Below are 115,343 nucleotides of genomic sequence, written 5' to 3'. Positions count from 1 at the left end.
CCTGGAACCGATGCCCGATATTCTGGATCGGGATGCCGTAATCCTGCTTGCTGTCCGCTTTGGCTCGGTTCTTCTTATTGATCAGAAAGTCATTCACGTCGAAAGGTATGCCCGCGAAATCTAGGCTCTTTCGCAAAAAGGAAACACTATGAGCACCCAAAAACCGACCCGACGCATCACGGTGCCGCAGATTGCAGCCCGAAAAGGGGGGGAACCGATCGTCTCGCTGACCTCTTACCATGCTCATACGGCAGCGATCGTTGACAAGTATGCCGACTTTATTTTGGTTGGCGACAGCCTTGGCATGGTCATGCACGGCATGGATTCAACGGTTGGGGTGCCGCTTGATCTTATGATCATGCATGGTCAGGCAGTTGTCCGAGGAACGCAGCGGGCGCTGGTTGTGGTTGACATGCCGTTCGGCACCTATGAGGAAAGTCCGCAGATGGCGTTCCGGAACGCAGCGCGCATTATGAAGGAAACCCATTGCGGCGCTGTAAAACTCGAGGGCGGAAAGCGCATGGCGGAAACGATCCGCTATCTTACGGAACGCGGTATACCGGTCATGGCGCATATTGGCCTGACGCCACAATCGAGCAATGTTATGGGTGGGTTCAAAACCCAGGGACGCGATGAGGACAGCTGGCCTCTGCACGAAGAAGATGCCCGGGTCGTTGCACAGGCGGGAGCATTTGCAGTGGTGTTAGAGGGAATGGTGGAGCCGTTGGCGGCGCGGATTACCAAGCAGATTTCCATCCCGACGATTGGTATTGGCGCCTCTGCAGAGTGTGACGGCCAGATTCTTGTGTTGGAAGACATGCTTGGGCTTAATCCGAAACCGCCGAAATTTGTGAAGGTTTATGGTAATCTGGGGGGGCAAATCGAAGCCGCGGTGAAAGCTTATGCGGAAGAGGTGAAGGAGCGCAGCTTTCCAGAAGAGGATCATGTCTACCGCTAAAACCTCTGGCCAGGTGGCGAGCGGTGCCTAGATTGTTTGTTATGAAACGCAACGAACGACTGCCCTATAACAAATTCATGCCGTGCGGCTTCAAAAGCGCTGTCCATTTTGCCATATTTTTTGTGCTGGCGGCCTTTGTTGCCGTATTTGGCTTAAAACCTGTAGCAGCCTCAGCTTGGCAGGAATGGGTATCGGGAGACGTCGCGCCGGATCGCGCGTTGGGGCGGATTTGGTCAGTCTCTGATCAGCGTTTTGTTGCTCCGCAAACACTCATTACGCGTTTGTCGGCGGCGCGATCGATTGTCTTGGGTGAAATTCACGACAATCCCGTTCATCATCACCTCCAGGCCTTTTTGGTGGGTATGGTGGCGCCTAATCAGCGTCCGGCTGTGTTTTTAGAGATGCTGAGTGAAGATCAGTCTGACGCTCTTGAGGCCTTTAGAATACAGGGGCCGCAGACCGCCGACGGGTTTGCGGACCGGGTTGATTGGCAGCAAAGCGGATGGCCGGATTTTCAGATCTATCGGCCGCTTATCGAAGCTGCTTTGTCACGCAAGGCCCGTATCGAATTCGCGCTTCCGGGCCGTGAAGCAACACAATCGGTTTCGCAGGGCGGTTTGAAAGCCCTCCCAGGTTCGCAACTCGCTGAACTGGGCCTAACGTCGCCACTTGAACCCAAGCTTGCCTCTGGATTGAGGGCGGAGATCATGGCTGCGCACTGTGACCTATTGCCCATTGAGGCCGTGCCCAACATGAGCGCCGTGCAACGGTTCCGGGACGCGCATATGGCGGCTGTTTTACGGCAAGCGCCGAAAACCGGACCGGCTTTTTTGATCACGGGCAACGGCCATGTCCGCAAGGATCGGGGTGTACCTCTTTATTTGGACGGGCAAGCGGTTTCCGTAATGTTGCAAGAAGTCGCTGCCGACATGCAGCCGGATCAGGTGGCTGAATCGTACTCTGTAGACTATCCGGCGGATTACATCTGGCTCACTCAAGTGATCCCGCGCGATGACCCGTGCGCGGCCCTCAAAGAACGGTTTTCAACAAACGATTAGAAAATGGCGGAGAGAGAGGGATTCGAACCCTCGGAACGCTTGCGCGCTCAACGGTTTTCGAGACCGCCCCGTTCGACCACTCCGGCACCTCTCCGCGGCGCTTAAAGCATAGGTCTCAAGTGGCGCGGAACATAGACAAGCGTGGCACGAGCTGCAAGAGCTGATTTTAGACTTTTTGGGTTGGCAAACGGGTGTCGTTTTGCCGGTTGGTTTTTCAAAGAAAGCAATGTGGAAGTGCATGGAACAGTGCGGTTTCGCTAGCCGGCCCCTGGCCATGCCTTGCGTGTTGAACTGCGGAGGTGATCGCCACTGTTCCGAGGTGGTCTGTCTACTCGGGTCATCCCAGGCGCCATTTTGACACCTCATCTTTGCACAGTTGCCAGACGGGATTGTGGCCAGTTGTCGATGAAAAAAAGCTGCGATCAAAATTAAAAACTCTGGATGCGCAAGAAAATTTATCACACTATAACCAGAAATTGAATTGAATGACAGAATTATGACATATACAATCTGTTAAGTATCCCGTTCCGGGCGGGAGCGGAAACCAGAGGTGGAAAACGGGGCGTTGAAGGAGGCAAGGCTTTGGACACGCTGGCGAACGTAAGGACAGATCTGGACGCTTTGAGTACATCGTTTTCTGATCGGACGGATGACGACATCCTCGTTCAGGACGATACCGGAACGCACTACCAATCATCTTACACTTATTTTTATGTTCCCAAGACCAATCCCGATCGCAACTCGGCGAACGATGACGCCGGCTTAGGCGCATTTCTGAGGCTTGGCCAGTATTCTGATGTTGAGCAAACGCTGCCCAACGATACGGAAATTAGGAACTACTACCCCAATAAATATGTAGATCTCGAAGGCGCAAATGCTCCGGCCCGGGCTGGGGGAGCAGGTGGCGCAAAAGGTATACTGCTATCCTGCGATGGGCGGATCCTCATCCGGTCGCATCAAGAGATGCTTGTCGAAACCAATAGTTATCATCATCGCGTGTCAGGCGACCATGAGCTCGATGTTTCAGACACTGTGACGGTGACAGCGGGGAAGACAATTAAAAAGCAGGCGTCTGACGGCCAAATTATTCTGAAGACCGGGTCAGGTGCAGCAAAGGACGAGGGAACAAACGCAAAGGCGATCATACTTGATGCGGATGGCGGTGCCGCCGACCTTGTTGAAAATGTAAAGACTGCAACACGCAATGTTGGCGGCAACGATTATAAGGTCACGAAGGGGGCTACACACTCGTGGACCGAAGGCACAACGACCAGTTTCTATTGGGGCGCCCAGTGTTCGGTTTCCGCCGGCGCAAACTTCTTCATGTCAATGGGGGCGGATTGTTTCGTGAAGCCGTTTCTGGTGGTGTCGTTGACATCATTTAGCGTGGCCGCTACCGGGATTAGTCTTGGCGTAACAGGGTTCAACATCAGCGCGACAGAACGTAATCTCGATTTGATTAGCATGGAAATGCAGGTCAAGGGCGTGTCGGCCGAAACCGAGGCTGCGGCTGCGCGATTAACTCAAATCGAGTCAAATATCGCAAACTGCGCCGTCGAGACCCAGAATATCAAAGCACGAACAAGCTCGATCGAAACAAGTATGGGAAATGTCAAATCAGACTTGAGCTTCCTGATCTTTTTTGCGTGAGGCACACAGCGGCTTCAGGGAAGCCTGGTCAGGATGCATTGCTGGTTGACACTTGGTGTTGCGTGAGTATATTCCGCGGGCTCATGCATGGGTGAAATATACACCCATAGCCTCTGACCCAGGCTTGATCGTCCCTTTAAATTCAAGGATTGGCGGATCCGCAAAGACCACTTTGTCACGATATAACGTGCAAGGCTGGCGCCTCTGGGTCGGTAAGATAGATCGGCTGCTTGCCAAGTTTAAATACCGGCGGCGGCCCTAAAACGAAAAGAAGGACGTGCGTGACATGTTCGCAGTGATCAAGACTGGTGGCAAACAGTATAAAGTTGCCGCAGATGACCTTCTGAAGGTCGAGAAATTGGATGCCGATGCAGGTAGCTCCGTCACTTTTGACGAAGTTCTGATGGTTGGCAATGACACCGAAACAACAATTGGCGCTCCGACCGTTGATGGCGCAACCGTTGTGGCAGAAGTTGTCGAGCAGGCGCGTGATCGCAAGATCATCATTTTCAAAAAGCGCCGCCGTCAAAACTCCCGCCGCCGCAATGGTCACCGTCAATCCTTCACTCTTTTGAAAGTGACGGACATCCTCACCGGTGGAGCGAAGCCGGCTAAAAAGGCAGCGCCTGCGAAGGCTGCGCCTGTCGAGGATGCAAAGGATAGTGCAGCATCAGCTGCCGATTCCGGCGCTGATGACCTCAAGAAGCTGGACGGTGCGGGTCCGGCCGCGGTTAAAAAACTGAACGAAGCTGGCATCACCACCTTTGCTCAGATCGCGGCCATGAGCGCCGATGATGTCGCACGCGTTGAAGAAGAAACTGGCCTGAAGGGCAAGTTCGAGCGCGGTAACTGGGTTGTGCAGGCGAGAGAGCTGGCCGGCAACTAAGCCGCCGCTTTAAACCTGACGTTTAGATTGAAGAACGAGGAGTTCTAGCAATGGCACACAAAAAGGCAGGCGGTTCATCCCGCAACGGCCGCGACTCAGCCGGCCGCCGTCTTGGCGTTAAAAAATTCGGTGGCGAAGCTGTAATCCCGGGCAACATCATTGCGCGCCAGCGTGGCACGCAGTGGCATCCGGGTGCCGGCGTTGGCATGGGCAAAGACCATACAATCTTTGCGACCGTGGAAGGCAAAGTCGAATTCCAAGCCAAAGCCAACGGCCGAACCTTTATCAACGTGCTCCCGGTAGCGGAAGCAGCGGAGTAACGCCGACGTGTCACGAACCACCACCGGCGTCCCACAAAGACCCCGGCGGATCGAGACAGCCAGTCAAAGTTCAAAGGGGAGATGGGGCGCCATCTCCCCTTTTGTTTTCAACTTTGACTGGAGGAATAAATGGTTGTCGAAAGCGATGGATTGCTGGATGAAAGCTGTCGGGGTGCGGCCCCGTTGCCGCAGGAAGCTGTTCGCGTAAAGCTCGATGTGCCGCGCGCGGATGATCTGGCAGATTTGGTCTTTTTGGCCAACAACAAGAAAGTGGCATCAAACCTTTCGACGATGCCTTATCCTTTTAAGCTGGACGACGGCAGGGCGTTGATCGCCAAGGCAGAGAATCCGGCTGCAAACTCCTCAACTTTCGCGATCCGGTTGAAAGCGACCGGCCGTCTCATTGGAACGGCCCGTTATGCGCAATTGGAGCCGAACGGCCCGGTTCATGTTGGGTATTGGATTGGTGAACCCTTCTGGGGCAACGGATATGCGACGGAGGCTGTTCATACGCTGGTGGATCATGCCTTTGCGTATCAGGATGTATCGGAGCTGACAGCCGCATGCCGTGTCACGAATCCGGCATCCAGGCGGGTTCTGGTAAAATCCGGTTTTCAATATCGCGATCAAAGTCTGATCCGGTCGGTAGGGGCTGGCGGTACGGTCCCGACTGAGCGGTACTCACTCGAACGCGGCGTTTGGGCATCGCTGAAGGAATGGGGGCGTGCGACATGACTTTGCCGTATTTGAAGACACGGCGGCTCGTGTTGCGACCGCTAAATGAAAATGACGCAGAAGCTATAGCTGAGCTGGGCGGAAAGGATTTTGACGTTGCGCGATGGCTCACCGGAACGTCCTGGCCCTACATTGAAGGCGAAGCGGAGGCCTTTGTGTCGTCGCTGATGCAGACCGATCCTTTTGAATCAGAGGCGGTTTTTGCCGTCACTCTCGGTGGGGTATTTATCGGCACTGTCGCCATCGAAGCACCTGGAGATCTCGTGGAGCTCCCCGAAACTCCTACCTTGGGATATTGGCTTGGACGGGCCTTTCAGGGGAATGGATATGCGTCGGAAGCGGTTGAGGCTGTCCTTGATTGGGCTTTTGCGACCTACGAAACACAAACTATTGCGGCACGTGCTTTTGAGAGCAACACGCGCTCGCGGGCTGTGCTGCGCAAGATGGGATTTAAGCCACATTCCATGACGGACCGGTTTGTAAAGGCGCTTGACCAACGCGTTGCGAATGTTGTGGTGCGATTGGAGAAACAGGACTTTGAGCGGCGGAGCTTTGCCGCATGAATGCAACAAAGATCATTACAGACCGGCTCACACTACGCCCGGCGCGGCTCAAAGATCTTGAAAGCTGCGCCGAGATGTTAGGCGATTATGAGGTTGCCAAAATGCTGACGCGTGTCTCCCATCCCTACGATATGCAGGTAGGTCGCGACTTTCTCGGCGCTGCCGAACGTGCGTGGAGGGATTGGCATGTGTCGGACGAATTGCTGTTTCACATCGATTTGGACGACCGCATGATTGGTGGAGTTTCACTGCGAAAGTTGCGGGAAACCCCTCGCATCGGCTATTGGCTTGGGCAACGTTTCTGGGGTCGGGGATATATGAGTGAGGCGGTTCATGCGGTGATCGCCTGGCTTTTTGAAAACACGAGCCACAATGCGATCAAAAGTGAAGCAATGGATGAAAATCCGGCCTCGTTGCGGGTGATGCAAAAAATGGGATTTCGTGTAGTTGGGCATGTGGAATGCCATAGTCTAGCGCGGGGATGCACAATGCCCGCCACGCATACACATTTGCACCGGACCGAATTCACAGGCGCCCTCTTGAACTGAGTGGGTCTGAGCCTGGCAGCAGGACAAAAAGAGTAGAAAAATGAAATTCCTCGATCAGGCAAAGATTTATGTTCGGTCCGGCAATGGAGGCGCCGGGTGTGTCTCTTTCCGGCGTGAAAAGTACATTGAATTTGGGGGGCCAGACGGCGGTGACGGCGGCAAGGGGGGCGATGTTATCGTTGAGTGTGTGGACGGGCTGAACACCTTGATCGACTATCGCTACAAACAGCACTTCAAGGCTGAAACAGGCATTCACGGCATGGGAAAGAACCGGACAGGCGCGCATGGCGGCGATGTGGTCTTGAAAGTTCCAGTTGGAACGCAGATCCTGGAAGAAGACAACGAAACAATCATTGCGGACCTCACCAATATCGGACAGCGCGTTGTGCTCCTAAAGGGGGGCAATGGGGGCTTTGGCAACGCTCACTTCAAGTCTTCGGTCAACCAGGCGCCACGCCGGGCTAATCCCGGGCTCGAGGGCGAAGAAAAATGGATCTGGTTACGCTTGAAGCTGATCGCAGACGCCGGCCTCGTTGGCCTGCCAAATGCGGGTAAATCGACTTTTCTGGCGACGGTCTCGGCAGCAAAGCCGAAGATTGCAGACTATCCGTTTACGACACTTCATCCGAACCTTGGCATCGTCCAGATTGATGGCAACAGTTTCGCAATAGCTGACATTCCCGGTCTCATCGAGGGGGCCCATGAGGGGACCGGACTTGGCGACCGTTTTCTAGGCCATGTCGAGCGCACGCGTGTGCTGCTGCATCTGGTCGATGGATCGGGCGAAGAAGACCCGGGTGCCGCCTATCGTGTGGTCCGAGGGGAGCTGGAGGCCTATGGTCACGGGTTACCTGAAAAACCGGAAATCGTGGCTTTGTCCAAATGCGATGCTCTGAATGACGAACTGATACAGGAAAAGTCGGCGTCACTTGAGGCGGCCAGTGGACAAAAACCACTGATCCTGTCTTCGGCCAGCGGGCGGAACGTGGACACTGCGCTGCGCATGATTGCGAGGGCAATCGACAAGGATAAGGAAGACGCGGCAAATTCTGTTCCCTCCCAAAAAGAAGAAAGCTGGTATCCCTAATGACAAGCGGGGCGAAGCTTGCGCGGTTTAAACGTGTCGTGATCAAGATCGGTTCTGCACTCCTCGTGGAAGACGGCGCGCTAAAGCGCGACTGGCTGGATGCCTTGGTCAAGGACGTGGCTGACTTGGCCAGCCGGGATGTAGATGTGCTTTTGGTGTCGTCTGGATCCATCGCGCTCGGCCGGGGGATCCTGGGTTTGCCCGGCGGACCTTTGAAACTGGAAGAGAGCCAGGCGGCTGCCGCCGCGGGACAGATCGAGCTGGCAAAAGCTTATGCGGACGCTTTAGGCCTGCACGGCAAACGCGCCGGCCAAATCCTTTTGACGCTCGGCGATACTGAGGAGCGCAGGCGATACCTCAACGCCCGGGCCACCATCGGGATGCTTTTGAAGCTCGGTGCAATCCCGATCATCAATGAAAACGATTCTGTGGCCACGTCTGAAATTCGCTATGGCGACAATGACCGGCTTGCGGCCCGGGTGGCCGCAATGGCAAGTGCGGACTGCCTTGTGCTTTTGTCCGATATTGACGGGCTTTACACCGCTCCGCCAGCACACAATCCGCATGCAGTATTTTTGCCGGAAGTGCCTCGAATAACACCTGAAATTGAAGCAATGGCAGGTAGTGCGGGTTCGGAACTGTCACGTGGCGGCATGAAGACGAAAATTGATGCTGCAAAGATTGCAACGATAGCCGGAACGACGATGGCGATCACGACCGGCAAGCCGCTTCATCCGATCTCGAAGCTGGATGGCGGTGCGCGGGCGACTTGGTTTCCGGCGCTTGCAACGCCGGCTTCAGCCCGCAAAGCGTGGATTGGCGGACATCTCGAACCGCGTGGGGACTTAGTTCTCGACAACGGCGCGGTCGCAGCTTTGCGCAAGGGCAAGAGCCTCTTGCCAGCGGGGATCACCCTGACGAAGGGCAACTTTTTGCGTGGTGACGCTGTCAACATTTTGTCCGCATCGGGCCGGATCATAGGCCGCGGGCTCGTTGCTTATGATCATGACGAAGCAAGAATGATCGCCGGCCGGAACAGCCGTGAAATCGAGGCTATTGTCGGATACCCGGGCCGCGCTGAAATGGTACATCGGGATGATCTCGTGCTTGAGGATGCGTTTTTTGACAAGCCGCCTGAGAAAGGCGACACCTAGCCAGCCCAAAATGCCGGGCCCACTTTCAAGGTAGATTTGAAATGCTTGAACGAGCCGAAATCAGTTCCATAAGCGATGTCATGCGTGATTTGGGGAGCCGCGCGCGGCGCGCTGCGCGTGTGCTTGCAACCGCTTCACCGGAAGTTAAAGACACCGCTTTACAGGCCATGGCTGATGCAATCCGCGCCTCTCAGGCGGTTATTCTTGATGGCAACCGCCGGGATATCGACGCCATGAGGGCGAAAGGCCAAACGACTGCATTTTTGGATCGCGGAACATTGGATCAGGGGCGCATAAACGCAATTGCCTCGGCTTTGGAAGATATCAAAAGTCTGCCGGACCCTGTCGGCAGCAATATGGCATCTTGGGACCGGCCCAACGGGTTGAAGATAAGCCGGGTCAGGACGCCTCTTGGAGTGATCGGTGTAATCTATGAGAGTCGGCCAAATGTGACTGCAGATGCCGGAGCATTGTGCCTGAAAGCTGGAAATGCTGTGATCTTGCGCGGCGGCTCTGATACGCTTCATTCTAATAAGGCGATCCACACCGCGCTCCAACAGGGGGTGAAAGAGGCGGGACTGCCAGCGGATGCGATCCAGATGGTTCCAGTTTCCGACCGAGCAGCGGTCGGTGAGATGTTGGCGGGCCTGGACGGCAATCTTGACGTAATCGTCCCGCGCGGTGGAAAGAGCTTGGTGGGGCGTATTCAATCTGAAGCCCGTGTACCGGTGTTCGCACATCTGGAAGGGCTGGTACATATTTTCATCGACAAGGCGGCCGATCCGGCCAAGGCGCGCGATATTGTGTTGAATTCAAAAATGCGCCGCACAGGGATCTGCGGCGCTGCGGAAACTCTGCTGGTCCATCAAGATGTGGCAGAGATGATTTTGCCCGATGTGGCGCAGCGGCTCCAGGAGGAGGGGTGCGAGATACGCGGCGACGAAACCACCCGGCGGCTCGTGCAGCATGTCGTTCCAGCAACCATAGACGACTGGAAGACGGAGTATCTCGACAAGATCCTGGCTGTCAAAACCGTTCCAGACCTCCAAAGCGCGATGGATCACATTGCAGCATTTGGCTCCAGTCATACGGACTGCATCATCACTGAAGACCCGGATGCAGCAGAACGGTTTTTGACGGAGGTGGACTCCGCCATTGTGCTTCACAACGCTTCAACCCAATTTGCTGACGGCGGCGAGTTCGGCATGGGCGCCGAAATCGGTATTGCGACTGGCCGCATGCATGCCCGCGGTCCGGTCGGCGTCGAGCAGTTGACCAGTTTCAAGTATCAAGTCAGGGGTGAGGGTCAAACCCGCCCATGAACCTCTCATCAGCAATCCGTCCGGGCGCGGCCGACTGGCTGAAATTGCCGCATGCAGAGCCTGGCAACCGGATCGGGCTTTTCGGCGGGTCTTTCAATCCGCCGCATTCCGGTCACAGATTGGTTGCAACAACAGTATTGAAACGTCTGGGTCTGGATCAGGTCTGGTGGTTTGTTACGCCGGGAAATCCACTTAAGGATCATTCTGACCTCGCCCCCCTCGAAATGCGCCTGCATATGACCAACGCGCTTGCCGATCATCCGCGCATGAAGGTCACGGCCTACGAGACGGTCCTCCAAACACCATTCACCGCCCGCACAATCAAAAAGCTGAGGGCAATGCGTCCTGGTCTGCGATTCGTTTGGGTCATGGGTGCTGACAATCTAGCGGGTTTTCACAAATGGCAGGATTGGCGTTCAATTCTCGGTTTGGTGCCCATTGCGATCGTTGACCGTCCGGGCGCATCTTTGTCTGTGTTGTCTGCACCGATGGCAAAAGCCTATGAGAAACATAGGCTTCCCGAAGAAGATGCTGCTTTGCTTCCGGATATGGCGCCTCCGATTTGGACATTCTTGCACACATCCCTAGATGACGCATCGTCCACAGATCTACGCCGCAGCGGCAGCTAAAACGGTCTCGAACCGCGGTAAACCGGGCCTTGTCTTGAAAATGCAAAGCGAGAGGCGTATTTTTCAACGTGCCGCACACAATCGCGGTTTAGGTACGGTCAATGCCCCAGAACCTGTTAAGGTCGCTCAGACATATGATATTCACATGCCTTTGCACAGCCGAGACAGCCACCTATGGGGCAGAAACTAAGGCGAAAGGCATTACACCTGACCATGACCTTTGAAAGCGAGCGGGCTTTATCGTCCTCTCCTGCGCAGGCCCCCGGAAGCGCTGAACTTCCGGCCGACCTGATCTCGACTGTTCTCGCAAGTCTTGACGACTCCAAAGCCGAGGACATTGTTACCATAGACATTTCTGGAAAGAGCGCTCTGGCCGATCACATGGTGATCGTTTCTGGCCGGTCGCACCGGCATGTCGGAGCGATTGCTGATCACCTTCTGCGGGACATCAAAGACGCAGGCGAGGGACGTGCCACTGTGGAAGGACAAAGCACCTGTGATTGGGTGCTGATCGATACCGGTGATGTGATTGTGCACATCTTCAGGCCGGAAGTTCGAGGCTTCTACAATCTGGAAAAAATGTGGGCAGTCGAGCCGGATGAAGCTCCACAGTACATTGGCTAAAACGGTCGTCTGACCGGTCTGCCAATGTCATAGCCGATTGAAGCCGAACTCAGTGTTCGGGCAAGATTTCATGCGCTTTACCATTGCTTGCATCGGTCGGATGAAGGCCGGTGCAGAGAAACAGCTTTGCGATCGCTACATCGAACGAGCGGTCAAGACTGGCCGCTCCGTTGGTATCACAGCGGTGACAGTCTCCGAGCATGCAGAAAGCCGGCAGCAACGGGTCCCGGACCGTAAGTCAGACGAAGCACAAGTCATGCTGTCCGGGCTCACACCCGGAGCGAAACTCGTGGTTCTTGACGAAGCCGGCCGGGGTATGAGTTCGTCGGAATTTTGCAATATGCTGGCGCGTTGGCGTGATGACGGAATTCCCGAAGTGGTATTCGCGATCGGTGGCGCCGACGGTCATGGCGAGGCCGTCTTGACGCGCGCCAACAAACGTCTCGCCCTTGGGCCGATGACCTGGCCCCATCAAATTGCGCGGGTCCTGCTTGCGGAACAGATTTATCGGGCAACGACCATTTTAACGGGCCATCCGTATCACCGCGAGTAGATTGAAGGTGAATTACGCGGCTCCGTCAATCTGAATGGAGAAGGCTGCCCGCATGTTGCCTTATTCAAAGCGTACCGCTACGGAAGAATTTCGATGGGCGGAGGCAAAGCCAACTGAAGAATGGTTGGTAAAGGCTTCCTTAACGCCCGATTGGTAACGAGAGCGGATGGCAGTTACACCTCTCAGCATCGGCAGGCACGGTTCTTTGGGCACGGTTTGGCGAGAAAGTTACTACGTCATACGAAGCCGGGCGGTTTTCGCGGCGTTCGCACTGGTTTGGGCGGGCGCTAATGTTCCGCATGCCTTTGCCACTGAAGAGCCGGAAACACAGATCGAGGCGCAGCTTGCGCCCGAAGTGGCGAAAGCTCTGGAACGGAAGCTGGAGCGGGAGCAAGAGCTCAACGCTCTGTCCCAAGACATAAGGCTGTCTACCGAAAGGCAGTCCGAAATCAGTGCTGAGATTGCAGCGCTCGACCGTGACCGCGAAACTTTGAATGGCAAGATCCTGCGGACGGCGGATCGCATACAGGGCCTTGAAAGTGACCTAACCGATGCGGAACGGCGGTTGAGGAGGCTTGGCGAAAACGAAGACGCTGTCCGCCAGTCGCTGTTTGCGCGTCGTGAAGTACTTTCGCAGGTGCTCGCTGCCCTCCAGCGTATCGGCCGTCGGCCGCCGCCGGCTTTGGTTGTGCGGCCAAGCGACGCGCTGTCAGCGGTGCGTAGTGCGATCCTTTTAAACGCAGTGATGCCTGAATTGCGCGTCGAAACAGAAGCTCTCGCAACGGATCTAAGCGAGCTGCAACGGCTGAAGTCTGTTATCGCTGAAGAGGAAAAGGGTTTAAAAGGCGATGCGATGCGGCTGGCTGAAGAAAAGTCCAGGCTCGAACTCCTCTTAAGTGTGAAGCGCCAGGAGCGGGATAAAACGGCGCGGCAGCTGGCCCAAGAGCGCAGCCGTTCTGAAGAACTGGCTGCCCAAGCAGGAACACTCAAAGAACTGATATCGAAGCTGGAGTCGGAAATCGCAAGCGCACGCGATGCGGCGGAGAAGTCGCGCCAGGCCGCGAAAGATGCTAAGCGTGGCAACCGGAAACGGTTTGATCCATTCTCTGACCCTGGGCGCTTGGCGCCTGCCGTTCAATTTGTTGATGCGGTCGGACAATTGCCGATGCCAGTCTCGGGCGAGTTGCTGAAGGACTTTGGGGAGCAAGACGAATTTGGTAGTATTGTGGAGGGCCAGTCCATTGCGACACGGGCCGGATCGGCGATCACCTCACCGGCAGACGGGTGGGTTGTGTATGCGGGTCCGTTTCGGTCATATGGGCAGCTCTTGATCCTGAACACGGGCGATGGCTACCATGTGCTCCTCGCAGGTATGGAGCGAATTGATGCTGAGCTCGGTCAGTTTGTGCTGGCAGGGGAACCCGTTGGGGTAATGGGCGCCACAAAATGGGCAAGCGCATCGACGATCGGGTTGGGGTCTTCCCAACCTGTCCTATATGTTGAATTTCGGAAGGACGGACGTGCTATAGATCCATCCCCATGGTGGGTGAGCACGGAGAAAGAAAAGGCTCGCGGATGATAAGAAAAGCTTCCTTGCTGCTCGTCGGCGCCCTTATGGGCGCGGCCGCGGTGACAACACTTGCACAGGTTCCATTCCGTGTCTCGGATTCGGCGAACGCGGCTGCATCGGATACTTACCGCCAGCTCAATCTATTCGGCGACGTATTTGAGCGCGTGCGCTCTGACTATGTTGAGGTCCCCGACGATGCGCAGCTTATCGAGAGCGCCATAAACGGGATGCTGACATCTCTGGACCCGCACTCAAGCTACATGTCTCCGAAAAGCTTTCGAGATATGCAGGTCCAAACCCGCGGCGAATTCGGAGGCTTGGGGATTGAAGTGACCATGGAAGATGGTCTTGTCAAAGTCGTTTCTCCGATCGATGACACTCCCGCCTTCAAGGCCGGCATCCTCGCTGGTGACCTCATCTCCTATATCGATGGCGAACAGGTTCAGGGGCTTTCGCTAAATGAAGCCGTCGAGAAGATGCGGGGGCCTGTCAATACTGATATCGTGGTGACTATCCGCCGCGATGGTGTCGCCGACCCGTTCGACGTTACAATCACTCGCGATGTCATCCGGATTCGCTCTGTGCGCTGGCGCGAGGAAGACGATGTCGGTTACATTCGTGTCACGCAATTCAACGAGCAGACCTTTGACGGGGTGAAGCAGGCAATCGAAGAAATGTCAGCTGAAATCGGTGAGGACAACCTGAAGGGTTACATCGTCGATCTGCGGAATAACCCCGGTGGCTTGCTGGACCAGGCGATTGCAGTGTCTGATGCATTTTTGGATCGCGGTGAAATCGTTTCAACCCGTGGCCGGAATTCGGACGAGACCCAAAGATACAATGCGCGCTCAGGCGATCTCACCGACGGCAAGCCGGTCATCGTCATGGTCAATGGTGGATCGGCCTCGGCCTCTGAGATTGTCGCAGGTGCGCTGCAGGACCATCGCCGTGCAACAGTGCTGGGAACGCGTTCCTTCGGCAAAGGATCCGTTCAGACTATCATCCCGCTCGGCGCCAATGGAGCAATCCGGCTGACGACCGCTCGCTACTACACCCCGTCGGGAACTTCGATCCAGGCGAAGGGTATTATTCCTGATATCGAAGCACTTCAGGATTTGCCGGAAGAGCTCGTCGGGCGTGCGGAAACCAAGGGCGAAGCGGGGTTGCGCGGCCACCTTGAAAGTGAAGAGGACGGCGAGGAGGCTTCGGGCAGTCAGGCGTATGTGCCTGCCGATCCGGCAGATGACACGCAGCTGAAGCTTGCTTTGGACCTTCTGCGCGGTGTGCAGGTAAACAGTGCTTTTCCGCCACTTGGTGAAGACCAAGCGTCCGTGCCTAATTAATTAACCCTTGAATAACGGCGCTTTGCATGAAAAGCGCCGTTTTCCTTCAACGGTCCATGTGTATTTTGTTGGTACCTATGAGTGTCGCTCCGTAAAAGGAGCGCAAGACAACTGGATGCCATGGCAAGCGATGATCTTTCAGCTCCCTTAGGAATGGGCAAAAGGCGCCTTGTGCGCCTGCCCTTCGGGCTGATTGGGTCCGGGATCATCAGTGTTGTCTTGATGACCGGTGTCATCTGGATGGGGGTGGTTGACGACCCGTTTGGCGGAGAACCAACCGCAGTTATTCCTCTTGAGGCAACCGTTGAAGGTGTTACACAGCGTGACATTGAGGTTGTGGAGATCCGTCCAAGTCTGGATAATGACTTGGGCCCCAACATGCGCCCGCAAACCGACCTCGACAGGTTAGGTCCCCGCTATGAGGAAACCACCTTCCCGCCCGGTGTGACCCGGGAAAACATGAGTGGCGGGTTGTTGATCAATCCCGACCCGCGTGTGTCGGAGCGGTCGGACTACGGTTTCCTTCCGAAAGTGAGTTCGGCAGGCATTCGGCCGCTTGACGCCTATGCGCGCCCATTTGCAAGCGATTTCTCTTCTATTCCCAAAATCGCGGTCGTCGTCAACGGACTCGGACTCAGTCAAACCGGGACACAGGCGGCCATTGATCGTCTGCCCGTCGATGTCACCTTCGGCTTTGCTCCTTACGGAACAGACTTGGACAGGTGGATGCAACGGGCCCGCCGCAAGGGGCATGAATTGCTGCTGCAAATACCGCTTGAGCCTTACGATTTTCCCGACAATGACCCTGGTCCTCACACGCTTCTCGTCAGCCTCCAGCCTGTAGAGATGCTGGATCGGCTCGCCTGGCTTTTAACCCGGGTCACAAACTACGTCGGCGTAATCAATGACATGGGCGCGCGCTTCACATCAACGCGTCCATCCATGCAGTTCCTTCTTGAAAAACTGCAGGAGCGGGGGTTGATGTATGTAGACAATGGCGGGTCCTCGAGGTCGCTGGCCCAAGAGGTCTCTGAACAAACAGCGACGCCTTATAGCGGGGTCGATGTTGTTCTAGATGAAGTGCCGAGGGCAAACGAGATCGACGCTAAGCTGCTTCAATTGGAGGGAATTGCCCGTGCCCGAGGATACGCGGTGGCGTCTGGTTCAGCGTTGCCCGTCACTATCGGCAGGATTGAAGAATGGGCACGCGATCTCGAAGAACGCGGCCTTCAGCTCGTTCCGGTCAGCGCGACAATCGACAGATAGGTTTGTCAGATGGACTTTGAATTCGGTTCGGACTTTCCGCCGGCAATTGACGGGCTGCCGTATCGCCCGTGTGTTGGCATCATGCTTTTAAACAAAGACGGGCTTGTCTGGATCGGCAAGCGTGACGATGGTAACGGAGCCTCTGAATACGAATATGCATGGCAAATGCCGCAAGGGGGCATCGACAAAGGGGAAGACCCTGCAAAAGCGGCCTTGCGAGAACTGTATGAAGAGACCTCGATCAAGTCGGTCAGTGTCCTTGCCGAAGCGCCAGGTTGGCTGGCATATGACTATCCACCAGACGTGGTCCGGAAGAGCAGGAAGGGCAAATACCGTGGGCAAGCTCAAAAGTGGTTTGCCTGCAGGTTCGCGGGCTCAGAAAACGAGATAAACATCGTTTCACCGCCGGATGGGCATGATGCGGAGTTTGGTGCATGGCGGTGGGAAAAGGCCGAAAACCTGCCATCGTTGATCGTACCTTTCAAGCGCCCTGTGTATCAGTCCGTTGTTGCGGCTTTTTCCCATCTAACTGCTTGACGGCCTGACCGTTTTGATTTGCCATCGGTCCCAATGAATGGGAGGGGTGGTTGAAGCAAGACATCGGTCTAACGGGAAAACGTGTTCTGATCACCGGAGCATCGAGTGGTCTTGGGCAGCATTTCGCAAGAACCTGCGCCTTGGAAGGGGCCGCGGTCGCAATAGCAGCACGGCGCACCGACCGCTTGGAACACTTGGTTCACGAACTCAATGACCTAGGGGCAAGCGATGCGATTCCTATTGCCCTGGACGTCAGCAACGAGGCATCCGTGGAGGACGCTGTCAATGAAGCCGTAAGCGGATTGGGCGGTCTCGATGTTTTGGTCAACAACGCAGGTACAGCGCGCGACGGCTCGCCACTCAACCAATCAGCCGATGATTTCGATGCTGTCATGAGCGTCAATCTGCGCGGTGTTTGGCTTATGGCGGTTGCGTGCGGAAATCATTGGCGAGAAGAGCGCCGACCGGGTGTTATCGTCAATATTGCATCGATCCTGGGCCTGCGGGTTGGCTCGGGCGTCGCCGCGTATGCGGTCTCCAAGGCCGGGGTTGTCCAGATGACGAAAGCGCTTGCGCTCGACCTCGCGCGCCACGACATCCGGGTCAATGCCCTTGCGCCCGGATATTTTGAAACCGAAATAAACGCCGGTTTTTTCGACACGGCACATGGGCAAAAAATGATCGAACGCATTCCGATGCGCCGCATCGGAAACTTCGAAGATCTGAATGGACCGTTTCTTTTGCTGGCAAGCGATGCGAGCCGCTATATGACGGGTTCCGTTATCCCTGTGGATGGCGGCCATCTGCTGTCATCGCTATGATGCTGCCAAAGCCCGTTTTGTCGGAACGTCTCAATGGAACGCCTGCCCCCCTATGAACTGGTTGACTTGCGGCTGCTGATCGCGCTTGCCGAGCACAGGCATTTTGCCCGGGCAGCTCAAGCCTGCGGACTATCTCAGCCAGCGCTTTCCGCAAGAATTCGGAAGCTTGAAAACGCATTGCAAACGCCGCTGATTTACCGCGCGAAACGGTTTGAGGGATTCACGCCGGATGGCGAGTTGGCGCTTGGCTGGGCCCGCCGTATTCTCGCAGATTGTGCCGGGCTAGTGCAGGACGTTCGTGCCGAAGAACAAGGCCCACATGGAACGCTGCGGATCGGGGTCGTACCTTCAGCTACGCCATATGCAGGCCGCTTGAGCGGGCAAATTGCAGTTAAATTTCCCAACTTGATGCCGCAGCTCTTGTCTCTATCCTCCAAGGCTATTGGCACAGGGCTTAGCGATTTCAGTCTCGACGCAGGTGTAACTTATCTGGACACTGAAGGCGCGGAACCGTCTGCGGAGTTACCGGCAAACAGCCGCTATTTGTTCACAGAGACCTACTGCGTTGTGGCGCGGGCCGAAGTTGTGCCGCGCCCTACTGGAGAACTGACTTGGACTGAAGCCGCAAACTTGCCAATCGGATTGTTAACAAGAGATATGCAAAACCGCCGTATCATTGATGATGCCTTCCGGCGCGTCGGAATAACACCGAACCTCAGGTTTGAATCGAACAGTTTCAACGCCATTTTATCTTTGGTTCGGGACCATGGCTTTGCAACCATTTTACCGCTCCTGCAAGTGGAGGCTGGCTTGACCGAAGATCTGGAGGTCTGGGATCTGGTGGAGCCGAACGTTGAAGCCCGGGTCGGTCTGGTGATACCGGATCGGGATCCGATCCTTCCGGTAACACGTGCGCTTTTGACGGCGTTAGATGAGCTGGAAAACGTTCGATCATCTGAGCTGATCAGGTGATACAAAATCACGATTTGCACAAATTACAGCCTGGCCGTTCTCTCTAAAAAAACAAGCCAGCCAGAGAGAAACGCCATGACATTCGGCAAGGGGCTTCGCCGGAAGCCGTCCCAGCCTAAGGGCCGCCAGCTTGATGAGATCGCCCTCGACGAGGTGCGTGCTCTTTTGGGCGATGCGCCGCGCCGCCGGGATCTATTGATTGAGCATCTTCACAGGATCCAAGACGCTTATGGGCATTTGTCAGCCGCACACTTGCGGGCGTTGGCAGAGGAACTGCGCCTTTCGCAAGCCGAGGTCTATGAAGTTGCCAGCTTCTATCATCACTTCGACATCGTGCGCGAAGGCGAACAAGCGCCTGCACCGCTAACCGTCCGAGTTTGCGACAGCGTGGCGTGTTCGCTGAAAGGTGCGGATGCGCTTGCGGCGGCGCTGGAGACAGGCCTCGATCCCGCGAAGGTTCGGGTTCAGAAAGTTCCTTGTATCGGAAGATGTGCGGCGGCACCGGCTGTTCAGATCGGCAAGCGTGCGGTCGACAAGGCCAGCGAATTGTCCGTCCGGGCGGCACTTTTTGAAGGTACGACCGCGCCCGAGATTGCCGGCTACACGGCTTTGGAAGCCTACCGCGCTGATGGTGGCTACCAGACACTTGATATAGTGAGGTCCGGCGCGCTGGATGCTGCGACGATTGCAGACAAGGCTCTGGAAGCCGGGTTGCGTGGTCTGGGCGGGGCAGGGTTTCCCACCGGCACCAAATGGAAGATCGTCAACGACCTGCCTGGCCCGAAATACCTGACCATCAATGGTGACGAGGGTGAGCCGGGCACCTTCAAGGACCGCTATCATCTGGAGCGCGACCCGCACCGGTTGCTGGAAGGGGCCTTGATCGCAGCACATGCCATCAAGGCCGAACGCATCTATCTTTACATGCGCGACGAGTATCCGGCCGTGCTTGAGATTTTGAGCAGGGAAATCGCGGCACTTCGCGAAAGCGGCATCATCACCACGATTGATATCGAGCTGCGCCGTGGCGCGGGGGCCTATATCTGCGGTGAAGAAAGCGCGATGATCGAGTCGATTGAAGGCAAGCGCGGGTTGCCGCGCCATCGTCCGCCTTTCATTGCACAGGTCGGCCTTTTTGGCCGGCCGACCCTGAACCACAATGTCGAAACCCTGTTCTGGATTCGCGATATAATCGAAAAGGGACCGGAGTGGTTTGCCTCCCACGGGCGGCGCGGACACAAGGGCTTCCGGTCGTTTTCCGTCTCGGGACGGGTCAAGAACCCCGGCGTGAAATTTGCCCCGGCCGGTATCACCATGAACGAACTGCTGAACGAGTTCTGCGGCGGCATGGAGGATGACCATGCGTTCAAGGGGTATCTCCCGGGCGGAGCATCCGGCGGTATTTTGCCGGCATCATTGGCTGATGAGCCGCTCGACTTCGGCACCCTCGACAAGCACGGCTGCTTTATCGGAAGTCACGCCATCGTCGTGTTCTCTGATCACGACGACATGCGCGATGTGGCGTTGAACCTGATGCGCTTCTTCGAGCATGAAAGCTGCGGCCAATGCACCCCATGTCGCTCGGGCACTGAAAAGATGGTGACCCTTTTGGAAGAGAAATCGTGGGACGAGAACAAGATCGCCGATTTGGATGCGGTGATGCGGTCTGCTTCCATTTGCGGCCTCGGACAGGCAGCAGCGAATCCGGTAGCGTCGGTACTGAAATTCTTTCCGGAGGAGTTTGGCAAATGAGCTCCGAAACAAAATTTACTTTGAATGGCAAGAATGTTGTAGCCAAAGATGGCGAAACCATCTGGCAGGTTGCCAAGCGCGAAGGCGTGGGGATCCCGCATCTCTGCCACAAGGACGCGCCGGGCTACCGTTCCGACGGAAATTGCCGTGCCTGTATGGTTGATATCGAGGGCGAACGGACGCTGACAGCCTCGTGTATTCGCACTCCGAGCGAAGGCATGGTGGTGCACACGGAGACCGAACGAGCGGCCAAAGCGCGTGAAATGGTGTTCGAGCTGCTTGTTGCGGACCAGCCGAGCCGGGATCATCACCCGGACCCCGAAAGTGATTTCTGGACGTGGTCCGAGCGGGTGGGGGTGACATCGAGCCGGTATTCGGCTTGCGCAAAACCGGTGCAGGACATTTCCCACCCGGCGATAGCGGTCAATCTGGACGCCTGCATCGCATGTAATCTGTGCGAGCGCGCCTGCCGCGAAGTGCAAGTCAATGATGTGATCGGGATGGGAGATCGCGGTTCGCACAGTGCCCCGATTTTCGATTTGGCTGACCCGATGGGATTGTCGACCTGCGTGGCCTGTGGCGAGTGCGTGTCTGCTTGCCCGACCGGTGCCTTGATGGAAAAGAGCCTGCTCGATGACACTGCGAGCAAGCGCGAAGTTTATCCGGAAGAGACCATCGATAGTGTTTGCCCGTTCTGCGGCGTCGGCTGCCTGACGTCCGTTTCGGTGAAGGACGGCAGGATCGTAAAGGTCGAAGGGCGGGATGGTCCGGCCAACGAGAACCGGCTGTGCGTCAAGGGCCGCTTCGGCTTCGACTATGTGTCGAGCCCGGAGCGTCTCACCAAACCGCTGATCCGGCGGGACGATGCCCCGAAATCGGCAAGCATCTCCCTGACGCGGGACAACTATCTTGATGTGTTCCGCGAGGCGACATGGGAAGAGGCGCTCGACCGGGCGGCGCAAGGCCTGAAGACATCTTTGGACGCCAAGGGCGGGGCGGGCATTGCCGGCTTCGGGTCCGCCAAGGGCTCCAATGAGGAAGCTTATCTGTTCCAGAAGCTCATCCGGCAGGGCTTCCAGACCAACAATGTCGACCACTGCACCCGGTTGTGTCACGCCTCGTCCGTTGCAGCTCTCATGGAAGGCATCGGGTCCGGTGCGGTGACGGCACCGTTCAATGCTGCCACGGATGCCGACTGCATGATTGTCATCGGTGCGCGCCCGGAACAGAACCACCCCGTCGCGGCCACCTATATCAAGCAGGCGGCCAAGAATGGCGCCAAGCTGATCGTCATGGATCCCCGCGGGCAGGGTCTGATGCGCCATGCGGACTACGGGCTCAAGTTCAAGCCCGGCACCGATGTCGCGATGCTGAGCGCGATCCTGAACGTCATCATCAGCGAAAAATTATATGACGAACAGTACATCGCGGCCCATGTAGACGGCTTCGAAGCGCTGAAGGAAAAGAACAGGGAGTTCACCCCTGAAGCCATGGAACCGGTCTGCGGCATTCCGGCCGCGACCCTTCGTGAGGTGGCAAGACTTTATGCCACATCCGCCAAGTCAATCATCTTCTGGGGCATGGGCGTCTCCCAGCATGTGCATGGCACGGACAATGTCCGCTGCCTGATTGCAATGGCCCTCACCACCGGCCAGATCGGCCGTCCGGGCACGGGCCTGCACCCCTTGCGCGGTCAGAACAACGTGCAGGGCGCGTCGGATGCGGGTCTGATCCCGATGGTGTTTCCGGACTACCGGTCGGTGGAAAATCCGGACATCCGGGCAGAGTTCGAGGATGCCTGGGGGCGGACGCTCGATCCGGCACGTGGTCTGACGGTTGTCGAAATCATGGACGACATTCTCGCAGGCGGTATCGAGGCGATGTATGTCATGGGCGAAAACCCGGCCATGTCGGACCCGGACCAGAACCATGCCCGCAAGGCGCTCGCAAGCCTCAAGCATCTGGTGGTGCAGGATATATTCCTGACCGAAACCGCCTGGCATGCAGATGTGATCCTCCCGGCTTCTGCCCATGCGGAAAAACTCGGCACCTACACCAACACCAACCGTCAGGTACAGATCGGCCAGCCTTGCGTGCCGATGCCGGGCGAAGCACGGGCGGATTGGGAGTTGATCGTGGCGCTTGCCAACCGCGTGGGGCTTGGCTGGTCCTACGACGGTGTTCCGGCGATCTATGAGGAAATGCGCTCACACATGAACTCGCTTGCCAACATCTCGTGGCAGCGGCTGGAAACCGAAGGAACGGTCACATATCCGGCTGATGCTCCGGACAAGCCGGGCAATGAAATCCTGTTCGGCCAATCCTTCCCGACCGCCGATGGCCGGGGCAAGATCGTACCGACCGATCTGGTGCCGCCAGACGAGGTGCCGGACGAGGAGTTCCCTCTGGTGCTGACCACGGGCCGCATGCTGGAGCATTGGCATACCGGGGCCATGACCCGCCGGGCCAATGTGCTGAACGCGATCGAGCCCGAACCGGTGGTGTCGATGAACCCGCGTGATATCAAGATGCAGGGGTTTGACATTGGGCAGCAGGTGACAGTGGAAACACGGCGCGGTGCGATCACGCTCACACTCCGGGCCGACCGGGATGTGTCCAGCGGCATGCTGTTCATTCCGTTCTGTTTCTTCGAGGCGCCCGCCAACTTCCTGACCAATCCGCAGCTTGATCCCTTCGGCAAGATCCCCGAGTTCAAGTTCTGCGCGGCCCGGATTTTTTCTGCGCAGGAGCATTTGGCTGCTGCCGAATAGGCTTAGCCCGCGCCAAATTGGCGCCAAAGTATTGTTCTTCAGGCCTCTTGCCCCAAACCATCATCATGACATTGGTTTGGAGCGGAGGCCTGAATGCGTAGCTTGTTGATTGCAGTGTCCCTGGTGGCCGGGTTGACCATTGCCGGTTGCCAAAGCACCCCGTTAACGAACCCTGACCCGTCGCCAACGGTAGGGCAGGGCTACTGATTTTTATGTCACAGCAGCGGGAGGGCCGCGAAAGCGGCCCACGAACCTACTGTGATGCTGTTACTTGCGCATTCAATAGGCCCGGCAAAACTTGAGGCGTAATTGCACCGCCAACGATCTGGGCAAGAGGAACTGGATTTTGCGGTCGCAGCGTCAAACGTATTGTGCCTGGTGCAGAGAGAAACTCGGCGATCGCGTTCGTGACGTCCTCCGTGAATTCCGGATTGTTGACAGGTTCAAGGATCGCCTCGGTTTGAGCAACAAGGCCCTGAATGAATGCGGTCGGTTGCAAACCTGCGTCCGATGCCAACTGATCAATTGCTTTTGCGGTCACACCGGCATCAACGAAATGCACCTCGGCTTCTACGAACGAGGCCATAACCAAGGCGATCTGTGCTTGGTGTTCCGGATCCTCGAAAAGGGCTTTCGGCACGTTCGCAAACTTGATTTGAGCTTCTGCGCGGCCCACGCCCTCGATGTTGACCATCAGTCGCTCCAGCACCAACTCAAGGGTGTTTTCGTCCCAGTAGAGATTGGTTTCGTCGGACCAAGACAGGTTTTCCAGTCCGAGGGATTTAAAGAGTGCAATGGCCTGCGGGTCTTCAAGGGCCGAGAGCGGCAGAACGGCGCCCTCCGTCTCGGAGTATATTTCGGTTGGGATCGGTGGGACTGAAGAAGCGAAGCGCTGTTCGAAATTGGCAATGCTGACGTCCCCTTCGCCGGGGATGCCAACTTCAAGTTCTTCCAGCGCAATGCTGATTGAGCTTGGAGTGAAGGCCCGCGCGATCTCAATAGGAGACAAATCAGCCGGTGTCTGTCCCTCATTTTCGACCAGCTGTTTAATGATTGGCGCCATTTCTTCGTAGGTGGCGAAATCCAAGTCACCGAAACTTGCACGCCCCAAAGAGAATGACGCGCCCTCAGGCAGCTTGGGAGCGTCCACATCGGCTACAAACACCTCCACAATCCCATCTGAACTGACATCGCGCATGCCCATCTGTCCGATTGAAATGATTAGCTCTTCCGATGGAGCGTCAGGGTTTGGAAAAGAAATCACCATGTCCGACGCTTGCGCCTCGCCGAGGCCAAACGACCTGTAAAGCTGAAACATCGCTGTGAGAGCTTCATATACATCCGGCTCCTGTTGCGTAAGGAACTCATCCAAGAATTCGAGGTAGGCAAAGTCACGTTTCGTGAGGGTCATATCATCAGCGGCGATTTCGCCGATCGACACGGACACTTTTTGTCCTGGCGCAATGTCTTGGCTGGAGACATAATTTTCGATTGATTGCGAGCCCAAAATGACAATCGGTTCACCGGTCTCTTCAACGTCGGGATCGAGCAGATCAATGAATGGAGCGGCATTAAGGCCGGTATAGGAAGTCAGACCTTGGGTTGTCGTTTGTTTTAAGATCTGCCCATCCGGTAAGGTTGTGGTGAACTCCTGTTTGGAGCTCTCTATTTCAAATGCGGCAACTTGTCCGTCAACGGCATCAGACATGCGATACCCGATCGTCTCGAATGTGCCGCTCACGCTTTCTGGTGCGTCCGAAGCGTTCTTGGGATTGACCGTCACTGTGCCGCTCAGACTAGCTACCTCAAGAACGTCGTAGGAGGTTAAAAGGCTGGCTTTCAAAATTGGGAGCCACCGGCTTGCCAATTGATCCGGTGCATCGGCTGGCGGCTCCGGAATGGTGAAAGCATAGTTTTCGGCCAGAACGCCAGTCAGCGTCACCTCCATACGGCCAAGGTCTTCGCCATCGACTGCGGCAGCACCAAGAAACTGGGTGTCATCGGAGTTGGTCCACGATTCGGCAAAATAAGCGCCGTTTTCATGTGTCATGCCGCGAATGGTCGTCATGCTGCTGGTGTAGGTCAGCGTGAGCGAGACCGTTTGCTGACCTGCCGCCGCTGCATTGCCGTTCTGCTCCACGGGCAATTTGAATTCACCCGACACCGAGAGCGTCGCGTCCGGCACCTTTAGCGCGTCAGTGGCAGCATCATAGCTGATGGGACCCTGTGAAACCTCGATCCCGAGAGCCTGCAACTGGTCGGCATACGCCAGATAAGCCTTTTCAGCCGCGCTTTGCGCGTATGCTGTGCTATTGAACAGAAGCGCAGCTGCGCTTAACCCGCTGGCCGCAAGAACGCGCAGCTTCAATACGGGACCAGATTTCCGGCGATCTTTGATAAAAATTGACGGCGATTTCGACAAGGTTTAACTCCAGAAATTAATTGCGGCAAGTTCGGCCACTAAGGCGAAAGGGAGACCCGACAACCGCATCATGCGGTCAGATTATGAACTTTGCGAGTCGGCTGTCAAAAACCACTCCTGCCGCACCTGGGACGATGTTTCCCCCGCAAGCCGTTCGTTCCGCTCGCTTTGGAAATCAGAGGCTGCTGCCAACTTAGAAAATGCCCATACGGCACTAGACCTGACCGTTTCGTCGGGATCGGACAGCAAATGGCGCACTTTATCCGCAAGCCTGTCGGATCCGGAGTTTCCCGCAGCAATGAGAACGTTCCGTACAAAACGATTGCGCCCGATCCGCTTGATCGGCGACCCTGAAAACAAGTTGCGGAACGCTGCATCGTCCAGTGTCAGTAAGTCAGCGAGCGCTGGCGATTTCAAGTCGTCCCGAGCAAGAAGCTTTGCTTCGTTGGCCGTCCTGGCGAACTTGTTCCACGGGCACGCGGCAAGGCAGTCGTCGCATCCGTAAATGCGATTGCCTATAGCCTCTCGAAATTCGTGCGGGATCGGTCCAGGGTGCTCGATGGTCAGATAGGAGATGCACCGCCGCGCATCCAGCTGATAAGGCGCTGGGAACGCATGCGTTGGACAGTTGTCGAGACATGCCCGGCACGACCCGCAATGGTCTGTTTCGGTCTGAGACAGCGGAAGCTCAAGCGTTGTGAAAATCGCCCCGAGAAAGAACCAGGATCCGATGTCGCGGGAAACCAAATTCGTGTGCTTGCCCTGCCAGCCTAGCCCTGCTGCTTGTGCAAGAGGCTTTTCCATAACCGGTGCTGTGTCAACAAAGACTTTCACATCCGGCCGCAGGTCATGCGGAGCGCGGGAGATCAAATAACCTGCAAGTTCCTTGAGCCTGCCTTTGATCACATCGTGATAGTCGCGGTGCCGAGCATAGACCGAAATCTCAGCCCTTTCGGGCTTATCGAGATTGTAAAGGGGTGCGTCCTCAGGAGCTGGACCCTGACCGTAATTCATGGCCAGCATGAGAACGGAGCGGACCTCTGGCCACAAGTCTTTCGGCGCAGAACGACGATCGGCCGTCTCTTCCATCCACGCCATGGAACCATGGTAACCGGCTTCGAGAAAGCTCTTCAAGCGTCCAGGTGTTTCCGGAATTGAATCTGCGGAAGTGATCCTGAGCTCTTCAAATCCAAGGCTTTTCGCTTTTTGCTCGAGCGAATCGACCAGCTTCTTGGCGGCTTTCGGGGTCAGAAGTCCAGATCCGCGTAGGTTTGCGATGCTGGCATGCCGAGAATCTTCTCGCTCAGCATCGGCCGCATGCTCGGCCGCGATTTCATCCGTGCATACCAGTTTTTGACGTTGTCTTCGCTCGCCCATGGCACTTCGCCCAAATAATCAGCGCAGGACAATTCGGCTGCCAGCGCAAAGTCGGCAAACGACAAACGGTCGCCTGAAAGCCACCTGCGTGAGGCAACAAGATAACCGAAATACTTCATATGGTGGTGAATGTTCGCCCGTGCGACGCGCAGCGCACTCGAATCAGGCTCGCCGCCCCCGGCGGACCGCGGCATGGCCTGCTTGTAAATGCGTTCGCGCACCATATGGCCAACAACTTCCCGATCGAATTTTCCCAACGCCCATTCAACAAGGCGCCGAGTTTCCGCACGTGCCTCGGGATGATCGGGCATCAGGCGCCGATCGGCCACCGCATAGCCCCGGGTTTCGTCGAGGTATTCCAGAATGGGTCCCGGGCCGCACAAAGCGGGCCCGTCATTCTCCACCAGCACAGGGACGGTTCCGGCGGCATTGAGCAACAACAGTTTTTGCGGCCGCTCCCAGGGGTTCACCAATTCCTCCTGAAAATCAGCGCCGTATTCGGCGATGATCAAGCGGACAAAACGGGAAGACGGCGAGAAGGGATGGTGGTAGAGCGTGAACATGAATGCGGGAGTGTGCCCTGAAAGGGTTCATTGGATGGGTTCAACATTCAGGACGGCTATCTGCGAATTATGTCCCAAGGGTGGTTTAGCCGTATTTTCGACATTTAACGACAGAAAAAGGTTGCTTTTGCACCTCCCTCACGAACAGGCCGCATTTCTGGCCGCTGCAAACCGACGAATGGACGTAATCCATGGATGATCAGACAATCATCAATGCGCTGATTTTGGGAATTGTGGAAGGATTGACGGAGTTCATACCTGTCTCGTCCACAGGACACCTGTTGTTGCTTGGGCATTTTCTGGGTTTTGAGAGCACCGGAAAAACCTTCGAGGTACTCATCCAGCTAGGCGCGATACTGGCGATATTGTCGGTTTACTTCTCAAGGCTTTGGTCAATTGCGGTGTCGCTGCCAAGCGACCCCGCTAGCCAGCGGTTTGTTGGTGGTATTTTGCTGGCGTTCTTGCCGGCCGCGGTCATTGGTGTCATGGCCCACAGCTTCATCAAGGAAGTGCTTTTCGAAACCCCGGCTCTCATCTGTGCGACGCTTTTGGTCGGTGGCATCATCCTGTTGTGGATTGACCGTCTGCCGCTTAAACCGCGGTACACCAACGTGACGGATTATCCACTTGGTCTTTGCCTGAAAATCGGCTTTTGCCAGTGCCTGGCCATGGTGCCGGGTGTCTCGCGTTCAGGGGCGACCATCGCCGGCGCTCTGCTTATGGGAACGGATAAACGGTCTGCTGCCGAGTTTTCGTTTTTTCTGGCCATGCCAACCATGGCTGGTGCGTTCGCCTATGATCTTTATAAGAACCGCAATGTCTTGTCGGCTGATGACGCCGTGATTATCGGTATCGGCTTTGTGGCATCATTTGTCGCCGGTTTTTTTGTCGTGAAAGGATTACTTGATTTCGTAAGCAAGCACGGGTTTGCACCTTTTGCATGGTGGCGGATATGTGTCGGGCTCGCCGGATTTGCCGGGCTCTATTTCTTCGGATAGCCATTAGGGGCCCGGGCCCGGGCCCGGGCCCGGTCTCTGTCCGACGTGGCGCAACGAACGCCCCGCTACGCTGAAGATCAGCGTAGCGGCAGGCTTTTCGGATTGAAGTCGATTTCATCAGTGCCTTGGCACCAGATCAATCGCTGTTGTCATCGCTACTGTCGCCGTCAGTGTCACTGTCGAAACCGAGATCGCCAGCATTCGCCGTATTGTTGGCATCGTCGGAAATTTCCGTTGTATCGTCTTCAGCGACATTCTGGTTCTCAACCTGGGGCACCTCGCCGTCCAGTGCGCGCTTAAAGCTCCGACTTATGGTTTCGTCGTTAGCCTGTGAGTTCAGCTGGGATGCTGTTTCAAGCAGGGTTTTCACATCTGCATATGACTTATCTTGCAGGCGAGCTACGATCTGCTGTGAGAGTTCGTTGTTGGCGTCCTCATGCATGCTCCTGGCGAGGTCCTTGAGCCCGACGCCGTTCAAAACGGACAGTAGCCTGAAGTTGTTGCCTGGCACGGCGTCCAGGCTAATTGCGCTCAGCAGCTGACTCAATTCGTTCTGATATCCGGTTGTCGCTGCGACGCCGAGCTGGCTGTAAATCGGGCTGGGGTCAAGCCCTGCCGCTTCGAAGCGCATTGTAGTACGTAATCTCACGTCGGGAGCGAAGGCTTCGTTTTCCGCAAGTTGCTTAGCTATCGGTTTGAACTGGCTGGCATCCAGTTTTGATATTGTTTTCGCAGCGTTGATGTCGGAGATCTTTTTTATGTCAGATATCGCGCCAATCATTCCGCCGTCGACGCGTTCTGGCTTACCCTTGAGCTTTTGACTTGTTTTTTCGTTGTCGAACGCAAGGGTCCTTAAATCACTGCCAATTTTTACCTGTTCGGCTGGAGGGCAGTCATAAAGCGGCGCGGCCGAGAAGTTTTTCCAAAAATCCACGAGTTCATCGCGGCTCTTGCCGTCCACTTCTGCAACCAGTTTTTTGACGTAGTCCTGCTGCAAACCCTTGTTACCGCAATAGCTCATCGCCCCCAAAACAAATGTTTTCTGGCTAGTGTCGAGCGCCATGAATTCGTCATTTTTGGAAGCGGCGTCCAAGACATTTTTTTTGCCGTCGGAAACGAGTTTTTTCGCCATTAGTGCCAGTTCTGGCGCGTCGGCAAAGTTTGCATTCGTTACCTTTTTGGCTTCTGTGTAGTCATCTCCAAGAACTTTCTTTGCAACCCCGTCCCAGCCACTGTTTTTGTAGACTTTTGCGTTTGACAGTGCGCTATCCAGATTGGCAGCGCCGTTCTCGCCAACACCGAGAAGCATGAGATAGTTGTTTTCAGCCAGGGTATTGTCGGGAAACTCGACATTTAGCCGGTGGACCAAACTAGAGACCAGCGGTGCGGCAAAAGAAGTCCCACTGTAGGCTTTCTTGTCGCCTCCCCCTTTGTAGGAGGCTGTCGCGATGAAATCGCAGGGGGCCTTTATAAGATAAAGCGATGAAATCGGATCATTCGGACTGGTGTGGATGCTATTTTTGGAATCGTGTTGGTTTTTGTTCAAACCACCAACAACCAGAATGCAGCCCGGATACTTTAGGCTTGAGGAAATAGTTGCAGAATTACTTGCCGAAGCTTTGGATTTCTCGTGGTTGGCGTCCAGCTCGGTGCTGTTGCCGAGTGCCTGCACGATGGTTGCGTTTTTCTTGTACAGCAACGGAAATGCCGCATCTGCGTCATTCAGGATCTCGTCATGCGAGTAACTTCCAGAAAAATTGATGATTTCTTTCTTTTTTGCGGTGTCGATCACCTTTTCGTTCGTTTGGTCAATTTTTTCTTCGGCCCCCGGCTTGATGCGATCAGCCTGCAAGAGTTCGTGTCCGTAGGACCGGTAAACAAGGGGGGAATTTTTTTGTCGAAGTTGTTGTACACCTGCGTGAGCATGCCTGCGGCAGTGCTCGCGACCAGACCCGGGTGGGGCTTGGCCGTGGATTTTTTGCTGCCGCCAATGCCTTTGCCGCTTTCATCGCTGCCGTTATTCTTGTTTTCACCTTTGATCTGTTTCGCGGGATCTTTGATAAGCGCCGTCAATGCATCCGGGAAATCCGCCTCCCACAAATGGTCGTGGATTGACAGCGCAGGATAGTTGTTTTCGAGCTTGATGCGTTTTGACCCTTTCAGGGCAACCGCCTGATCATTCAAGCGGTTTCCGATCTCCTGAGCGAACGCATCGCAGTTTTTCGACGGAAATTTTGTCAGCTTGTTCGCATTGTTTGTCGAAGTCCTGGGAGATTTCGCGCCTGATTTGCCGATCTGGATTGGCTTTTCGGGTTTTTTTGACAGTACGCCGTTTACTTGGGAGTTTTCACTCTTGTTCGTGGGTTTAGACTGCTTTGGGGAAGTAGCTGTGAACATTTAAGCGCCTTTATTCTATTTTTGGGGCGGAATGTGCTTCAACTCTGAGTGTTTTTCGCATTTCCAGGGGCGCTGAATAGCGATTTAGACAGGAGGTGTGTAAATAATAAATTATTAGATATTTGGAATATTACATAATAATTACCTATCTAAGGTGTGAAATTACGTTAAATAATGCAACTGATGCGAACAAAAATAGATATTTATTATGGAGCTTAAGGCGTTATCGACGCTTGTTGGCGCCGAAGCTCTTTTTATTTTAACCCGATGCTCTGCTCCCAAACCCATGCGCGGCACAGCTTTGGTTCGAAAAATCGCCTAATCAGATGCGGGATGTGGTTCGGTTTTAAGGGCGGGTAGTATTCTCGTTTCCGGAATACCTTACGGTGATCGCGCGAGACGGTGGGTCGTGCCAAACTTTCGTTCAACGCTGTGACAGTCTTTTTGGAAGTCTATTGAGCGTGCCCTATTCGAGTGTTTTGGGGTTAAGATGTCCCAAGCTCGATTCTCAAGAAACTATGTTAGGCGCCGGTTCTCGTTATATGCGAACCCGCTATGTCAATCGATCCTAGGGTGCTCCCGTGATCTTCTTGACTTCAGGCGTGTTCCAGACTGTTTTGAGCACCACTATCGTTGCCAGTGCTGCGGCGATGACAATGTAGAACGGCAATCTGATGTCGATGTTCATAAGTTCGCCGCCGAGCAAAGACATTATCCCGGCTATAAATGTGAACACGGCCACGGTTACGCCCATGATCCAGCCCTGTTCTTCATCAGAGACGCTTGCAGCGAACAGGCCAAGAATTGTCGGATATGCTATTCCGAATATGAAATAGAATGTGAATATCGGAACAAATGCGAGCGCGGCAATCGGGGACATGACAAAGGCTGCGGCACTCAGAGCCCAAACGCACATTGTGGCGATCAGGATCGTTTGTTTGTTGAAACGTTTTTGCACCGGCAGCACCATAAAGGTACTCGAAAACGCCAACGCAGCACCGATTGTCAGGAACACCATGCTGTTGCCAAGGGTGCCAAAGCCGAAACGGGTTGCCAGATAATTGTCGACGAAGACGTACATCGTCACGTTGGCAGTGTGGAAAAAAAACAAACCGATGGTGAGCCGAAACGCTAGAGGATATTTCCGCACTTTGAGCAATTGGTCGAAAACCTCGGCAGGCCGGAACTTGAAAGCCTGATCGGTATCTTTTTTGTCTTCAAAGAAAAATATGACCATAAAAACCGCCACGGCACAGAGCGCCAAGGCTGCGTAGAACGGCATTTGGATATTTGCATAATTCCCGAGAATCAGCGGATCTGATGTCAGACCGGCAATCAGTGGGCCACCGACAAGTCCAAAACTCACGCCGGTGATAATAAACCCCATGTTCCGGTTTCGGTCGTCTTCATCGACGCTGCCGTCAATCATCGCAGCCTGCGCAATCGGCTGATTGCCCGCGGTGAAGCCAGTGATTGCGCGCCCCAGTATCAGCAAAAAAAGGCTTCCTATGTAGAGAGCTGCAATGGTGATCGCATAGCCGACCAGTGCCCCAATCAAACAAATCAGGATGGCTTTTTTCCGTCCGATGACATCAGACAGTTTCGACACATATGGGGCGCCGAAAAACCATGCCAGGAAGAAGATACCAATGATCAGACCGAAATAGACATGGCGCATGGACGCGGAAGTGTCCGGAGCCAAAATGGGAGAATTGCTCTCCATTACAAGGGATGTGATGATAGGGAAGACAAGCCCTTGTCCAAGGATGTCGATAAACACGACAAACAGCAGGGTGATTTTGGCAAGCATAGTCATTCCGGCAACCTCACTTGGCTCTCGGTGCAGAGCTTATGGCAAGTTGCAGCGTGAAAAAAGTCAATAAAAAAGGCGCCTCGCTCCGGCGCCTTTTGAAAAACTGAGCGGTTTACCAGTTAGGCCGCTTTGTGCGCATCGTACTGCCCGTGCTCCCGGTACCGTTCCAGGTAACTCGGCAAAATAGCCGCCAATGTTGATGCCTCAACGCCCATTCCCTCAAGCGTACGCTTTTCGTCTTGCGCAGCTTTTGAAACCACATTGTCCGTCTTCAAGAGCTCGACTTGGTCAGCGGTCAGCAAGGGGGCCGGCAGTAGCTGCATGATTTTTCCCATCGCCCTTGCCACCGGAAACGGTAGTGGTGCCAGGAAGCGCTTGCGGCGTGTTATCTCCATCATAAGCTCCAGGCATTCCCTAAAGCTTTTAACCTCGGGGCCGCCCAGCTCGTAGACCGTCCCGGCTTTTAGGTCTCCATCGACAGATTTTGCAACAGCCTCTGCGACATCGCATACATAGACTGGTTGGAATTTTGTTTCGCCGCCGCCGATCAGCGGTAATGCTGGAGCGAGCCGTGCCATACCGGCAAACTTGTTGAAGAAATCGTCTTCTGGGCCGAACACGATTGAAGGCCGCAAAATAACGCTTTCCGGTAGGGTTTCAGTTATGCCCGCTTCGCCCTCTGCTTTAGACCTCGCGTAAGCTGACTTGGAGTTTTCATTGGCTCCGATCGCTGACACGTGTGTTGCGAAAGACAGCCCGGCGTCGCGTGCAGCTTCAGCGATTGCCCGTGGGCCGAATGATTGGACGGCGTCAAAACTCTGCTTGCCGGTTGGGAACAGGATACCAACACAGTTAACAACGGCGTTAGCACCGTCAATGGCGCGTTCGACGGACCAGCGGTAACGCAAATTGGCTTGAATAGGCATGATTTGGCCTGGAACGCCAAGCGGCTGTAGATATTCAGCCAGGTCGGGGCGGCGGACTGCTGCCCGGACCCGGTAGCCCCGCCGTGCCAATGCTTGGACAACGTGCCGGCCGACAAAGCCGGATCCGCCAAAGACTGTAACAAGTTTACCGTTCAGTGCTGTGGACATGCCTGTGCCCTCTGTCGCGTCACACAATTTCGGCGTTTTGGCCGACAACTGCCCGTCTCTTATCCGGTTGTCGCCTGCCTGTGAAGAGCCGGGATCATAAGTTTAGAAATGTCTCTCATTCGGTGATTGACAAGAGTGTGACAGCCGCTTAAAAGCCGCCCTCACAGCCCAGGTGGCGGAATTGGTAGACGCACTAGCTTCAGGTGCTAGCGCTGGCAACGGCGTGGAGGTTCGAGTCCTCTCCTGGGCACCAAATCACCGATCGGCATAAAGTCGATAACAAAAAAGCCGGCAAATGCCGGTTTTTTTTGTTTGATTTGGAAGGTGTGCGACCGGTCATCATCTTTGCCAGCCTAGATTTCCAAGACGCTGTCAAAGGGGCTGCCGGCTTTGATGGCGGGCGCGTTTTGCAGCTCTCAGCCGCAGCCAGTTTACATTCGAAGTCGACGATGTGCGGCCGAAAAGCCCAAGAAATTTGTTCATATTAGGCGATACACAGGATCCCAGCGCGGGATTCGGCCTTTGAGGCGTTGATCGTCCATGGGCAGATAAACTGTTTGAACTGCCGCAGAGTTAATAGTTTCATATTTTACAAATAAGTAAGACCGGCCTAGCATTCTAGGGCGATTGTTTTTCTTAAATTGCCCCGTGGCATGATTTTAGACACATGGCGGAAGCCGCCCGGCTCGCCAGTTTCCTGGAGTAACCCATGCAGCAATCTCAAAGCGGTCTCTGGAACAGCGTCTTGTCAGGATTGCTTTTGGCGCTGTTCATGTTCTTGCCCTGGGGTGTGCAGGCGCAAGAGGTACAAAACGACCTGCCTCCGTCGTTGCAGCAAGAAGCCATTCAAAAACTTGTCGGGGACCTCACTCCTGAACAGGTTCAAGCACTGAGCGATCTGATGCAGCTGCTCCAGCAAGGAGCTGCGGGCGCTCAGGCCAACATGGAAAGCGCGGAAAGTGGGCCAGGCTTCATCGCGCAACTACAGTCAGGCGCGGCAAATTTCGGCAGTATGATCGCAGGCCACTTCATTGGTCTTGCCTCTCTGTTTTCCGGCCTCACCGCCAGTATTGTTGCTCTGTTTTCCGGCAGTATTGCGGGGCCGTTCTATCTCCTCGCCGGTGCCGTGCTCTTGTTGCTTGCAGCTGGGTTTGCTGCCGAATTTTTGTTCAATCGCATTGTCGGCCAGCGGCGTGACCGCATCAAACAAACACAACCGGAGAGTCTGTTCGAGACTGTGAAGCTTGTCTCGGCACGTGCGGGACTTGACTTGGGTGGCTTGATAATTTTTGCAGCAGTCGCCCTCATTGTAAGCCGTTTGGCGGTCGGGAGCCCAGACACCCAATCCTTCGCTCTGCAGTTTGTTTTCTGGGTTGTTTTTCTCCCGCGGCTGGTTGCAGCGCTGATGCGGTTTGCTTTGGCGCCGCATCGCCGAGAATTACGTCTCGTCACCGCAGATGATCCGACTGCGCGGCGTTTGTACATGAGCTTTACAGCCTTGTTCGCGGTGGTCGGGATTTCGTTTTTCTTGCGCAATATCATGCTCGCAGCCGGGCAGGACGTTGCCGAAACCTTTCGGTTTTTTGTTGGAACAGGCATCAATCTTTGGGTGATTGCGATTATCTGGCAGGCGCGCCACGGACTCACTGAAATCATCTTGGGTGATGAACAAGAGCCGACGACCGGCCTGGAGCGCATGGCCCGTTTTTGGCCGTATTTTTCCATGGCGTTCATTGTTTTTAACTGGTTCCTGGTCCAGCTGCCGACAGCATTCGGGTTTGAACCCTTGGCGGCCGGCCGGTCGCTGGGTGTTATCGCCCTCGTTATTTTCGCACCGTTTCTGGATACGATGGTCCGCGGGATCGTGTCACATATCGTGCCGCCGATGCAGGGTGATGGGCCCGTCGCGGAGGCCGCGCACATGCAAACCCGGCACAGTTATATCCGCATTGCCCGGGTTTTCTTGATCACGGTTCTTATCCTGGCTATCGCGCGGATCTATGGATTAAACCTAATTTCCTTCAGCGGCTCTGATGATGCTTCCGCTTTTGGCCGCAATAGTGTGGGCTTCCTGCTTATCCTTGCGGGAGGCTATTTGGCTTGGGAAGTCGTCAACCTGTGGGTCAGCCATCAGCTTGCCAAAGACTCGCCGCCAGCTGCTGATGATTCTGATGATGCCGAGATGGGCGGGGCGGGAAAATCGCGACTGGCAACCATTTTGCCGCTGATCCGCGTGGTGTCGCAAATCGCCATTATTTTGCTCACCGTCCTTTTGGCGTTGGCGCAGATTGGCGTCAATATAACTCCGCTGCTTGCCGGGGCAGGGGTCCTTGGCCTGGCGATCGGATTTGGTGCTCAGACTCTCGTCCGAGATGTTGTTTCCGGCGTGTTCTTTTTGCTCGACGATGCTTTTCGGATGGGAGAATTTATTGACACAGGCGGCGTTCAGGGCACGATTGAAAAAATCTCGATCCGGTCAATTCAGCTGCGTGGCACTAAAGGGGCCGTGCACATCGTGCCTTACGGCGAGATCCCGAAGCTCACCAATTTGAGCCGCGATTGGGTGATCATGAAACTCAAGTTCACCGTTCCCTTCGATACGGATGTCGAAAAAGTTCGAAAGTTGTTCAAGCGGATCGGGCAGGACATCATGGAGATGGATGAATACAAGGACGACATCCTGGCGCCGTTCAAGGGGCAAGGCGTGGCGGATGTGGATGACGTAGGGATCGTGGTGCGCGGGAAATTCACCACCAAGCCCGGCAAGCAATTCGGCGTTCGCAAAGAAATCTACAAACGAGTGCAACAAGCCTTTGAAGAAAATGGCATCCAGTTCGCACGCAAGGAAGTCCGAGTGCAACTCCCGGAAGCGGCAAAACTTGACGACCATCAAAAAGAGGCTGTTGCTGCAGCTGCCGCGGCAGAAGCTGCGACCCCAAAACCAGCAGCCTAACCAATATCTGGCAGTCTCCGATGCCACGGACAAGACGGCCAGTGCCCACACCTTCGCCTGCTCTCACACAATAAACGGGGGCAGTCCGCGTTTTATTCCAGTTGCTTGACGCTTCCAGCCAACAGACTCTATTGTAATATTAATAATTAACGCGCGGAAACTTAATGGCGTTCCAGTGCGTTCAGAACGCCTGCTTGATCGGGCATAGAAGTAGCAAAATGGGCAAGTGCATGGCCGAGCGGAAATTGAAGAACATGGAGGAGTTTGCGGCCGCCAGCGGCATCTCCCGGCCGACTGTCTCCAAATATTTCAACGATCCGGCGAGTGTGCGCAAGACGACCCGGCAGCGTATCGAAAAGGCGCTGGAGGAATTCGACTACCGGCCGAACATTTTCGCGATGAACCAGAACCGCAAGCTGACAAAGAATGTCGGCATTGTGGTGCCGTATCTGGCCGATCCGTTCTTTACCGAAATCGCCCGGCGAATGGAGCGCTGCTGCCTTGAGGCCGGGTTCCGCCCAACGCTCTACAGCTCCCACGGCCAGCAGCATCTTGAAAATGAAATCCTCGACAGCCTGCGGTCCTTGAAGCCGGCCGGCGTCTTGCTGGCGCCGCTTGGCCGGGCCTCCGACAAACGGGTGATCGAAAAATTCTGCGAGGATGTGCCAACGGTGTTGTTTGACAGCAATATCGACGGCATCGGCGAAGCCTTTGTGGGATCTGATAATTTCAGTTTCGTCTCGCAGACCGTCGACTATTTGACCCGGACGGGTGAGTCGCCCTGTTTTTTCGAAATGAGCACGCCAGCCAATCCCAATGCGAACAAGCGGCGGACCGCCTATCTGCAAACCATGGAGCGGTTCGGCCTGGAGCCACATGTCGTCAAGGTCGATGGCGAAGGCTGGGCCTTTGAGCAGATTGGGCGCGACGGTGCGCTGCGGATGCTGAAGGCTGGCGGATTTCCCACCAGCACGGTGCTGTGCAGCAATGACCGGCTGGCGATCGGGTTGCTGTCCGCCTGCTATGACCACGGCCTCCGGGTCGGGCGCGGGGAGGGGTGCGCCCTGCGGGTCGCCTCGCATGACGATCACCCGTTTTCGCAGTTCACCTGCCCGTCCCTGACCACCGCCGCGCACGACTATGACAGCGTCTCCAGCCATGCGTTCAAGACGCTCAACACCCTGATCGAGGCGGGCGGACGCTTTGATCAGCGCGAGGAAACGCTGTTTGCAGCCCACCTTGTGCTGCGAAGTTCCGCATAGCAAAAAACTTTACGCGCGATAAATTTATATTGACGCCAGACAAATCTCTGCACTAGGGTACTTCAAGGCATCCAACTTAGGGAGGAGATCGGATGTTTATAAAGAACGCACTTTGTGCGACGACAGCGCTTGTCATGCTGCCGGTAGCCGCAGCTCATGCAGAAACACTTACCATTGCAACCGTGAACAACGGCGACATGATCCGCATGCAGGGTCTGACCGAGGATTTCACGGCCAAGACCGGCCACACCGTTGAGTGGGTCACGTTGGAAGAAAACGTGCTGCGCCAGCGCGTGACCCAAGACATCGCCACCAAAGGCGGCCAGTTCGACATCATGACGATCGGCATGTACGAGACGCCGATCTGGGGCAAGCAGGGATGGCTTGTGTCGCTGGACGATCTGCCGGAAAGCTATGACACTCAAGACATTCTGCCGGCCATGCGCGGCGGCCTGTCGGTTGACGGCACGCTCTACGCCGCCCCGTTCTACGGCGAAAGCTCGATGATCATGTACCGCACCGACCTGATGGAACAGGCCGGTCTGGAGATGCCCGACGCCCCGACGTGGGATTTCGTTGCCGATGCGGCCGCCAAGATGACCGACCAGGACAACGAGATCTACGGCGTGTGCCTGCGCGGCAAGGCCGGCTGGGGTGAGAACATGGCGTTCATCACCACGGTTGCCAATTCTTTCGGCGCCCGCTGGTTCGACGAGAACTGGACACCACAGCTGGATTCGGATGAGTGGAAGGAAGCGGTCAACTTCTACAATGACCTTCTGACCAATTACGGCCCTCCAGGGGCGTCGACCAACGGCTTCAATGAAAACTTGGCGCTGTTCCAGCAGGGCAAATGCGGCATGTGGATTGACGCCACTGTTGCAGCGTCCTTCGTGACGAACCCGGAAGATTCCACGGTTGCCGACAAGGTTGGCTTTGCCCTTGCGCCGAACAAGGATGGCGTATCAAAGCGGGCGAACTGGCTCTGGGCCTGGGCCCTGGCCATCCCGGCCGGCACGCAAAAGGAAGCCGCCGCCAAGCAATTCATCGAGTGGGCAACGTCCAAGGACTACCTGTCCCTTGTGGCGGAAAAGGAAGGCTGGGCGAACGTGCCTCCCGGCAGCCGGACATCTCTTTACGAGAACCCGGAATACGCCAAGGTTCCGTTTGCGAAAATGACGCTCGACAGCATCAACGCGGCAGACCCGAACAATCCGACCGTCGAGCCGGTGCCTTATGTCGGCATCCAGTATGTCGCGATCCCCGAATGGGCGGGCATTGGAACCTCGGCCGGTCAGGAATTCTCGGCCATGGTTGCAGGCCAGCAAACACCGGAACAAGCGCTTGAAAAAGCACAGACCCTGGTGACCGAGGAAATGGAAGCCGCAGGCTACTAACGCATTCCTCCCCCCCTGGAGGGCGGTTCAGGCCGTCCTCCATTTTTGTCCTGTTTTCCGCCCCGTTTGCGCGCGCCGGTTTAAGCCGGTGGCAGAGAAGTCTTTTTCCATGGCTACCCAGCACTCCAGATCCGCTGCCCGCATCATGATGGCGCCCGCCGTGATCCTGTTGCTCGGCTGGATGCTCGTCCCGCTGACGATGACCCTTTATTTTTCGTTCAAGAAATATCTGCCGCTGCGCGGCGGGGATCTAGGCTGGGTCGGCTTCGACAACTATGTCCGCTTCGTGTCGTCCAGCACATTCTGGCCGAGTGTCCAGACGACTTTGATCATTGTCGGCGGTGTTTTGCTCATCACCGTGATCCTTGGCGTGCTGCTCGCCATCCTGCTGGATCAGCCCATGTGGGGGCAGGGCGTTGTCAGGATCCTTGTCATTGCGCCGTTCTTCGTTATGCCGACGGTGTCCGCGCTGGTGTGGAAGAACATGTTCATGGATCCGGTGAACGGGCTTTTCGCCCACCTGTGGCAAGCGTTCGGGGCACAGCCGGTGGAGTGGCTCAGCAATGCGTCGCTGTTCTCGATCATTCTGATCGTCTCCTGGCAATGGCTGCCCTTTGCCACCTTGATCCTGCTGACCGCGATCCAGTCGCTGGACAGCGAACAGCTGGAAGCGGCCGAAATGGACGGGGCACCACCCCTGTCCCGTTTCGCGCACATCATCCTGCCGCATCTGGCGCGGGCCATCACTATCGTGGTGCTGATCCAGACCATCTTCCTGCTTGCGATCTTCGCGGAGATCTTCGTCACCACCGGCGGTTCGTTCGGCACACGGACGCTGACCTATCTGATTTATCAAAGGGTTCTGGAAAGCCAGAATGTCGGGCTCGGCTCCGCAGGCGGTGTCTACGCAATCATCTTGGCCAACATCGTTGCGATCTTCCTGATGCGCATCGTCGGCAAAAACCTGGACGCGTGAGGAGAAAACATCATGGCCCGCGCAGTCACCACCCGCCGCAAGGCATTCAACACCCTTCTGGCCTGGTCGATCGGCCTTCTGATCTTCTTTCCGATCCTCTGGACGATCCTGACCAGCTTCAAGACCGAAGCTCAGGCGATCAGCGATCCGCCGCTGTTCCTGTTCTTTGACTGGACGCTTGAAAACTACGCGGTGGTTCAGGAACGGTCCGACTACACCCGCTTTTTGTGGAACTCGATCATCATCGCGGGCGGGTCCACGGTGCTCGGTATCCTCATCGCTGTCCCGGCTGCCTGGTCGATGGCCTTTGTCCCGTCCAAGCGCACGAAAGACATTCTCCTTTGGATGCTCTCGACCAAGATGCTTCCTGCTGTCGGCGTGCTTTATCCGATCTACATCCTGTTCATCGAACTTGGCCTGCTCGACACACGGCTCGGCCTGACCATCGTCCTGATGCTCATCAACCTGCCGATCATTGTCTGGATGCTCTACACCTACTTCAAGGAAATCCCGGGCGAAATCCTGGAAGCAGCGCGCATGGACGGCGCGGGCCTGAAAGAGGAGATCCTCTTTATCCTGACGCCGATGGCCATTCCCGGCATTGCCTCGACCTTTTTGCTCAACATCATCCTGGCTTGGAACGAGGCATTCTGGACGCTCAACCTGACGGCGGCAAAAGCTGCGCCGCTCACCGCCTTTATCGCCAGTTACTCCAGCCCCGAGGGATTGTTCTACGCAAAGCTCAGCGCCGCCGCGACCATGGCGATTGCGCCGATCCTGATCCTTGGATGGTTCAGCCAGAAACAGCTTGTGCGCGGCCTCACCTTCGGCGCGGTTAAATAGGAGCCCGGAATGGGTCAGATCACTCTCAACCAGATCACCAAACGCTTCGGCGATGTCGAGGTGATCCCACCGCTCGACCTTGAGATCAACGATGGCGAATTCGTCGTCTTTGTCGGGCCGTCCGGCTGCGGAAAGTCTACGCTTTTGCGGCTTATTGCCGGGCTTGAGGACGTCACCAGCGGCGTGATCTCCATCGACGGGCAGGACGCCACCACCGTACCGCCCGCCAAGCGGGGCCTGGCCATGGTGTTCCAGTCCTATGCGCTTTACCCGCATATGTCGGTCCGCAAGAACATCGCCTTTCCCCTGCGCATGGCCGGGCTAGACAAGGCCGAACAAGACCGCAAGGTCGATCAGGCCGCGGCCGTCCTCAACCTGACCGACTATCTGGACCGCCGTCCGGGCCAGCTGTCCGGCGGTCAGCGCCAGCGGGTTGCCATCGGCCGGGCGATTGTGCGCGAGCCCTCCGCCTTCTTGTTCGACGAACCGCTGTCCAACCTCGATGCGGCGCTTCGGGTCGGCATGCGGCTGGAGATCTCCGAGCTGCACGAGCGCCTGAAAACCACGATGATCTATGTGACCCACGACCAGGTGGAGGCCATGACCATGGCCGACAAGATCGTGGTTCTGCGGGCGGGCAATATCGAGCAGGTCGGCTCGCCGCTGGAGCTTTACAAAAATCCGCGCAACAGGTTCGTGGCCGGGTTTATCGGCTCGCCGAAAATGAACTTCATCGAAGGCGCGGAGGCCCAAAAGCACGGCGCCCACGCTATCGGCATCCGGCCCGAACACATTGAAGTGTCGGAAACCGATGGGCCCTGGTCCGGCGTTGTCGGCGTGTCTGAACATCTTGGGTCTGACACGTTCTTCCATGTGCACGAAACCGGTCTTGCCGACACGATCACCGTGCGTGCTGGCGGTGAAGTCGGCTTCCGTCACGGTGACCGGATCCACATGACCCCGCGCGAAGACGTCATTCACAAGTTCAACGAAAACGGTTTGAGAATTTCATGAAACGGCTCGAGGGAAAAACTGCGCTGATCACCGGAGCCGCGCGCGGCATCGGCTTTGCCTTTGCCAAAGCCTATATTTCGGAAGGCGCCACGGTGGCCATCGCCGACATTGATGTGGCGCGGGCGGCCCAGGCCGTGGACGAACTCGGCCCGGCGGCGATTGCGGTTGAAATGGACGTCACCAAACAGGACAGCATCGACCGTGCCGTCAACGAAACGGTGTCCGCGCTCGGGCGGATCGACATCCTGATCAACAACGCGGCGATCTTCACCGCGGCCCCGATTGTCGAAATCGACCGGGACGACTACGCGCGGGTGTTCGACATCAATGTCGCCGGCACGCTGTTCACCATGCAGGCCGTGGCGCGCCATATGATTGCCCGCGGGGGCGGCGGCAAGATCATCAACATGGCCAGTCAGGCGGGACGCCGGGGCGAACCGCTCGTGGCGGTCTATTGCGCGACCAAGGCGGCCGTGATCAGCCTGACCCAGTCGGCCGCCCTCAACCTGATCGGGCACGGCATCAGTGTGAACGCCATTGCGCCCGGTGTTGTTGACGGCGAACACTGGGACGGGGTCGATGCGTTCTTTGCAAAATATGAGAACAAGGCGCCGGGGCAGAAGAAACGGGAAGTCGGCGATGCCGTGCCGTTCGGGCGCATGGGCACCGCGGACGACCTGACCGGCATGGCGATATTCCTCGCCTCCAGCGAGGCCGATTACATCCTCGCCCAGACGTATAATGTGGACGGCGGACAATGGATGAGCTGATCCGGCTTTCGAATGCGACCCTTGGCAGCGTGCCCGAACAGGTCGCCCGGCCACGCTATGACCGCAGCGCCCTGACGCCGGGGATCGTTCATATCGGGGTAGGCAATTTCCACCGCGCCCACCAGGCGTGGTATCTGCACCGCCTGATGCAAGAGGGCAAGGCGCTCGACTGGGCAATCATCGGTGCGGGCGTTAGGCCCTATGATGCGGACATGCGGGACAAGCTGCTGAGCCAGGACTGCCTGACGGCGCTGATCGAGCTGAACCCGTCGGCAACGTCTGCCGAAATTGTCGGCTCCATGACCGGCTACTTGCCCATTGAGCCTGACAACGCGCCGCTGATTGCGAAAATGGCCGATCCCGCCATCCGGATCGTCGCCCTGACGGTGACCGAGGGCGGCTACTACATCGACCCGGTGAGCAATGCGTTTGATGCGCGACACCTCGACATTGTGCATGACGCGGCTCGCCCGGACACGCCGCGCACGGCCTTTGGCGCAATTGCTGCCGCACTCAGGCACCGCCGGGATAATGACGCGGGTCCGCTCACGCTTTTGAGCTGCGATAATCTTCTGGGCAATGGCCGCATCCTGCGCCAGACCGTTGTTGGCCTTGCGCGCCTGTCGGATCCCGCCCTGGCCGACTGGATCGAGACCCGCTGCAGCTTCCCCAATTCCATGGTGGATTGCATTGTTCCGGCCACGGGCCCGCGGGAAATCGCGCTTGCGCGGGAGTTCGGCATTGAGGACCGCGCGCCGGTCTCGCATGAAGCCTTTCGCCAATGGGTGCTGGAGGACGACTTTTGCGCCGGGCGCCCGGACTGGGAGCAGGCCGGAGCCACCTTCACCAACGATGTCCACGCTTACGAGATGATGAAGCTGCGCATGCTCAATGCCGGCCATCAGGTCATCGCCAATGCCGGTGAGATCCTGTCGCTCGGCACGATTGCCGATTGTATGGCGCACCCGCTTGTGTCCGGGCTGTTTTTCAAGGTGCTGAACGCCGAGATCGTGCCGCATGTGGCCCCTGTTCCGGGCATGACACCTGCCGCCTATGCCGACTTGATCCACGGCCGGTTCGCAAACCCGGCAATTTTGGACACAACCCGCCGGGTCGCCTTTGACGGCTCGTCGCGGCACACCGGCTTCGTTCTGCCTGTGATCCGCGATGCCTTGGCCGCGGGCACCCCGGTCGAAGGGCTCGCGCTGGTCGAGGCGCTGTGGGCGCGCATGTGCGCGGGGACCCGGGAAGACGGAACGGAAATCGAGCCGAATGACCCCAATTGGGACCAGCTGAATCGAGCTGCCTGGGACGCCCGTGTGCGCCCGCACGCCTGGCTGGAGCAACATCAGGTCTACGGAGACCTGGCGGACAATCGTGTTCTTGCCGGTGCTTTTGACCGCTGGCTCAAGCGCATCTGGTCAAGCGGCTGCGAACCCGCCTTGCGCGACTATCTCAATCCGCCGCAGTCAGCCGTGCAGTCGCTGGGGTAAGTGCCGGAACGTTCCGCTGCTGCCGTGTACGGCAACGATCACAGCTTTTCCGTTATGGCTGTGTTCCAAACCGCCCAAGAGCCTCCAGGGCCAAAATACTGGCCCGGTTCAAACAAGGCTTGCGTCCTTTGATCCAGCCAACTGCGGAGCCTTCCGCGGTCATTGGGGTCGGCTCTGCTCATTTGTCAGCAGCCTTGGCCATTTGTTGGCCGCTTTAGCCAGTTGTCAGCGGTTCATGGCCCGATAGCGTTTCACTTGTGATTGGGCACAATTCAAGCCCTTTTGGGCTATCTGGCCGGCGGCTCCCGCCATTGCCCGGGAGAAACGGCGCGTGGACTGATGTCTGCCCGGGTGCTTTAAGCCATTGTGAAAAAGCAAAGATCCGGGAGCGGCGGAGTGCGGTAAGTCAGATTGGTGTAAACCCGTATCTTGACCTTCCAGCAACTAGAAGCCCCATCTTGGCCTCAATAGCCAAATCAGATGAAAAAGGATGGCGCTCGATGGCTGCCGCTTCCAGATCTCAACAGTCCCTCTCGCTGCCGGTTGAAGGCATGCATTGTGCGTCCTGCGTCGGCCGGGTCGAGCAGGCCCTTGAAAAGGTTCCAGGCGTTGCCGGGGCCAGCGTCAACCTTGCTACCGGACGCGCAGATGTCCGGTTTGAAGAGGCCGTAGATCCCCAAGCCCTTATCACTGCCATTGAGGGATTGGGGCATGTGGTTCCAAAGCAAACCCACCATCTTGCGATTGATGGAATGACCTGTGCCGGCTGTGTGCGGCGGGTGGAACAGGCGCTGCTTGCTGTCCCCGGCGTCTCCAGCGCAAGCGTAAATCTTGCCACGGAACAGGCCGAGGTTGCCGGGCAGGCGGATATCGCGGCGTTGATTGAAGCCGTTTCGAAAACCGGCAAGTCAGCGCACGCGATTGCCCAAGGCGGCCAGTCTTTGCAAGACACGGCGTCCAAAAGGGACGAGGAAACGCGCCAGCTCAAAAATACCGTACTGACCGCCGGGCTGCTGACACTGCCTGTGTTTGTCCTTGAAATGGGCAGCCATGTGATCCCCGGAATGCACCACCTGATTGCGCAGACAATTGGCATTGAGGCGAGCTGGCTGCTGCAGTTTGCCCTTACCAGCGCGGTGTTGTTCGGTCCCGGCCGGGTCTTTTACCGCCAAGGCATACCCGCCCTCATGAAGGGCGCTCCCGACATGAACAGTCTCGTCGCTGTTGGAACGGCCGCCGCTTATCTGTTCTCCGTGGTCGCAACATTTGCGCCGGGTTTTCTGCCGGAGGGGACCGTCAACGTCTACCATGAGGCGGCCGCCGTCATCGTGACGCTCATATTGACCGGGCGGTGGATGGAGATGCGGGCCAAGGGGCGCACGTCAGACGCCATCCAACGGCTGGTAAAGCTGGCCCCAAAGACCGCCCGCGTCAGGCGTGGTGGCACGACTGCCGAGGTTGAGGTCTCCAGCGTGGTAACCGGCGAGATCATCGAAGTGCGTCCTGGCGAACGGCTTCCGGTGGATGGTGAAGTGATCGAAGGGTCGACCTTTGTCGACGAGAGCATGATCACCGGCGAGCCTGTACCTGTTTCAAAAGAAACCGGCGCAACCGTCATCGGCGGAACAGTGAACCAGACTGGAAGTATTGTCTTCCGCGCCACGGCGGTCGGCACCGGAACGATGCTTGCCCAAATCATCCGGCTGGTTGAAGAAGCTCAAGGCGGCAAGCTGCCAATTCAGGCCATGGTGGACAAGGTCACCATGTATTTCGTGCCCGCGGTGATCACGCTGGCGCTGATCACGTTCGGCGTCTGGATCGCCTTTGGGCCTGAACCTGCCCTGACATTCGGTCTCGTGAACGCCGTTGCCGTCCTGATTATCGCCTGCCCCTGCGCGATGGGGCTGGCGACACCAACCTCGATCATGGTCGGGACGGGACGGGGTGCCGAGATGGGGGTCTTGTTCCGCCGGGGCGAAGCCTTGCAGATCTTGAAGGACGTACGCGTCGTTGCCTTTGACAAGACGGGGACACTCACCGAAGGCGCGCCAGGCCTGACAGACCTTGAGGTCACGAACGGCTTTGATGCCCCCACCGTGCTGTCGCATATCGCAGCGGTCGAATCAAAATCGGAACATCCCATCGCGCGCGCGATTGTAGAGGCTGCCGGGGCACAAGATCTCGCACTGCCAACTGTAAGTGACTTCGAAAGCGTGACCGGCATGGGCGTTGCCGCAAACGCGGGCGGACGAAAGGTTCACATCGGCGCGGACCGGTACATGGCCGAGCTCGGGCAAGATGTTTCCGTCTTTGAGGAGATTGCCGAGCGTCTTGGCCGGGAGGGAAAATCCCCGCTTTATGCTGCGCTCGACGGTCAGCTTGCCGCCATCATCGCCGTCTCCGACCCGATCAAGCCGGCCACCCCGGCCGCAATTGCCGCGCTGCATGCCCTTGGCCTCAAGGTCGCGATGATCACCGGGGACAACAGCCGCACGGCACACGCAATTGCCAACCGGCTTGGCATTGATGCCGTCATCGCGGAAGTTCTGCCGGAAGGAAAACTGGACGCGGTCAGAACCTTAAAGGCAGCTCACGGCCAGCTTGCCTTTGTCGGCGATGGCATCAACGACGCGCCCGCCCTGGCCGAGGCCGATGTCGGCCTTGCGATCGGGACCGGCACGGATGTGGCGATCGAGGCGGCGGACGTTGTTTTGGTCTCCGGCTCGCTTGCCGGCGTGTCGAACGCGATCGCCCTGTCCAAGGCGACCATCCGCAACATCAAGCAGAACCTTTTTTGGGCCTTTGCCTACAACGCGGCCCTGGTGCCGGTCGCTGCTGGGGTTTTGTACCCGGCATTCGGCATTCTCTTGTCGCCGGTCTTCGCTGCTGCGGCCATGGCGCTCAGCTCCGTTTTTGTCCTCAGCAATGCATTGCGGCTGAGAACCTGGACGCCGGAACTGCCGCCTGCCTCGATGTCTGGCGGATCTTCTGCGGTACTCAAAGTGGCGGCCGCCGAATGATGCCCTGGTGCCGGCGAAGCTGTTCAAGGTCATAAAGGCCACGTGCCTGAAACGCCCGATGTCTTGCCAGGTGAAGGTTCGGTTTCCGAGGGCGGGAAGACTGCCGGGACACTCTGCCAAGTTGGGCGGTAGACCGCCTGGTTGGCATGACGGGTTTGCGGGGCGTCGGGCGTGAGCCGCGCCATGTGCACAGGACACCCCGCGTTTCAGGCAAGCTCCATCCAGTCTGGCGGCGGAGTGCCGCCGCATAGGGCTTTTATCCATCGGGAAAAACACATAAGCCTTTCGGGCCCCAAATTTCTGAGGTCCACTTCAGCTATCAATCAACCGCGGCCTTTCCATGGAATGAATTTCTGTTCTGCTTTTCGCATTAGAACATCAATTGCGAAACCGATGATGCCGATCAGGACAATCCCCATGATAACAACGTCGGTTAATTGAAACTTGCTCGCGGCAACGATCATTTTTCCGGCGCCTTTTTCCGCCGCGACCAGTTCTGCGGCAACGACGGTGCCCCAGCATACTCCCATCGCTACCCGTGCTCCGGTGAACAGTTCGGGTAGTGAATTGGGTACTATGACATGTAGCAGGATCTGAGGCCGGGACGCGCCGAGTGAATATGCTGCGTGAACTTTGGAGATGTTCACGCCTGATACACCGGCTCGAGCAGCGATGGTCATGATCCAAAGAGCAGCCAAAAATAGAAGGAAAATCTTTCCAGATTCGCCTATCCCGAACCAAATGATTACGAGCGGGATCAGGGCCAGCGGTGGCACCGGGCGCATAAACTCGACGATGGGGTCAAACCAACCTCGGAACCAGCCCGACAGTCCCATAGCATACCCAAGCGGGATCCCAATCAAACTGCCGAGTAAAAAACCGGTAAAAACCCGCAGCAACGACCAGCCAAGGTGTTCAAGCAACGTGATACCTTGATAACCTTCTCCGAAGATTTCGGTGTAGCGTTTCCAAACAGCTTCGGGTGCCGGAAGCCAAATAGGCTCCATCTGAAAGCCCTTATCTGGTGTAAAGTTCAACGAGCCTTTTGGTGTCAGAACAACCGAACCGTTTCGGACCCGCACGCTTTTGCCCGCGGAGATGGGGTGACCGTCAACGGCAACGACCCGGAAGCCAGGTTTTTCCGATCCAATGTCGTTGCGGTGCACACGCACAAGTCCGCTGCGCCAAGCGGTGACGCTATCGACATCGTTTTTCACAAAGCCGTCCCCGACGCCGATGGTTGGAAGTGAAAAATCCTGCCCCCGTTCATGAACGACCACGACAACCGTTGCACTGTCGGTTTCACCAAATGCGTTTTGGGCCGTGTATGAAAATCGTGTTTCACCGACAAAGGGACCGGGAACGTGAAAGGGGGTCAGACTTGAACCTGTAAATGCGGCCCATATGAAAAAAATCGCCAGAATGGACAGAACGGAGGCGATACGGTTTGCGGACACCGCACTCTCATCGCCAAAGGTCACGGTCTTGAGGCTAGTGAAATCGATACGGCGTGCAATCCGCCGATTAGTGAAGTGTACGATCCCAAAGGCCGCAGCGAAAAACGTGATGTAAAAGACGAGAATTGTCATTGGGCAGCCTCCGATCTGCCCATGATTTCCTCCTCCATTTCCCAGATCATTCCAAGGATTTCTTCACGCCTGTCTGTGAACGCAGATTGCCTTTTGATCGCCCGTAGATCGGCGCCAACAGCGCTGTCGGCAAATGGAAGCGCGTACTCTCGGTGGATACGCCCTGGCCTTGGAGCCAATACAACGAGCCTCTCGCCGAGCAAGAGGGCCTCTTCAACTGAGTGGGTGATTAGGATGACGGTCTTGCCGGTCTCTTTCCAAAGCTTTAGCACAAGACCCTGCATCTTTTCGCGCGTCAGGGCGTCGAGTGCCCCCAGTGGTTCATCCATCAGGATTATATCGGGCTCGTTTGCAAGACATCTGGCCAGTGCAACCCGCTGCTGCATGCCGCCAGATAGTTCGTAAACGGACTTTTTCTTGAAATCCTGCAGACCGACGAGTTCGAGCAAGCGGTCGGTTATCACTTCGCGTTCCCGTCTTGGCATGCCTTTCATTCGCGGACCAAAGTCTACGTTCGAACGCACATCCATCCATTCAAAAAGAGCGCCCTTTTGAAATACCATACCGCGTTCCCGTGCTGGACCGAGGACCGGCTTCCCATTGAGCGTCACCTGACCATTCGTGGGGGCTAGAAAACCTGCAATGATGTTTAAAAGCGTGGTTTTTCCGCATCCCGATGGCCCGAGAACAGACAGCAGTTCACCGTCTTGCAGTGTCAAAGACACATCTTTGAGGGCCTGAACGGATCCGCCAGTCGGCAAATCGAAGCGCATGGATATTTTGTCGAGTGTGAGTGGCATGCCTGTCCCCCCGGATGCTGCCATGCCAGTGCTTCCGGAACCGCCCGGAGCTGTCTAGCTTAGTCCTGAGTGCGGCTACATATTCCGTGCAGCCTCTAGAGCTGATGTATCGACGGCGCTCCGATAGGACTCTCTTGGCGACGAAATGCTGCCAGCTTCCACAAAAACCATGGCGACGCCTTTCATAAATTCTTGAGCCCCGCCGCCGAGCCACTTTGCGCTGAGTTGCTCAGACAAGCTCGGAAACAAAAAAGTTGCCATCGTGCTTTTCGTTTCATCTTCGGACATGCCGGCGTCCCTTGCGATTACCGGCAGCATTTTTTCCGTGTATGTACCTGAATTCCACATCTCATTTGCTTGTGCGGTCACTTTCAGAAATGTCGCAAGGGTCTCGCTCTCTTCGGCAACAAACGCCGCGGGCGCCGAAGTAACATCGAAGACCAGAATCCCAAGCTCTTCCTTTTCCGCACCGGTCAAAAGAACATTGCCATGTTCTTTCATACGGCGTAGGGCGCCGCCCCAGCCGCAAACCATGTCGAGGCTACCTTGCGCAAATGCAGCAGCGCCGTCTGGTGGAGCCATATCCACAACATCCATGGTCTCAACATTGACGCCGAAATGGTTCATTTGTCTTAAGAAACCAAAATGGGCAGCGGTGCCAATTGGAACGCCAACTTTTTTTCCAGCAAGCTCATCCGTGCTGTGTTTATCGATCTCGAGCCTCTCGGCAACAACGCAGTTGTCGTTTTCTGAATAGCTCACGGCTATATCGACGATCTGTAAGTCCTGTCCCGCGGATGTAGCGACGACAAAAGGCGGAAGCCCTTGGCTGAGCGCAATCTGAACATCACCGGATGCCATAGCTGCTGACATGGCCGTACCTGTGTCGAAGGAGATCCAATTGACGTTCATACCCAGCGCTTTGTCGTACATGCCTGTCGCGTTGGCATATTGAAACGGCATGGGCCACTCCAGAAAATAGGCGACCGTGAGTTCATCGGCTTTAGCGGTGTGCGCTCCTCCAAGTGCTGAAATCAAGCCAAGTGCTGCCGTCAACCCAATCCTAAAATCCATCAAATCGCTCCGTCCACGCCTCTGCCGGTGAGTTCTTTCGCTGCTCTTGAGTACGAACCGTTCACTTGGTTGCTCCCCGAAACATATTAGCATTCCTGACAATACCATTTTGATTGCATGAAGCTATTCGCAACAAGTCTTGCGTGCAAGATAAAGGCCGCAACTGGACTTATCCTTGACCGGAAACTGGCCCTATTGCCTGGTCAGTTCCTATGCACATTGACGCAAGTATGGGCACGGTCGCAAAGGGCGGTTGGGGCCCGAACAGGTCTGGGCTGCCGCTAACCGGCAGAGTTGCGACTAGGACAAAAGGCGGTTTACGTGGACGCGATCATTCAAGATGAAATCCTTGGGACGGTTGCTGCGGACCGCGCCCACGTTTGGCACCACATGACCCAGCACAAGGCCTTTGAAGTTCAAGACCCGACGCTCATCGTCGAGGGCAAGGGCATGAAGGTCTGGAACGCCGCTGGTAAGGAACACTTGGATGCAGTTTCGGGCGGTGTGTGGACAGTGAATGTCGGCTACGGGAGGGAGAGCATTGCGGATGCTGTTCGCGATCAGCTTGTCAAAATAAATTTTTTCGCCAATTCGATGGGGTCTGTGCCGGGCGCAAAGTTTGCGCAAAAGCTCATTACAAAGATGCCGGGCATGAGCAGGGTATTTTATTCCAGTTCGGGCTCGGAAGCGAACGAGAAGGTCTTCAAAATGGTGCGCCAGATATCGCATCAACACCATGGCGGACGAAAGTCGAAAATTCTCTATCGCGAACGGGACTATCACGGAACAACTATTACAGCGCTTTCCGCTGGGGGGCAGAATGAGCGATCGGCACACTACGGTCCCTTTACGCCTGGTTTCGTACCGGTGCCGCATTGCCTTGAATACCGAAGCCAGTTTGAAAGCGCGGAGTGCTATGGTGAGCGGGCTGCCGATGCAATTGAAGCCGTCATTTTAAGAGAAGGGCCCGACACGGTCGGTGCGCTCTGTCTGGAAACCTTGACAGCGGGCGGCGGCGTAATTGTGCCGCCAACTGGGTACTGGGAGCGGGTTCAGGATATCTGCAGTCGCTATGATGTTCTGCTGCATCTTGATGAGGTTGTTTGCGGTCTCGGGCGCCTTGGGACGTGGTTCGGTTATCAGCAATTCGATATCAAGCCCGACTTCGTCACGATGGCAAAGGGAGTTGCCTCCGGATACGCCGCAATTTCTTGCACAGTGACAACCGAGGCGATCTTCGACATGTTCAAGGATGAAACGCTGGATCCTCTTGGTTACTTCCGTGATATTTCTACATACGGAGGATGCACTGCCGGGCCTGCAGCCGCGCTCGAAAACATGCGGATCATCGAAGCCGAAAAGCTCTTAGAAAACACGTTCATGATGGGACGGCGGCTGATGACCAATCTTCAAGTACTTCAGGATAAACACGCTGTTGTGGGTGATGTCCGCGGCCGCGGCTTGTTTGCCGGCGTAGAACTTGTGTCTGACAGACACACGAAGTTACCGGCAGACGAGGCGCATGTGCAGGCTGTTGTTTCACATTGCCTGGCTCAAGGTGTCATCATAGGCATGACAAACCGTGCCCTAACCGGTTTCAACAACACATTGTGCTTGGCCCCGGCATTGATAGCGAAGACCGACGATATTGATCAAATCACGGATGCCATTGATCGTGCTCTGACACACGTTTTTCACTAAGGCTTGCGGAAGAGACAATCGAAGTACCAGAGCGTTTCAGTCAGAATGAGTACTCGAAAATGGGCGATCGCCGGAAAACGGCCGACGATCGTTTATGCGGGTGCCTATCGAGATAGCTACGCAACGGCTTTCCGCTGCGGCCGCATATCTGCCGGGTCGATCCCGGCAACAACAACCGGTTTCTTCATGGCATCGCGCCGGAATGGCTCGCCGAGTTCCTGATTGATCAGAACTTCCACCACCGTGGTCTTGCCGTTTTCCATCTGGTTCTTGACCGCCGCATCGAGCTTTTCGGTCAGCTCGTCCATGGTGCGGGCAACCTCTCCCTTATGACCGCAAGCCTTCGCAATGGCTGCGTAGCTGACATTGTCGTCAAGTTCTGTGCCGACGAAATTGTCGTCATACCAAAGCGTAGAGTTCCTCTTCTCCGCCCCCCACTGGTAGTTGCGGAAGACGACCATGGTAATTGCCGGCCATTCGCTTCGGCCAATGGCCGTCAGTTCCGTTACAGCGATGCCAAACGCGCCATCGCCGGCAAACCCGACGACCGGCGTATCTGGACAGCCAATCTTTGCGCCGACAATTGCCGGAAGGCCGTAACCACAAGGGCCGAACAGTCCCGGCGCAAGGTATTTCCGGCCCACCTCAAAACTCGGATAGGCATTCCCGATGGCGCAGTTATTGCCGATATCGGAGCTGATGATCGCTTCACGCGGCAGAGCGGCTTGAATGGCCCGCCAGGCCTTGCGCGGGCTGAGCCAATCCGGTTTGGCAGCGCGGGCGCGCTCGTTCCAGCTCGTACCCGGATCGTCGTCCTCGTGGTCCATGGACGAAAGCTGCTGCGCCCAGCGGGACTTTGTCTGCGCAATCTCGTGCTTACGCTCTTCCCGCCCGGCGTCACCAGCGTTGGGAGCCAGCTCTGAGAGGATTGACTGGGAGACTTTCTTTGCATCCCCAACGATACCAACGCTCACCGGCTTGGTCAGACCGATCCGGTCGGGGTTGATGTCCACCTGTATGATCTTGGCATTATTGGGCCAGTAATCGATGCCATATCCGGGCAGCGTTGAGAACGGATTGAGGCGCGTGCCAAGCGCCAGAACAACATCGGCCTTGGCGATCAGTTCCATGCCCGCCTTTGATCCGTTGTAGCCGAGCGGTCCTGCAAAAACGGTGCGAGCCGGGGAACGCATCATTGTGCTGATAACCGCAACACACAGGCGCATCCAGACGTTCCGCGAGTGCGATCGTATCGCCGATTGCGTCAGCCAGAACCACGCCAGCACCGTTGAGGATGACCGGGTGTTTGGCACTGCTGAGCAGGTCCGCAGCTTCCTGAATGGCTGTATCACCGCCGGACGAGCGTTCAAAATCCACGATCGGCGGAAGGTCAATGTCAATGACCTGGGTCCAGAAATCGCGCGGCATGTTGATCTGGGCCGGCGCGCTTGCACGTTTTGCCTGAAGAATAACCCGGTTCAGGACTTCGGCGACGCGGGATGCGTCACGGACCTCTTCTTGATAGGCAACCATGTCCTTGAAAAGAGCCATCTGCTCAACTTCCTGAAAACCGCCCTGTCCCAAGGTCTTATTCGCCGCCTGCGGCGTAACCAGAAGCAAAGGAGTGTGATTCCAGTAGGCGGTTTTTACGGCCGTAACGAAGTTTGTGATACCCGGACCGTTCTGGGCAATCATCATGCTGAGTTTGCCTGTCGCCCGGGTATAGCCATCGGCCATCATCCCGCCCGAGCCTTCGTGCGCGCAATCCCAAAACGCAATCCCCGCTTTTGGAAACAGATCGGAAATCGGCATGAAGGCAGAGCCGATAATCCCAAACGCATGCTCAATCCCATGCCGTTGCAGGACTTTTACGAAGGCTTCCTCGGTCGTCATTCTCATCTTGGCTAAAACTCCCCAACGCCGCCACCATTTGCAGTGGCGGTCTGTGGGCGATTTTAGTCTTTGGCACCGGCGCATGCTTAGGGCCAGTTGCTCTGCCATGATGAGTCCAGTTCGCCTCGTAGTTTGGAGCCTCAACGCATTGCTGCGGCGATCCGGCGTATTCCTTCCGGAATCTTGGCGGACGGAATCGACGAGTAGGCGAGCCTGTAGTAGTCGTGATTTTCTTGCTCAGGACCAAAGAACGCTCGCCCCTGTTCAATAACTACACCGCTGTTGCGAAGTTCCCTGGCCAGTGCGCTGGTGTTGATGCCCGGGGGAGCCCGCATCCAAAAACTGCTTCCCCCCTGATCCAACCGGCTGGATATCTTGAGGTTGTTGTCGCGAATGGCCTTTTCCATAACCGACCGGCGCCTCCTGTAGGCTTGGCCTATTCGGTTGATCATCGTGTCGTGGTAGCCCATCGACAGAAAGTAGGCGGTCGTGCGCTGAAGTTGGCCGGGTGGGTGCCGAAAAACGAGAGAGCGCAAAGCGCGTGCTTCTTCTATCAATGCAGGTGCGCCGACGATGTAGCCAAGCCTTAGGCCCGGGAAGAGCGATTTTGAAAACGATCCGATATAGACAACTGTCCCGGCACGATCGAGTGATTTCAGCGCAGGTGTGGGTGCTCGCTGGAAGGCCATTTCGAACTCGTAGTCGTCCTCCACGACAACAAAGCCGTTCCTAATGGATTTTTTGAGAAAGTCGCGTCGACGGTCAATCGACATGGTCGTATTTGTCGGGCACTGATGGCTTGCTGTTGTAAACACAACATCTACCTCAGCAGGGAGGCGCTCAGGAGGCAATCCGTTGTCATCGACATCGACCTGGGCCACTTTGCAAGCGGCTTCGCGCAAGATGTCGCGTATTCCTGGATAACAAGGGTTCTCAATCGCGGCAAAGCGGTTTTCGCCTAATAGGATCTGAGAACAAAGCCAAAGGGCGTTTTGGGCGCCCATAGTGATCAGAACTTCATCAGATCGGGCCCATATCCCGCGTCTTGGTAGGATGTTTCGAACAATGTACTCAACCAGCTTGGGGTCATCTTGTTCGTAGGCATCTTTCGTCATGCTATCAAAGTTCTTGCGTCCAAGAGCTTCGATGGCGCAACGCCGCCAATTGTCATGATCGAAAAGACCGGCGTCAGGTTGACCGTATATGAAAGGGTAGGGGTAGTCCTTCCAATCCGGCGGGCGCACAAGGCTTGACTGATTTACATATCGCTTGGCCAGCGTTTTTTGCCAATCCACAGTGTTTGGAACCGGCAGTCTTATCTGTCCGACATGCGGAGGAGGGGCAGACGTTGATATGAAGTAGCCAGACCGTCCCCTTGAGGTCAGGTAATCGTTTGCTACCAGCTCGGCATAGGCCAGCGTAACTGTGATACGGCTTACGCCTAGCCAGTCTGCCAATTTACGGCTTGAAGGCATACGTTCACCAGACAAAAATCGGCCGGACAAAACGCCATCGCATACCAGTTGCTGAACCTGTTGTTGCAGGGTGCCTTCAGAGTTTGGATCGAGCTGAAACTGCTCTGCTTTAATCACCATTTGGACTTGCCGCGATAGTGGATCGATCTTCGGTAAACTAAAATTAAAGGCGCATCTATTGGTTGCAAGTCCGCGTTGAGCCAGTTTGGTACGCCTGAGAAAATGAATTTTTTGCAAACCGCCGAGGTTTCTCAGGTCGGGCCACACAATCGCCTTGACCTTCCAGTGACTGGAAGCACTAACTCGCGTCCATGAAACTGATTGCAAACAAGCCAAGAAGAACATGATGATGCAGCTGAAAGATCAATCCCAAACACCACCGGCCTCCAATGAGGGGTGTTGTGGCGGACACGAAGGTCATCAAAAACCTGAAGAACACGGTCACGGCACCGCAACGGATCCGGTTTGCGGAATGAATGTTGCGCTTGGCAAAGGGAGGCCGACCCTTTCCTACAAGGGCACGAGCTATCACTTCTGTAGCCAGAAATGCCATGATCGATTTGATGACGATCCATATTTCTATGTGTCCGGCAACAACGAAATAAAAAAACAGCGCGAAGCTGAGAAAGCCGCTTCCGGAGCGCTTTATACATGTCCTATGGACCCGGAAATCATTCAGGAGGGGCCTGGCACCTGCCCAATCTGCGGGATGGCACTTGAACCCATGTCCGGCGTGTCAGACGAGCCGAATCACGAATTGATCGACTTCACGAGGCGGTTGTGGGTGAGCGCAGCAGCTGCAATTCCACTCCTGATCCTCACGATGGGGCCTATGGCGGGCATACCGGTCCGCGAAGTGTTTGGCGAACAAATCGCGCTTTATCTTGAAGTCGCGCTGGCCAGTCCTGTGGTCTTGTGGGCAGCGGCTCCATTTTTCGCGCGTGGTTGGACGTCTCTCAAAACACGTCACTTCAACATGTGGACCCTGATCATGTTGGGTGTTGGGGCAGCCTATGCCTACTCCATGGTCGCAACATTCCTGCCGCTTCTGTTCCCCGAAGACCTCAAAGGTGCCAGCGGGCACATGCCGGTCTACTTCGAGGCGGCGGTTGTAATCGTTGCTTTGATTTTTGTTGGGCAGGTGCTTGAGCTAAGAGCCCGCGAAAAGACCGGGGATGCCATTCGTGCCTTGATGGATCTGTCGCCTAAGACAGCTCGAAGGGTAACCCCGGACGGGGACGAGTATGATGCGCCTCTGGAAAACATTCTAGAAGGAGATGCTTTGCGCGTCCGGCCGGGCGAGCAGGTGCCTGTTGACGGTATCGTAGTGCAGGGCGCGTCTGCTATTGACGAAAGCCTGATCAGCGGTGAACCCGTGCCCGTTGAAAAAACCGAAGGCGATACCGTGACCGGCGGTACGTTCAACAAGACAGCTAGCTTCTTGATGAATGCTACACATGTCGGCTCAGAGACGATGTTGTCCAAGATCGTCGACATGGTGTCTTCCGCACAGCGCTCGAGAGCGCCTCTTCAAGGACTTGCTGACCGGGTAGCGACCTTTTTTGTTCCGACAGTTGTAGCAGTCGCCGTCGCAGCGTTCTTTGCGTGGTGGGCATTTGGGCCAGCCCCTGCCTTTGTTTACGGCATCGTCGCAGGTGTTTCGGTCCTGATCATTGCGTGTCCATGCGCCCTTGGATTGGCGACACCGATGTCGATCATGACAGCAACAGGACGTGGTGCACAAAACGGTGTTTTGGTGAAGGATGCGGAGGCGCTGGAGCGTTTGGCCCGTGTCGATACGGTTGTTGTCGACAAGACCGGTACTCTGACCATTGGCCAGCCGGCAGTTTCAGCTTTGGTGCCCGCCGAAGGCGTGTCGCAAGACGTACTGCTTTCAATCGCCGCAAGTCTCGAAAAAGCATCCGAGCATCCGCTTGCCGAGGCAATCGTGAGATCGGCACAGATCAGAGGGCTGCCGTTTAAGGAGGCGGATGGATTCGAAGCGATTGTCGGCCAGGGCGTCCGCGGAGATGTCGCGGGCGAGACAGTGCTCCTAGGCAGCCGCAGGTTTTTGGAAACAGAGGGAATAGAACTGCGATCGCTCATTGCTGCAAGCGAGCAGCATCAGGAACACGGCGCAACGGCCGTATTCGTTGCGGACGGACCGAAGCTGCTGGGCATGATCGCTGTTGAGGACCCGATCAAGGACAATGCTGCGAAGGCCGTCGAAGCGCTCCATGCTGCGGGTTTGAAAATCATCATGGCGACTGGTGATGCTGAGCGAACGGCCAGAGCAGTGGCTGCCAAGCTCGGTATTGATGACGTCATTGCTGGCGCAACGCCGGCCGACAAACAAACTCTGGTCAACGATCTGCATCGGCAAAACAGACGCGTGGCTATGGCCGGAGACGGTGTAAATGATGCGCCAGCACTTGCCGCAGCCGATGTGGGTATTGCAATGGGAACAGGTGCAGACGTTGCGGTCGAAAGTGCCGGAATGACACTTTTGAAAGGGGATCTTGAAGGGATTGTGAAGGGCCGTAAGCTTGCCAAAGCAACGGTCGCAAACATCAAGCAGAACCTGTTCTTTGCATTCGTCTATAACACGGTTGGAGTGCCTGTCGCCGCCGGTGTGCTTTACCCGGTGTTCGGTGTTCTTTTATCGCCGATGCTGGCCGCACTGGCTATGAGCTTGTCTTCAGTCTCTGTGATCACAAACGCTCTTAGGCTACGCGGCATCCGGCTATAGGATATCATAATGAACATTGGAACTGCCGCTCAGAAATCCGGCTTGCCTGCAAAGACTATCCGTTATTATGAAGAGATCGGTCTGGTTCACCCGCACCGGGCCGAGAACGGCTATCGGGCGTATTCAGATGCGGACCTTCACCGCCTGCGGTTTCTACAGAGGTCGCGCGGGCTTGGATTCAGTATAGACGAGTGCCGGCTGCTTCTGTCGCTCTACGAAAATGACAGCCGCGCAAGCGCCGACGTGAAGGAGTTGGCGTTGGCCAAAATCGGCGAGATAGACAGAAAGATCGCCGAACTTCGGTCTTTGCGCAAAACACTTTCGGCTCTAGCCGCGAACTGTCATGGCGACGACCGGCCCGACTGCCCGATCATTGATGATCTTGCAGGGACTTAGTGGCTTAACTTCTGCTGCGTGATTAGGGGGGCTTATGCTCAATTGGAAGCTCATTGGAACCATTTCCCTTGGTGCGATTGTGCTTAGTGGGCCGGTATCAGGGCACTCGGGGGCAACCGGTATCGTCAAGGAGCGGATGGACGGTATGGGTGTGCTGGCAGACGCCGTGAAGTCGGTCGGCAACATGCTTAGAGGCAAAACACCATATAGCGCAGAGGCCGTTGCTTGGTCGGCAGGCGCCATCAAGGCCCATGCTGGTGAAAACATGACCAGGCTGTTTCCGGAAGGCAGCCTCGACAAGCCGACCGAGGCGCTTCCTGATATCTGGACACAATGGGCTGAGTTTACCAAGCTCGCTGAGCAGTTGACCAACGACGCTACCGTGCTGGAAACTGGAGCAAATGAAAAAGACGCAACCCGGGTTGCGCTCCAGTCGATCGCAAATACTTGCAAAACCTGTCACGAACAATTTCGCGCGGCAAAAAAGCACTAGACGGCCATAGGTCTTCCAGGGCTCTTTCCGCCGCCCGAGAGACCTCCTCACCAATGATCGATGGCCGTTACAGGGGCAAGCTTGCCAACGGCCCGTCCATGAATTACCTGACGGGCGGGGCACGCATTGGAGACACGCGGCCCTTGCTGCTTTCGTTCCCGGTTTTGGAGTGCTGCCCGATGTCCATCCGTTATCACAAAAACGACCTGCCGGACTTGTCGGCATACGACGCTGCTGAAGCGGTAGCGGTCGATTCAGAAACGTTGGGTCTGAATCCCCATCGGGACCGATTGTGCGTTGTGCAACTATCTCCGGGAGATGGCAGCGCCGATGTCGTGCAGATTGACCGCGGTCAAAAGGCGGCTCCAAACCTGGCTGCCTTGCTCACCGACGGTTCGAAGCCAAAGATTTTTCACTTTGCGCGCTTCGACGTCGCTGTGATCAAGCACTACCTCAATATCGACGTATCACCAGTTTGGTGTACAAAAATTGCCTCCAAGCTTGTGAGAACCTATACCGATCGGCATGGCTTGAAAGACATCACACGTGAGCTCCTTGGTGTAGACCTTTCCAAGCAACAGCAAAGTTCAGATTGGGCTGCAGAAATCTTGAGCGATGCGCAGCTGGCCTACGCAGCTTCTGACGTTCTTCACTTGCATGACCTGCGCGCTGAATTGTCAGCGATGCTTGAACGCGAAGAGAGGCAGCATATCGCTGATGCGTGTTTCAAGTTTTTGCCAACCCGTGCAGAGTTGGATTTGAAAGGCTGGGAAGAGACAGACATCTTCGCCCACTCATAGGCGGCAACGGGGATAGCTTGACCATAGTAGATGCAACAGGTAGCTCCACCGTTTCGGCACGGAAACGCAGAGCTGACAGCCGTGCGCAGAAATCTGCACGCCGGCATAGCTTTTTTGTGCGGTTTTTGCGGATCGCTTTGCCTGGTCTGGGACTGCTTGTTCTGGCGGGCATGATTGGTCTGGTCATTCTCTTTAACATCTTGTCCGGGATTGGTGGTGCCGGAGTAACCCTGACAAGCGACGGTCTGGTGATGCACAAACCGGAATTGTCAGGCAATGACGGCGACCGATCCTATAAGGTCTCCGCCGTTCGTGCCATTCAAAGGCTGTCCGACCCTAGGGTAATTGATCTTGAGACAATCCGTGCTGAAATTGATCTGGGAGCGGATCAGAGCGCAAAGATCACTGCTTTAAACGGAACCTATGACAACGCTGCGGAAACTCTTCGTCTCTATGACGGCATTCAATTAGAGTGGAGCGAGGGCTATGCGGTTGACTTAAGGGAAGTCGCCATCGATCTTAAGACCGGCGCGTTGACGACCGATGATCCGCTAATTATTCGTTCTGACCGCGGAAGCATTGAAGCCGGTCAGTTGCGATACGATCAAGAGAACGGCGTAGTCCGTTTTTATGATGGCGTACTGCTGCGCCTGAAGCCCGCAATTGAAGGAACCGAAGAGTGACAACAGCGAAAATTCGGGGCGTCTTGGCCTCCGTGATGTTTGCGGCGTTGACAGCCAGTGCGCAGACACAGACCTTTTCGGACGCATTTGCCGGCTTTGGCTCTAACGACCGTGAGCCGATAGAGATTCAGGCCAACGAGCTGCAGGTTGAAGACAAGACCAACAGCGCCACGTTCTCCGGGGACGTTGTCGTATCGCAAGGTGAAGCCCGTCTTGTGACGCAACGCCTGAAGGTTTACTACGACGGGTCTGGTGGAGGGGCCGTGCAACAGCGCATCTCGAAGCTTGAGGCGTCAGGCTCGGTGCGCGTATCGTCTAAAGATCAGACGGCCACCGGGGACAATGCCAGCTTTGATATGAATCAGCAGGTCATGGTCATGACCGGCGACGAGGTTGTGTTGAGCCAGGGCCCGAATGTCGTTGTTGGGAACCGGCTGACGGTGAACCTCAAAACCGGGAAGGCCGATCTGCAGGCACCGTCTTCCGGTCGGGTCAAGGTGTTGATTCAGCCCGGAAGTGTTCAAGGGCAATAAGATCTCAAGCCACATTTATTTGGTTCAAATTGCGGTCGGGGAGCGGCGTCAGGCGGGTCCCAATCCTAGGTGAGACTGGTCAGGTCGTGAAATTCACTCCATTTGGTCACAGCAATTCTATTGATTCAGAGTTGGACGAGCCCTCAATGGCGCTTGATCCCCCCGGCTCACTCGTCGTTGAGGGGATTGGAAAAACATACGGGCGCCGACAGGTCGTGAAATATGTGAGCCTGGAAGTTCGTCCGGGCGAAGCGGTTGGGCTGCTGGGGCCGAATGGTGCAGGCAAAACAACCACATTTTACATGATCACCGGTTTGATCCGCCCGGACCAGGGTGCGATCTATTTAGATGGTTTCGAAATCACGAAACTGCCAATGTACCGCCGTGCGAGGCTTGGTATTGGCTATCTGCCTCAGGAAGCTTCCATCTTCAGGGGGTTGACCGTTGAAGAAAACATCCGCGCTGTGCTCGAGGTGATCGAGCCTAATCGTAAACAGCGTCTTTTGGAACTTGACGAACTTCTTGCCGAATTTGGCTTAACGCATTTGAGAAAATCGCCAGCTATTGCACTGTCGGGTGGCGAGCGTCGACGCGTGGAGATCGCGCGCGCACTTGCAAGCCGGCCATCGTTCATGCTGCTGGATGAACCCTTCGCAGGCATCGACCCCATTGCTGTTGGGGATATTCAGCAGCTTGTGAGGCATCTGACACAACGCGGTATCGGTGTCTTGATCACAGATCACAATGTTCGTGAAACACTCGGCCTTATCGATAGAGCTTACATCATAGCGGCCGGTGAGGTTCTGACGGAAGGTCTTCCGTCAGATATCGTGACCAATCCAGATGTGCGTCGGCTCTACCTTGGTGAACAATTTACACTTTGAAGATGGATGGTGCGCTATTGTATAAGCAAGAAGCGGACCAAAAGTAGTCAAAGCAGGATTCCCTAGGTATCGATGGCAATCTCCACAAAGCTTGAAATGCGGCAAAGCCAATCGCTGGTGATGACACCCCAGCTTATGCAGGCCATCAAGCTTTTGCAGTTGTCGAACCTCGATCTGCTTGCCTATGTCGATGCTGAATTGGAACGCAATCCGCTTTTAGAAACCGTAGAGCCAGATGGTGGCGGAGACGCAGCTGGCGAAAAGAGCGATGATTTCGATCCGCAAGCTGAAAGAGATGGGGCTGACCAGCCCGACGCAGGCGATTGGATGCAAAGCCAGCTCGAGACTGGCTCTGAGGCGATTGCGTCGCGGATGGATACCGATCTCGGTAATGTTTTTCCGGACGAGCCTGGTGTGCCTGCCTCGCCGGACCCTGCTCTTTTGAAAGCCGGTGACAGCTACAAGAATACGGGCTCAAGCGCGGCGGGCGAGGACTATAATCTCGAGGCATTTGTTTCAGAAGAAGAGACACTGTTCCATTCGCTTGAAGATCAGATGAACCTTGCGTTTGCTGAGCCGGCCGACAAGTTGATCGCCGGCCACCTGATCAATTCGCTTGACGAAAACGGATATCTTTATTCCGGTCTTGAAGAGGCTGCAGACCAGCTTGGGGTGACCCGTGACAGGGTGGAAGAGGTCCTGATGGTCTTACAGACTTTTGAGCCTGCGGGTGTTTTTGCGCGCAGCCTCCAAGAGTGTCTGAAGCTGCAGCTCGTCGACAAGAATCGTTTTGACCCTGCAATGGAAGCGTTGGTGGAGAATATAGAGCTTCTGGCCAAGCGGGACCTTTCCACTTTGCGTCGGCTGTGCGGCGTTGATGACGAAGATCTGGCGGACATGATCGATGAGATTAAGGCGCTGGATCCAAAACCTGGAAGCGTCTTCGGCGGAACGTTGGTCCAGCCTTTGGTTGCCGATGTATTCGTGCGCAAGGCGAATGATGGCACATGGAGCGTTGAACTCAATTCAGACACTTTGCCTAAAGTGCTCGTAAACCAGACTTATTTCGCGACGATCACGAAAAATGCGAAAAACGAGTCCGAGAAAGAGTACCTGATCGATTGCATGCAGACCGCAAATTGGCTGGTAAAGAGCCTTGATCAGCGGGCCCGCACAATCCTTAAGGTGTCGACGGAAATTGTCCGTCAACAAGACGGCTTCTTGACCTATGGTATCGAGCATCTGCGGCCGATGAATTTAAAAACAATCGCCGAAGCGGTTGAAATGCACGAATCAACCATCAGCCGGGTAACGTCGAACAAGTACATGGCGACGCCGCGTGGGATATACGAGCTCAAGTACTTCTTTTCCTCAGCGATCTCAGCCACGGAAGGCGCGGATGCGCATTCGGCTGAATCGGTCAGATACCGCATCAAACAGATGATTGATGCAGAAGATCCCAGTGCCATCCTTTCCGATGACACAATCGTCAAGGTGCTAAAGGACGATGGCATAGATATCGCCCGAAGAACTGTCGCAAAATACCGGGAATCCATGAAAATCGGTTCCTCCGTGCAGCGCCGGCGTGAAAAAAAGGCGTTGAGATAAAAGGCGTTTTCTGCCGCAGCGGGATGTGGGTTGGTTTCAAATCAATTTAATTCGACTGCCTGATGATTGACTTGCGCGTCACCTACGCGTATACGACCGCCCGCGAAGGCATTTGGACGAGGGGGATGGCGCTTGGGCGCCGACTGGTCCATTCTGTGACTCCGGTTCACCAAGGTGGTCCGGGTGCCGGTTAAGGGAAGCCGGCAGACTTAAGTCTACACAAGAAGAAGAGGTCCCCCATGGCATTGCGAATTTCGGGAAAGAACGTCGACGTCGGTGACGCACTGCGCATCCACGTGACTGACCGAATTGAAGATGCTCTGTCCAAATACTTTGCGGGCGGCTTTAACGGTCACGTCACGCTCAGTCGAGAAGGTACGGGCTTCAAGTCGGAATGCACACTGCACCTGGATACAGGAGTCGTATTACAGGTGTCCGCACAGGACCAGGACCCGCGGGCAAGCTTTGATCTTGCTGCCGACAAGATCGATAAAAGGTTGCGGCGGTATAAGAGAAAATTGAAAGACCACCATGCCCACAACGGCGCCGGCAAGGAGGTTTTTGAGGCCGCATCCTATGTTTTGGCCTCGCCAGACGACGAGGAAGAGGTGCCTGCGGATTTCAATCCGCTTGTCATCGCCGAAACCCAGTCAAAGGTCAAAACAATGACGGTCGGTATGGCAGTTATGGAGCTCGACCTCACAGAGGCTCCTGTCGTCATGTTCAAGAATGCGGCAAATGGTGGTGTAAACGTTGTTTATCGCCGCCCCGACGGAAATATTGGCTGGATTGACCCAGCATTGGTAGCCGGAACGGCTGCGCAATAAAAACACAACCGGCCAGTCTGTGGGTGCAGACTGGCCCCCACACGGTGGTCGTAGGCAACAAAATGGATCTAGGCGATCTTCTCAAAAGCAATGCGGTTTTTGCCGGGCTGAGAGTAAAGAGCAAAAAGCAGGCAATTCAAGAGCTTGCTGCCAAGGCTTCAGAAATCACGGGCCTCTCTGAACGGGAGATCTTCGACACGCTGCTTCAGCGTGAACGCTTGGGCTCTACGGGAGTGGGCCATGGGGTGGCTATTCCGCATGGCAAACTTACGCGTCTCGATCGATTGGTGGGCCTGTTTGCAAGGCTCGAGCAACCGGTCGACTTTGATGCGTTGGATGACGAGCCGGTCGATCTTGTTTTTTTGTTGCTAGCGCCCGAGGGAGCTGGTGCGGATCATTTGAAAGCACTTGCGCGCATTGCTCGCCAACTTCGAGATCCATCGGTGACAGCCGGTATTCGGGCCGCGGGCGATGCTCAAGACATCTACCAGTTCCTGACAAGCCCGCTGGCGTCTTCAAACGCCGCTTAACTCCCACGACGATATCCAGTCATTTACCGGCGTCACTGAGCGCCGGTTTTCTATGCTGCCTCCACCGGAACGCTTTGGCTGTCAGCCTGCGTGTTCGGTTCCGGCGTTTTCCGTCGCGCGAAAACGGGCAGGTCGAGCATCAATAGCTCCTGAGGCGTATCGGTCTCCTCCGGTATCCGCCAAAGCGTCGATCCGAAAGCAATATTGCCGGCGGTTTTCGAAGACAGCAGTACAGCAAGCGGGATTGCTAAAAGTGGACCAATTGCGATTGGGAGCGCCGGCCAAACGATGGCCAAGGGTTGGGTCGTGATCCACAAAGTGCCCGCTACACCGAAGAGTGTTTGCGGCCAGAGCTTCCGGGCAGCCAATGAGAGTGGCAAGCGCGCGACGCCTCGTGCTTGTGCTCCCCAGCCGATCGTCTTACCAAGAGCCAAACCGGCCATGAATAGTGAATGCGCAATCGCCATCATCGGAGCGAGAATGGCGGAGTAAATGATTTCGCTTGCCGTGCTCAGCACGAGCCGCATACCACCGCCGAACGAGCGGCGGAGCGCCGGTCTGAACAGGATGTCGATGACCGTTGCGATTTTCGGGGCGAATACCATAGTTAGGATGGTGAAAAACAGAAGCTGGCCGGTGTCTGCCCTAAATGGCGCATAACCATTCACGGTGTATCCGATCGTCGCTGCACATATCATGAAGCACAGCCACGCAGGAGAACCCATGAACATTAGCATGGCGAGGCCAAGCTGAAGCCGGCTAATGGGTTTTAAGCCAGGCATGGTCAACAGTCTACGGTACTGCAAATTACCTTGGCACCAGCGCAAATCGCGGCGGATAAACTCAAGGATGTGCGGCGGATTTTCTTCGTAGCTTCCGCCTTCTTGCGGCAAAACCCGGACTTCGTAGCCGGCACGCCTCATCAGGACAGCTTCAACTTGATCGTGCGATAGTATGCACCCCGACAGGGGGCCAGTCCCAGGCAGATCCGGAAGCTTGCAATATTTTTTGAAGGGAGCCAGGCGCAGCACGGCATTGTGCCCCCAGTAGGGGCCACAATCCCCTTGCCACCAAGCGCTGCCAATTGTGTAGGAGCGCATACCAAGACGCATGCCGAATTGGAACACGCGGGCGAACGCGCTGGCGGTTGGCAGGCCGACCGCTAAGCTTTGCAGAATTCCCAGTTTTGGGTTGGTTTCCATACGGCGGACCAATGCCAATATCGCGTCCGCGGTCATGAAACTGTCCGCATCAAGCACCAGGGCGAAATCATGCTGATCCCCCCAGCGTTCGCAAAAATCTGCGATGTTGCCTGCTTTGAAGCCCGTATTGCTATTACGGCGCCGATACGTCACCGGCACATGGCTGCCCCAGGTTTTGGACAGTCGTTCGCACATGAGGCGCTCGTGGGCAGCGATGACATCGTCGGAACTGTCGCTCAGAACATAGAGGGTAAACGCCGGTGCTTCTCCGCTTTTGAAAAGGTCAAACAATATCGCGGAGAGGTTTTTTTCCAGTTGCTCGACATCCTCGTTCCGGATGCACGACAGTATGGCCGTGCGCGTTTGCAATGGCGCGCCAAAGTTGCCGGCGTCAATTGGGCATACGTTTTGGGCGGGATCTCTCGAAAACCGCATAACCGAAAGCCCAATGACAGCGTTCCAAAACCCGATGATTGTCCACGGCAGAGTTACGACAAAACTCGACCACAGCAAAATGTCCATAATGCCGAACCCGCCGGGGGACAGCGTGAAAGCCATCAATGCCGCAAGGGCCACAAAACTGATCAGCACGAGGCAACCAAAAACAAGACGTCTGAAATACATAACGCGGTCCGAAATGCGAGTAAGCGGCTTTGAAAGTGCGCCGACCTTTGGTAGGAGCTGAGCAGAGTTCTCACGCATATTTGTGACTTTCAAATGGTCGATTTCGAAAATTTTGTCTATTGCCAACCTCATCTACGTCAGAAAAGCTGACGTAGTTTATAGGTTGGGCAAGCGTGTGACTGAATTTGAGCAAACTGGCGCTGCGCAGAATGCGTTGGACGCATTGTGGTACGTATCTCCCGGAAAATTGGAGATTAAATCGGAGCCTGTCCCGAATGTTGGCGACCGTGTGGCTGTGGTTCGCGCGCTGCACAGCGCCATCAGCCGCGGTACTGAGCGCCTTATTTTTCATGGTAAAGTTCCCGAGAGTGAATGGGAGCGGATGCGGGCGCCAAATCAGGAAGGCGCTTTCCCATTTCCTGTAAAATACGGATATGCTGCTGTTGGAAAGGTCGAGGCGGGCCCAATCAGTCTTATTGGCGCACGGGTATTCGGCCTCTTTCCACACCAGACCGTTTTTGTGGCTGAGCCTGACAAGTTGGTCAAGATACCTCAGAACGTTCCCTCCGACCGCGCTGCCCTTGCAGCAAACATGGAAACAGCACTTAACGCTTTATGGGACGCAATGCCTTCACCAGGCGATCACATCTGCGTGGTTGGTGGCGGTCTGGTTGGGCTACTAACCGCTTATTTATGCGGGCAAATGCCAGGAACGGAGGTTACTGTTGTAGACGTCAATCCCGGACGACGAACGGTGGCACATAAGCTGGGCCTGCGCTTCGCGATGCCAACGGAAGCTCCCAAGGAGCAGGATTTGGTATTCCATACAAGTGCAAATGCGGGCGGGCTCGAAACTGCTTTCAAGATAGCGGGAACCGAGGCGAAAATCATTGAAATGAGCTGGTATGGCGTTGAGAAGGTGGATGTTCAGCTTGGCCAAGACTTTCACAGCCGGCGGCTTATTCTGAAGTCAAGCCAGGTTGGATCTATTCGCTCAGACCGGCAGGCCCGGTGGAGTTTTTCTAGGCGCCTTGCCAAGGCGATGGAACTGCTTGACGATGCTCGCCTCGACTGCCTGGTTACGCATCACGTTGATTTTATTGAGCTGCCATCCCGTCTGCCACACATTCTTGATGCCAATGCGGATGTCATCGCCGCTGTCGTGGATTATCCCGCTTCTGATGAGTAGCTGGAAAACGAGGAAGTTTATATGTTTGCTGTTGAGGTCAGAGACCACGTCATGATCGCGCACTCTTTCAAGGGCGAGTTGTTCGGCCCTGCACAGGCTCTGCACGGCGCCACGTTCGTCGTCGATGCGGCGTTTCTTGCAAGCGAGCTTGATAACAACGGAGTTGTGATCGACATCGGCCGTGCGCATGAAGCATTGAAAGAGGTGTTGCGGCCATTGAACTACCAAAATCTGGACGAACTTCCCCAGTTCAAGGGAATTAACACAACAACAGAATTTTTGACAAAGCACATTTATGATCATCTGGCGGCTGCGGCCAAGGCTGATCGGCTTGGCCGAGCGGGTTCAGAGCTGGATGCAATCCGGATCACGATTTCCGAGTCCCACGTGGCCCGCGCCTGGTATGAGGCGCCCGTTGGCTGATCCGGTTCAAAACCGTCTCGTATTCGCCTACCCCGGCGATATCGACACTCCGACCGGCGGGTATGGATATGACCGGCGGGTCATTGCCGGGCTGCGTCAGGCCGGGTGGCAAGTAGATCTCTTGCCACTTGGCGACGGCTTTCCGTTCCCGTCCATTGAAACGGCAGAGGCTGCCGCCACGCTTCTCAACACGGTTCCACTCGACACCGCTTTGGTTGTTGATGGCTTGGCCTACGGTGTGCTTCCGGCTGCTGTGGAGACGCTTTCGAGAAGACGATCGGTTGTTGCTCTCGTTCACCATCCACTCTGCCAGGAAAATGGTCTCGGCACCAAAGAGGCCGAGAGCTTCAAGGCCTCAGAAAATGAAGCCTTGCGGCATGCCGCCCATGTCATCGTCACAAGCTCGGCAACTGCTGCACAAGTCGGAGCGTTGTTTGCAGTCGCAAAGGAGTGCATCTCAGTCGTTGAGCCTGGAACAGACCGGCCAGATCCTGCTCTCAAGAGACCTTGCCAGGTCGTGCGGCTGCTAAGCGTCGGGACGATCGTTCCGCGGAAAGGTTACGATCTGCTATTTTCCGCCTTGACGGAGCATTCTGACAAAGCTTGGCATTTGGATGTGGTCGGCGACACCACTCGCGATAAGGCTTATTATGCAGATCTGTTAAGGCTGCTTGAAGAAACTGGCCTGTCCGATAGGGTGACCTTTCACGGGTCCGTCGATGAGAGCCTGCTGGGCTCGTTTTACTCTTCAGCCGATGTGTTTGTGCTTGCCAGCCGATATGAAGGGTACGGCATGGCTTACACCGAGGCACTGGCACACGGACTTCCAGTTGTCGGAAGCGGCGGTGGCGCAGTGCCCGATACTTTGAGTGTTGAAGGGGCTACCTACTGCGGCGTTGAGGACGTTTGCCTTCTATCCGATGCGCTGGAACAGTTGATCAACAACGAAACGTTTCGCGTACGTCAAGCAAGTCTTGCCCGGGCGGCTTCTTCAGCCTTGCCGACCTGGGAAAATGCTGCAAAAAGATTTGGCGAAGTGGTCAGCCGAGTTTGTTTGGACGAAATCGCATGAGCGGGTTTTCTGCAGAGTGGCTTGCTTTGCGAGAACCCGTGGACATTGTCGCGCGCAGTCGCGAAGTGGAAGACGTGTTTTTGAGCCAACTTGCGGGTTCCGGACCGTTGCTTGATTTGGCAAGTGGTGCTGGGTCCACCGTAGCTGCCATGAATGATCGTGTGTCATCCGAAAGCGGTTGGATCCTTTGCGACAATGATCCGGCGCTTTTAGGCGTTGCTCATAACCGGTTTTCAGAGACGAATGAACTCGAAATCCGACATGTTGATCTCGCAACTTCGCTCAATGAGCTGCCGTTTGACACTGTCTCTGGTGTCACGACATCGGCATTTCTCGATCTGGTAACAGAGGCGTTCCTCGAACAGCTGGTGCGTGCGGTTGTTGGGAGTAAAAAGCCGTTTTTGGCAAGTCTCACCTATGATGGGCGTGCTTGGTGCGAACCGCCAGATCCGATGGATGCTGTCGTTACAAAGGCGATGAACCTCCATCAAAAAACAGACAAAGGTTTTGGTGTTGCCTTAGGGCCTGATGCTCCGCAGGTAGCTGAACGTTTATTCCGCGACGCGGGATACGAGGTGGTAACACAAACCTCCGATTGGGCGGCCGGAGCGGCCGACAGTGCCTTTCTAAAAGAATTAATCGCTGGATGGACGACTGTCGGAACAGAAGTACTTCAAGAGCCGGAGCGTGTACACGTTTGGCGAGATCGCCGGCGGACCGAAATCGACCGCGGTGTCTTGACAGTCGGTGTTGGGCACATCGATTTGGCCGCCTACCCGGCGGGGTAGGCCGTGCATCATTTCTCGTAACAATTTACATGCTGCGGACGCGGGGGGACCCGAACAACGTAAATCGTTCGTTAATATACCGGGTCAAGATAGGCCACTTTTTGAGTGATAGGCCTGCGGTCTCTTCAAGACGAATTGGGTCGACAAGTCGTAAAGTTCTGAAATATATTGAGAAATATTCTACCTCAAGGTCAATTTAAGTCTTTGTTCACCATGTAATGCGGCTTTTTATCTTTAATTGACAATTAACCAAGAAATTTCTCGTCATATTGTTTAAAATCACCACAGATTGGAGACGAGCTGCGTTTGCTGGCAGTTGAGTAAGTATCTCAAACAACAAAGGACGCCTTTACATGATTCCCACTATTCGCGAGATGTTATCAAAACACGGTGGCCTCCCTGTTACGGTTGAGGAACTTGAAGATAACTCCGATCTTTACGAGGCGGGTCTTTCCTCATTTGCCTCCGTGCAATTGATGCTTGCATTGGAAGAAGAGTTTGATGTCGAGTTTCCGGAGCATCTGCTCAACCGCAAATCATTTGCATCCATTGCGGCTATCCACGGCGCCCTTTCCGAAATCACAGAAGATGTTCAGGTGGCTTAAATCATGAACGTTGCAGGTCCGGTATCAGCCCTCTCTTTTGCCGAGCGTGCCCGTCGCGCCGCAAAAGTTGCCGCAGAGTTTGCAGATGCGGTGGATCGTGACGGACGTTTTCCGGCAGAAGGTATGGACGCAGTCAAGGCCGAGCGTCTTATGGGCATTTTAATCCGGCCGCAGTTTGGCGGTGAGGGAGCCTCCTTATCCGAAGTTGCTGAGATATGCTCGATTCTTGGTCAGGCCTGTGCGTCGACGGCTATGACCTACGCAATGCACCAAATACAGATCGCGAGTTTGGCGGACTATGCTGTCGGCAGTATCTGGCACGAAGCGTTGCAAAAACGGATCTGCGACGAACAGCTCTTGATCGCATCAGCAACCAGCGAAGCGGGTATTGGCGGCAATTTGCGCAATTCGATTTGCGCTATAAAGATAAACGGAGACACTGCGGCGCTCACGAAAGACGCAACCGTGATTTCTTATGGTGCCCATGCTGACGCCATTATGGTGACGTCCCGACGCACTCCGGAAGCGCCGCACTCGGACCAAGTTGCAACCGTATTTCTGAAAAATCAATACTCGCTTGAACGGACATCCGTGTGGGACACGCTGGGCATGCGCGGAACCTGTTCGGATGGCTACATATTTAAAGCTGAAGCGCCGAAAGAGCAGATCCTCCCTAGGCCTTTCGCCGAGATTGCCGCACAATCAATGCTTGCCGTTTCGCACCTTTTATGGGGAGCGCTTTGGTACGGAATTGCTGCAAACGCAGTTGCCCGTGGGCAAAGCTTTGTAAAGGCGGCAGCAAAAAAGAACCCTGGGCAAACACCGCCGGGCGCTCTGCGTCTTGCGGAGGCGTCCAGTTTGCTGCAGCTGGTAAAATCAAACGTTGTGGCTGGTCTGAAGCAGTTCGAAGACTGCAAGGGCGACTCGGATGCCTTGAATGCAATGAGCTTTTCCGTTGCCATGAACAACATCAAGGTCGGAACGTCTCAAACCATTCTGACCATTATCAACCACTGTATGCTGGTTTGCGGGATTGCCGGTTACAAAAACGCCACGCCCTTTAGTCTTGGTCGGCATCTGCGTGACGCGCATTCTGCGCAATTGATGATTTCGAACGACCGGATTCTTGGAAACACTTCGAACATGCTGGTGGTTCGCAATCAGGACACGAGCCTTCTAGGATAAGTTATGGACGCTCCCGTTTCGTTTCTCGATCAGTTGTTTTCGCAAGGAATATTGCACGACAGCGGCGTTGACGGTCTCTATGCGCGAAGTGGTATGTTCGAAGATGTTATCTCTCGTTTTGAAGAATTCGCGCTTGGGTTCGGCAAGGACGAGATAACCGAGGCTATGGTATTCCCGCCCGGTATGCCGTTGAGCGATTTCGAAACCAGTGGGTACATGAAGAATTTCCCACAGCTCGCCGGAACTGTGCATGCGTTTTGTGGAAACGACCACGACCACATGGGTCTGCTTCAATGCGTTGCGGCCGGAGAGGATTGGACGGACAAGCAAAAGGCAACGGACGTCGCTTTGACGCCGGCCGCTTGCTACCCGCTTTATCCGATACTATCGAAACGCGGTCCACTCAATGCGGACGGCGCATATGTCGCTCTTCAATCCTACTGCTTCCGGCATGAACCTTCCAAAGACCCCGCACGCATGCAGATGTTCCGCCAGCGCGAATATGTGCGTGTTGGGTCCGCTGACCAAGCCATGGCGTTTCGCGAAACCTGGAAGCAGCGCGGGCAGGAGATGATGCAGATCCTTGAGCTCCCGCATGAAGTCGAAGTGGCAAATGATCCGTTTTTTGGCCGTGCCGGAAAGATGATGGGGGCAAGCCAGCGCGAGCAGGAGCTTAAGTTCGAGCTTGTCGTGCCGGTGAATTCGACAAGCCGCCCGACGGCATGCATGAGCTTCAACTATCACATGGACAATTTTGGGAAAGCTTGGAATATTCGGCAGGCGGACGGTTCAGCCGCGCATACTGCTTGCGTTGGATTTGGACTTGAGCGCATAGCGCTTGCATTGTTCCGCCACCACGGCTTCGACGTTGAGGCATGGCCCAGCGGTGTCCGCAGCGCTTTGTGGGGGTAAGCGCTCTTGGCCACACTCTCTGAAGCCGTATTTCCGAACCTTGACGCTCTCACCTACTCGCGTCATCCCTTGCACTCCGCAGAACGGGATTGGCCCGAAACAAACTGTTATCTCGACGTCTGGATCGAGGTTCTGCCAGCCTTGGGGGTTCCACCCGAGGCCTGCCTTTCTTATTCGGTCACACAGGATTTTGAGGGCGATCAGTTCACATTTTTCAAGGTGCCACTTGAAGATCTGGAGACCCTTTACGGGCTTAGGGTGACCGAGCTGGCAATTTACGACCGCGTCGAAACCCACGTTAGCGAACAGATCAAACGGGGACGTTTGTCGCTTGTTGAAGTCGATAGTTTTTACCTGCCGGATACTCATGGTGTCGGATACCGGCAAGCACACGGCAAGACAACAATCGCCCCGAACTGGATCGATTTGGAAAACCGGCGGATGGACTACTTCCACGGTCTCGGTTTGCACCGCCTTGCAGGGGATGATTTCGACGGTGTTTTCCAACGTAGCATGCCGGCAGATGCACTTCCCTTTCTACCCTATACCGAGTTCGTAAAACTCCCGAAGCAACAGCTGGTTCCATCCGAGCTGCTGTCAAGGTCACTGCAGACCATGCAGCGTCACCTTCGACGGCGTCCGGCGAAAAATCCGGTCGCAGCATTTGCAGATGTCTTCCCAGAGCAAGTTGCTTTGGTCGCTGAGAGATCTTTTGAGTTTTTCCATCTATATGCGTTCAACACATTGCGCCAGCTCGGGGCAAATTATGAGCTGTTCGGCGCTTATCTAACCTGGTTGAAAGCCAATGGAATTGAGGGCTTGGAAAACGCCGAAAGTGCCGCTGCCCAGATCTCAACGACCTGCAAGACAGTCCAGTTCCAATTGGCGCGGGCGGTGATGCGCAAGAAATTCGACAAGCTTCAACCGGCGCTTGCTCCAGCTGTCGAAAGCTGGGATGTGTTGATGCAAGAATTGGACAACCGCTTTGGCAAACTGCAGGAAAAGGCGGCCTAAATAGAATTTTCGGGACATCGAATGCTCCAAATCCTACCGGCCGGCACCAAAAAACAAAAAATCAGTGAAAATTGGGTCATGACAATTACGGCGCCGGATGCGTTTACCGGCCCCGCGCCATTGGGTCATGCGCACGATTGGGTAGCGGCTGAGGTGCCTGGAACTGCAGCTCTTGCTTTGAAGGCGGCGGGACGCTTCGATGCCGATGCTCCACAAACACTTCATGACAAGGACATTTGGTTCGTCACCACTTTCAAGAGCAGCGATAAGGGCGCGAGAACGCTCGTGCTTGAAGGCATTGCCACCATTGCCGAAGTGTTTTGGAATGGTGTGAAGGTTCTGGCCAGCGATAACATGTTTCTGGAGCATCTTGTCGACGTCGAATTGGAGAACGAAAATCAACTTGCGATTTGTTGCCGCGCGTTGGCTCCACACCTTCAAAAAAAGGGTCCCCGTGCACGCTGGCGCCCACAATTGGCAACGTCTCAAGGTTTGCGATTGGTCAGAACAACCCTCCTTGGCCATATGCCAGGATGGTGTCCGGAAATCCATGCCGTTGGGCCCTACCGGTCCGTCTACCTCGTCGATAAGGTTTCCCCGCAGCTGCAAGGTGTTCGGATCCGAAGTGACTACACGCGTGAGGGTTTCGGCGAACTCAGCGTGGCATTCACGGCCGATACCGGACATGAAACACCAGTGCTGGTTTGTGCGGGGGCCAGTGCCGTGATGGAGCGGACACAAGAGGGAATGTGGCAGGCGTATTTAAGCTTGCCGGAAGTTCGGCCCTGGATGCCTCATACCCATGGGGAACCGGCTCTCTATAGAGTATATGTTTCGCTCGGAGACCATAAGTTCGATCTCGGCCAAACGGGTTTCCGGCGCATAGCGGTTGAGACCGGACAGGACGGTAACGGTTTTGGGCTGCGTGTGAATAACGTGCCTGTGTTTTGCAGAGGTGCGGTGTGGACCAATGCCGATGTTTTGGGGCTTAAGTCTGACCGGCAAACCTATCGGGCGCAGCTGGAATTGGCGCGCGATGCCGGCATGAACATGCTTCGCATTGGCGGGACAATGCTTTACGAAGCACCCAGCTTTTTCGAGATCTGCGATGAGCTCGGTATTTTGGTCTGGCAGGATTTTCAATTCGCCAATTACGACTATCCGGTTAAGGACGCGGCATTCGTCGAGAGCGTGAACACTGAAACGACTCAGCAGCTGTCAAAACTCCAGGGGCGTCCTTCTCTTGCTGTTTTGTGCGGCGGCAGCGAGATCTATCAGCAAGGCGCGATGATGGGGCTCCCCGAGGACCGTTGGAAAGGACCATTATTCGAAGAAATCCTGCCAGCGGTGGTTTCCCAATACTGTCCTGATGTGGCCTATGTCGCCAATTCCCCTATGGAGGGGGCATTGCCGTTCCTGCCTGGTGAAGGTATCGCGCATTATTATGGGGTTGGTGCTTACCAGCGCCCGCTCGAAGATGTACGCCGGGCGGAAGTCCGCTTTGCGGCGGAGTGCCTTGCCTTTTCCAATGTGCCGTCAGCAGGGTTTCTGGAAAAACAGCTGCCCGTGAGACCCGGCCATGATCCGCGTTGGAAAACCGGGGTGCCGCGCGATCGGGGCGTCGGGTGGGACTTTGAAGATGTTCGCGATCACTACCTTAAAATGCTCTACGGCGTAGAGCCACAAAAACTCAGATACGAAGATCCGGATCGGTATCTCGATTTGTCACGAGTTGTGACCGGCGACATAATGGAGGCTGTTTTCTCAGAATGGCGCCGTGCCGGTTCGCCCTGCCAGGGGGGGCTTGTTTGGACTTTTCAAGACGTCAGGGCTGGAGCTGGATGGGGCGTTGTCGATGCAGCAGGTGAACCGAAACCGGCATATTATGCTTTGAAACGCGCCTTTCGTCCTCTCGCTCTAACAATGACCGACGAAGGCACAAACGGGCTGATGATCCATGTGGTCAATGACCATGCGGAAGCGTTCAAGCTGGAATTGTCCCTATCTTGTCTGCGCGAGGGGCGGATGCAAGTCGCTGGCGGAAAAAGGGTCGTAGACGTGCCAACACGCGGGTCCTTGTCTTTTTTTGCAACTGACTTGATCGGCGCCTTTTTCGACGTGAACTACGCCTACCGGTTCGGTCCATTATCCCACGACGTAACAGTTGCCCGTCTCGTTGATCCTCGGACAGGAACGACCCTTGCCGACGCGGTTCATTTTACTGCAAACAGGCTGCGTCCCAATGAGGCTCCGCAGCTGTTGGGCAGTCTTGTTTCATCCGGCGAGGGGATGTTTGTTCTGGAGGTGGAGACAGACCGGTTCGCGCAAAGCGTGGAGGTTATGGCCGAGGGGCACTTGGCATCTGACAATTGGTTCCATCTCGCCCCCGGTGTGCGCAAGACGCTGACGTTCTCACCGCTTTGCGGTGCGCAAGGTTTGCATAGCGTTCGACTGAAACCTTTGAATGGGTCCGCGCCAGTCTCTATTACTCATGACGGTTCCGGTTAGGCAGCAGCGCTTTTCGAATTCTTGAAGGACATTCGTGCCGCCGAAACCAACTTGTCGAGATAGATTTTTCGATGTTCGATGTTGGTGAGGTTGTGGTCTGCGCCCGAAATCCAAAATACGTTGATATTGCCATACTGGCTGGTCTTTTTTAGGCCGGTGCTAAAGATGTTCTCCATGTGATAAGCGCCCGGATCACCAACGCTGAAAATAAAGTCGAGTGGAACATTCCGCGCATTCAGTTCGCGCGCTTCTTGGTGGCTTTGAGCGTATAGCCGTCCGAATGTGGTCAACCGCCCGACAAAAGGCGCTGTCCTGTAGTCGGCTTTACGAAGACCGCGCTGCAAAATGAATTTCGCCATCGGCACCGCGGCTATGTTGCCAGTTGCGAGCTTTCGCAATTTACCACGGTCGAAGAGTTTTTTCGCATAGTCCTTCGTTGTGGTGTGATCGAAGCGCAGGGCGTTTGCAACGTCTTCGCGTGGATCCCAAATCCAGCGCTGAAGGTTGACGGCCACCACAGCTTTGATTTCCGGAAACGCAATCGCGCTCCGCAAGGCCAGATAAGCGCCGCTACAGCCCCCTGCGGCAACCGCATGTGCAAATCCTTCTTCTTTCAAAAACGCCAGCCCGGCGGCTGCGTCGGCCAGTTGGCATTCATGATAGTGTGGAATGCCGGGGGTGTCTGGCGCTTTGGGACTGTCGCCGATCCCTGCGCCGTCCAGACGTAGCGATGGTATCCCTTGCGCCGCCAACCACCGCGCAGCCCGGGTGACGGTGCGCGCCCATCCAGCGCGCGGCCCAGCTCCGCCGTTGAAAAACAGAACGGGGTCGCCTGTCAGCTTGCAAGCGGGATTACACCAAGTCCCGATCCGGTAGGAACTTTCGCCCAACACCACTGTCTTTTCTTCAAAATCGGATGATGAGAGTGGGTGAGCACGCGGCATGGATGCCGGCAAAACGTTCGAAGATCGGGTAGCGGGAACCGTGCGTTTAATCCAGTCGATCATTTCAGCGAAATCTCGATCGGGATGAACTGCCGCAGTGGGATCAAGCATCAATGCGTCATAGCCGGAGAACACCGCAGTTCGGCTTTGTTGGTTCAGCGCCATGATCCTGTTCGCATCGTCGATTTCCCTATCACGGCCGGGCCGCGGGCACATCAGCGTCGGCAGGCTTGCGGGATAGTTGAGCGAGCCTGCTTTCCAGCTTTTAATTTCTGTGGCGAGCGCGTCTGATACCGCGAAACCTGCGATGTTCAACGAAGCGCCGTCCTCGGCATCCGGGTCGACCCCCGTGACCTCGCGCACCATCCTGGCGCGGAGTTGCAATTCACGTAAAAACATGCGCCCGCTTACAGGACGTGCCGCGAGCACAGAGGCTTGAATCTCTTGAGCGTTTTGGCTGATGTATTCGGAAGCCAGAAGGGCACCGTAGCCTAGCCCGAAGAGCGTTAATTTTTGAACCCCGGCCGCATCTGCAAGTGCATTCTTGGCGCTGGCAACGCAAGCAATGTGTTGACGCATGCTGTCAATATCGGCCGGATCGTCAAGGGCGTTGTCGAGCCCTGGATAATCGAAAGTAACCACGGAATAGCCGGCTGTTTGCAGTGTTTCCGCGCAAAGGGTTATGCTGCGGCGGGCGCACATCCCCTCATAACCGTAATCATTCAGAAGAATGATGCCATGGTCCGAGCTTGCCAATCGCAACAGGCCGCAGGTCGAGCCAAAGTTTAGCGGGACCGGTTTTTGTCCTTGCACCATGTCACTCGGCCATAACTGATCCGGCTGGATAGGTGCAGACGCTCGCTCCAACGGGATCGAGCTGCAACAGTGTCTCAAGAACAGCCATTTGAGGTTTGTCCAAACCATTGTCGGGCTGAATGGAATAGGGGTAATCGCCCCACCATTCACCTGCCGCCCATACGGTCCAACCAATCCAGGTATCCGGTCGGCCGTCGATGAAGGTCACCATTTTACCAAGGCCTTTCAGGCATGCATCCGTTTGGGTGCCGCCAAACTCGCCTAAAAACCCCTTGTGTCCGTGCTGTTCGAGCCATTCCGTAAATTTTTCAAGAGAGGCTAGCGCGTCTTCTACTCGGGGGCAGGACGGGTTTGTGCCTGAGAAATTGTCGTCCATATATTGATGGATCTCAAAAACAAAGTTTTTCGCCGGATCAGCCGTTTCGAGCATGACCTCTGCATTCGAACCGCCGACTTGATCATCAAACCAATGATGTCCGGCTGTCCAAATCGTTCCAGGTACCAGGATCAAGTTGTTCGCGCCCGCGTTTCGGATGGCGGCGATTGACAGATTGGAGGCTTCCAGCCATGTTCGGGCGGTAATATGGACCGGTTCATTCATGATTCCGAAGATGATGTCAGGCCGGTTTGCATAGATTTCGGCAAAGCGGCGCCACATGTCGGCGAGCGCATCAATAGGCACTTCGACGGAACCGACCGAGTTGCCATAGTATTTTGCGTGGGTATGCGGATCGATGATGACCGCCAAACCTGCTGCGGTTGCCGCCTCTAGACTTTCTCGAAACAGGCCGAACTCTTTGGGGTCGAAATCACCGAAAAGCTCTGGCTGTATGCGTTCCCATTTAAACGGCAACCGGACCGTGTTCATGCCTTTTGAGGCGAGGTATCGATAGGTCTCTGCCGAAGGGTAGATATGGGTGATGCCATATTCGCCCGGCGTATGCTTCAACTCGCCGAATTCTCCGCTTGCGGTATTTGCTCCGCGCAGACACGTATCGATAGGTTGGGCGGCTGTGGAATCGGATGGTATTGCAACACCCACGCCGATGGCGGCCGCGAAAACCAGCCTTTCAGCGAAAAACAACCGATGCCTACCCCAGTGCTGCATTTGGCTTTCCTCTCCGTCGCCTGTTTTTATGTCATCCAGACTTCTTGCTCAGCACTACAGGTATGATTGACGTCGCCATGTTGTCTACGCTCCAGTGTTTGATCGCCCAGTGGCGCGAAACCATGTGCACCATGACAAGCTTGTAGATACTTGCAAACGCAACGCCTGCGAGACCAAACTTCCAGGATAGCAATGCGAGCAATCCAATATAGGATACGAAAACCAAACTCCGCGAATACAAAAGGTACTTTTCGCCGCCGCCAATCATTGTCAGCCAAGTACCGGGCCCGAAAAACGCGTGAGCAATCGCCCCAACGCCTAGGATCATGAGCACATCAAAGTACTTTGGAAACGTCGGATCGAATTGTGCAAGGATGAAATTTCCAGCAACGTAAAGAAAGGCCCCGCCGATTAAGGCACAGCCGAAACTGCCGGCAGACAAGTAAGCCACCAGGCGCTGGGCCCCCGGCTTGTCTTTTTCTTGAAATCGGGCCGCAATCAGCGGAACGCCGACGGTGTCTATTGCAAGAACTGGAAGGGTCAACAGCATCGATATGCGATAGGCTACAAAATAAAAAGCAGCCAGTTCGAGGCTCAAGAAAATGCCGATCAGGATCGTTTCGAGAAAGCCGGCTGCGGCATTGAAAAAGTTATTGAGAGTGAAAAAGAATGTTTCTCGAGACCACTCTTTGCGTTCCTTCCGATCCTGCAGCTGCCCTCCGGGCTTCAGAAAGGATCCACCCTCGGCAGCAAAAAAACGGTATGCTTGGTATCCGGTCAAAAGTCCTAGCAAAATGGTAACAAGTTCTGTGGCAACAGCGCCGCTGGTTAGAAACCCGTAGTACCCGAGCCCTCCAATTGTCAGTGCACTCAGGATGCGCCAAATGTTTTCCCGGGGCAGCAGCGACAGCGCAATCTGTCCATGGATCCTGAAGTAGTTCTGAAAATACTCGCTCAGTAGGAAGATCGCTGCAAAAACAAATGCTATTGGTAGATGGTCATATGGCATCGGCAGCGTGTTCGAGAAAACGAATGTTATCGCGGCCGCGGTACACAAAAGCAGGCACCCGGTTCCAAGCAGTTTGGCATTCATCCGCAGGAGTGCCTGGTTCGTGACACCGCGTTGATGCCCTGCGAGCCGATAGTGTTTGACCAACAAAATATGTTGGCCGAAAACGAGAATCAGGCCGAGTGCGTTGCCAACCGAAAAGAGAAAGATGTAGAGGCCATACTCTTCCGTAGAGAGCACATGACTTGCGACATATAGTACGAGGAAGCTCAGAACGGTGCTGCCGAGGCGGCTCCCCAAAGAGATACTGATCCCTGCAATTCGGTCGCGATATGCGTTGAGGAATGCTTTCATGGCATCTGGGCTCCCGTCCCTTGATGTAGGGAGGGCGTTCGTGTCGGAGCGGCAAGTTCTGACAAAAACTCGCTGAATTGGCGGCCGACAGCTGCTGGAGTGTAGTGCCAAGCCGACGCAAGTGCGCCTTCCGAGAGATGCTCGTAGACTTTTGGGTCACTGACTGCCTGCTCGATGGCTGCTTTGAGGGACAATGCGTTTCCTGCCTCGAAGTGGAACCCGTTGACGCCCTGCTTGATATTCTCGGCCACCCCCCCGATGTCGGTCGATATGACTGGGACCGCGTGCGAAAATGCTTCTATGGAGGCACGGCCAAATGCTTCTCTGCCGAGGCTCGGGTAGACCAGCAGATCTATTTCGGACAGGAAGGTGTTTGGTTTCACCCAACCGACAAAGTTTGTTCGATGTGCTGGAAACAAACCAGGCAGCGATCGGGCAAAGGCATCGTTTCCTTCTCCAGCTATCACAAATTCGATGTCTAATGCGCTACCCATCATGTTTGCGGCTTCGCCAAGAGTTCCAACCCCCTTAAAGTGCGTGTGGACGCCCAGAAAACCGATGCGTAGGGGCCGGCCATTGGGATAAGGGCGAGGAACGTGCGCGTGCACTTTGTCAATTGCCGCTGGAATTCGGCGCGGACGTGCGTTTGGAAAATATCCCTCGCCCAAATGTCTGGCGATGGTGTCTTCGGATTCGCCTATCAAGCCATCTACGTATCGTGAGAAAAAGCGTCGCCCGATCGAGGTCAGTTTGCAGTCCGCACACTGCCGGGTGCATGTCTGTCCATTGCGTTGCATTACCCCATTCCAGCACATCATGAATGCGCTGAAGACTGTGTGCGCCACGGGAACGCTCAAAGACTTTGCAGCTGCCCAAGTTGCAACATTGATGTTCTCGATGCTTAACGATAGGACTATATCTGGCTGAAAGTCGCGAATTTCATTTCGCATTGTTGTAAATGCACGCGGATTACCGTTTTCAAGGGCGTGCCAGACTATTTTTTGCCAGGCCGGGTGGGGCTCCCTGTAGTTCCAATAGATGTTTTGAGATGGCAGCCGGTGAACATTCAGTCCGTGATATTCCTCATGTCTGTCCTCCCCGCTTATATTCACAACACGCAAGTCATGACCTTCTTTCCGAAGGATTTGAGCTATCATAAGGGAAGAAATGGGCCCGCCGCCATCCGCGAACGGTGGAAATGCAGCACAAGGCAGTAGAATACGCATTAAACAGGCTCGGCATTGACGTGTCAGCGGGATAATTGAGGCAAATGCTTTCAAATCCGTTTTAGCAGCGAATTGACCGATACAAACAAGCAAATTCCATGAAAGCATTTAGATAGAAAATTAGGTTAGACTGACGTGCGAATTCTACAATCCGATGTTCCTTAATGACTTCAGTGTTGACCCCAGTCTTACCCAAAATCAGCCGTGTAGAAGTACTGCGACGTCAAGCCAAAAACGCAGGGCTTAAACTCCTCGCCAAATCTGGTTTGGCCTCCGCAATCGGCCATAGATTTGGCGGCAATGGTATTATTTTGATGTTCCACGAGTTTGTGACGTCTCCGGATAACCTCCTTGATCAAGGTTGCCGTGTTTCAGATTTAGAGGCTGCGCTGCGAAATCTGAGCCAATCCGGGTGGGACTTTGTGACGCTCGGCGAAGCCATCAGGCGCATTTCATCGGGCAATCCCAACCGTTTCGTTGTTTTGACCTATGACGATGGCTACCGTTCAAACATCGAACTGGCTTTGCCGGTCATGGAAAAATACAACGCGCCGGCAACAATTTATGTGCCGACACAGATGATGACGCGGGATATCAATGCTTGGTGGCTTGGTTTGCGGGTACTGGCGCGCGACAATGATCGAATTGAATTCGACCCGATGGGTTTGGCTTTTGAATGTGTGGATCTACCATCAAAAATCGCCGCGTTGAGACGGATGGTTGCATGGGTTTGGGAAGATTTCCGGCGGGTTGAACACTTGGCGCGGATTTTTGAAGCTTATAAGGTATCAGTCGCCGATGAAGTGGAAAGAACCGTCCTGACGGAAGATGAGATGATGGCGGCGGACCGGCATCCGCTCATTGAAATCGGTGCGCATACAACCACCCATCGAGCGCTTGCCTTGCTTTCTGAGGCCGATGCCGAAGAGGATATTGACGCAAACAAACGGTATTTGGAAAGCAAGCTGGATCGGGAAGTCCCGCACTTCGCTTTTCCTTACGGCGCGCCATCGATTGCCGGAACGCGGGAAGCTGAGATCTGCAAGAAACTGGGGTTCGAAACGGCTGTCACAACAGAACCGGGCGCTCTTTTTCCTGAACATGCTGGATATCCGTTCTTGCTGCCGCGCCAGGACGCGGAAAACACAGTTGATGGACAAGCCCATATCACCTGCGGCGTGAACGGTGTTTTTCGGGCCTTAGCCTCCCGATTGGGTGACCCTGTGGTTCGGCCTGACGGGTTTTCTGAATGAACGGCTCAGAGGATGCCTCGGGGTTTGAGGCAATCAAGATTGTTCATGTGGTCCGGCAGTACCTCCCGCGTATTGGCGGACTTGAAGATGTTGTCAAAAACTTGGTGCGCCTCCAAAACGAGCGGTTTAATTCTGTTGAAGTGGTGACCTTGGACCGCCTGTTCACCGATCTGGACGTCGTTTTGGCGCAAGAACAGGTTTTTGAAGGTACTAAAGTTTACAGGATCCCATTCCACGGTTCGCCGCGGTATCCAATCGCTCCTTCGGTTTTGGGTTTTATAAAGCAAGCCGATCTGGTTCACGTTCACGCGGTTGATTTTTTCTTCGACTTTTTGCCGCTAACGAAATGGCTGCATGGCAAACCACTGGTGGCGACAACTCATGGTGGTTTTTTTCACACGCAAAAGAACAGCTTTTTGAAAAAAATCTGGTTCAATACGATGACACGGGTCACCGCGAATGGGTTTCGAGGCTTGGCGTGTTGCAGCAATAGTGACCTTGCGCAGTTCAAGGCTATCGCTCCGGATAGAGTCCGTCTGATTGAAAATGGTGTCGATCTGGACAAATTCCGCGGCGCAGCAAGCAAGAAGGCCAAGAAGAGGCTTGTGGCCATTGGCCGGTTTTCGGCCAACAAACGTTTGGACCGGCTTCTGGATACTGTGAAAGCATTGATCGAAATGGATCCCAATTGGCGCCTTCTGATCGCGGGTGTACCGTCAGATTTGAGTGCGGCGGATGTTCAGGCATTGATCGCCTATCGCGGATTGGAAGACTCTGTTTCGTTAAAAATTGGCTTGTCTGAGGCGGAAATTGCAAAAGAGCTTGCCGAATGCAGCATGTTCGTCAGCGCCTCGGAATATGAGGGATTTGGTCTTTCGCTCATTGAGGCGTTGAGTGCCGGTCTCACAGCGGTTGTCCATCCGAATACGGCTTTCCAGTCGCTTTCTGCCCAGCACCCTACGGTCCAGCTCACTGATTTTAGCAATGCTGCATCAGCCGCGACCTCGATCGAGGAGCTATGGCGAGACTTGTCAGCAGACCCGGCCGAATCCAGGGAGCGCGCGATCGCGTCAGCGCAGCAGCACGGTTGGGCAGAAACAGTCAAACACTATGATCACCTGTATCGAGAGGCTCTCAACCTGCCCTGAATCGGGGCGCGGGATCGTGGCGCCAGCCATCGGCGGCGCCTGCGCAAAACCAAAACAGGGCCGCCAGCTTAATGGAATAAAACGAGTTCGACACGATCATCATCAAGGAGATGAAAACAATCGCGAGCACTTTGAACTTGTGTCCCTCCGGACGCCCGGCAGGCGCAAAAACAAATAGTGTCCAAAGAGCGAGTACGCCGACAAGTCCGATTTGAGCAAGGGTCGCTGCATATCCGCTGTCTTCCAAAAACACTTGCTCCGGTGATATGCCGAACAGCATTTCCGTGTCGAGTTCCAGCAGCAGTTGCGAAGATAGATAAAATCGCCCTGCGAAATTGTCCTCCCATGTCAATTGATCCGTCGCTGTGCCGTATATGGCCAAAGCGAGGATGAGTGTGAACGGTGTAAACCACCAGATGATCCGCGGCACCAACCGATAAAATGGCATGACAAGAAAGAATGCGACGCAGACATACATACCAAATCGGGCGTCGCCGAGGAGGATCACCATAAAGGCCAGGACAAAAAGCAAGAACCGGTTTTTCATGCCGTGACGGAACAGAGCCCACAGACATAAAAACGCCCCGAAATTGCCCATGGTTACCGGTTCGAGAAACACGGAAGAGGCGCGCGTATTGCCTAAAAAAGGAAAGAAATTTCTTCCCTCGAAGCGTGTTGCGCTGATGAACAGATTTGATCCCTCAATGAGTGCGTCATCAGGGTTCAGTGTGCCGCGCGCAACGTAGTAGTCGAAGATGTTCACGAATCTTGTGAAGGTATCGAGGAACAGGAACTCAAACAGCCCCACCCCAACAACGATGTAGGCGCTGATGAAGACGATCTGATCGGCGTCTTCAATACGGCGAAGCTTCTTGCCTGCGAAATAGAAAGCCAAGGGGATCAAGATATCCCGGACCGCTTTAAGATCCAGCTCCGACCGCATCGCGAGAATGAAAACCATATAGCCCAAAAACACAGCAAGGATGGTTAGGGGCGCGGCCTTGCGGTCGAGCGCGAGAGCCAAGGTGCTGGCGATCAGAATGAGCTCGACTAAAATAACGTAACTGTCGGTGATGCCGAACAGATTTGTGTTGGCGAAAGCCAGAAAAAAATTGAACGTCAAACTGCCGATAATGATAGCGAAGATCGCGGTACGCCACAGGTGGTATCGGCGTGACTCTCGGTCGCGTATTGCGGTAGACAGCTCTTCCCGTGTCTGGAATCGGTTAAGCGGCTTCGAGGACAACATTGCCAATCACACGGTCTTGCCAAGGCTCCAGATAAGCAAGCGTTCTATCAAGGTCCTCACAACGGGTATCTGACAGTCTGCTGACCAGGACGATACCATCGCAGTGCCGCAGCAAAACCGGCAGGATCGGGCTGCTTTCCGCCGAACCGGCATCCACAATCAAAAAGTCTTCGACGGCTTCCGAGAGCGATGCATAAGCCCCGTATTTCCGTCCGGCGCCGATTTGTTCAACAGACACGTAGCGGGACAGCCCGTTCGCTTTGCCCTGCGTTTTAGTTTCGGAATCCATTCCCAGCTTCATGGTTTGTGCGGCTTGCCGCAACAACGCAACGGCAGATGCATTGCGTTTGCCTAAGGGGGAACTCGCCTCGTGGCGCTCCGGCCAAGTTGCTGGGGCTTCGGCTCGTGCGAAAAGAACCGTTTCGCCCATGTCATGAAGCTCGATGGCAACTTGCTTAGAAATTGCCGCTGGATTCAAGCCATCTGAGAGCGAGAGTACCAAAACCGTTGTCGGACGCTTCTCGGCGAATGCCTGTCTCAAAGCATATGCAATCCGGGTTATTGCAAGGTTCGTTTCCAGCTCTGCATTCCGATGAGAGCCAGACAACCGAGGCAGCCTTGCTGCAAAGGGAAGCGCAGCACCTCGGTTTGGCGACGGGATGTGGGTCAGAATTGGAACGCCCGTCCGTGTCACCAGATCGCGTTCTGAGGTGATGTTTCCGTTGAGGATGGCGAGTCCAACGACACTGCCAGCTGCAGCTATAAAACCGAACGCTCCGGCAGCGATCAGAACGAAAAGTTTGCGAGGTCCAGAAGGCCTTGTTGGGATTTGCGCTTCCGACAGAACCCGGGAGCCATCTGTTTCGATTTCCGGCTGCTCCTCCAGCTCGCGTGTTCGCCGCAAGAAGGTCTCATAAACGGCACGGCTTGCCTCTGCTTCGCTTTCCAGCTGCCGTAACTCGATACGGGCTTTGCCCTGCAAGGAGTTTTCGTTTTGCAGAAAGGTCAAGCGCGTCTCTAAAGCTGCCAACGTTCCCCGCGCTTGATCGAACTGGTTCTTGAGCGACTGCTTGATGCGTTGAAGTTCGTCCGCAATCTGGCGGCGCGTGTTTTGTAGCTGAGACCGCAATTCTCTTAGGCGCGGATGACTCGTTCCGAGGGTCGTTGCCGCTTCCGCCTCTTGCTGAGCGATTTGCGCATATTGAACACGCAGTGAGCTGAGCACCGAGTTAGCCGTTTCATTTTGTGGCAAAACACCTGCTTCGACATCCGATGGCCGGAGCGGCTCGACAAGTTCAAAGGCTGTTCGAGCTTGTTCGAGAGTGACCCGGGCCTGTGTGAGTTGTGTGTTCAGCGACTGGATCTGCTGATCGACGACAGGGCCCGCTGTGCCTGTGCTGATCAAACCTTCGTTGGATTTGTAGGTTTCCACAGCGGCTTCGGCCTGCTCGACCCTCTTGCGGAGTTCAGCTGCCTGTTTGGCAAGGGACTCACTTGCCCGGATCAGCGAGCTGTTTCTGCTGTCCCGTGTCTCGGTCAGATAGGAGTTGGCAACCTCGTTGGCGATGGCTGCCGCCATCATCGGATTGGGGTGCCGAGCTTGAATCCGAAACACCGATGACCGGTCGAGCCTTATGACCACCAGGTGTTCGCGCAAGGCTGTTATGGTTTCCGCTCGCCTTTCGGCATCTGATCCGGGTGAAGCACCCGTCCGTCCCATCAGTCGAGCCAAAAGGCCCGGTCGGTGTAACGCGGAATCGTTGTCCAGATCCAGTTTGTTGGCAACGTCGTTCAGGACCGAAGCGGAGGTGAGGACATAAAGCTGGCTGTCGATATCGAGGGCTTGCTGAGCCTGCTGACCGAATGAGCCGGACTGCTCGCTCGGCAGGACCTGAAAACCTGCAGGCTCCACCAAAAGCTCTGAGCTGGCGCGATATTCCGGCGTCTTGAGCGACAGATATAAGAACGCCAGCACCATAAAAAGCAGTGGTGTGACGAACAGTAGCAGTATGTGGCGCCGCAAAATGGCGGGAATGTCTGCGACGTCAATCATTCTTGCTTGCCTTGCAGGCTCTCGGTTTGCGGGAGCCCAATCCATTGAGATCAGCCAAGAGCCCCTACACCAGATGTGATCCGCCGCCTGCTGCGTGATGTCAGCCGGGCAGGTCCCAGCATGCGCGTCTTGCCCACGAAAACATGGCGAAACATGATTAATAGGATGCTAACACGCTATTGCATATTGGGTATTTTAACCCTCGGTCAACGCTTAGGGCCTTGCGAGGGCGTTTGTACTGGGCATTTGTCCCAGGGTATGACAAGCAGGCTCGCCATGGTCTTGAATGCCTCGACGAACGTTTCAATTCACAACTCTGGATGCCGCCCCAAATGACGCGCTTCACAGATGCATCCGAACCGAATTCTATAGCTCTAGGGCCGCTTGTGATACAGCGTCTCAAGCGCGAAGAAGCCATTGCCTTTGTCTATGACAGAGTTTGTAACAGGACGCAGACAGATATCGCGATCTGCAATGCTCACACGGTTTTGCTGGCATTGGATGATCCGAAATATGCATCGGTCTTGAACTCTATGGTGCTGTTTAACGACGGTATGGGGGTGAATTTGGCCAGCAGAAGCCTTGAAGGGATCTGGTTCCCGGACAATCTCAATGGGACGGATTTTGTGCCCTACCTCTTGGATCGGATCGACGCACCTTTGCGGGTTTTCTTGCTGGGTGCAGAGCAATCCAGCGTAACCGGCGCAGCTATGCGGATCGCCGAGGATTGTCCAAAACACCAGATCGTTGGCGTGCAAAATGGATTTTTCAGCGCTTCAGAGGTGCCGCGTATTTGCGAAGAGATCTCAGAAGCGGCGCCGGATCTGCTTTTGGTTGCCATGGGAAACCCCCGGCAAGAAGTTTTCATTCACGATAACCGACACTCGATAAATGCTACAGTTACAATCGGGGTTGGAGCGTTGTTCGACTTCGTTTCGGGCAAGGTCGAGCGTGCTCCGCTCTGGATGCGTAGGTGGGGGCTGGAATGGTTGTTCCGCCTGCTCCAAGAGCCGAAACGGCTCTCGCGAAGGTATTTGATCGGTATTCCACGCTTTTTGACGCTCATTTTGCGCCTGAAGAGGGCTCGCTAGATCGCACTAGTGATTTGCCAAATGCCCGGCAATTCGTAATATCTCCGCCACCGATTCCGCGGTTTTCGTTGTTGGCAGCCGGGGGCGTTCAATCATAATCACGGGTAGCTTCAGGTTGCGCGCCGCGGCAATTTTTGCGTAGGCTCTTGTTCCGCCGCTATTTTTCGACACGAGCGTGTCAATTCGATACTTCGCAAAAAGCTCCATTTCTTCTTCGACCTGTTGCGAAGGGCGTGATAGTACCAGCTTCCAATGATCTGGCAGAGCGTGTTTCGGCGGTTCGATCATTCGGACAAGACCGAACAGATCGGTTCGATCTGTGAAACGTCCGATTTCCTTGCGGCCGACGGCAAAAAATGCGCGCGCTTCGGTGTCCAGGGCTGCTTTTGCATCTTCAAAATTGGCGGCACTCCGCCAACGGTCTCCGGCCTCCGGTTCCCAGGGCGCCCGCTCGAGCCGAATGATTTCGCATCCCGTCATCTCAGCAGCGGCCGCCGCATTGCAGCTCATTTGGAACGCGAAAGGATGCGTTGCATCAATGATAAGCGAAATACCTGCGCGGTTGATGTAGTCGCCGAGCCCTGCAACACCGCCAAAACCGCCAACACGCGTGGGAACTGCGAGTTCGGGAAGGTCTCGCACAGCGCCCGAAAAGCTCACGGTGAGGCGTGTATCAGGCATGGCGTTCGATAGGCTTGATGCAACACGCCTCGCTTCGAATGTGCCTGCGAGAATTAAAATATGACCTGAACTAGACGTCAAAACCGGCCTCGCCCGTCACAGTGCCCGCCCGGTCGACGATAAGCACTTCAAGTGCAATCGGAGCACTTCGCAGGATTTTACGCACAGCCTGCTTGGATTTGATGGCAAGCGGGCCACTTATGTCGAAGTCGGCCTCAGTTGCCATATCTAACACTTCCTTTGCTGTGTTGGCGGTTCTTGCCCGGTCAATCAAACCACGATCAGCTCCGTACTCAGATAAGAGACTCGCTAAAAACTCGAATTCCACCTGACTGCGGGCCGAGTGCAAGTCTAGGGCACCCTGTGCGAGCTTTGTAAATTTCGCGAAGCCTCCGGCCATTGTGAGCTTTGGGACCGGATGCGCTCGCAGGTATTTGAGCATGCCTCCGGCAAAGTCGCCCATATCAAGAAATGCTGCATCGTCAAAGCCATAGCGTGCCCGAACTGCATCTTCCGATGTAGAGCCTGTTGCACCAACGACATGTTCCAAGCCGGTGGCGCGGGCAACATCAATGCCCCGATGGATAGATGCGATCCACGCTGCGCAGGAAAACGGCCGGACAATTCCGGTGGTTCCAAGCACCGAGAGTCCGCCCACAATGCCCAGTCTGGGATTAAGGGTTTTGAGTGCCAGTTCTTCTCCGCCCTCAATAGCAACCTCGATTTCCACAGAACCCGAAAAAGGGTGTTTTTTGCGAACTTCCTCGACCGCCACCTCCATCATTTTTCGAGGAACGGGATTGATCGCAGGCTCGCCGGGCGGGATGGGCAATCCCGAGCGTGTTACAGTGCCAACGCCTTTGCCGGCTTTAAAAAGAACCCCGTGCTCTGCTTCTTCTGAAATTCTCACAGTTGAGGTGATTTCAGCGCCATGGGTTACATCGGGGTCGTCTCCGGCATCTTTGACGATCGTGACACTCGCATGCTGATCAAACAAAGCGTGGCGGCAAAGAACGAACTCCACCTGCGCCCCTTTGGGCAAAGTTATTTCCACAGGGTCTGGAAACCGTCCGGTCAAAAGAGCCGATAAGCCAGCCTTTGCCGCGGCAGTCGCACAGGCTCCCGTCGTCCATCCGCGTCGCAGCTCATTTTTCGCATCACCGGTCATGGCGGGTCTTATACCCCGTTTTTGGAAGCACGCACCTGCGCAAACAGGCGCATGTCGCACCCGCACACAATTAGACCGCAGTCCTGCTTGGCCTGATTGCGCAGGAAGGGTAAAAGAGGGAATGATCGTCGAACCCAACCAAACCGAACTCTTTGGAAACCTGCCCGAATTCGAGCCGGGTTCGGTCTGGCTTGCAGGCGCGGGCCCGGGGGATCCGGGTCTCCTGACACTCCACACACTGAATGGATTGCGTCAGGCGGATGTGGTTGTGTTCGATGCTTTGGTCGACAAGAGCATCCTCGATTGGGTCAAGCCCGGCGCACTTGTGGATTACGCGGGCAAACGCGGTGGAAAACCGAGTCCCAAACAACGCGACATAACGCTGAAACTCATTGACTACGCAAAAGCTGGAAAGCGGGTACTGCGGCTCAAGGGGGGAGACCCGTTCGTGTTCGGACGTGGCGGAGAGGAGGCCCTTGGATTGGTCGGGGCAGGGGTGCCTTTCCGAATAATTCCTGGGATTACCGCAGGCATCGGCGGTCTTGCCTATGCTGGCATTCCAGCAACCCACCGCGATACCAACCAGGCTGTTACGTTTCTGACAGGTCACGACCAAACCGGATTGACCCCGGATGCGGTCAATTGGGACGGAATAGCGAAGGGATCCCCGGTCATTGTAATGTACATGGCCATGAAGCATTTGGAGACAATCGCCGGCAAACTCATAACCGGTGGACGGTCTGTGGATGAACCTGTGGGTATTGTGTGTGACGCCTCTTTAGCCGGGCAACGGGTTCTCGAGACGACACTTGGCCAATGTGCCGCCGATGCGGCGGCTGCCGGCATTGAACCACCTGCCATCGTCTGTGTCGGCGAAGTTGTGCGCTTGCGCGCTGGGCTTGATTGGTTGGGAGCAATGTCGGGCCGCGCTCTTGAGCCCGACCCACTTGGCCGCGCGTTGATATCCGGAACAGCAGCCTCCAGCGCATGACCAAGGTGCCGAATGGTTTGTTGATCGCCGCCCCTTCATCCGGTGCGGGCAAGACCACGCTCACTCTTTCTCTGCTCAGGGCATCGAAAGCCAAGGGCCATGCGGTAGTGTCAGCCAAGTCCGGCCCTGACTACATTGACCCAAGATTTCATGCGGCCGCGACGGGGGCTCCGTGTATCAATCTCGATGCCTGGGCGATGAGCTCTCAGGCCATCCGCAGGCTTGCAAACCAGCATGCCGCGGCCAGCGAACTGCTCCTTATCGAAGGTGCCATGGGACTTTTCGATGGGGCTGCGAATGGGCGCGGATCAGCGGCAGATCTTGCAGCTTGTCTACAAGTTCCCGTGGTTTTGGTTGTTGACTGTTCCAGACAAGCACAATCGGTCGCCGCGCTGGTCTCGGGATTTGGAGCGTTTCGCACCGACGTTTCCGTCGCCGGTATAGTTTTGAACCGCGTAGGGAGCGCGCGCCATGAGGCAATGCTGCGCACAGCCCTCGCCCCGCTTGGTATTCCAGTAGTAGGAGCGTTGCCGCGCTTGCCGGGGCTTCAATTGCCAGAACGTCATCTTGGTCTGGTGCAGGCTGGTGAACATCCAGATCTTGAAGCGTATTTGAACAGTGCCGCTGAGCTCTGCCTGGAGCACATGGATTTGCCTGCGCTATTGTCTCTGGGGCGACCTTTGAAGGCCCCGGATCCAGTGATGGAAACCGGCCTTGCACCGCTGGGTCAAAGGATCGCGGTTGCCAGCGATAACGCATTTGCTTTTTCCTATCCCCACACGCTTGATGATTGGCGTCAAAAAGGCGCGGAATTGAGTTTTTTTTCGCCCTTGTCGGACAATGCGCCGGATCCCCACGCCGATGCGGTATTTTTACCGGGCGGCTACCCGGAACTTCATGCAGAACGACTTGCGGCAGCAACTGCGTTTAGAGCCGGGATCTATTCTTCCGTTGACAAAGGCGCGTTGATTTACGGCGAATGCGGTGGCTACATGACCCTTGGCGAGGTGCTGGTAGATGCGCAGGGCAAGCGACATAATATGCTGGGGCTTCTGCCGCTGGAGACAAGCTTTGAAGCGCGCAAGCGCCAGCTTGGCTACCGGACTCTTAAATCGCAAAGCGGGTTTCCGTGGAAGGGAGCTCTTTCCGCGCATGAGTTCCACTACGCTACTATTGTCCGTGAGGGGGGCAGAGAACGCTTGTTTAGGGCGCATGATGCCGAGGGTACGCCGCTTCCCGATATGGGCTTGCGTCAGGGAAGCGTCATGGGGTCATTCGCCCACGTCATTGCGCGGATGCCTTGACTGCGCTCAACAAGCTGTTCGCGTTTTGACGCTTCAAACCACTTCCAGAACCACCAGTTGGCAGGTAACGCCTTCCTTTGTGTGATAGGGGCTGAGAGTGATTTCCAGCACCTTCACCTTTTCGTCCGCTTCCAGGTCGCCGATGTAGTCTTTGAAGCCGTCGGCTTCCCATGCGCTGTCGCGGACTGTGATCACAACCGGGCCGCCGGATTTGGTGACGCGGATCAGCTCATCCAGCCCCTGTGGTCCGACATGGCCATTGGTGAAGACACCTGCGCTGACTGTCCCGTCATAGATGTCATCATTGATCTCGTGAAGTGGTCCGCACATGTCGGCGATGTTGAGCTTGCGATAGACCCCTTTTTTGCGTGAATGCGTTAGCATTTCCGGCGTGAGATCGATGCCGTCGATGGTCAGATCGTTCTTTCGCTTGAACAATTCAATGCCGACCAGGCCGGTTCCTGATCCTGCATCCAGGACAAGCGCGGTGTCGCCGACCCGCTTCGTCAGCGCTTCTGCCGCGACTGCCGGTCCAACATAACCGAAGGCCTCGAGAAGGTCGGTGTCGTAAGTCTTGCCCCAGTCTGAGTAAAACTCACGGATTGCATCGGGATCGCCGTCAAGAGCGATAGCACGTTCCAGCATGTGATTACGGTCGGTCATGGCACTGCCCCTCGTCATCGTCGCGTCAGACTAGGCCGAGTGCTGCTGGCGTGGCAAATCGATATGCAGGTACTAGGACACCTTAGCTTTCTTTTTCGGCCGCAGAACATGGACGTGGTCGGCGTCGTATAGTGCGCTGTCTCGGAAATCGGCGTCGGGTTTAAGGGCGTGACCGACAAAGATCAGCGCGGTGCGTGTGATCTTTGCGGCGCGGACTTTGTCTGCGATGGTCGACAACGTGCCATGGATGAAGGCCTGGTCCGGCCAGCCAACCCGGTATGCAACAATCACCGGGCAGTCGGCGCCATAATGCGGTTCGAGCTGACGCTCGATCTCCCGCAGGTTCCGGATGGATAAATGTATTGCGAGTGTGGCACCGCTTTTTCCCAGGGTGTCGAGATCCTCATTGTTTGGCATTGCCGAGCTTTTCATCGCTGTGCGCGTCACGATTACAGTCTGCGCGACTTCTGGAATGGTCAGTTCCGTTTTAAGCGCGGCGGCAGCTGCGGCAAACGCGGGAACGCCAGGGGTCACATCGTAGTCGATGCCGAGCGCGTCCAGCCGGCGCATTTGCTCTGCTGTTGCGCCATAAATGGCGGGATCTCCAGAGTGAACACGCGCAACATCAAAGCCTTGGGCATGAGCCTTTTTGATTTCGTCCATAATCTCGTCGAGCGTCATTGGTGCGGTGTCGATGACAACGGACCCATTGGGCGCTGCAGCAACGATCTGCTCTGGCACAAGAGAGCCGGCGTAGAGGCAAACCGGGCATGACTGGATCAGTTTCAATCCGCGAACGGTGATCAAATCAGGATCGCCCGGGCCCGCTCCGATAAAATGTACGGTCATGCCGCATCTCCCTGTTCTTGCTGTTTTGGAGCGTCGATCCGTTTTGCATATCCGCGCGGTGTGTAGACAAACGGTTTGCCGTCACCGCCCGCAACCGCCTTGGAATTCGACGATCCGACAAGAACAGTTGTCAGCATGTCCACGTCGTCTACGGTCAGTTCTTGAAGCGTCGTCACACGAACGGTTTCTTCAGGACGTCCGAGATTGACCCCAAGAATGACCGGTGTGTTTTTCGGGCGGTGCTGCAACAGGATTACGCGGGCGGCAGCCAACTGGGTGCGACGCCTTTTGGAAACCGGATTGTAGAACGCAATTACAAAATCACCTTCTGCGGCGGCATGCAGACGCTTTTCAATCGCTTCCCAAGGGGTCAGCAGATCTGAGAGCGATATGGCGCAAAAATCATGGCCAAGCGGCGCGCCTATCCGGGCTGAACAAGCTTGCAAGGCGGAAATGCCGGGCGCGTTGATGAGGTTTACGCGCTTGGCTGCATCTGAAACGCCGCCGTTTTCCGTATCGCGGTCGAGAAGCTCATAAACGAGTGCACCCATTGCGTAAATCCCGGCGTCACCAGAAGATATCAGGGCAACGTTCTTTCCTTTGCCGGCCTGTTCAAGAGCGAAACGGACACGGTCTTCCTCGGCTCCAAGCGGAAAGTTGTGGTGTATCTTGCCCTTGATGTGCGGGGCCACGATGTCAAGATATAGCGAATATCCGACTACGTCTTCTGCCTGACCGAGCAGGCGGGTGGCCTCCGGAGTGCGCCAATCGTCCGCGCCCGGTCCAATTCCTATAACAGACAAATGCCCGCGCGCCCGGCCGACTGCTTCAGCAGTCACGGGCTCCGGCGCTTTGGCAATGGCAGCCGTCGCGTTTGCCGTTTTTTTCTTCTCCGCGACAAGGATGCCGCGGCTTCCGGTGGCTGCCAGTGCCGCTCCTTCACTTACTCCGTGACAGCCGACTTCCTCAAACACGACGTCAGAGGGATTGAGCAATCGAGGTGTTTGTGCCTCAAGTTCTTCTGCCGAGAAAACCCGGAAGGGCGCATCAAGATACTGCGCCAGTGCCATCATAGCGGGTTCATCAGCCTTTAGATCCAGGCTGGCCACACACGCAACAGCGCCCTCTGCAACACCGGTCTGTGCAAGTTGCGTTGTGACCAGATCAATCAGTTCTTTTGCAGAGCAGCCGCGAGCGCAGCCGACCCCGACTACATGAGTCTGCGGATGATACACCAGACGCGTCGGAGCCCCCTCGTCCGGAGCTTCCGTAATGCGAATTGAAATCGCGGCAGAGTTATCCGTTTTCAAACCGGAAGACACAAGCCAGTTGGCGTTGCCCTCGATGTTAACCGGGGCTCCCGACAAGAGTTCTGCCATGACGGGTTTGGCATCTTGCGGATTGGCCAGCCTCCATCCGGTTGGCGGAACGTCCAGTGCAATTCCGAGGGCGGTGTCACCTGCTGTGGTGATGGCAGCGTGACCTTCAAGAAACCGGGCAAGGCCGCGCGCCAGATCATTGGCTCCGTGATGCCCCCCAAGCAGAGGCACTATGCTTGCCCCGTCTTCCGACACCGCGATCACGGGAGGCTCGTCCCGCTTGTCGGCCAAAACAGGTGCGAGTGCCCGGATCAAGATACCGCTTGCACAAATACCAATGATCGGATGTCCTGCCGCAAATAGAAGCCGGATGTGTTCGAGCGTCTCATTGAACAGTGTATCGGCTTCCCGGATGCGACCGGCAAGCCCGTGCAGGGCGGCACTTGGGATCGCCTTTTCAAGGCGCCGGGCAGTGTCCAGCCCCGCTTCGTTCAGGACGAGTAGGATGGGGGAAGCGTCCACGCTTCTTCTCCCTTGTAAATGAGGATCATTGAAAAATAGGGGGCGGTTTCGCCTGCGACTTGAGACAGCCGCATGACCTTTTGCTCGGGCAGGCTCGCGCGCTCCACGTAACCAGCTTTGTCAAGCAGACCCATTGCCTCGAGCAGTCTTTTAAGGCGGCCCAGATGCCGTCCCACCTTCATAATTGCAACCGCCTGTGCCGCCTCGATTTTTTGTTGGATTTCAGTGTCATCCAGCGGGCCGGGAACAACCGTCATGACATCAGTGCGCGCAGTCAACGGGCGTTGAAGCTGGGCTGCACAGGCTGTTAAGGAGGTGACACCGGGCACAACTTCACATGGAAAGCGGCCGGACAAACGTTCGTAAAGGTACATGAATGAGCCGTAGAAAAACGGATCTCCTTCACACAGCGTTACCACGTTGTCTCCGCTTTCTAGTGTCTCGGCTATTTCGATGGAAGCTGCGTCGTAGATTTCCTGAGCCGGAAATCTGTCGACCCGCATGGGGACCACAATCGGAATTTCGCGGACCCCAACCGGGATCACGCTTGCCGCAATGGAGCGGGCGAAACTGCTGCCAGAGTCCGGAGCCGGGTAGGCAATCACCCGCGCACTCGAAATCAGCCGGTGCGCTTTTAATGTCATGAGTTCTGGATCGCCGGGGCCCAGACCAATCCCGTAGAGCGTGCCGGTCATGTTTTGATCAAACTCCATTGTGTGACGGGCATCAATGGCCGCCATCCGGTGAGCCCGCCAACGGGGCTTGCGCGCTGGATCGCATGACGCGTCAACTCGCCGCCGAATTCTTGCCAAGCCGCCAGCAAGACCTGTTCGCTCTCCAGAGTGACGGCATTGGCAACCAAACGCCCGCCGGGCTCGAGTGCCGCATGGCACAACGGAACGACACCCTCAGCAGTCAAGCCGCCGCCGATGAAAATGGCATCCGGTGTCTCCAACCCGCTCAGACCATCAGGTGCTGAGGCGTCCACAACCTTGAAATGCGGGACACCGAGTGCCAGCGCATTTTGCTGCGCCATCGCGCGCCGGTCTTTATGCGGTTCAAGACCGATTGCCGAGGTCCGGTCTGCCGCGCGTAGCCACTCGATTCCGATAGAGCCGCATCCGGCGCCAATGTCCCACAATACCGCACCCGGATGTGGCTGGAGCGCTGCGAGGGTGACGGCCCGGATCTCGCGCTTGGTCATTTTTCCATCGTGAACGAAAGCGTCATCCGGCAATCCCGGAACACGGCTGCGGACGGTCGTTCCAGGGGCTAGGCGTGCTTCAATCGCAAGCGTGTGCAGATCCGCGATGTCGGCCGAAAAGGCCTCCGCGGTGCTTTCTACACGGCGTTCGTTCGGGCCGCCAAGATGTTCTAAAATGGTCATAATAGACGGGCCGTAGCCTTCTTCCGCCAGAAGACCTGAGATCAGTTTTGGTGCAGATGCATTGCTCGTCAGCACAAGGATCCGGGCCCCGGGGTAAAGTGCTGCCCGGAGTGTTTCCAATGGGCGGCCATGAACGGACAGGCAATCCGTGTTTTGAACTGCCCACCCCATACGGGCCGCGGCCAGTTGGAATGCGGAAGGACTTGGAAGCACCGTGAGTTCCTCGCGCGAAAACCGCTGGGTAAGGCTCGATCCGATCCCAAACCACTGCGGATCACCGCTGGCCAGAATAACGGTTTTACGGCCATTGAGTATCCTGAGGTCCTCGTACACCTTTGAGAACGGACTTGGCCATACACGGGTCTCCGCTTTCAGGTCGCCTGCCAGGTCAAGATGCCGTGCGCCTCCATAGACAACCTCGGCGGCTTCGAGCGCGGTGCGGCCTGCTGCGGGCAGTGACCCATCGTCACCAATGCCGACGAGTGTCAGCCAAGGCGTTGTCATTCCTCGTCTCCAACACTGTAAGGCCGCCGTAGAAGCGGATCGGCAAGATCGTTTGGCCGGGTCGGATCCGATATGTGGATCGAGCGCGAACCTCGGGATTTGTGGTGCTTGGCCGGACCATCATTCGGCGTCGGAGCAACCGGAGCCGCGCCTGCAGGTGAGGATAAAAAGCCCCGGGATTTGAGCGCACCCAGAGATGCTGTTGATCTGCGCGCTGCCGGTTTTGCCTTGCGGTCCAGTGTCATGCGGTATCCTCAGGCAGCCCGGCCGCCAGGGCGTTGACTGCAGCTGCCGCCATAGCAGATCCGCCGCGCCTGCCGCGGATCGTGAGAAACGGAATGCCAAATGGGTTTTCGATCAAGGCCTGCTTGCTTTCTGCGGCTCCTACAAAACCGACTGGAAACCCTAAAATCACCGCAGGCTTGGGAGCCCCCTTGGCAACCTCCTCCAGCAAGTGGAACAGAGCCGTTGGGGCATTGCCGACTGCAACAATGGCGCCGTCGAGATGCTCAAGCCAGTGCTCGACAGCTGCGGCGGAACGCGTCGTGCCGAGCCGTTTTGCAAGCTCTGGAACATCATTCTCGTTCAGCGTGCAGACAACGGCGTTGTTTCGCGGCAGAAGCCGTTTGATGATGCCATTGGCCACCATTTCAACATCCGCCAAAACGGTTGCACCGTTTGAAAAGGCCGCGCCTGCACGTTCAACCACATTTTCTGACCAGGTCAAATCGTCAAGGATATCGACCATCCCGCAAGAATGAATCAGCCGAATGGCCACCGCCTGCATTGCATCGGGAAGTGCCCCAAGAGCAGCTTCGCTGCGCACGATGGAAAAGGACTGGCGATAAATCGCGCTAGGATCCCGTTCATAGTCGTATGGAGGTGCGGCAGGGGGCGCCATGGTCAGTTCTTGGCGTCCATAGACTTCGGACCGAGCGGATGATCCGCATGCGGGTAGGGATGATGGTGGTGCCCGTGATCATGACTGTGATCGCCGTGATCATGGTCATGCCCGTGTCCGTGGTGGTGATGATGGTGGTGGTCTTTTGCCGCCCGGATCTGTTTTTCGCAGGCACCGGTGCAGATCTCGTCACACAACTGGCATTCCGCTTCGGCGCCCAAACCCTCGACATGATGGTGGTGACTTTCCTGAGCAAGGCCGACCTCTGCTTCAAACCCGAGCACCTGCTCCCGATATTTGCACATCTGGCAGTTCATGAGATTCTGACCCTGAAGGATTTCCTGGACGCGGTCGGCCATGGTGTCGATGACCTGCGGATGATCATTCAGATACCCAGCCTTCAGGAACTCGATATCCGGGTAGTTGGCTGCCACCTCGTCGGTCGCATTGTAAATCCGCTGAACCAGAACGCCGGTGAACAGGAAATATGGAAAGACAATCACGCGCTTGTAGCCGAGTTTGGCCGCATGCTCGAGGCCTGGTGCGACCAGCGGGAAGGTGACGCCAGAATAGGATGTTTCGGCCCAGCCGAAACCAAATCCTTCCCACAACAGGCGCGTGATTTTGCACACGTTCGAGTTCGCATCCGGATCGGAGGCGCCTCGACCAACCACCATCAACAGCGTTTCGTGCAGCGGCACATCGGTCTCGGCGGCGTCGATGGCCTCCTGGATGCGGCCTGCTGCGGCCCTGACCATCCGCGTATCCACTGCAAGTTCACGTCCATAGGAGATTTGCATCTCCGGATGCATGGCCTGATAGGTGTTCAGAACAGAGGGAATGTCGTTTTTTGCATGTCCGGCGGCAAACAGCATGCCTGGCACGGCCAATACCCTTGTGCATCCTTGTTCGCGCAGCTTGGTCAGGCCGTCATGAATGACTGGATTGGCAAACTCCAGATAGCCATATTCCACCGGCCAGCCGGGAAAACGGGACCTTAAACCCTCTGCCAGCTGCGCAAATTGTTTTACGGCGCCTTTGTTGCGGCTGCCATGGCCGCAAATCATCAAGCCAAGCTTTTCACTCATTGTGCTGCCTCAGCATCCCGCTCAGAAGGCGTCGTGTCGTCCGCGGTGGTCTCGTCTTCTGCTGCGGTCTTCTTGCGCCCTTTGAGCGCGAGTGCACCAGCAAGGGCGACAGCACCGGCCAAAGCTGCGACCCCAATCCAGTGGGAATGCCCAGCCAGTTCACCAAGATGTCCGGCGTGGGCGAAAGCCGCTGTGGGAACCAGAATCCCGCCCAGAAAGCCGCTTAGGCCTGTTCGTATCTTCAAGGTGACGTCTCCCTCGTCCAATTCACCTGTGTCAGACCGCAGCGATCCGCACTGAAACTAAAAATATGGGGAGGGCGCCCGTAGTGAAAAGAAAGCGGGCGATATACGGAAACCACAGCAGCGGTAACGATCGTATACACTTTGACAGCTCTGGGTTTGGTTCCCGATTTGGGTCAACCGCAACCAGAATCGCTTTCAGTCCTATTTTGGACGCCGTCCAGTGCGCGCACACTAGAAGAGCGCATAGAAACGATCAAGCGCCGAAGCGACCTCAATTGACAAAGGACCGCCGTATTTCGAGGAGTTATTGAACGGCCCATTTTTCTGCATCTTCAAGGGTGCCGATCATAGCAAGCCCCTTGGCAACCGAGGTCAGTTCGTCACCTCCGGAAACCCGCTCGACGCCGAAGCGGTCCTGAAACTGGCGCCTGACAGCAGGTACAAACGATGTCCCGCCAGTCATGAAGACGTGGTCAATATCATCATCGGCGAGCCCAGCATTGATGAGCGTTGCATCCAGTGCACGTCCCATTTTAGCCAAATCGTCTTGGATCCAGCCTTCGAAATCCGTTCGCGTGATCGGTGCGTTGAAATCACGTCCGAGCGGTGCAAAGCGCAGCTCGGCGCTGTCCTTGCTCGACAGCTTGGCTTTTGCCCCGGACACTGCCTTAAACAGCGGGTAGCCTTGGTCTTCATCGACGAGATCAATGAACAGTTCGATCTTGCTCTTGTCCTCACACCAGCGCAGCAGCTTTTTCAGTTCTTTGTAGTCTTGTGACGTCTTGAAGATCGACAACAGGTGCCAGCGTGCAAAATTGCTGAAAAGGTTTGGAGGGACTTCAAGGCGTTTGCCCATGCTTTGGTAATGACTGCCTTTGCCGATTTCGGGCAAGACCACATGGTCAAGGATACGGTAATCGAAAGTATCGCCTGCAATGCCGATCCCGCCGCGGCCGAGTGGGTCAGCAGACAATACGCCGGCTTCTTTGCGGAAGCGCATGAGCGAATAGTCCGTCGTGCCTCCACCAAAGTCGGCGACCAACACGGTCGCGTCGTGCGCGAGCCGGTCGGCAAAAGAAAAAGCGGCCGCAACCGGTTCATAAACGAACAGAACATTGTCCAGCCCGAACCGGTTCAGCGTCTTGCGATACCGCGCCATCGCAACCGACTCATCTGGCGCGCTGCCGGCAAACACGACCGGCCTGCCGATCACGACACGGGTGCCACGATCAAAAAGCCTGTGCGCGCATCGGGCCTCTGCACCTGCCAAGAACGTTGCCATGAGATCTTCGAATTCGAACCGGGTGCCGAACACGCCAGTACCTTTGAAGACTGTGCTGGCCACAAAGGTTTTGAGCGACTGTATGAACCGGACATCTTCTGTGCTTTCCAGAAACTGCCGGATTGCCCAAGGGCCAACTTCCGGATGTGGTCTGGATATGCCGCGATCCAAAAAACTCAAAACCGTCGGGAGGCTTGCGATTTGGTCCGCGGCTTTGCCGAAAAAGACCGGCCCAAGGTTCGAAGAGTTTTCGCCGGATACAGCAACCGTGTTTGAGGTGCCGAAATCAAGTCCGAGGGATCGGGTCATGTGGGGCCTTTCAACACTCAACAGAGGTCCTGCGCATTTGACAGGCTGTGACAGATTGTTCTGGAGGGCGTGTCAGTTGGGCGGGCGGTATTACAACCGTTGCAAGCGAACCGCAATGGCGAACCGGCGGCGATCCGCTCCTAAACGGGGCGGAGGCCCGACAAACCGCGTTGTTATCGTGGGAAATATTAGCTAGAGCACCTTCGATGAAGGGCTTGGGATGTAGATTTCGGAGTTCGCCACGCTTTGTGTTCCCGGCGGGGGCGCGCAGAGCGTTGCTGTGCGTGCTTTTCATACCCTACATTTTTCTGGCGTTGCTTCCGAATGGTTTCATGCCAGGCGTCGGTAGTGACGGCCGGTTCAGTATTGTTATTTGTACTGGTGACGGCCTTCAAACGGTCTTCCTGAACACGGACGGGACCACCGATCCGGACAGCAACAATGGCGAGCCGCGCAACTCGGCGGCCCATTCTATATGCGGTTTTTATGCGGTTGCAGCCGCAGCAATCCTCCCATCCATTAAAGCAACGTTCCTTGTTGATACCGGTAGACACACACAAACAGCGGATTGTCTCGGTGCGCCGGTCAAATACGCGGCTTTGCCCCCCGTCGGGGCCCGAGCGCCACCCCACAGTCTCTGAACCTCAAACATTTGAAACGTTTTTGGGCTGTGCGGACAGAAGTTTCCGGACACGGCTGAGGAGATTGTTATGACTGATATCGCAGGAGGCCCGGGTGTACCGGGTCAACCAAGTACTATGTCTGGAGACAGAAACCGGCGTTTTTACCTGGCGGCGTGGCGCTGGCATTTTTATGCAGGACTTTATGTGGCGCCGTTTCTCATCATGCTGGCCGTTACCGGGTTGATCATGATGTATGTCGCTTTTTTTGATGGCCGGGACGGAGACAAAATCCGTATTGAAACAGCCGGGACGACCCTGTCGCTAGAGCAACAGGGGGCGGCTGCGCTTTCTTCCGTTCAAGATGCAAGGCTGGTCGAATGGATCGGGCCGGCAAACGCCCAAGGAGCCTCGGTCTTTCGGGTTTCGTCTCCTTCTGGGGCGTTTATGGTGGCCGTAAATCCTTACTCTGCCGAGGTCATTGATGTGTGGGATCGGCGTGCCGGATGGTACGACTTTGCCTCAGACATACACGGCACCCTCTTGATAGGCACATTGGGTGACCGGCTGATTGAGATTGCTGCCAGCTTCGGGATTGTTCTGGTTGTGACAGGACTTTATCTCTGGTGGCCCCGCGGAGGTGCATCGCTTCTGTCAGCTTTTGTTCCCGATCTTTCGCTCCGCAGCCGGGGGCTCTGGAAAAACCTGCATCAAACAGTTGGGCTGTATTGCTCTTTATTGCTGGTCGTCTTCCTTGTGTCGGGGCTCGCCTGGGCCGGTATTTGGGGCGAGAAATTCGTACAAGCTTGGAGTACGTTTCCTGCAGAAAAGTGGGAGAATGTGCCGCTGTCCGATGAGACGCATGCGCACATGAATCATGGAGCAACAAAAGATGTGCCGTGGGGCCTTGAGCAAACGCCCATGCCGGCATCCGGTTCTGATGTCGGCGCAGCCGGGGTGCCGGTCGGGGACGCGGTGAATGCCGACAGCATTGCAAAGCTCGGACATGCCATCGGGTTTCACGGCAGGTTTCGCCTTCACTACCCAGGTGATGAAAACGCGGTTTGGACCCTGTCTCGAGATTCAATGAGCAATGATAGCAGTGATCCGACATCCGATCGCACCGTTCATGTCGACCAACACACCGGCAAGATCCTGGCCGATGTCCGCTTCAGTGATTACTCTCTCGCAGCGAAAAGCATGGCTGTCGGGATTGCCTTCCATGAAGGCGATTTGGGCGTATGGAACCTCATTTTAAACACTGTTTTTTGTCTGTCAGTCATCTTTGTCAGTGTATCTGGGGTCGTCATGTGGTGGATTCGGCGTCCAAAAGCTGCGGGCATGCGGCTCCTGGCGCCGCGAACTCCGGATCACCTGCCCCACTGGCGCGGGGCAATGCTCATGATGCTGGTACTGTCCCTTGCGTTTCCGTTGGTCGGTTTGACTCTGATTTCAGTTCTTGCGCTTGATTTGTTGATAGTCTCTCGCATTCCAGCTTTGAAAAAGGCTGTCGGCTAGTTCGAAAAAAAGACGCGGCCAGAAAATTGGCCGTGTCTTCGGTTATTTGTGGCGGATAACGACCAAGGTTATGTCGTCATGGATAACCTGGTTCCCGATGTGTTTGTGAACGTCGGCAATGATGCCACGTGCTACATCTTCCGCCGAGCCTCCGCGATGGGAATCGGCGCTTTTGATCAAGCCGTCCACACCAAAGAAGTGCCCTTCCTCGTCTTCGGCCTCGGTAATGCCGTCTGTGTGCAGGATGATCAGGTCGCCGCGGTTGAAATCGAGATCCAGCACTGAAACGAACGGCGAAATATCCTCGTCCAGCCCGATTGGGAAGCCAAGGTCCATGGTGTCGATTCGGACTGGGCTTCCACCATTGCGGATCAAAACCACGTCTTCGTGCTGTCCGGACAAGGTCACTTTCTCGTCCTTGTAGTCGAGGAAGGATAATGTGAGGTGCTTGTTGGTTTTCGTCCGGTTGATGTTGCGGCAAATAGCGCGGTTCAGGGTTGTAAGAAATTCTTTTGGATCTTCCACGCCTTGTTCTTGCAGTGCGACGGCGACCGATTGCACCATCAGCATCAAAACACCGCTTTCAAGGCCGTGCCCGGTAACATCGCCAATGCCGACCTTAATCCGCTCACCAAGCTGCAAGACGTCGTAATAATCACCGCCAACCTCGTCGGCTGGTTCCATATATGCCGCAATCTCAATGTGACGGAGTTCGCCAAGCTCGTCCTTGGTCGGCAGCACCATTTTCTGAATGCGCTGGGCAATTTCAATCTCGGCGCCGAGCCGAAGGTTCTCATTGGTCAGCTGTTTGTTGAGGTCGAGAATTTCATCGTTCGCCTGCTCCAACTTGAGGTTCATCCGGTTAAACCGGGCAGCCTGGCGCCATTGCAAACCGGCAAAGGCAATGCCGAATGTTCCAGCACCGGCGAAATACAGCAGCAAATAACGGAAGGCGAAGATATTGTCTGCGATCGGTTGGGCCATCGTTATGGCCTGAATGCCCCGAACATCGCCGACTTCCCAGTCCAGTTTGGGGCTTTGAGGATGGGTGTTGTGACACGAAACACAGGTCTCGCCCATCCGGACCGGCGAAACGATGGTTACAGCACGGTCGAAGATCGAACCGGAATAGCCCAAAAGCGTCTCGGTTTGTGCCGAACCGTCGCGGAATTTTGCGAGGGCATTCTGTTCGAAGCTTGTGAGTTCATGCGGCGCCCGATTGGTGAACTCAAAATCAGAAACGAAGCGGTAGCGGATGCTGTCACCATCTGTGCCTATGACGTCGCCGAGTTCAATTGAAAGTGTTGCGGGGATTGGAATGCCGCCGGGGACGTCCTTGTAGTCATGAACCGGCAAGGCAATGCCGCCGCTTTCCAGCACCCGGCCAACCACATTTTTGCTGTAGTAGCTCCGGATATCTGTGATCGCGCTGTTAAAATCGATGACTTGTGATTTCAAGGACTCGTCCGAGATCTGTCTAAGGTCCAGCCAGACGGCCACAGGCAAGAGCGCGAGCGCAACGATGACAGCGGCGGCGAAAAAGCCCGGTCTGTACATGATTTTCCGCCACGCTATGCTCATTCGGATCTCCTGATGTCCTAGCGGTTGTGTCGTTCAAGTCTAACGGCACCCCAGAGGAATTAAAGCACCTTCGGATTCGGTCGCCTCAATTGCTGGGTAGATTAACTCTGGCCTGAAATACATAATTCGCGTTACGTAGCGAAGCGGCGATCGGTCATTGCTACCATGAATTGAATATGAGGAATGCCTATGCAAAGTCAGTTGGTATTTACTGTCATCGCGGAAGACCGCCCGGGTCTTGTCGACCGTCTTGCCGACGCCATTTCCCAGGCCGGCGGCAATTGGGTCGAATCGTCCATGGCTCGGCTTGGCGGAGAGTTTGCCGGCATTGTCAGCGTCGATATTGCCCCACAGAATATTCAGAGTTTGCATGATAATTTTGATCCTCTTCTCGCTGACGGGATTGCGATCACCCTACGATCAGATCTCAAACAGCCAGAGCCGAAAACCGGCACCAAGGCTCAACTGGATTTGCTGTCTCAGGATCACCCCGGCCTTTTGCGGCAGATCACCCAGGTTCTGGCTGCACATAATGTGAGTATCGAGCATCTTGAGACTTCAGTTGGTCCTGGCTCAATGCAAGGGGAAGCGATGTTTAAAGCGACGGCTGATTTGCGATTGCCCGACGGGTTATCTCCAGCCCAGCTTAGTGAGGCACTGCAGGAAACAGCGGGCGATCTCATGGCGGATGTGAGTCTGACCGGTTAAAAGGGGGCATATGTCCGGTTCTCAAAAGCCGCAGCGGGTCTTGTTGTTTGGTGCAAGCGGCACAATCGGCACAGCTGTGCAGTCAGCTCTTCAAAATACTGGCCACGAGGTTGTTGCTTCCACGCGCCCGGGGCAATTCAAAGCACCGATTCCGCCGGGCAGTGCCATGGCTAGAAACGAAATGGGAGCCGCACAATGCCCTGTCGATGTGCTCGATCCGGCCTCGGTCGCTATGGCTATCGAGCAATTCGGCCCTTTTGACGCTGTTGTGTCCTGTATGGCATCCCGTACCGGTATGCCTCACGATGCATGGTTGATTGACCATGATGCTCATATGAACGTGTTGCTTGCGGCCCAGGCCGCCGGTGTTCCGAAGTTTGTCCTCTTGTCAGCAATCTGCGTGCAAAAGCCGAGACTTCAGTTTCAGTTTGCCAAACTGGCTTTTGAAAATGCGCTGAAAGCGTCCGGGCTCGCCTACACGATTGTACGGCCGACGGCCTATTTTAAGTCGCTTTCCGGTCAAGTTGCCCGCGTCTTGGCCGGCAAGCCGTATCTTTTGTTTGGAGACGGCAGACTGACAGCCTGCAAACCGATTAGCGATTCAGACCTGGCGGCTTTCATGGTGAAATGCCTGTCGGATCCAGAGTCGCTAAACAAGCTGCTGCCGGTTGGCGGTCCAGGCCCCGCCGTTACTCCATTGGAGCAAGGGGAATATCTGTTCGAGGCGCTGGGAGCGCGCCCTCGGTACAAGCGTGTGCCAGTCCGCTTGATGGATGGTATTGCAGGTGGTCTGGCGTTAGCCGGCACAGTGGTCCCGAAGTTGTCAGACAAAGCGGAGTTTGCGCGGATTGGGCGGTACTATGCGACAGAATCCATGTTGGTCTGGGATCCTGAGCAAAAGCGGTACGATGCGTCCCAGACACCTGAATTTGGCTCGGATACGCTGTTCACTCACTACGATGCGCTCTTAGCGGGAACGGAAGTCACAGCGTTGGGGGACCATTCCGTCTTCGGATCGTAATACTGACATCAAGAAAAATGGCGGACAGAGAGTCCGCCAAACCATTGTTTTTCATGTTTCGCCTGCGTCCGAAAAAGCCAAAAAAATAGAGGTGTTTATTCAGGTGCTTGTTCGCCGTCATCCGTTGAATACCGCCCAAATCCGCATTATCTTTTAGGGTCAGTTTTAGGGTTAGGTGCGGGGTTGAGCGATGGCGCGGGCGGCAAAACGGCTTTCGGCAAGAACGGTGCAAACGGTTTCCGAGCCGGGCTTGCATGCAGATGGTGACGGGCTTTACCTGTCGGTTTCCAAATCCGGCGCGAAGTCCTGGCGCTTCATTTTTCAATGGCACGGCAAGCGAAAGGAAATGGGGCTGGGCAAGCTTTCCGCCGTCTCTTTGGCCGACGCCCGCCAAGCCGCAAACCAAGCCCGTGCGATGGTTGCTCAGGACCTAGACCCGATTGCCGTTCGTGAAGCGGAGCGCGCAAAGAACTCGAACCAGACTTTCGGGCAATTTGCCGACGCCTTGGTTGACGACCTAGCGCCCGGTTTTCGGAATGCCAAACATTTGGCACAGTGGCGCATGACCCTGAAAACCTATGCCGCTCCGCTCCGCAATAAGCGTCTGGACGATATCGAAACGCGCGACGTTCTGGCCGTCCTGAAACCTATCTGGCAGGAAAAGCCGGAAACCGCCGTCCGGCTCCGGGGGCGCATTGAACGTGTTCTGGATGCAGCGAAGGCTCAGGGCTTGCGGACGGGCGAAAACCCGGCCCGGTGGCGCGGTCATTTGGACAAGCTCTTGCCGAAGCGGCAGAAGCTCACACGCGGCCACCATGCCGCTATGCCCTACAAGGACCTGCCGCGCTTTGTGGCGGCGCTCCGTGCCAATGAAAGCCTGTCCGCCCTTGCCTTGGAATGGTGCATCCTGACGGCCACGCGAAGCGGCGAAACGCTCAATGCCTCATGGTCCGAAATAGACCGCGATGCAAAGGTCTGGACCATTCCCGCCCAGCGCATGAAAGCCGGAAAAGAGCACCGGGTTCCCCTCAAAAGGCGCATGCTGGAAATCCTCGATAGGCTTGAGCTGTTGCGCCGGGACGATGGTTTTCTGTTTCCCGGCAATAAAGCGGGCCGTCCGCTTTCCGGTATGGCGATGGCAATGCAGATGCGCCGCATGGGGCAAGGCGGCTATACGGTTCATGGCTTCCGTAGCAGCTTCCGGGATTGGGCGGCGGAAGAAACCAGCTATCCGAGAGAGATTGCCGAGGCGGCGCTTGCGCATGCCGTTGGCGACATGACGGAACGGGCTTACCGGCGGGGTGATGCCTTGGAGCGGCGGCGGGAATTGATGGAGGCATGGGAAAGTTCAATCAGCGTTAATCCGAAGATTATAAGGCGGGCTAGATGAATAGGAAGCAGAAGAAGCGTATTAAGCTTAATGAATGGGATAAGCTAAGGATAGCCGGGTACTATCGAATAGCCATCCATGAAAGACTAACGGCTGAACTCCCGAAGGCTTTTGCAGAAAAAGGCATGGTACCAACCCCAGAAAAGCGCCGTGAAATAGAAGAGCATCGCCTTAAATTGGATGCAGCAAAAAATTGGTTGTCTGAAAGTAAAAGCATTTCTGAGCGCAGGCGCGATTTACAGCGCCGTATCGCGAATGGTGAGCCCACATTTGAACAGAAGCAAAAATTAGATGCCTTGGAAGATAAAGCTTCTGACCTGCTAAATGAATTTGCCGTTGAAATAGAAGACGAGGATTATCTCCACCTTCTTGAATTAGATAGAGCGGGTGAAGATGTCGATTGGGAGCTCGACGAAGCCTTCCGTGACTTGTTCATGCGCGGTAAGCGTTATGGAAAAACCGCACGCGAGCTGGACCGAACGCGGTTCTACCGTCTTACATCGAATAGAGCCGATGAACGTGCGGCACTCCAACAGGTTTGTGAGCGTTGGAAGCAGGAGCGCGGTTTTATTATTACCGACCGGCAAGTGCGTGCCAGCCTGTTGGTCGAGCAGGCTTTCTTGGAAGGCTTAGATGATGATGACTTAAATCCTGCTTCTGAATAGTGATTCGTAAGGCTAGGTCAATTGATTCTCGGTCCTGAAAACCCGCTAAGTATCTGTTTTATATTAAAAAATTTCTTCTTATCGTTATTTTCTAAAAAAAGCTGCCCGAGCATTCTGTGGGAAAACACGTCTGTCAGCGGGCAATAGCGCCCCTGCAAGCACCGGCATGATAGCCGGAGGAAGGCAGACGAAATGCGGCAAGCCCATACGCTTCGTGACTTGAAGGAAGCCGGTTATGCCGGGTTCACCAAGCTCTATGAGGAAATCAGAGCCGGGCGATTGGTGGCCACGAAAATCGGGCGGCGAACCATCATTCTAGATGAAGATTTGAAAGCTTGGCTGGACGCCCTGCCGCGTGTGTAGGGCAGTCAAGAGGCGCTGGGCGTTGTTCGCAATCCCGGACACTGACAGCGCAAAATAAATCCCCGGTTCGCATTCGGGTGTAGCGAAACAGACCGAGTGCGCCGGGGACTTAACTGAAAACCTGACTAACAAAGAAAGGTAGCAGCTATGACTGTTCTACCAATGCGCCGCCGTGCGCGCAATACAAACCTGCCGCTCTTTGAATGGGCGGCTCGGCAAACACCATCCCGGCATCCCCGCACCCTGATCGGGCGGCGGATACAGGCACAGACCGGATGGTCGGCCAGCCGATGCGACGCGCATGTGTCGCTTCATTTTCCAAATGCAGTGGAGGTGATGTGATGGACAAGCTTCGCGTCTTTGCGCCCCATGCTGAGCAATACGCAGTCGTCCGTAAGGCCCTGGATAAGGAGCTTGTTACTTTGCTCGGTGATCCTATCGCGGCTGCTCATTTCCAGCGTCTTCTCGAACACAAGGCGCATTCCCTTCGCGCAAAGCTTTTTTCCGAGCACGCGCAGAAAGGCGGTGCGCGATGAACAGTACGATCAACGTGGACAGGCCGGAGACATCAGTCCCCGATCGCCCCAGACGATCTTTGGCTGGATTGAGTTTTGAAACCAACGGTGTCACGGAATGCGCGCAGGATGAGGTTGCGGCTTTTGAGAGCCGCTTGCTTGCAGCTGCCCTGGATTACGCCGATCAGGGGAAGCACGTTTTTCCATGCCGCCCGAACAAGAGGCCATTCACTGTTAATGGCTTCAAAGCGGCAACAGCAGAGGCAAGCCAGATTAAAGCCTGGTGGGCTCAGTTTCCTCAGGCGCTTATTGGTATTGCAACCGGCACGATCTCAGACCTGATCGTTCTTGATGTCGATATGAAGAACGGGAACGGCTTCCTTGAGCTGGAGAGGCTGGGGCTGGGCCATTGGCTGCTTGCCGGGCGTCACGTCAATACGCCGTCTGGTGGTGCCCATATCTGGTTTGAGCAAGCCGACCAAACCACCCGCAACTCAGCGGGCAAAATAGCACCCAATGTCGATGTCCGTGGGGATGGAGGCTATGTCATCGCCCCGCCTTCACGACCGGAATTGAATAAACCAGGTTATGAGTTTCTGTTCGAAGGAGATGCATGATGGACGCCGTTCAAGAACTACTGCGCCTGAATTCCGCTCCAAACTACGCAATGGCGGCGTTGAACGCCGAGATCGACCGTGTCTATACAGCGCCCGAAGGTCAACGCAATGATACCCTCAACAGGTCGGCGTTCAGCCTGTTCCAACTCGTCGCGAACGATCAGCTGCCACATGAGACAGTCACCCGCGCCCTGACCCACGCGGCTGAGAGGGCCGGGCTTGAAATCGGCGAGATCGAAAAGACACTCTTGAGTGCGGAACGCGGGGCGATGCGAAAGCCACGGGATCTGTCTCATGTCCATGGATACGGACACGATCATTTGAGCCCTCCGCAACAGCTGCCAAAACCGCAAAGGCACTTCACCTTCCAGAACTCGAACGATTTGCTGGCCGCCCAGTTTGAAACCGTTAAGTGGATTGTCCCAGACTACCTTACTGAAGGGTTCAATGTCCTCGCTGGTCGGCAGAAGCTCGGCAAGACTTGGTTGGCAATCGATTGGGCCATCGCTGTTGCGACCGGCGGCATGGCAATGGGCAAGATCGACGTGGAAGCGGGGGATGTTCTGTACATCGATATGGAGAATGGCCCGCGCCGGATCCAGAGCCGGATCAACACCCTGCTACCCTTCAACAAACCTGACCTGTCACGGCTGACTTGGGCGGCCGAACCAATCCCGTTGAACGAGGGCTTTACTATGGCGCTGGATAAATGGTGCCAATATGTTGCCAGCCCACGGCTAATCGTTGTGGATGTCCTCCAGCGGATCAAGCCTGCGGGCGGCAGGTCACGAAACGCCTATGAAAACGACTATGCTGCGTTCTCTGGTCTGCAGCAATGGGCCACCAACACAGGTGTGAGCGTTCTGGCGCTTCACCATACCCGCAAGGGCGGTGCTGATGATCCTCTCGAAGCTCTCTCCGGGTCCAATGGGTTGTCCGCCTGCGCTGACACCACGCTTGTTCTTGATCGCGACAACAACGGCATAACCCTCTATGTGAGGGGCCGTGATGTTGAAGAGATTGAAACAGCACTACGGTTCGATGCGGGCATATGGACGATCCAGGGTGATGCGCAAGAGATCCGGCAGTCTGATGAGCGAGCACGGATAAGGGCCGAGCTTGAACAGGCTGATGAGCCTTTAACACCGACTGATATCCAGGCGCTTACTTCCATGAAGGCAGGCAGTGTGCGGCGGCTGTTAATCAAGATGGTGGGTGACGGTCAGATCCAGAAGGTCGGGCGTGGGCAGTACGCTCACAAGGACTACGTTTTTGCCGCAAATGACTGACCCCCGGTAACAACGGTAACAACGGTAACAATGAGGGGGGAATGGGGGGTTTCCGCCATTCTTGAGGACCCGAATGTTACCGGTCCAAAAATACACCGGTAACAAACCAAGCTTTTGTTACCGGTGCAAAAAACAGCGGTAACAATTTAACTAACGGATATCATTGATTAATCAGATGATTGTTACCGTTGTTACCGCGTCTTTTTGTTGCCTATTCAGGACCACAGCGTCAGCATGATCGTTGTTACCGCGGTAAGTGAGTTTGAATAGTCGAAAGAGGCGGACGATGGGCGCGGCATGAGTCTAAAATAGGCGAAAATAGACCCCGACTGTCCTCTAATAAAGTAACGGGAAATATTGCTTGGCGCGGGGACAAGTCAGCTCACTATAGGCTTGATATTTCAAGGAAATACCCGATTTATTCCCCCTCTATAAAAAGGAAAAATTCGGCAAGGGGGGGGATAAAGCCTGTTTCCTTAATTATTACAGATACTTGGAAGCTGTATTGAGGGGGGTGACTATCAGATTCCTAATCTGAGGGTCATGTTAGCTGGCCTTATCCAGGTCGGCGACAATACGTTTGCAGCAGGCCCTGTCGGCATGACCACAAAGCTCGACCCGGTGGATTGGATAAACACGCAGGTCAAATCCTTTACTAAACACCCCTCAGAAGCCACAGAAATAGCCGCTGAGAGGGTTTTGGCTAAAAACCATACAACGCCAGCCTGTCGAGATCAGGAGTGCTGTACGGCCTTTAAATTCGGTTTTTCGATATTGGCGCTTAAGTGCTGCGAACCAGGTTCACAATTCCCGGGACTTCATTGATCAGTTGATCGTGGTGTGTGCCGGATAAAAGCCTCCGCGGTATCAACGTCAAAAACTCCACTTGGTTTTCCGGGCAGGCATCGAGGACCGCATCCAGCATGGCCCGTCTCAGATTGCCCTCAGAGCGGCAGTGAGAGGGATACTGGCTCATCAGGTGATTTTCCCGGTGCCGGACCAGGCGTCCTTTCAGGATAGCCCGTCTGTCGGCGTTGCTGGTTGGCTTTGGAGAAAATTGAACGATTGGCATACCGCGCTCCTTGCTGGTTTGCGTTGCCTGCCGTTGATCTCAGGGCAGGGCAAGGCTGGACGCCGCGGCGAGCGGCGAGCCGGAAGTCGGTCCCGGCACCTCTAAGTAATCCCAGTCCCCTTTGGGGACGTCCCACGCGCGCGTGTGTGCACGTACGCGAGACGTCCCCTGAGGCGAGGACGCAATAAAATACTGGGAAATATTCGAGAGGGCTTGAAAACCCTAAACGGACTATAATAATTTTTATTATACTTTTCAGAGCCTTAAGCTCTATGACAGCAGAGATAGATGCAACTCCCCGTTTGTAGAAAAAAGCGACCGTTCTCAAGGCCCGTATCGGCCCCTCAGCTCAATGCCCAAATGGCGGTGGAGGGAGCCCTGGTTCCGCACCCAGCGGATTTTACCGGGAGCCTTAGCGGACGGTAATTTCCGCGTTCAGGGTGCGGATCCGGGCTCCCGACCTGCCTCTACTGGCCAGCAGCTGCAATGCCGCCATAACCCGGCCAACGCATCAACTCGCCTTTCCGAAGCTGAACCAGCGGCGCGGTTCCGGCCGCATGTCCTGCAATAGCCTTTGGTTCGCCTCGGCCTGTTTCTGCCAGCCGTCACGCTGGTCCTTGAGATCAGTGACCTGATCTTTCATCAGAGCCCGCAAAAGGATAATCAAGATGGAGTTCATCGATGCGGCGCATCAACTTCAGGTCAGCCGCGGATGCAGGCTGTGGCAGGTAATAGACGATGCCGCGGCTGATCCCCAAAGCCTTGGCCTGACGGGTGATGGACAGATCATGACTGCGGTCGATCATTTCCTTGCGCTACCCAACAGTCCCGCTTTGGTGAGCGCGCCGGCTAAAAAATCATTCTCCAGTGACATCTCCCCGATCTTGGCGTGAAGCTGATCATTTCTGATGCCTGTCGGGGGCTCGTGGAGAGCGTGGCCGACTATCTGCCCGATGCGCAGTGGCAGCGCTGTATGGTTCACTTCTATCGCAATGTGTTCAGCCACGTCCCATCCACCAAGGTGCGCGAGGTCACGCACATGCTGAAGGCCATTCATGCCCAAGAGAACCGCAGGGCAGCACAGGAAAAGGCTGACGCTGTTATCGCAGACCTGCGGGCACAACGTCTGACACGAGCTGCCGATCTCATTGAAGAGAGCATCGACGAGACGCTGACCTACTACGGCTTTCCGGACAGCCATTGGCGCAAGATCAGGACGAACAATCCTCTGGAGCGGATAATGAAAGAGATCCGGCGGCGAACGCGAGTTGTCGGGGCGTTCCCGGATGGTCAATCATGCCTGAACCTGGCCGCGGCAAGACTCAGACATATCGCGGCCGGCAAATGGTCCGCCCGAAAATACATGAACATGGCACCGCTCTACCAGGAGCAACACCAAACCCACGGAGCCGTCGCCTGAAAACAAAAGTGCGAAAAATATTTGACACTACC

At 55.6% G+C, this 115,343-nt stretch carries 102 protein-coding genes, 2 tRNA genes and 4 pseudogenes (1 of these 108 running past the window's edge); 71 read left to right on the top strand and 37 right to left on the bottom strand.

The annotated features are described in order from the left end of the window. The 3 genes in view from panC to JM93_RS11590 are tightly spaced (at most 41 nt apart) and all read left to right on the top strand, a layout consistent with a single transcriptional unit that may run on beyond the window. Positions 1-124 carry the 3' end of a pantoate--beta-alanine ligase gene (panC, locus tag JM93_RS11600; RefSeq protein WP_145343498.1) on the top strand. The gene continues 743 nt to the left of window position 1, outside the view, so only the last 124 of its 867 coding nucleotides appear in the window; its start codon lies off the left edge, out of view; it ends in the stop codon at positions 122-124. A 24-nt stretch (positions 125-148) separates the two neighbouring features. Beyond that, positions 149-958, top strand: a complete 810-nt coding sequence (gene panB, locus JM93_RS11595; RefSeq protein ID WP_145343496.1) for a 3-methyl-2-oxobutanoate hydroxymethyltransferase — start codon at positions 149-151, stop codon at positions 956-958. 41 nt (positions 959-999) lie between these two features. Beyond that, positions 1,000-2,016 (top strand): ChaN family lipoprotein, encoded by a 1,017-nt coding sequence (locus JM93_RS11590; protein WP_145343494.1) that lies wholly within the window; start codon positions 1,000-1,002, stop codon positions 2,014-2,016. A 4-nt stretch (positions 2,017-2,020) separates the two neighbouring features. On the opposite strand, the gene JM93_RS11585 is transcribed toward JM93_RS11590, so the two are convergent. Beyond that, positions 2,021-2,110, bottom strand: a tRNA-Ser gene (locus tag JM93_RS11585). A 488-nt stretch (positions 2,111-2,598) separates the two neighbouring features. On the opposite strand from JM93_RS11585, the gene JM93_RS11580 reads away from it, so the two are divergent. The 20 genes from JM93_RS11580 to fdhF all read left to right on the top strand — a co-directional run bounded on the left by JM93_RS11580 (position 2,599) and on the right by fdhF (position 23,119). Beyond that, positions 2,599-3,666 carry a hypothetical protein gene (locus tag JM93_RS11580; RefSeq protein ID WP_145343492.1) on the top strand — a complete coding sequence of 356 codons (1,068 nt, stop codon included), beginning with the start codon at positions 2,599-2,601 and terminating at the stop codon, positions 3,664-3,666. A gap of 286 nt (positions 3,667-3,952) precedes the next feature. Further along, complete coding sequence (rplU, locus tag JM93_RS11575; protein ID WP_145343490.1) at positions 3,953-4,552, top strand: 50S ribosomal protein L21; 600 nt, start codon at positions 3,953-3,955, stop codon at positions 4,550-4,552. A 50-nt stretch (positions 4,553-4,602) separates the two neighbouring features. Then, positions 4,603-4,872, top strand: coding sequence for a 50S ribosomal protein L27 (gene rpmA, locus JM93_RS11570; RefSeq protein WP_145343488.1), 270 nt, complete (start codon positions 4,603-4,605; stop codon positions 4,870-4,872). Positions 4,873-5,001: 129 nt separating this feature from the next. Then, complete coding sequence (locus JM93_RS11565) at positions 5,002-5,607, top strand: GNAT family N-acetyltransferase (protein WP_145343486.1); 606 nt, start codon at positions 5,002-5,004, stop codon at positions 5,605-5,607. Next, positions 5,604-6,170 (top strand): GNAT family N-acetyltransferase, encoded by a 567-nt coding sequence (locus tag JM93_RS11560; RefSeq protein WP_145343484.1) that lies wholly within the window; start codon positions 5,604-5,606, stop codon positions 6,168-6,170. The genes JM93_RS11565 and JM93_RS11560 overlap by 4 nt, the downstream gene beginning before the upstream one ends. Beyond that, a complete protein-coding gene (locus tag JM93_RS11555) occupies positions 6,167-6,718 on the top strand; it encodes a GNAT family N-acetyltransferase (RefSeq protein ID WP_145343482.1) in 552 nt (183 codons plus the stop codon). Before JM93_RS11560 ends, JM93_RS11555 begins: the two co-directional genes overlap by 4 nt. A gap of 40 nt (positions 6,719-6,758) precedes the next feature. Beyond that, on the top strand, positions 6,759-7,805 hold the full coding sequence (gene obgE, locus JM93_RS11550; RefSeq protein ID WP_145343480.1) for a GTPase ObgE: 1,047 nt from the start codon (positions 6,759-6,761) through the stop codon (positions 7,803-7,805). Continuing rightward, on the top strand, positions 7,805-8,959 hold the full coding sequence (gene proB, locus JM93_RS11545) for a glutamate 5-kinase (RefSeq protein ID WP_145343478.1): 1,155 nt from the start codon (positions 7,805-7,807) through the stop codon (positions 8,957-8,959). Before obgE ends, proB begins: the two co-directional genes overlap by 1 nt. A 41-nt stretch (positions 8,960-9,000) precedes the next feature. After that, complete coding sequence (locus JM93_RS11540; protein ID WP_145343476.1) at positions 9,001-10,281, top strand: glutamate-5-semialdehyde dehydrogenase; 1,281 nt, start codon at positions 9,001-9,003, stop codon at positions 10,279-10,281. Beyond that, the gene (locus tag JM93_RS11535; protein WP_145343474.1) at positions 10,278-10,910 is read left to right on the top strand and encodes a nicotinate-nucleotide adenylyltransferase; all 633 of its coding nucleotides are present in this window, start codon (positions 10,278-10,280) and stop codon (positions 10,908-10,910) included. The genes JM93_RS11540 and JM93_RS11535 overlap by 4 nt, the downstream gene beginning before the upstream one ends. A 213-nt stretch (positions 10,911-11,123) precedes the next feature. Beyond that, positions 11,124-11,534 (top strand): ribosome silencing factor, encoded by a 411-nt coding sequence (gene rsfS / locus JM93_RS11530; RefSeq protein ID WP_145343473.1) that lies wholly within the window; start codon positions 11,124-11,126, stop codon positions 11,532-11,534. 70 nt (positions 11,535-11,604) lie between these two features. After that, a complete protein-coding gene (gene rlmH / locus JM93_RS11525; RefSeq protein ID WP_145343472.1) occupies positions 11,605-12,087 on the top strand; it encodes a 23S rRNA (pseudouridine(1915)-N(3))-methyltransferase RlmH in 483 nt (160 codons plus the stop codon). A gap of 166 nt (positions 12,088-12,253) precedes the next feature. After that, positions 12,254-13,666, top strand: a complete 1,413-nt coding sequence (locus JM93_RS11520) for a murein hydrolase activator EnvC family protein (RefSeq protein ID WP_145343471.1) — start codon at positions 12,254-12,256, stop codon at positions 13,664-13,666. Beyond that, the gene (locus tag JM93_RS11515) at positions 13,663-15,000 is read left to right on the top strand and encodes a S41 family peptidase (RefSeq protein WP_145343470.1); all 1,338 of its coding nucleotides are present in this window, start codon (positions 13,663-13,665) and stop codon (positions 14,998-15,000) included. Before JM93_RS11520 ends, JM93_RS11515 begins: the two co-directional genes overlap by 4 nt. Positions 15,001-15,120: 120 nt before the next feature. Beyond that, a complete protein-coding gene (locus JM93_RS11510; RefSeq protein ID WP_208995131.1) occupies positions 15,121-16,266 on the top strand; it encodes a divergent polysaccharide deacetylase family protein in 1,146 nt (381 codons plus the stop codon). Positions 16,267-16,275: 9 nt separating this feature from the next. After that, complete coding sequence (locus tag JM93_RS11505; protein ID WP_145343469.1) at positions 16,276-16,803, top strand: RNA pyrophosphohydrolase; 528 nt, start codon at positions 16,276-16,278, stop codon at positions 16,801-16,803. A gap of 50 nt (positions 16,804-16,853) precedes the next feature. Then, on the top strand, positions 16,854-17,624 hold the full coding sequence (locus tag JM93_RS11500) for an SDR family NAD(P)-dependent oxidoreductase (RefSeq protein WP_145343468.1): 771 nt from the start codon (positions 16,854-16,856) through the stop codon (positions 17,622-17,624). A gap of 33 nt (positions 17,625-17,657) precedes the next feature. Then, positions 17,658-18,596 (top strand): LysR substrate-binding domain-containing protein, encoded by a 939-nt coding sequence (locus JM93_RS11495; RefSeq protein ID WP_145343467.1) that lies wholly within the window; start codon positions 17,658-17,660, stop codon positions 18,594-18,596. Between the two features lie 75 nt (positions 18,597-18,671). Next, positions 18,672-20,348, top strand: a complete 1,677-nt coding sequence (locus tag JM93_RS11490) for an NAD(P)H-dependent oxidoreductase subunit E (protein WP_145343466.1) — start codon at positions 18,672-18,674, stop codon at positions 20,346-20,348. Next, the gene (gene fdhF / locus JM93_RS11485; RefSeq protein WP_145343465.1) at positions 20,345-23,119 is read left to right on the top strand and encodes a formate dehydrogenase subunit alpha; all 2,775 of its coding nucleotides are present in this window, start codon (positions 20,345-20,347) and stop codon (positions 23,117-23,119) included. Before JM93_RS11490 ends, fdhF begins: the two co-directional genes overlap by 4 nt. 253 nt (positions 23,120-23,372) lie before the next feature. Here fdhF and JM93_RS11480 read toward each other — a convergent pair whose 3' ends face one another. The 3 genes from JM93_RS11480 to JM93_RS11470 all read right to left on the bottom strand — a co-directional run bounded on the left by JM93_RS11480 (position 23,373) and on the right by JM93_RS11470 (position 27,481). Beyond that, positions 23,373-25,541, bottom strand: a complete 2,169-nt coding sequence (locus JM93_RS11480) for a hypothetical protein (RefSeq protein ID WP_145343464.1) — start codon at positions 25,539-25,541, stop codon at positions 23,373-23,375. 81 nt (positions 25,542-25,622) lie between these two features. Then, positions 25,623-26,792 carry a tRNA epoxyqueuosine(34) reductase QueG gene (gene queG / locus JM93_RS11475; RefSeq protein ID WP_145343899.1) on the bottom strand — a complete coding sequence of 390 codons (1,170 nt, stop codon included), beginning with the start codon at positions 26,790-26,792 and terminating at the stop codon, positions 25,623-25,625. After that, positions 26,789-27,481, bottom strand: coding sequence for a glutathione S-transferase family protein (locus JM93_RS11470; protein ID WP_145343463.1), 693 nt, complete (start codon positions 27,479-27,481; stop codon positions 26,789-26,791). Before JM93_RS11470 ends, queG begins: the two co-directional genes overlap by 4 nt. 191 nt (positions 27,482-27,672) lie before the next feature. On the opposite strand from JM93_RS11470, the gene JM93_RS11465 reads away from it, so the two are divergent. After that, positions 27,673-28,479 (top strand): undecaprenyl-diphosphate phosphatase, encoded by an 807-nt coding sequence (locus JM93_RS11465; RefSeq protein ID WP_145343462.1) that lies wholly within the window; start codon positions 27,673-27,675, stop codon positions 28,477-28,479. A gap of 136 nt (positions 28,480-28,615) precedes the next feature. On the opposite strand, the gene JM93_RS11460 is transcribed toward JM93_RS11465, so the two are convergent. From JM93_RS11460 to JM93_RS11445, 4 genes are all read right to left on the bottom strand, one after another. Beyond that, entirely contained in the window at positions 28,616-30,271 is a 1,656-nt protein-coding gene (locus JM93_RS11460; protein WP_244300830.1) for a S8/S53 family peptidase, read from the bottom strand. Next, positions 30,268-30,663 (bottom strand): hypothetical protein, encoded by a 396-nt coding sequence (locus JM93_RS11455; RefSeq protein WP_145343458.1) that lies wholly within the window; start codon positions 30,661-30,663, stop codon positions 30,268-30,270. The genes JM93_RS11460 and JM93_RS11455 overlap by 4 nt, the downstream gene beginning before the upstream one ends. A gap of 781 nt (positions 30,664-31,444) precedes the next feature. Continuing rightward, entirely contained in the window at positions 31,445-32,686 is a 1,242-nt protein-coding gene (locus tag JM93_RS11450; RefSeq protein WP_208995129.1) for an MFS transporter, read from the bottom strand. 122 nt (positions 32,687-32,808) lie between these two features. Next, positions 32,809-33,783, bottom strand: a complete 975-nt coding sequence (locus JM93_RS11445) for a complex I NDUFA9 subunit family protein (protein WP_145343454.1) — start codon at positions 33,781-33,783, stop codon at positions 32,809-32,811. Positions 33,784-33,949: 166 nt separating this feature from the next. Between JM93_RS11445 and JM93_RS11440 the strand changes: the two genes are divergently transcribed. The 10 genes from JM93_RS11440 (at position 33,950) to JM93_RS11395 (ending at position 47,511) form a co-directional block, all read left to right on the top strand. After that, positions 33,950-34,036: transfer RNA gene (locus tag JM93_RS11440), tRNA-Leu, on the top strand. Positions 34,037-34,492: 456 nt separating this feature from the next. Then, positions 34,493-36,736 (top strand): mechanosensitive ion channel family protein, encoded by a 2,244-nt coding sequence (locus tag JM93_RS11435; protein WP_145343452.1) that lies wholly within the window; start codon positions 34,493-34,495, stop codon positions 36,734-36,736. A 230-nt stretch (positions 36,737-36,966) separates the two neighbouring features. Beyond that, complete coding sequence (locus JM93_RS11430; protein ID WP_145343450.1) at positions 36,967-37,998, top strand: LacI family DNA-binding transcriptional regulator; 1,032 nt, start codon at positions 36,967-36,969, stop codon at positions 37,996-37,998. A gap of 92 nt (positions 37,999-38,090) precedes the next feature. Then, positions 38,091-39,395, top strand: a complete 1,305-nt coding sequence (locus tag JM93_RS11425) for an ABC transporter substrate-binding protein (protein WP_145343448.1) — start codon at positions 38,091-38,093, stop codon at positions 39,393-39,395. 109 nt (positions 39,396-39,504) lie between these two features. Then, positions 39,505-40,371 carry a carbohydrate ABC transporter permease gene (locus tag JM93_RS11420; protein ID WP_145343446.1) on the top strand — a complete coding sequence of 289 codons (867 nt, stop codon included), beginning with the start codon at positions 39,505-39,507 and terminating at the stop codon, positions 40,369-40,371. Positions 40,372-40,383: 12 nt separating this feature from the next. Further along, entirely contained in the window at positions 40,384-41,214 is an 831-nt protein-coding gene (locus JM93_RS11415) for a carbohydrate ABC transporter permease (protein WP_145343444.1), read from the top strand. A 9-nt stretch (positions 41,215-41,223) separates the two neighbouring features. Continuing rightward, a complete protein-coding gene (locus JM93_RS11410; RefSeq protein WP_145343442.1) occupies positions 41,224-42,228 on the top strand; it encodes an ABC transporter ATP-binding protein in 1,005 nt (334 codons plus the stop codon). Then, the gene (locus JM93_RS11405) at positions 42,225-42,998 is read left to right on the top strand and encodes an L-iditol 2-dehydrogenase (RefSeq protein ID WP_145343441.1); all 774 of its coding nucleotides are present in this window, start codon (positions 42,225-42,227) and stop codon (positions 42,996-42,998) included. Before JM93_RS11410 ends, JM93_RS11405 begins: the two co-directional genes overlap by 4 nt. Beyond that, positions 42,986-44,491 (top strand): mannitol dehydrogenase family protein, encoded by a 1,506-nt coding sequence (locus JM93_RS11400; RefSeq protein ID WP_145343439.1) that lies wholly within the window; start codon positions 42,986-42,988, stop codon positions 44,489-44,491. The genes JM93_RS11405 and JM93_RS11400 overlap by 13 nt, the downstream gene beginning before the upstream one ends. Positions 44,492-44,991: 500 nt before the next feature. Then, the gene (locus JM93_RS11395) at positions 44,992-47,511 is read left to right on the top strand and encodes a heavy metal translocating P-type ATPase (protein WP_145343437.1); all 2,520 of its coding nucleotides are present in this window, start codon (positions 44,992-44,994) and stop codon (positions 47,509-47,511) included. Positions 47,512-47,834: 323 nt separating this feature from the next. Here JM93_RS11395 and JM93_RS11390 read toward each other — a convergent pair whose 3' ends face one another. The 3 genes from JM93_RS11390 to JM93_RS11380 all read right to left on the bottom strand — a co-directional run bounded on the left by JM93_RS11390 (position 47,835) and on the right by JM93_RS11380 (position 50,974). Continuing rightward, on the bottom strand, positions 47,835-49,100 hold the full coding sequence (locus JM93_RS11390) for an ABC transporter permease (protein ID WP_145343435.1): 1,266 nt from the start codon (positions 49,098-49,100) through the stop codon (positions 47,835-47,837). Beyond that, positions 49,097-49,873 carry an ATP-binding cassette domain-containing protein gene (locus JM93_RS11385; protein WP_425280824.1) on the bottom strand — a complete coding sequence of 259 codons (777 nt, stop codon included), beginning with the start codon at positions 49,871-49,873 and terminating at the stop codon, positions 49,097-49,099. Before JM93_RS11385 ends, JM93_RS11390 begins: the two co-directional genes overlap by 4 nt. A 102-nt stretch (positions 49,874-49,975) precedes the next feature. Continuing rightward, positions 49,976-50,974: a taurine ABC transporter substrate-binding protein gene (locus JM93_RS11380; protein WP_145343433.1), complete on the bottom strand. Its 999-nt coding sequence runs from the start codon at positions 50,972-50,974 to the stop codon at positions 49,976-49,978. Positions 50,975-51,295: 321 nt separating this feature from the next. Here JM93_RS11380 and JM93_RS11375 point away from each other — a divergent pair, with 321 nt between their 5' ends. Then, positions 51,296-52,675, top strand: coding sequence for an aminotransferase family protein (locus tag JM93_RS11375; RefSeq protein WP_145343431.1), 1,380 nt, complete (start codon positions 51,296-51,298; stop codon positions 52,673-52,675). 116 nt (positions 52,676-52,791) lie between these two features. On the opposite strand, the pseudogene xsc reads toward JM93_RS11375, so the two are convergent. Together xsc and pdxR are read right to left on the bottom strand one after the other, a co-directional pair. Next, positions 52,792-54,574 (bottom strand): annotated as a pseudogene (xsc, locus tag JM93_RS11370) (sulfoacetaldehyde acetyltransferase). 134 nt (positions 54,575-54,708) lie between these two features. Continuing rightward, the gene (gene pdxR / locus JM93_RS11365; RefSeq protein WP_145343429.1) at positions 54,709-56,163 is read right to left on the bottom strand and encodes a MocR-like pyridoxine biosynthesis transcription factor PdxR; all 1,455 of its coding nucleotides are present in this window, start codon (positions 56,161-56,163) and stop codon (positions 54,709-54,711) included. 229 nt (positions 56,164-56,392) lie between these two features. On the opposite strand from pdxR, the gene JM93_RS11360 reads away from it, so the two are divergent. The 10 genes from JM93_RS11360 to ptsN all read left to right on the top strand — a co-directional run bounded on the left by JM93_RS11360 (position 56,393) and on the right by ptsN (position 65,546). After that, positions 56,393-58,792: a heavy metal translocating P-type ATPase gene (locus JM93_RS11360; protein WP_145343895.1), complete on the top strand. Its 2,400-nt coding sequence runs from the start codon at positions 56,393-56,395 to the stop codon at positions 58,790-58,792. 9 nt (positions 58,793-58,801) lie between these two features. Next, the gene (cueR, locus tag JM93_RS11355; protein WP_145343427.1) at positions 58,802-59,188 is read left to right on the top strand and encodes a Cu(I)-responsive transcriptional regulator; all 387 of its coding nucleotides are present in this window, start codon (positions 58,802-58,804) and stop codon (positions 59,186-59,188) included. A 34-nt stretch (positions 59,189-59,222) separates the two neighbouring features. Continuing rightward, on the top strand, positions 59,223-59,681 hold the full coding sequence (locus JM93_RS11350; RefSeq protein ID WP_145343425.1) for a c-type cytochrome: 459 nt from the start codon (positions 59,223-59,225) through the stop codon (positions 59,679-59,681). A 179-nt stretch (positions 59,682-59,860) separates the two neighbouring features. Then, positions 59,861-60,481: a ribonuclease D gene (locus JM93_RS11345; RefSeq protein ID WP_145343893.1), complete on the top strand. Its 621-nt coding sequence runs from the start codon at positions 59,861-59,863 to the stop codon at positions 60,479-60,481. Positions 60,482-60,498: 17 nt separating this feature from the next. Next, positions 60,499-61,164, top strand: coding sequence for an LPS export ABC transporter periplasmic protein LptC (gene lptC, locus JM93_RS11340; RefSeq protein WP_208995128.1), 666 nt, complete (start codon positions 60,499-60,501; stop codon positions 61,162-61,164). After that, entirely contained in the window at positions 61,161-61,697 is a 537-nt protein-coding gene (locus JM93_RS11335; protein ID WP_208995126.1) for an LptA/OstA family protein, read from the top strand. Before lptC ends, JM93_RS11335 begins: the two co-directional genes overlap by 4 nt. A 146-nt stretch (positions 61,698-61,843) precedes the next feature. Next, entirely contained in the window at positions 61,844-62,581 is a 738-nt protein-coding gene (gene lptB / locus JM93_RS11330; protein ID WP_208995124.1) for an LPS export ABC transporter ATP-binding protein, read from the top strand. 72 nt (positions 62,582-62,653) lie between these two features. Continuing rightward, on the top strand, positions 62,654-64,189 hold the full coding sequence (gene rpoN / locus JM93_RS11325; protein WP_145343423.1) for an RNA polymerase factor sigma-54: 1,536 nt from the start codon (positions 62,654-62,656) through the stop codon (positions 64,187-64,189). A gap of 239 nt (positions 64,190-64,428) precedes the next feature. Beyond that, positions 64,429-65,016, top strand: a complete 588-nt coding sequence (gene hpf, locus JM93_RS11320) for a ribosome hibernation-promoting factor, HPF/YfiA family (RefSeq protein WP_145343421.1) — start codon at positions 64,429-64,431, stop codon at positions 65,014-65,016. Positions 65,017-65,078: 62 nt separating this feature from the next. Then, complete coding sequence (gene ptsN / locus JM93_RS11315) at positions 65,079-65,546, top strand: PTS IIA-like nitrogen regulatory protein PtsN (protein WP_145343419.1); 468 nt, start codon at positions 65,079-65,081, stop codon at positions 65,544-65,546. A 50-nt stretch (positions 65,547-65,596) separates the two neighbouring features. Here the strand turns inward: ptsN and mdoH are convergent, their stop codons facing one another. Continuing rightward, complete coding sequence (gene mdoH / locus JM93_RS11310) at positions 65,597-67,387, bottom strand: glucans biosynthesis glucosyltransferase MdoH (RefSeq protein ID WP_425280823.1); 1,791 nt, start codon at positions 67,385-67,387, stop codon at positions 65,597-65,599. Positions 67,388-67,547: 160 nt separating this feature from the next. Here mdoH and JM93_RS11305 point away from each other — a divergent pair, with 160 nt between their 5' ends. The 9 genes from JM93_RS11305 (at position 67,548) to JM93_RS11265 (ending at position 77,068) form a co-directional block, all read left to right on the top strand. Beyond that, complete coding sequence (locus tag JM93_RS11305; protein ID WP_244300816.1) at positions 67,548-68,561, top strand: zinc-dependent alcohol dehydrogenase; 1,014 nt, start codon at positions 67,548-67,550, stop codon at positions 68,559-68,561. A gap of 21 nt (positions 68,562-68,582) precedes the next feature. After that, positions 68,583-68,984 carry a 6-pyruvoyl trahydropterin synthase family protein gene (locus JM93_RS11300; RefSeq protein ID WP_145343417.1) on the top strand — a complete coding sequence of 134 codons (402 nt, stop codon included), beginning with the start codon at positions 68,583-68,585 and terminating at the stop codon, positions 68,982-68,984. Continuing rightward, a complete protein-coding gene (locus JM93_RS11295; RefSeq protein WP_208995121.1) occupies positions 68,977-70,056 on the top strand; it encodes a glycosyltransferase family 4 protein in 1,080 nt (359 codons plus the stop codon). Before JM93_RS11300 ends, JM93_RS11295 begins: the two co-directional genes overlap by 8 nt. Continuing rightward, on the top strand, positions 70,053-70,844 hold the full coding sequence (locus JM93_RS11290; RefSeq protein ID WP_145343413.1) for a hypothetical protein: 792 nt from the start codon (positions 70,053-70,055) through the stop codon (positions 70,842-70,844). Before JM93_RS11295 ends, JM93_RS11290 begins: the two co-directional genes overlap by 4 nt. A gap of 353 nt (positions 70,845-71,197) precedes the next feature. Then, complete coding sequence (locus JM93_RS11285; RefSeq protein ID WP_145343411.1) at positions 71,198-71,449, top strand: acyl carrier protein; 252 nt, start codon at positions 71,198-71,200, stop codon at positions 71,447-71,449. Positions 71,450-71,452: 3 nt separating this feature from the next. Further along, on the top strand, positions 71,453-72,634 hold the full coding sequence (locus tag JM93_RS11280; RefSeq protein ID WP_145343409.1) for an acyl-CoA dehydrogenase family protein: 1,182 nt from the start codon (positions 71,453-71,455) through the stop codon (positions 72,632-72,634). A 3-nt stretch (positions 72,635-72,637) separates the two neighbouring features. Further along, complete coding sequence (locus JM93_RS11275; protein ID WP_145343407.1) at positions 72,638-73,546, top strand: amino acid--[acyl-carrier-protein] ligase; 909 nt, start codon at positions 72,638-72,640, stop codon at positions 73,544-73,546. 6 nt (positions 73,547-73,552) lie between these two features. After that, a complete protein-coding gene (locus JM93_RS11270) occupies positions 73,553-74,560 on the top strand; it encodes a DUF1839 family protein (protein WP_145343405.1) in 1,008 nt (335 codons plus the stop codon). Between the two features lie 78 nt (positions 74,561-74,638). Beyond that, a complete protein-coding gene (locus tag JM93_RS11265) occupies positions 74,639-77,068 on the top strand; it encodes a glycoside hydrolase family 2 protein (protein WP_208995120.1) in 2,430 nt (809 codons plus the stop codon). Here the strand turns inward: JM93_RS11265 and JM93_RS11260 are convergent. From JM93_RS11260 to JM93_RS11245, 4 genes are read right to left on the bottom strand one after another with little or no spacing between them, the layout of a single operon-like run. Beyond that, a complete protein-coding gene (locus tag JM93_RS11260) occupies positions 77,065-78,828 on the bottom strand; it encodes an alpha/beta hydrolase family protein (protein ID WP_145343401.1) in 1,764 nt (587 codons plus the stop codon). The two genes, JM93_RS11265 and JM93_RS11260, sit on opposite strands and share 4 nt — an antisense overlap. Position 78,829: 1 nt before the next feature. Continuing rightward, complete coding sequence (locus JM93_RS11255; protein WP_145343399.1) at positions 78,830-79,936, bottom strand: glycoside hydrolase family 5 protein; 1,107 nt, start codon at positions 79,934-79,936, stop codon at positions 78,830-78,832. Positions 79,937-79,967: 31 nt separating this feature from the next. Further along, a complete protein-coding gene (locus JM93_RS11250; protein WP_145343397.1) occupies positions 79,968-81,299 on the bottom strand; it encodes a lipopolysaccharide biosynthesis protein in 1,332 nt (443 codons plus the stop codon). Further along, the gene (locus JM93_RS11245) at positions 81,296-82,525 is read right to left on the bottom strand and encodes a glycosyltransferase (protein ID WP_145343395.1); all 1,230 of its coding nucleotides are present in this window, start codon (positions 82,523-82,525) and stop codon (positions 81,296-81,298) included. Before JM93_RS11245 ends, JM93_RS11250 begins: the two co-directional genes overlap by 4 nt. 314 nt (positions 82,526-82,839) lie before the next feature. On the opposite strand from JM93_RS11245, the gene JM93_RS11240 reads away from it, so the two are divergent. Both JM93_RS11240 and JM93_RS11235 read left to right on the top strand, forming a co-directional pair. Beyond that, positions 82,840-83,778: a polysaccharide deacetylase family protein gene (locus JM93_RS11240; RefSeq protein ID WP_208995119.1), complete on the top strand. Its 939-nt coding sequence runs from the start codon at positions 82,840-82,842 to the stop codon at positions 83,776-83,778. Continuing rightward, positions 83,775-84,926, top strand: coding sequence for a glycosyltransferase family 4 protein (locus JM93_RS11235; RefSeq protein ID WP_145343391.1), 1,152 nt, complete (start codon positions 83,775-83,777; stop codon positions 84,924-84,926). The genes JM93_RS11240 and JM93_RS11235 overlap by 4 nt, the downstream gene beginning before the upstream one ends. Here JM93_RS11235 and JM93_RS11230 read toward each other — a convergent pair. Together JM93_RS11230 and JM93_RS11225 are read right to left on the bottom strand one after the other, a co-directional pair. Beyond that, entirely contained in the window at positions 84,913-86,181 is a 1,269-nt protein-coding gene (locus JM93_RS11230; RefSeq protein ID WP_145343389.1) for a UDP-phosphate alpha N-acetylglucosaminyltransferase, read from the bottom strand. The two genes, JM93_RS11235 and JM93_RS11230, sit on opposite strands and share 14 nt — an antisense overlap. Further along, the gene (locus tag JM93_RS11225; protein WP_145343387.1) at positions 86,153-88,228 is read right to left on the bottom strand and encodes an exopolysaccharide transport family protein; all 2,076 of its coding nucleotides are present in this window, start codon (positions 88,226-88,228) and stop codon (positions 86,153-86,155) included. The genes JM93_RS11230 and JM93_RS11225 overlap by 29 nt, the downstream gene beginning before the upstream one ends. Positions 88,229-88,560: 332 nt before the next feature. On the opposite strand from JM93_RS11225, the gene JM93_RS11220 reads away from it, so the two are divergent. Continuing rightward, positions 88,561-89,319: a WecB/TagA/CpsF family glycosyltransferase gene (locus JM93_RS11220; protein WP_208995117.1), complete on the top strand. Its 759-nt coding sequence runs from the start codon at positions 88,561-88,563 to the stop codon at positions 89,317-89,319. A 6-nt stretch (positions 89,320-89,325) separates the two neighbouring features. Here JM93_RS11220 and JM93_RS11215 read toward each other — a convergent pair whose 3' ends face one another. Both JM93_RS11215 and JM93_RS11210 read right to left on the bottom strand, forming a co-directional pair. Then, positions 89,326-90,081 (bottom strand): cobalt-precorrin-6A reductase, encoded by a 756-nt coding sequence (locus JM93_RS11215; RefSeq protein WP_145343385.1) that lies wholly within the window; start codon positions 90,079-90,081, stop codon positions 89,326-89,328. Next, positions 90,071-91,168, bottom strand: a complete 1,098-nt coding sequence (locus JM93_RS11210; RefSeq protein ID WP_145343383.1) for a cobalt-precorrin-5B (C(1))-methyltransferase — start codon at positions 91,166-91,168, stop codon at positions 90,071-90,073. The genes JM93_RS11215 and JM93_RS11210 overlap by 11 nt, the downstream gene beginning before the upstream one ends. A 121-nt stretch (positions 91,169-91,289) precedes the next feature. Between JM93_RS11210 and cobA the strand changes: the two genes are divergently transcribed. Together cobA and JM93_RS11200 are read left to right on the top strand one after the other, a co-directional pair. Then, positions 91,290-92,159, top strand: coding sequence for a uroporphyrinogen-III C-methyltransferase (gene cobA, locus JM93_RS11205; protein ID WP_145343381.1), 870 nt, complete (start codon positions 91,290-91,292; stop codon positions 92,157-92,159). Continuing rightward, a complete protein-coding gene (locus tag JM93_RS11200; RefSeq protein WP_145343379.1) occupies positions 92,156-93,463 on the top strand; it encodes a cobyrinic acid a,c-diamide synthase CobB in 1,308 nt (435 codons plus the stop codon). Before cobA ends, JM93_RS11200 begins: the two co-directional genes overlap by 4 nt. Positions 93,464-93,496: 33 nt before the next feature. Here JM93_RS11200 and JM93_RS11195 read toward each other — a convergent pair whose 3' ends face one another. The 10 genes from JM93_RS11195 to JM93_RS11150 form a co-directional block, all read right to left on the bottom strand. Beyond that, positions 93,497-94,126, bottom strand: a complete 630-nt coding sequence (locus tag JM93_RS11195) for a class I SAM-dependent DNA methyltransferase (RefSeq protein WP_145343377.1) — start codon at positions 94,124-94,126, stop codon at positions 93,497-93,499. A 72-nt stretch (positions 94,127-94,198) separates the two neighbouring features. Next, the gene (gene cobM / locus JM93_RS11190) at positions 94,199-94,975 is read right to left on the bottom strand and encodes a precorrin-4 C(11)-methyltransferase (RefSeq protein ID WP_145343375.1); all 777 of its coding nucleotides are present in this window, start codon (positions 94,973-94,975) and stop codon (positions 94,199-94,201) included. After that, complete coding sequence (gene cobJ, locus JM93_RS11185; RefSeq protein ID WP_145343373.1) at positions 94,972-96,816, bottom strand: precorrin-3B C(17)-methyltransferase; 1,845 nt, start codon at positions 96,814-96,816, stop codon at positions 94,972-94,974. Before cobJ ends, cobM begins: the two co-directional genes overlap by 4 nt. Continuing rightward, positions 96,786-97,511, bottom strand: coding sequence for a precorrin-2 C(20)-methyltransferase (cobI, locus tag JM93_RS11180; RefSeq protein ID WP_196220723.1), 726 nt, complete (start codon positions 97,509-97,511; stop codon positions 96,786-96,788). The genes cobJ and cobI overlap by 31 nt, the downstream gene beginning before the upstream one ends. Then, on the bottom strand, positions 97,508-98,707 hold the full coding sequence (cbiE, locus tag JM93_RS11175; RefSeq protein WP_145343371.1) for a precorrin-6y C5,15-methyltransferase (decarboxylating) subunit CbiE: 1,200 nt from the start codon (positions 98,705-98,707) through the stop codon (positions 97,508-97,510). Before cbiE ends, cobI begins: the two co-directional genes overlap by 4 nt. Continuing rightward, positions 98,704-98,952 (bottom strand): hypothetical protein, encoded by a 249-nt coding sequence (locus JM93_RS11170; RefSeq protein ID WP_145343369.1) that lies wholly within the window; start codon positions 98,950-98,952, stop codon positions 98,704-98,706. Before JM93_RS11170 ends, cbiE begins: the two co-directional genes overlap by 4 nt. Further along, entirely contained in the window at positions 98,949-99,608 is a 660-nt protein-coding gene (locus tag JM93_RS11165) for a precorrin-8X methylmutase (protein ID WP_145343367.1), read from the bottom strand. Before JM93_RS11165 ends, JM93_RS11170 begins: the two co-directional genes overlap by 4 nt. Before the next feature lie 2 nt (positions 99,609-99,610). Further along, complete coding sequence (locus tag JM93_RS11160; protein WP_145343365.1) at positions 99,611-100,696, bottom strand: sirohydrochlorin chelatase; 1,086 nt, start codon at positions 100,694-100,696, stop codon at positions 99,611-99,613. Beyond that, positions 100,693-100,941, bottom strand: a complete 249-nt coding sequence (locus JM93_RS11155) for a DUF6732 family protein (RefSeq protein ID WP_145343363.1) — start codon at positions 100,939-100,941, stop codon at positions 100,693-100,695. The genes JM93_RS11160 and JM93_RS11155 overlap by 4 nt, the downstream gene beginning before the upstream one ends. A gap of 304 nt (positions 100,942-101,245) precedes the next feature. Continuing rightward, on the bottom strand, positions 101,246-102,532 hold the full coding sequence (locus JM93_RS11150; protein WP_145343361.1) for an Hsp70 family protein: 1,287 nt from the start codon (positions 102,530-102,532) through the stop codon (positions 101,246-101,248). 206 nt (positions 102,533-102,738) lie between these two features. Here JM93_RS11150 and JM93_RS22400 point away from each other — a divergent pair, with 206 nt between their 5' ends. Both JM93_RS22400 and JM93_RS11145 read left to right on the top strand, forming a co-directional pair. Further along, positions 102,739-103,173 carry a DUF2946 family protein gene (locus tag JM93_RS22400; protein ID WP_425280822.1) on the top strand — a complete coding sequence of 145 codons (435 nt, stop codon included), beginning with the start codon at positions 102,739-102,741 and terminating at the stop codon, positions 103,171-103,173. A gap of 69 nt (positions 103,174-103,242) precedes the next feature. Further along, on the top strand, positions 103,243-104,670 hold the full coding sequence (locus JM93_RS11145) for a PepSY-associated TM helix domain-containing protein (protein ID WP_244300815.1): 1,428 nt from the start codon (positions 103,243-103,245) through the stop codon (positions 104,668-104,670). A 42-nt stretch (positions 104,671-104,712) separates the two neighbouring features. Here JM93_RS11145 and JM93_RS11140 read toward each other — a convergent pair. Beyond that, positions 104,713-105,519 (bottom strand): annotated as a pseudogene (locus JM93_RS11140) (PP2C family protein-serine/threonine phosphatase); the annotation flags it as partial. Between the two features lie 144 nt (positions 105,520-105,663). Next, positions 105,664-106,227 (bottom strand): annotated as a pseudogene (locus JM93_RS22140) (Tll0287-like domain-containing protein); the annotation flags it as partial. Positions 106,228-106,440: 213 nt separating this feature from the next. On the opposite strand from JM93_RS22140, the gene JM93_RS11135 reads away from it, so the two are divergent. The 9 genes from JM93_RS11135 to JM93_RS11095 all read left to right on the top strand — a co-directional run bounded on the left by JM93_RS11135 (position 106,441) and on the right by JM93_RS11095 (position 112,819). Next, complete coding sequence (locus JM93_RS11135) at positions 106,441-106,959, top strand: glycine cleavage system transcriptional repressor (RefSeq protein WP_145343357.1); 519 nt, start codon at positions 106,441-106,443, stop codon at positions 106,957-106,959. Between the two features lie 43 nt (positions 106,960-107,002). Then, entirely contained in the window at positions 107,003-107,980 is a 978-nt protein-coding gene (locus JM93_RS11130) for an NAD(P)H-binding protein (RefSeq protein WP_208995139.1), read from the top strand. Between the two features lie 190 nt (positions 107,981-108,170). Continuing rightward, entirely contained in the window at positions 108,171-109,370 is a 1,200-nt protein-coding gene (locus JM93_RS11125) for a tyrosine-type recombinase/integrase (RefSeq protein ID WP_145343353.1), read from the top strand. After that, positions 109,367-110,035, top strand: a complete 669-nt coding sequence (locus JM93_RS11120; protein ID WP_145343351.1) for a hypothetical protein — start codon at positions 109,367-109,369, stop codon at positions 110,033-110,035. The genes JM93_RS11125 and JM93_RS11120 overlap by 4 nt, the downstream gene beginning before the upstream one ends. 192 nt (positions 110,036-110,227) lie before the next feature. Next, positions 110,228-110,398, top strand: coding sequence for a MerR family transcriptional regulator (locus tag JM93_RS11115; protein ID WP_145343349.1), 171 nt, complete (start codon positions 110,228-110,230; stop codon positions 110,396-110,398). Between the two features lie 147 nt (positions 110,399-110,545). After that, the gene (locus JM93_RS11110) at positions 110,546-110,740 is read left to right on the top strand and encodes a hypothetical protein (RefSeq protein WP_145343347.1); all 195 of its coding nucleotides are present in this window, start codon (positions 110,546-110,548) and stop codon (positions 110,738-110,740) included. Further along, positions 110,740-110,934, top strand: coding sequence for a hypothetical protein (locus JM93_RS11105; protein WP_145343346.1), 195 nt, complete (start codon positions 110,740-110,742; stop codon positions 110,932-110,934). Before JM93_RS11110 ends, JM93_RS11105 begins: the two co-directional genes overlap by 1 nt. Beyond that, a complete protein-coding gene (locus JM93_RS11100) occupies positions 110,931-111,530 on the top strand; it encodes a bifunctional DNA primase/polymerase (protein ID WP_145343344.1) in 600 nt (199 codons plus the stop codon). Before JM93_RS11105 ends, JM93_RS11100 begins: the two co-directional genes overlap by 4 nt. Beyond that, complete coding sequence (locus JM93_RS11095) at positions 111,530-112,819, top strand: AAA family ATPase (protein ID WP_170230629.1); 1,290 nt, start codon at positions 111,530-111,532, stop codon at positions 112,817-112,819. Before JM93_RS11100 ends, JM93_RS11095 begins: the two co-directional genes overlap by 1 nt. 781 nt (positions 112,820-113,600) lie before the next feature. Here JM93_RS11095 and JM93_RS11090 read toward each other — a convergent pair. The 3 genes and pseudogenes from JM93_RS11090 to JM93_RS11085 all read right to left on the bottom strand — a co-directional run. Further along, the gene (locus JM93_RS11090; protein WP_145343340.1) at positions 113,601-113,891 is read right to left on the bottom strand and encodes a hypothetical protein; all 291 of its coding nucleotides are present in this window, start codon (positions 113,889-113,891) and stop codon (positions 113,601-113,603) included. A 511-nt stretch (positions 113,892-114,402) separates the two neighbouring features. Next, a complete protein-coding gene (locus JM93_RS21730) occupies positions 114,403-114,570 on the bottom strand; it encodes a hypothetical protein (RefSeq protein WP_170230627.1) in 168 nt (55 codons plus the stop codon). Beyond that, positions 114,536-114,786, bottom strand: a pseudogene (locus JM93_RS11085) (IS3 family transposase); the annotation flags it as partial. The gene JM93_RS21730 and the pseudogene JM93_RS11085, both read right to left, overlap by 35 nt. Between JM93_RS11085 and JM93_RS11080 the strand changes: the two are divergent. Beyond that, positions 114,787-115,311 carry a transposase gene (locus tag JM93_RS11080; RefSeq protein ID WP_244300827.1) on the top strand — a complete coding sequence of 175 codons (525 nt, stop codon included), beginning with the start codon at positions 114,787-114,789 and terminating at the stop codon, positions 115,309-115,311. The last annotated feature ends 32 nt before the right edge of the window (positions 115,312-115,343 follow it).

The organism is Roseibium hamelinense (genome assembly GCF_007830545.1).
Classification (GTDB): domain Bacteria; phylum Pseudomonadota; class Alphaproteobacteria; order Rhizobiales; family Stappiaceae; genus Roseibium; species Roseibium hamelinense.
Note: the sequence above shows the minus strand (reverse complement) of the source record. Positions and strands in the feature narration are given on the sequence as shown.

Excerpts from the sequence above, each read along its gene's own strand:
- panB (WP_145343496.1), top strand. The coding sequence starts at position 149 with ATGAGCACCCAAAAACCGACCCGACGCATCACGGTGCCGCAGATTGCA.
- JM93_RS11590 (WP_145343494.1), top strand. The coding sequence starts at position 1,000 with ATGAAACGCAACGAACGACTGCCCTATAACAAATTCATGCCGTGCGGC.
- rplU (WP_145343490.1), top strand. The coding sequence starts at position 3,953 with ATGTTCGCAGTGATCAAGACTGGTGGCAAACAGTATAAAGTTGCCGCA.
- rpmA (WP_145343488.1), top strand. The coding sequence starts at position 4,603 with ATGGCACACAAAAAGGCAGGCGGTTCATCCCGCAACGGCCGCGACTCA.
- JM93_RS11565 (WP_145343486.1), top strand. The coding sequence starts at position 5,002 with ATGGTTGTCGAAAGCGATGGATTGCTGGATGAAAGCTGTCGGGGTGCG.
- JM93_RS11560 (WP_145343484.1), top strand. The coding sequence starts at position 5,604 with ATGACTTTGCCGTATTTGAAGACACGGCGGCTCGTGTTGCGACCGCTA.
- JM93_RS11555 (WP_145343482.1), top strand. The coding sequence starts at position 6,167 with ATGAATGCAACAAAGATCATTACAGACCGGCTCACACTACGCCCGGCG.
- obgE (WP_145343480.1), top strand. The coding sequence starts at position 6,759 with ATGAAATTCCTCGATCAGGCAAAGATTTATGTTCGGTCCGGCAATGGA.
- proB (WP_145343478.1), top strand. The coding sequence starts at position 7,805 with ATGACAAGCGGGGCGAAGCTTGCGCGGTTTAAACGTGTCGTGATCAAG.
- JM93_RS11540 (WP_145343476.1), top strand. The coding sequence starts at position 9,001 with ATGCTTGAACGAGCCGAAATCAGTTCCATAAGCGATGTCATGCGTGAT.
- JM93_RS11535 (WP_145343474.1), top strand. The coding sequence starts at position 10,278 with ATGAACCTCTCATCAGCAATCCGTCCGGGCGCGGCCGACTGGCTGAAA.
- rsfS (WP_145343473.1), top strand. The coding sequence starts at position 11,124 with ATGACCTTTGAAAGCGAGCGGGCTTTATCGTCCTCTCCTGCGCAGGCC.
- rlmH (WP_145343472.1), top strand. The coding sequence starts at position 11,605 with ATGCGCTTTACCATTGCTTGCATCGGTCGGATGAAGGCCGGTGCAGAG.
- JM93_RS11520 (WP_145343471.1), top strand. The coding sequence starts at position 12,254 with ATGGCAGTTACACCTCTCAGCATCGGCAGGCACGGTTCTTTGGGCACG.
- JM93_RS11515 (WP_145343470.1), top strand. The coding sequence starts at position 13,663 with ATGATAAGAAAAGCTTCCTTGCTGCTCGTCGGCGCCCTTATGGGCGCG.
- JM93_RS11510 (WP_208995131.1), top strand. The coding sequence starts at position 15,121 with ATGGCAAGCGATGATCTTTCAGCTCCCTTAGGAATGGGCAAAAGGCGC.
- JM93_RS11505 (WP_145343469.1), top strand. The coding sequence starts at position 16,276 with ATGGACTTTGAATTCGGTTCGGACTTTCCGCCGGCAATTGACGGGCTG.
- JM93_RS11495 (WP_145343467.1), top strand. The coding sequence starts at position 17,658 with ATGGAACGCCTGCCCCCCTATGAACTGGTTGACTTGCGGCTGCTGATC.
- JM93_RS11490 (WP_145343466.1), top strand. The coding sequence starts at position 18,672 with ATGACATTCGGCAAGGGGCTTCGCCGGAAGCCGTCCCAGCCTAAGGGC.
- fdhF (WP_145343465.1), top strand. The coding sequence starts at position 20,345 with ATGAGCTCCGAAACAAAATTTACTTTGAATGGCAAGAATGTTGTAGCC.
- JM93_RS11470 (WP_145343463.1), bottom strand. The coding sequence starts at position 27,481 with ATGTTCACGCTCTACCACCATCCCTTCTCGCCGTCTTCCCGTTTTGTC.
- JM93_RS11465 (WP_145343462.1), top strand. The coding sequence starts at position 27,673 with ATGGATGATCAGACAATCATCAATGCGCTGATTTTGGGAATTGTGGAA.
- JM93_RS11450 (WP_208995129.1), bottom strand. The coding sequence starts at position 32,686 with ATGCTTGCCAAAATCACCCTGCTGTTTGTCGTGTTTATCGACATCCTT.
- JM93_RS11445 (WP_145343454.1), bottom strand. The coding sequence starts at position 33,783 with ATGTCCACAGCACTGAACGGTAAACTTGTTACAGTCTTTGGCGGATCC.
- JM93_RS11435 (WP_145343452.1), top strand. The coding sequence starts at position 34,493 with ATGCAGCAATCTCAAAGCGGTCTCTGGAACAGCGTCTTGTCAGGATTG.
- JM93_RS11430 (WP_145343450.1), top strand. The coding sequence starts at position 36,967 with ATGGCCGAGCGGAAATTGAAGAACATGGAGGAGTTTGCGGCCGCCAGC.
- JM93_RS11425 (WP_145343448.1), top strand. The coding sequence starts at position 38,091 with ATGTTTATAAAGAACGCACTTTGTGCGACGACAGCGCTTGTCATGCTG.
- JM93_RS11420 (WP_145343446.1), top strand. The coding sequence starts at position 39,505 with ATGGCTACCCAGCACTCCAGATCCGCTGCCCGCATCATGATGGCGCCC.
- JM93_RS11415 (WP_145343444.1), top strand. The coding sequence starts at position 40,384 with ATGGCCCGCGCAGTCACCACCCGCCGCAAGGCATTCAACACCCTTCTG.
- JM93_RS11410 (WP_145343442.1), top strand. The coding sequence starts at position 41,224 with ATGGGTCAGATCACTCTCAACCAGATCACCAAACGCTTCGGCGATGTC.
- JM93_RS11405 (WP_145343441.1), top strand. The coding sequence starts at position 42,225 with ATGAAACGGCTCGAGGGAAAAACTGCGCTGATCACCGGAGCCGCGCGC.
- JM93_RS11400 (WP_145343439.1), top strand. The coding sequence starts at position 42,986 with ATGGATGAGCTGATCCGGCTTTCGAATGCGACCCTTGGCAGCGTGCCC.
- JM93_RS11395 (WP_145343437.1), top strand. The coding sequence starts at position 44,992 with ATGGCTGCCGCTTCCAGATCTCAACAGTCCCTCTCGCTGCCGGTTGAA.
- JM93_RS11390 (WP_145343435.1), bottom strand. The coding sequence starts at position 49,100 with ATGACAATTCTCGTCTTTTACATCACGTTTTTCGCTGCGGCCTTTGGG.
- JM93_RS11385 (WP_425280824.1), bottom strand. The coding sequence starts at position 49,873 with ATGCGCTTCGATTTGCCGACTGGCGGATCCGTTCAGGCCCTCAAAGAT.
- JM93_RS11380 (WP_145343433.1), bottom strand. The coding sequence starts at position 50,974 with ATGGATTTTAGGATTGGGTTGACGGCAGCACTTGGCTTGATTTCAGCA.
- pdxR (WP_145343429.1), bottom strand. The coding sequence starts at position 56,163 with ATGGTGATTAAAGCAGAGCAGTTTCAGCTCGATCCAAACTCTGAAGGC.
- JM93_RS11360 (WP_145343895.1), top strand. The coding sequence starts at position 56,393 with ATGCAGCTGAAAGATCAATCCCAAACACCACCGGCCTCCAATGAGGGG.
- cueR (WP_145343427.1), top strand. The coding sequence starts at position 58,802 with ATGAACATTGGAACTGCCGCTCAGAAATCCGGCTTGCCTGCAAAGACT.
- JM93_RS11350 (WP_145343425.1), top strand. The coding sequence starts at position 59,223 with ATGCTCAATTGGAAGCTCATTGGAACCATTTCCCTTGGTGCGATTGTG.
- JM93_RS11345 (WP_145343893.1), top strand. The coding sequence starts at position 59,861 with ATGTCCATCCGTTATCACAAAAACGACCTGCCGGACTTGTCGGCATAC.
- lptB (WP_208995124.1), top strand. The coding sequence starts at position 61,844 with ATGGCGCTTGATCCCCCCGGCTCACTCGTCGTTGAGGGGATTGGAAAA.
- rpoN (WP_145343423.1), top strand. The coding sequence starts at position 62,654 with ATGGCAATCTCCACAAAGCTTGAAATGCGGCAAAGCCAATCGCTGGTG.
- hpf (WP_145343421.1), top strand. The coding sequence starts at position 64,429 with ATGGCATTGCGAATTTCGGGAAAGAACGTCGACGTCGGTGACGCACTG.
- ptsN (WP_145343419.1), top strand. The coding sequence starts at position 65,079 with ATGGATCTAGGCGATCTTCTCAAAAGCAATGCGGTTTTTGCCGGGCTG.
- JM93_RS11300 (WP_145343417.1), top strand. The coding sequence starts at position 68,583 with ATGTTTGCTGTTGAGGTCAGAGACCACGTCATGATCGCGCACTCTTTC.
- JM93_RS11290 (WP_145343413.1), top strand. The coding sequence starts at position 70,053 with ATGAGCGGGTTTTCTGCAGAGTGGCTTGCTTTGCGAGAACCCGTGGAC.
- JM93_RS11285 (WP_145343411.1), top strand. The coding sequence starts at position 71,198 with ATGATTCCCACTATTCGCGAGATGTTATCAAAACACGGTGGCCTCCCT.
- JM93_RS11280 (WP_145343409.1), top strand. The coding sequence starts at position 71,453 with ATGAACGTTGCAGGTCCGGTATCAGCCCTCTCTTTTGCCGAGCGTGCC.
- JM93_RS11275 (WP_145343407.1), top strand. The coding sequence starts at position 72,638 with ATGGACGCTCCCGTTTCGTTTCTCGATCAGTTGTTTTCGCAAGGAATA.
- JM93_RS11265 (WP_208995120.1), top strand. The coding sequence starts at position 74,639 with ATGACAATTACGGCGCCGGATGCGTTTACCGGCCCCGCGCCATTGGGT.
- JM93_RS11260 (WP_145343401.1), bottom strand. The coding sequence starts at position 78,828 with ATGGTGCAAGGACAAAAACCGGTCCCGCTAAACTTTGGCTCGACCTGC.
- JM93_RS11255 (WP_145343399.1), bottom strand. The coding sequence starts at position 79,936 with ATGCAGCACTGGGGTAGGCATCGGTTGTTTTTCGCTGAAAGGCTGGTT.
- JM93_RS11250 (WP_145343397.1), bottom strand. The coding sequence starts at position 81,299 with ATGAAAGCATTCCTCAACGCATATCGCGACCGAATTGCAGGGATCAGT.
- JM93_RS11245 (WP_145343395.1), bottom strand. The coding sequence starts at position 82,525 with ATGCGTATTCTACTGCCTTGTGCTGCATTTCCACCGTTCGCGGATGGC.
- JM93_RS11240 (WP_208995119.1), top strand. The coding sequence starts at position 82,840 with ATGTTCCACGAGTTTGTGACGTCTCCGGATAACCTCCTTGATCAAGGT.
- JM93_RS11235 (WP_145343391.1), top strand. The coding sequence starts at position 83,775 with ATGAACGGCTCAGAGGATGCCTCGGGGTTTGAGGCAATCAAGATTGTT.
- JM93_RS11225 (WP_145343387.1), bottom strand. The coding sequence starts at position 88,228 with ATGATTGACGTCGCAGACATTCCCGCCATTTTGCGGCGCCACATACTG.
- JM93_RS11220 (WP_208995117.1), top strand. The coding sequence starts at position 88,561 with ATGACGCGCTTCACAGATGCATCCGAACCGAATTCTATAGCTCTAGGG.
- JM93_RS11210 (WP_145343383.1), bottom strand. The coding sequence starts at position 91,168 with ATGACCGGTGATGCGAAAAATGAGCTGCGACGCGGATGGACGACGGGA.
- cobA (WP_145343381.1), top strand. The coding sequence starts at position 91,290 with ATGATCGTCGAACCCAACCAAACCGAACTCTTTGGAAACCTGCCCGAA.
- JM93_RS11200 (WP_145343379.1), top strand. The coding sequence starts at position 92,156 with ATGACCAAGGTGCCGAATGGTTTGTTGATCGCCGCCCCTTCATCCGGT.
- JM93_RS11195 (WP_145343377.1), bottom strand. The coding sequence starts at position 94,126 with ATGACCGACCGTAATCACATGCTGGAACGTGCTATCGCTCTTGACGGC.
- cobM (WP_145343375.1), bottom strand. The coding sequence starts at position 94,975 with ATGACCGTACATTTTATCGGAGCGGGCCCGGGCGATCCTGATTTGATC.
- cobI (WP_196220723.1), bottom strand. The coding sequence starts at position 97,511 with ATGACCGGCACGCTCTACGGGATTGGTCTGGGCCCCGGCGATCCAGAA.
- cbiE (WP_145343371.1), bottom strand. The coding sequence starts at position 98,707 with ATGACAACGCCTTGGCTGACACTCGTCGGCATTGGTGACGATGGGTCA.
- JM93_RS11170 (WP_145343369.1), bottom strand. The coding sequence starts at position 98,952 with ATGACACTGGACCGCAAGGCAAAACCGGCAGCGCGCAGATCAACAGCA.
- JM93_RS11165 (WP_145343367.1), bottom strand. The coding sequence starts at position 99,608 with ATGGCGCCCCCTGCCGCACCTCCATACGACTATGAACGGGATCCTAGC.
- JM93_RS11160 (WP_145343365.1), bottom strand. The coding sequence starts at position 100,696 with ATGAGTGAAAAGCTTGGCTTGATGATTTGCGGCCATGGCAGCCGCAAC.
- JM93_RS11150 (WP_145343361.1), bottom strand. The coding sequence starts at position 102,532 with ATGACCCGATCCCTCGGACTTGATTTCGGCACCTCAAACACGGTTGCT.
- JM93_RS22400 (WP_425280822.1), top strand. The coding sequence starts at position 102,739 with ATGAAGGGCTTGGGATGTAGATTTCGGAGTTCGCCACGCTTTGTGTTC.
- JM93_RS11145 (WP_244300815.1), top strand. The coding sequence starts at position 103,243 with ATGACTGATATCGCAGGAGGCCCGGGTGTACCGGGTCAACCAAGTACT.
- JM93_RS11135 (WP_145343357.1), top strand. The coding sequence starts at position 106,441 with ATGCAAAGTCAGTTGGTATTTACTGTCATCGCGGAAGACCGCCCGGGT.
- JM93_RS11125 (WP_145343353.1), top strand. The coding sequence starts at position 108,171 with ATGGCGCGGGCGGCAAAACGGCTTTCGGCAAGAACGGTGCAAACGGTT.
- JM93_RS11120 (WP_145343351.1), top strand. The coding sequence starts at position 109,367 with ATGAATAGGAAGCAGAAGAAGCGTATTAAGCTTAATGAATGGGATAAG.
- JM93_RS11115 (WP_145343349.1), top strand. The coding sequence starts at position 110,228 with ATGCGGCAAGCCCATACGCTTCGTGACTTGAAGGAAGCCGGTTATGCC.
- JM93_RS11110 (WP_145343347.1), top strand. The coding sequence starts at position 110,546 with ATGACTGTTCTACCAATGCGCCGCCGTGCGCGCAATACAAACCTGCCG.
- JM93_RS11105 (WP_145343346.1), top strand. The coding sequence starts at position 110,740 with ATGGACAAGCTTCGCGTCTTTGCGCCCCATGCTGAGCAATACGCAGTC.
- JM93_RS11100 (WP_145343344.1), top strand. The coding sequence starts at position 110,931 with ATGAACAGTACGATCAACGTGGACAGGCCGGAGACATCAGTCCCCGAT.
- JM93_RS11095 (WP_170230629.1), top strand. The coding sequence starts at position 111,530 with ATGGACGCCGTTCAAGAACTACTGCGCCTGAATTCCGCTCCAAACTAC.
- JM93_RS11090 (WP_145343340.1), bottom strand. The coding sequence starts at position 113,891 with ATGCCAATCGTTCAATTTTCTCCAAAGCCAACCAGCAACGCCGACAGA.
- JM93_RS21730 (WP_170230627.1), bottom strand. The coding sequence starts at position 114,570 with ATGAACTCCATCTTGATTATCCTTTTGCGGGCTCTGATGAAAGATCAG.